Source organism: Clostridium sediminicola (assembly GCF_050402865.1).
In the GTDB taxonomy this organism is placed as follows: Bacteria; Bacillota; Clostridia; order Clostridiales; family Clostridiaceae; genus Clostridium_AF; species Clostridium_AF sediminicola.
Genome location: NZ_BAABMF010000002.1, coordinates 230685 through 346027, shown reverse-complemented (window position 1 = coordinate 346027; position 115343 = coordinate 230685). Strand labels below are relative to the sequence as shown.

Here is a 115343-nt window from a genome sequence, read left to right as displayed (position 1 = left end):
CAACCACAGTTAGTAACAGATTTAGCTAAGGCTCTGTTTATCCTTGCTTCAGATTCTTGAAGCTTAGTCATTATATCTAGTAGACTTTTATGACGTAATAAGTTTTCGCTTACGGCATTTTGATAATCATCAAATATTACATCTTTCATTGGATCAACTCCTTGTCGAAGAGAATTTATGTAGCTAATTTAATTATAAGTATCATTAGATAATTTTGTCAATTAATTCCTTAAAAGAATCTGAAGATAAATAATACGGAAACTTAATTAATTCATATACAAAACCCTAAGTATCAATAAATTTTGGACTTGAATTAATCAATAGTGAAGTTGGATATATATATTGTTTGTACATGTATATAATAAAATAATTTACAATGTTTTTATAGGGGGATAATTATGTTAATTTATGGTTATAATATAATTAGCCTATAAAAAGGTGAAAATAATTAATGATTAGTAAATAAATTATTAAATTATAATATAATTGTTGATTTAATCAATGGATTAATATATATTGATATTAATGGTAGGAAAGAAAGAATATTTTTAATAAAATCAAAGATTATATTAAATAAAATTGAAAGGAGGGTAAATATGTTTGATAAAGTTTTGAGAGGACTATTTACTTTGGCAGGAATTGTTATTGGTTTTTTTTGTGCGAATATTCTTTTGAGATTTGATGGAGTAAAAAGCATAGTTAATAGTCAAATATTGGTAGTGATTATATATGTTTTTGTAAGCTTGTTATTCGGACTTATTTTATTTTTAATATCACCTTTTATCAATAAAATTATTTCAAAAGCAATGAATTATTTTGAGAAGAATATTCAAAAAAGATCTGGCGAAGACATATTGATTGCAACATTTGGCGCTTTGTTAGGATTGATTATATCGGCACCTTTTGTGAATTTATTATCTGGAGTTAATATTTTAGGGAATAATATTCTAGGTACTATTATAGGTGTAATATTAGCTATAATTATGGCATCATTAGGTGCAGAAATCGCAATTAAGAAGAAAGATGATATAATAGGATTATTTGCAAATTTGAAAAAAACAGGTGATACAAAAGAAAAAAAGGTAAAACAAAAGTGTAAAGGAATACCAAAAGTATTGGATACATCTGTTGTTATTGATGGCAGAATACTTGATATTTCAAAAACAGGATTTATTGAAGGTACTATGGTAATACCTAATTTTGTTTTAGATGAATTGAGACATATTGCGGATTCTTCTGATAATTTAAAACGAAAAAGAGGAAGAAGAGGACTGGATATTTTAAATAAAATCCAAAAAGAATCAGGCGTTGATATTTTAATTACTGATAAAGATTTCCCGGAAATTTCTGAAGTAGATAGTAAATTAATTAAATTGGCACAAACTTTAAAAGGAATTGTTTTAACTAATGATTTTAATCTGAATAAAGTTGCGGGAGTTCAAGGGGTTCCGGTTTTAAATATTAATGAACTTGCAAATGCTGTTAAGCCTGTAGTTTTGCCTGGTGAAGAAATGACAATTCAAATTATAAAAGATGGTAAAGAGCAAGAACAAGGAATTGCATATTTAGATGATGGTACAATGATTGTTGTTGAAGGTGCTAAAAGACAAATTGGTGAGATAATGGACGTTATAGTAACATCGGTACTTCAAACAGCAGCAGGAAGAATGATATTTGCGAAACAAAAGAGATAAATAGGAGTTTTATTATGAAAAATTGTGCTGTAATAGTGGCTGCGGGAAAAGGAACTCGCATGAAAGCAGATGTTAGTAAACAATTTCTATGTATAAAAAACAAACCTATATTGTATTATACGTTGAAAGTGTTTGAAGAAAATGATTTAGTAGATGATATAATACTTGTTTTAGCGGAATGTGAAATTAAGTTTTGTAGAGAAAATATAATAGAAAAATATAATTTTAAGAAGATTAAACAAATTGTTGCAGGTGGTAAAACTCGTCAAGAATCGGTTTTAAACGGATTATATGCTGCACATGGTAGTGATATAGTGTTGATACATGATGGTGCAAGGCCTTTTATTGATAATGAAATTATATCTGATGGGATTAAATTTGCATTATTATATGGAGGGGCTGCTTGCGGAGTTACTCCAAAAGATACTATAAAATCAAGAAGTGAAAATGGTTTTTCAGAGAGTACTTTGGAAAGAAATAAATTATTCTGTGTACAAACACCTCAATGTTTCAAATATGATATTATTCTTAAATGTCATGTAAATGCGCTTAAGCAAAAGGTAATTGGGACAGATGATACGATGATAGCGGAGTATTACTCTGAAAATGTATATTTATACCAAGGCAGCTATGACAATATTAAAATAACAACACCTGAAGATTTGTTTATAGCAGAAAAACTAATTGAACACACTTAAGGATATAATGTTGACATCATAAAATAGCACGAGTATAATTAAGTCTGAAAAATAGAAAAAATATAAGCGATGATAAAGAGTAGTAGGGGTAAATACAGAGAAAAAATCCATGGCTGGAAGGTTTTTAAAAGCTTTGAACCTGCTTTTGAGCTGTAGGCATAACCTACCGGTAAATCCGTTATTGTATAATGAGTTCAAAATTAGGTGGTACCGCGATAACTCGCCCTAATATTTATTAGGGTGGGTTTATTTTATTTTAATGTAAATTAATGTAATGCAACATATACTATTAAAGGAGGAAGGTTTTATGAAATTATCTAGTACGTTAATGACAACACTAAGGGAAGTTCCGGCAGAGGCGGAATTACCTAGCCATAAATTGATGTTAAGGGCAGGATTAATGAGAAAAATGGCGTCAGGAATTTATAATTATATGCCATTTGGACTTAGAACTTTGAAAAAAATTGAAGATATTGTAAGAGAAGAAATGGATAACGCGGGAGCACAAGAATTTTTGGCTTCAGCTGTAATACCAGCTGAGTTATGGCAGGAATCTGGGAGATGGGATGTGTTTGGTCCTGAAATGTTTAGACTATCTGATAGAAATAATAGAGAGTTTTGTTTAGGACCTACTCATGAAGAGGTGTTTACTGATATAGCTAGATCCGTTATAAAATCGTATAAGCAACTACCTCTAAATTTATATCAAATTCAAACTAAATATAGAGATGAAAGAAGACCAAGATTTGGTGTTATGAGATCTAGAGAATTTGTTATGAAAGATGCATATAGTTTTGATAAAGATAATGAAGGTCTAGATTTATCATACGAAAAAATGTATGGTGCATATGTTAATATTTTTGAAAGATGTGGAGTAATATGTAGTGCTGTAGAAGCAGATTCTGGTGCTATGGGAGGTTCTGGATCGGCAGAATTTATGGTAAAATCAGAATTTGGAGAAGATGAGGTAGTGTTTTGTTCATCATGTAATTATGCGGCAAATATGGAAAAAGCACCTTCAACTCCTGAAAAAGCAGAAAAAGAAGATATGGAAGAAATTAAAGAAGTTCAAACATTAAATGTTAAAACTATTAACCAACTAACAGAATTTTTTAATGTTTCAGCAACAAAAACTGCAAAAACTCTTATTTATAAAGCAGATGAAAAAGTTATAGCTGTAGTTCTTCGAGGTGATAGAGAGGCGAATGAAGTAAAAATATCTAATGCTATCGGGGCTGTAGTAGAATTTGAAATGGCCGATGAGGAAACAGTTAAGAAAGCTACTAATGCTGAAACAGGTTTTGCAGGTCCAGTAAATTTGAAAGTTGATATGCTGCTGGTTGATGAAGAAGTTGCTAATATGTATAATTTTATAATTGGAGCTAATCATACAGATTATCATTTTATAAATGCTAATTATGGAAGAGATTTTGAAGGAACATTAGGAGATTTCAGAAATGTTACTTCGGAAGATAAATGCCCAAAATGTGCTAAAGCATTAACTATTGCAAGAGGTATAGAGGTAGGACATATTTTCAAGTTAGGAACAAAATACTCTGAATCTATGGGAGCCCTTTTTACAGATGAAGATGGTAAACAAAAACCATTAATAATGGGGTGCTATGGTATAGGTGTGAATAGAACAATGGCTGCAATTATTGAACAAAATCATGACGAAAATGGTATTATATGGCCATTATCAGTAGCGCCATATCATGTTATAATAGTACCAATTTCAGATAAAAAACCAGAGCAAGTGGAGGCAGCTGAAAAATTATATAATGAATTAAAGAAAGAAGGAATAGAAGTTTTACTTGATGATAGAAAAGAAAGACCAGGCGTTAAATTTAAGGATGCTGATTTAGTTGGAGTGCCAATAAGAGTTACTGTAGGTAGAGGTATTTCTGATGGTATGGTTGAATATAAGCTGAGAAGAAATAAGGAAAAAGAGGAAATTGAACTATCAGAAGTAATGAATAGAATCAAAGCAGAATTTAAAAACTTAAAGTAATTTAATTAGGTATAAGGGAAGTTTATAATGAAATAGTTTTTAATTAAAAATTTTGAAAAATAGAAATATAAAATTAAACTAATCAGTTAATGGAGGGTTTTAAATGAAAATATTTAATTCAATGACTAGAAGAAAAGAAGAGTTTATTCCCTTGAAACCTGGTGAAGTTAGCATGTATGTTTGCGGACCAACCGTTTATGATTATTTCCACATAGGGAATGCGAGAACTTTTTTGGTATTTGATACTATTAGAAGATATTTTGAATATAAAGGGTTAAAAGTTAACTACATTCAAAACTTTACAGATATAGACGATAAAATGATCAACAGAGCAAATGGTGAAGGGATTACTGTAAAAGAATTAGGACAAAGATTTATTAATGAATATTTTAAAGATGCTGACGCACTAGGGATAAAAAGAGCAACAGAAAATCCTATTGCAACAGAATATATTGATGATATCATTGATTTTGTAAGTGCTCTTATTGAAAAAGGTTTTGCTTATGAAGTTAATGGAGATGTTTATTTTGAAACAAAGAAATTTAATGAATATGGTAAGTTGTCTGGACAGAATTTGGAAGACTTACAAGCAGGAGCGAGAATAAAAGTAGACGAAAGAAAGAAAGATCCAATGGATTTTGCTATTTGGAAAAGTCAAAAACCAAATGAACCAGCATGGGATTGTCCTTGGGGAAAAGGTAGACCAGGATGGCATATAGAATGTTCATGTATGGCCAATAAGTTATTAGGTGAAACAATTGATATACATGCAGGTGGAGCAGATTTGAAATTTCCTCACCATGAAAATGAAATAGCACAAAGTGAAGCAAGGACGGGAAAAGAGTTCTCAAAATACTGGATGCATTCAGCTTATTTAAATATCGAAAACAAAAAAATGTCTAAATCATTAAATAATTTTTTTACTGCAAGAGAAATTTTAAAGAAATATGATGCAGAGGTTGTTAGACTCTTTATGTTATCAGCGCACTATAGAACTCCTTTGAATTTCAGTAGGGAATTACTGGAAAGTGCAAAAGCATCCAAAGAAAGATTATATAATGCTATAGGAAATTTAGAGAGATTACTAGATGAAGTTAGTAACAAATGTCTAAATGAAGATGAAAAAAAATACTTAGATAGATTGAATGAATATAAAGATAAATTTATTGAAAAGATGGATGATGATTTTAATACTGCCGACGCAATAGCTGTAATTTTTGATTTAATAAAAGATATTAATACAAATGTTACGGTGGATTCTTCAAAAGAACTTGTTAACAAGTGTTTATCTTTAATTAGAGATTTAGGTAATCCACTTGCACTTCTTCAACAAACTACAGTTTGTGACGTAAGTTGTGATATAGAAGAACTTATTGAAGAAAGACAAAAAGCTAGAAAAGAAAAGAACTGGGGTAGAGCTGATGAAATTAGAGATTTATTAAAAGATAGAGGCATAGTTTTAGAAGATACTCCTCAAGGTGTTCGATGGAAAAAAATAGACTAGGATTTAATAGAGCGTTTTATACGCTCTATTCTTATATGAAGCAAGGAGATTGCTGATTGTGTTGTCGATTGAAATAAAGTATAATGAAAGGTAGAATTAAAAAAGAAAAGTTTATTTCTAAGAGACTTATTTAGGAGATTAATTATGGAATATATAAAATTTAAAGGGAAGTTTACCTCAGCAAATGTAAGAGAGATGAATCCTTTGGTATTAGCTTATATGGGAGATTGTATATATGAATCGTATATAAGAACGTATTTAATTGATGAAAATAGAAGTATGTTGCCACACAAGTTACATAAATTAGCAATTAACTATGTGAGTGCTCATGGTCAATTCATAGCTATGGCAAAAATACAAAGTGAATTAACGGAAGAGGAATATTATTTCTTCAAAAGAGGAAGGAATTGTAAATCTGCTACTGTTCCCAAAAATGCGAAAGTTAATGAGTATAGGATAGCTACTGGATTTGAAACTTTAATCGGATATTTATATCTAACTGAACAAGTAGAAAGAATAGATGAATTATTAGGAAAAGTAGTTAAATGATATAACCATAAAAAAATCTAATATTTATAAGACAAAATCATAGATTATTTTATAATGTAACATGTTATTAAAATGTATGAATTGAAAGGGGAAAAATATGACATTGAAAGTAACTTTAATAGAACATACACCAAATCCAGAAAGAGTAATAGCAGCAGCAGCAAAATTATGTTATAGCCCTGTTGGGGTAGATGAAATTACTGAAAATCTTAACGATGAAAATACAGAGAAATTTTTGAATAGATTAATGTCATATGGGCATGCTTCTCCAATTGAACATGTATCTTTTACTTTTGCAGTAGAAGGAGTTTCACGTACTTTAACGCATCAACTGGTTAGGCATAGGATCGCTTCTTATTCTCAACAGAGTCAAAGATATGTAAAATTAGAACAATTTGAATATGTAATTCCGCCAGCTATAGAAGAAGATAATGAGGCTAAAAAAATATTTTCTGAAGCTATGAAAAAAAGTCAAAAGGCATATGATGATATTGCTGATAGACTATATAAAAAGTATATTGATTTGGATATGAATAAAACAAGTGCCGAAAAGAAAGCTATTGAGGATGCTAGATATGTATTTCCTAATGCATGTGAGACGAAAATTGTATTTACTATGAATGCTAGAACTTTGATGAACTTTTTTTATCACAGATGTTGTAATAGGGCACAATGGGAAATTCATGCCATGGCCGATGAAATGTTAAGACAGGTAAAAATGGTAGCACCAGTATTATTTAAGTTAGCAGGTCCGGAATGTATTTCTGGAAATTGTCCAGAAGGAAAAATGACCTGTGGCATGATTAAGGAAGTTAAACAGAGGTACTCCAAATTATAATAACAAAAAGAAAGAAGGCGATATAATGAAAGTCAATAATAGTAGGAAAGAAGAAAATAAAACAAATACCAATAGAGAAGATCTTATCGAAGGACGAAATGCTGTTATCGAAGCTATTAAGGGTAATAGAACTATAGAACAGATTTGGGTTGCTAAAGGAAATTTGACAGGATCCATTACTAAAATTTTTGCGTTAGCAAAAGAAAAAAATATTATAATTAAAGAAGTTGACAGGAAAAAATTAGATGGAATTTCGCAAACTGGGGTCCATCAGGGAGTTATAGCACAAACAACACCTTATAAATATTATTCTATAGATGATATGTTTGAATTGGCAAAGAAGAAAGAAGAAGATCCATTTATCTTAGTGCTTGATGAACTTGAAGATCCTCATAATTTTGGATCTATAATTCGAACGGCAGAAATTTGTGGTGTGCATGGCATAATAATTCCAAATCGAAGAAATGTAGGTGTAACAGGAACGGTGTATAAATCCTCTGTTGGTGCTGTTGAACATATGATGATAGCAAAAGTGTCTAATGTTAATAAAGCAATAGATAAACTGAAAGAAAGAGGAATGTGGGTTTATGGAGCAGATATGGAAGGCAAAGACTATTGTTATAAAACTGATTTATCAAGAGCTGTTGCGTTAGTTATTGGTAGCGAAGGTAGAGGAATATCGAAATTAACAAAAGCTAAATGTGATGTGTTAGTTAAAATCCCCATGGTAGGTAAGATAACATCATTAAATGCTTCTGTTGCCGCAGGGATAATTATGTATGAAGTGTTAAAGCAGAAACTGGGATAATGGTAATATGAAGTATATTTTTATAGATGGGTATAATGTTATAAACAGTTGGCCGGAATTGAAAAACATTAAGGAGTTTAGTTTTGAATCAGGTAGAGAAAGTCTAGTGGAGATGCTTCAGGATTATGCTTCTTATAAAGGGTATAAATTAGTTTTGGTATTCGATGCTCATTTGGTGAATGGAAGTTTGGAAAAGATTGAAAAACTAGGTAATGTAGATATTGTGTTTACAAAAGAAGGCGAAACAGCAGATAGTTTTATTGAAAGATATGTAGACAGTATTGGAAGAAAATCGGATGTTAGTGTGGTGACCTCTGACTCGCTTGAACAACAATTAATATTTCAAAGAGGTGCTGCAAGAATGTCTTCAATGGAGTTTTATCATGAAGTTCATGAAACAAAGAAGAAAATAAGAAAAAAAACTGCAAAAAAGCAAAGTGGTATGAAGAATTTTTTGCATGATTATGTAGATGATAAAACAATGAAAGAGCTTGAAAAAATAAGGCGAGGGGAATAAAAATTTATTGCGTATGATTTCCTAATAATGTATAATCGATATATGAGTATTCAAATTTAGTGGGGGCGATAATTTGGCAAAACACACAAAAAAAATCGCAGAAAACGTTCCATATATAGATAAACCAGATGAAGAAGTTGCCATACGAGCAAAAGAGGGAAATATTGAAGCACAAGAATTTTTGATAAATAAGTATAAAAATTTTGTAAAAGCTAAATCTAAATCATATTTTTTAATAGGTGCTGATAAAGAAGATATTTATCAAGAAGGAATGATAGGTTTTTATAAAGCTATTAGAGATTTTAAAATGGATAAATTAACTTCTTTTCGAGCGTTTGCCGAACTTTGTGTAACTAGGCAAATTATAACTGCAATAAAAACAGCAACAAGACAAAAGCATATACCTTTGAATACTTATGTATCGTTAAATAAACCTATTTATGATGAAGAATCTGATAGAACACTTTTAGATGTTCTTACAACGGTTAGGGTCAGTGATCCAGAAGAAGTTATAATAAGTAGAGAAGAATTAACTAAAATTGAAAAAGAAATATCTAAATCACTATCCGAACTTGAAATGGAAGTTTTATATTACTATCTACAAGGGAAATCGTACCAAGAAATCGCTTGTGATATGGATAGGCAAGCAAAATCTATTGATAATGCACTACAAAGAGTTAAAAGAAAATTAGAAAAATGTTTAAATAAAGAATAAAAGTATATTGACAAAAAAAAATGGTGATAGTAAAATTTATAATTGGTATAAGTCTTAAGGTGTGATTAATTAATATTAGTTTATTATATAATCCCTTTGAATTAATACTCTAAAAATTTATTTCCTGCACAAAATAAATATGCCCATGTAGCTCAGCAGGAAGAGCGTCACCTTGGTAAGGTGGAGGTCGCCGGTTCAAGCCCGGTCGTGGGCTCCAGCATTGTACTTGATTGAAAGTACACGTGGATAAGTTTATGAAAGCGGGTCAAATAAAAAATTTCAATTAAAGGTTAGGAGGAATATAAAAATGGCAAGAGCTAAGTTTGAAAGAACAAAACCACATGTAAATATCGGAACAATAGGTCACGTAGACCACGGTAAGACAACATTAACAGCGGCAATCACAATGACGCTAGCAAAAGAAGGTAAAGCAGAAGCGCAAGACTACTCGCAAATAGATAAAGCACCAGAAGAAAGAGAAAGAGGAATCACAATCAACACTGCACACGTTGAGTATGAAACAGAAACAAGACACTATGCACACGTTGACTGTCCAGGACATGCTGACTACGTTAAGAACATGATTACAGGAGCAGCACAAATGGATGGAGCTATCTTAGTAGTAAGTGCAGCAGATGGTCCAATGCCACAAACAAGAGAGCATATCTTACTTGCATCAAGAGTAGGAGTTGAGAATATAGTAGTATTCTTAAACAAAGCAGATCAAGTAGATGATGAAGAATTATTAGAATTAGTAGAAATGGAAGTAAGAGATTTATTAAGTGAATATGGATTTGACGGAGACGAATGTCCAGTAATTACAGGATCAGCATTAATGGTAATAGAAAAAGGAGAAGATGCATGTATTGCTGAATTAATGGCAGCAGTAGATGAATATATCCCAACTCCAGAGAGAGAAACAGATAAACCATTCTTAATGCCTGTAGAGGATGTATTCACAATTACAGGAAGAGGAACAGTTGCAACAGGAAGATTAGAAAGAGGAATCTTGAAAGTTGGAGAAGAAGTTGCAATAGTAGGAATGGGAGCAGAAGTTAAGAAGACTACTTGTACAGGGGTAGAAATGTTCAGAAAGATGTTAGACGAAGCAATGGCTGGAGATAACATTGGAGCATTATTAAGAGGTGTTCAAAGAACAGAAATCGAAAGAGGTCAAGTATTAGCAAAACCTGGTACAGTTACACCTCATAGTAAATTCGTAGGTCAAGTATATGTATTAAAGAAAGAAGAAGGTGGAAGACATACTCCATTCTTTAATGGATATAGACCACAATTCTACTTCAGAACAACAGACGTTACAGGATCAATTGCTTTACCAGAAGGAGTAGAGATGGTAATGCCAGGAGACCACATTGATATGAATGTAGAATTAATTACACAAGTAGCAATGGAACAAAACCTAAGATTCGCTATCAGAGAAGGTGGAAGAACAGTAGGTTCTGGAGTTGTTAGTACTATAATTGAATAATTAGTATTTAAAGGACTAAGTGTCAGTGCTTAGTCCTCTTTAAAGGTTATTGCACTCAAAAATAATACAATAATAAATATTGACATATGTCGATACTTGTGTTAAATTTGTTTAGTAATACTATTATATGATAAATTTCAGATATGCAGATGATTCTGTATGTGAAATGCAGAATTAGGAGGTGGACATTGTGAGAGTAAAAGTTACACTAGCTTGCACAGAATGCAAACAAAGAAATTACAATTCTATGAAGAATAAAAAGAATAATCCGGAAAGAATAGAATTAAACAAATATTGTAAATTCTGCCACAAACACACACTTCATAAAGAAACTAAATAACAGATTTTATAAAATATTTTAAGGATGTGAACGGAATGGCTGCTAATGAAAAAATTCACAATAGTCAGGGTTCGTCATCGAAAGGGTTATTTCAATTTCTAAGAGAGTTAAAAGCCGAAGCTAAAAGAATAACTTGGCCATCACAAACAGAAGTGAAAAAATCAGCTATTATTGTTTTGGCTTTTTGTGGTGTTAGTGCTTTACTTATTGGATTGATGGACTTTGCATTTGGCACAGTATTTAAGCTCATTTTCAAATAAACGAAAAGGAGGTAGGGATGTGAATTTTCGTCCCTAAAAATATGGCAGAACGAGCACGTTGGTATGTAGTTCATACTTACTCAGGGTATGAAAATAAAGTTAAAGTTAATTTAGACAAATTAATTGATAACAGAGGTCTTCATGATTTAATCCAGGACATTCAAGTTCCAATGGAAGAAGTTGTTGAAGTAAAAGATGGAAAGCAAAAGATTTCTTTGAAAAAATTATTTCCAGGTTATGTGTTTATTAAAATGATTATGACTGATGAAACTTGGTATGTAGTTAGAAACACTAGAGGATGTACTGGATTTGTTGGTCCAGGATCCAAACCAGTGCCACTTACTGATGAAGAAATCGATTCTATGGGTATTGTTGAAAAGCAAATAGATATCGATATACAAGTTGGAGAAAGTGTGAAGGTTGTTTCGGGGCCTCTTGAAAACTTCGAAGCAATAATTAAAGAAATAAATATAGAGAAGAAAAAGATCAAAGCCTTTGTTAATATGTTTGGCAGGGAAACTCCTGTTGAGCTAGAATATAATCAAATTCAAAAATTAGACTAAAGTAGTTTAATTTTAGATAAAAGTTTTGAAGTGATCGGGTATTGGCCGGATTACAGCATAAGGAGGTGCAAACTATGGCAAAAGAAGTGATGGGAATAATAAAACTTCAACTTCCTGCAGGAAAGGCTACACCAGCGCCACCAGTTGGTCCAGCTTTAGGTCAACATGGTGTTAATATCATGGCGTTCTGTAAAGAATATAATGCTAAAACAGCTAATCAAGCAGGTATGACAATCCCAGTTATTATTTCAGTTTATAAGGATAGATCTTTTAGTTTTGTTCTTAAAACTCCACCAGCTGCTGTTTTAATAAAAAAAGCTGTTGGAATTTCTAGTGGTTCAGGTGAGCCAAATAGAAATAAAGTAGCAAAGATTACTAAAGAACAATTAAAACAAATAGCTGAAACAAAAATGGCTGATTTAAATGCTGCTTCAGTGGAAACTGCTATGAGTATGATTGCGGGTACAGCTAGAAGTATGGGTGTTACTGTAGAAGAGTAGTTATTGTTAGTGGGAGGTAAAAACCGTAAAAACCACAAGGAGGAAAATAAATGGCTAAATCAGGAAAGAATTATAGAGAAAGCGCAAAGCTTATTGAAAAAGGTGTAGTTTACACACCATCAGAAGCTGTTGGCTTAGTGCTTAAGACAGCAAAAGCTAAATTTGATGAGACTATTGAATTAGCTGCTAGATTGGGTGTTGACCCAAGACATGCAGATCAGCAAGTTAGAGGTGCTGTAGTATTACCTCATGGAACAGGAAAGAAAGTTAGAGTTCTTGTTTTTGCAAAAGGTGATAAAGTTAAAGAAGCTCAAGAAGCAGGAGCAGATTTTGTTGGTGCTGATGAGTTTGTACAAAAAATTCAAAATGAAAACTGGTTTGATTTTGATGTAGTAGTTGCTACGCCAGATATGATGGGTGTTGTAGGTAGATTGGGTAGAGTTCTTGGACCAAAAGGATTAATGCCAAACCCTAAATCTGGAACAGTTACTTTTGATGTTGCAAAAGCAATTGCAGATATCAAAGCTGGTAAAGTAGAGTATAGAGTTGATAAGACTTCAATAGTGCACGTTCCTATTGGTAAGAAATCTTTTGATGCTGATAAGTTACTTGAAAACTATAATACTCTAATGGAAGCTTTAGTTAAAGCTAAACCATCAGCTGCAAAAGGACAATACATTAAATCAGTTACATTATCTAGTACTATGGGTCCTGGTATTAAAATTAATCCGGCAAAAGTAATAGAATAATGTTGACAGTTGTTTTTTTTACTGATATACTTTTAAAGTAAAATTGAATTAAGACAATACTCCGCAGACAGTGGGTGCGTAAGCGTAACGTATAAACAACCTACCGAGGATTTAGATATTCTTTATATGATGTGCAATTAAATTGCCTATATAAGATTATATATACCTCTTCGTTGTTTGCGGGGAGGTTTTATTTTTCAGTTAGGAGGTGGCACAATTGGCAAGTAATAATAGATTACTTAAAGAAACTAAAGTTCAAGAAATAAAAGAGAAGTTAGAAAAAGCTCAATCAATCGTTCTTTCAGATTATCAAGGCTTAAATGTTGAAGAGGATACAGAACTTAGAAAGCAACTTAGAGAATCTGGTGTTGAATATAAAGTTTATAAGAATAGATTAGTTGCTCTAGCTGCAAAAGAATTGAATATTGAAGGATTAGATTCTTATTTAGAAGGTCCTGTTTCTATTGCTTTTGGATATGAAGATGCTACAGCGCCAGCAAGAATTCTTAATGATTTTGCTAAAAAACATAAGAATTTAGAATTGAAAGCTGGATTAGTTGAAGGTGTTGTTTATGGTCAAGAACAAATTAAAGAAATTGCTTCAATTCCTTCAAAAGAAATACTTATTGCAAAACTTCTTGGAAGCTTCAAAGCTCCATTATCAAATTTAGTTTACTTATTAAATGCAATTGCAGAAAAAGAAGAAGGTTCAGCAGATAGTGCTGAATAGTATTTTAAAAATATTCGGAGGTGCATAATAATGACAAGAGAAGAAATTATTCAAGCTATAAAAGAAATGTCTGTTTTAGATTTAAATGAATTAGTAAAAGCATGTGAAGAAGAGTTCGGAGTTAGTGCTGCTGCACCAGTTGCTGTAGCTGGAGCTGCTGGAGCTGCTGGAGCTGCTGAAGAAAAAACTGAATTTGATGTAATCTTAGCAAGTGCTGGATCACAAAAAATTAAAGTTATCAAAGTTGTTAGAGAAATAACTGGATTAGGATTAAAAGAAGCTAAAGCTTTAGTTGATGGAGCGCCTAAAGCTCTTAAAGAAGCTATAGCTAAAGAAGCAGCTGAAGAAATGAAAGCTAAGTTAGAAGAAGTTGGAGCAGTTGTTGAAGTAAAATAATTAAAATCAAAAGGCACATTAAAGTGCCTTTTTTTAAATTATAAGTAAATGTGATTTATTAATAAAATAATATTGACACAAAAATACAAATATGATATAGTAATATATTGCATGAATACTTATAAAATGTTGATAAAAATTAATAAATTTGTATTTTATTGGTTTTGTTGGTTATACTAACAAGATGAGATTATTATGCTAAGGGATAGTCTTAGTTTATAAAATCTTCTTATTTTTAAATGAGGGGTGAAAATTTAATGGTACATCCTATCCAAAATGGTAAGAGAACAAGAATGAGCTTTTCAAGAGTAGATGAAGTTTGCCCTATGCCAAACTTGATTGAGGTACAATTAAATTCTTACAAATGGTTCTGGGAAGAAGGGCTAAAAGAGGTTTTTGATGATATTAACCCTATCCAAGACTATACAGGTAATTTAGTTTTAGAATTTGTTGACCACAGATTGGAAAAGGAAAACACGAAGTACTCAGTAGAAGAGTGCAAAGAACGTGACACTACTTTTGCGGCACCACTTAAAGTTAAAGTAAGATTACTTAATAAAGAAACAGGTGAAGTAAAAGAACAAGAAGTGTTTATGGGGGATTTTCCTCTTATGACACAACAGGGTACGTTTGTTATTAATGGTGCCGAAAGAGTTATAGTAAGTCAATTGGTAAGATCGCCTGGAGCCTACTATAATTACAATGTTGATAAGAATGGAAAAAAACTATTCTCAGCTACAGTAATCCCAAACAGGGGTGCATGGTTAGAATATGAAACAGACTCTAATGGGATTGTTTATGTTAGAATAGATAAAACTAGGAAATTGCCTATAACAGTATTGGCTAGAGCTGTTATGGATAGTGGTAGTGATATCGAACTAATCGAATTTTTCGGCGAAGAAGAAAGATTGAAAGCTAGTATTGAAAAAGATAATACAAAGACAAAAGAAGAAGCATTGTTAGAAATTTATAAAAGATTAAGACCGGGTGAACCGCCTACTGTTGAAAGTGCGGTGTCGTTAATAAATTCGTTGTTTTTTGATCCCAAAAGATATGATTTATCAAGAGTTGGGAGATACAAATTTAACAAGAAATTAGCTATTAACAACAGAATATTAAATCAAGTTGTAGCGGAAGATGTAATTCATCCAATAACTGGAGAAATACTTGCTCAAAAAGATGATTATATTGATAGAGAAAAATCAAATTTAATTTATAATTCAGGTATCAATCAAGTTGATATTCTTGTTGACGACAAAATAATCAGAGTTATTGGAAATAACTTTGTTGACATACATAAGTTTGTTGATTTTGACTTAGAAGGTTTAGGAATAAAAGAAAAAGTTCATTATCCGACATTGATGGAGATATTAGACAACTACAGTGATGAACAAAGTATTAAAGAACAAATTAAGAAAAGACAGTATGAACTTGTTCCTAAGCATATTGTTAAAGAAGATATTTTATCTACTATTAGCTATGAATTAAATTTAGCATATAATCTTGGATTTAATGATGATATAGATCATCTAGGTAACAGAAGATTAAGATCTGTTGGAGAATTATTACAGAACCAATTTAGAATTGGATTATCGAGAATGGAAAGAGTAGTTAGAGAAAGAATGACTATTCAAGACGAAGAAACGGTGACACCACAAGGATTAATCAATATAAGACCTGTTGCCGCTGCTATTAAAGAATTTTTCGGTAGTTCTCAACTATCTCAATTTATGGATCAAACTAACCCTCTTTCAGAATTGACACATAAAAGAAGATTGTCTGCTTTGGGACCTGGTGGTTTATCAAGAGAAAGAGCGGGATTTGAAGTTAGAGACGTTCACCATTCCCATTACGGTAGAATGTGTCCTATAGAAACTCCTGAGGGACCTAATATAGGGTTGATCAACTCTCTTGCATGTTATGCTAGAGTAAATGAATATGGTTTTATAGAAACTCCGTATAGAACAATTGATAAAAAATTAGGAAAAGTAAATGATGAAATTGTATATTTAACAGCTGATGAAGAGGATAATTATTGGGTGGCTAAAGCAGAAGAGCCGTTAGATGAACAAGGACACTTTGTGGATGATAAAGTTACAGTTAGAACGCAAGAAGATGTAATCATTGTAAGTAAAAATCAAGTTGATTTGATGGATATTTCTCCAAGACAGATAGTATCGGTTGCTACAGCTATGATACCTTTCTTAGAAAATGATGATGCCAGTCGTGCGTTAATGGGTTCTAACATGCAACGTCAAGCAGTTCCATTGTTAAAAGCAAATTCTCCTGTAGTAGGTACAGGTATTGAGTTCAAAGCAGCTGTAGATTCAGGTGTATTGCCTAAAGCAAAGCATGATGGGATTATAACATATGTAAGTGCAGACGAGATTAAAATGAAAATAGATTCTGATGGAAGCTTTGATACCTTTAAATTGTTGAAGTTTAAAAGATCAAACCAAGGAACTTGCATAAATCAAAAACCTATAGTAAGCAAAGGTGAAAGAGTAAAGGCTGGTGATGTTTTAGCTGATGGTCCTTCAACCGACTTAGGAGAAATAGCACTTGGTCAAAACATAAGAATTGGTTTTGTCACTTGGGAAGGCTATAACTATGAAGATGCTATGCTTGTTTCAGAACAATTAGTTAGAGAAGATGTGTTTACTTCCATACACATTGAAGAATATGAAGCAGAAGCTAGAGATACTAAATTAGGACCAGAAGAGATCACAAGAGATATTCCTAATGTGGGTGAAGATGCATTAAAGAATATTGATGAAAGAGGTATCATTAGAATAGGGGCCGAGGTTAGATCTGGAGATATTTTAGTTGGAAAAGTTACACCAAAAGGTGAAACTGAACTAACAGCAGAAGAAAGATTGTTAAGAGCAATATTTGGAGAAAAAGCAAGAGAAGTTAGAGATACTTCTTTAAGAGTTCCTCATGGTGAAGCGGGAATAATTGTAGACGTTAAAATCTTTACAAGAGAGAATGGGGATGAATTACCTCCAGGAGTAAATGAACTTGTAAGATGTTATATTGCTCAAAAGAGAAAAATATCAGTAGGAGATAAGATGGCAGGAAGACATGGTAATAAAGGTGTTATTTCTAGAATATTACCAGAAGAAGATATGCCATTTTTGCCAGATGGTAGAGCGTTACAAATATGTTTAAATCCTCTTGGGGTTCCTTCTCGAATGAATATTGGTCAGGTGTTAGAAGTTCATCTTGGATGGGCTGCTAGTGAACTAGGGTGGCATATTGCAACGCCAGTATTTGATGGAGCAAAAGAAAGTGAAATAGTTGAATTATTAGAAAAAGCAGGATATTCACCAGATGGTAAAACAGTACTATATGATGGAAGAACTGGAGACGCTTTTGATAATAGGGTTACAGTAGGTTACATGTATATTCTAAAACTTCATCATTTGGTTGATGATAAGATACATGCAAGATCTACGGGGCCGTATTCATTAGTTACACAACAACCATTAGGTGGTAAAGCACAATTTGGTGGTCAAAGATTCGGGGAGATGGAGGTTTGGGCTTTACAAGCATATGGAGCTGCACATACTCTTCAAGAAATCTTAACCGTTAAATCAGATGACGTTGTTGGTAGAGTTAAAACTTATGAATCTATTGTTAAAGGTGAAAATATTCCAGAACCAGGAATACCAGAATCCTTTAAAGTATTAATAAAAGAATTACAATCTTTATGTTTAGATGTGAAAGTTTTATCAGAAGAGAGAGATGAAATTCACATAAAAGAATCTGTTGATGATCTAGGGGACTTGGATATAAACATAGAGGGAGAAGAAGATACTAAATTATCTGCTCCTCAAGAAGAAAAAAATGACAATATTTCAGAAGAAAACAATGATGCTGATGTTGACTTGGATTTCAATGAACTTCCTTTAGATGATTTTGAAAAACAATTTGAATTAGAAGATTTCAATGATGAACACTAAATTGAAGGGAGGATGTACCCTTGATAGAATTAAATAAATTTGAAGCTTTGCAAATAGGTTTAGCTTCGCCAGAGTTAATTAGAGAATGGTCTAGAGGTGAAGTTAAAAAACCTGAAACAATTAATTACAGAACATTAAAGCCAGAAAAAGATGGATTGTTTTGTGAAAAAATATTTGGACCAACAAAAGATTGGGAATGTCATTGTGGTAAATACAAACGTGTGAGATATAAAGGTATTGTATGTGATAGATGTGGTGTTGAAGTAACTAAATCTAAAGTAAGACGTGAGAGAACTGGTCATATTGAGTTAGCGGCTTCGGTATCACATATATGGTATTTCAAAGGAATACCATCAAGAATGGGATTACTATTAGATATGTCTCCGAGATCTCTTGAAAAAGTATTGTATTTTGCTTCGTATATAGTACTAGATCCAAAAGAAACTCCGTTACTTAAGAAACAACTTTTGAGTGAAAAAGAATATCGAGAAAATATCGATAAATTTGGGTATGGAAGTTTTGAAGCAGGAATGGGAGCAGAAGCTGTAAAAAGACTGCTAGAAGAAATTGATTTAGAAAAACTAAGTAAAGAAATAAGAGAAGGTTATAGGACTAGTACCGGCCAAAAGAAAGTAAGGCTAATTAGAAGATTGGAAGTTATTGAGTCTTTCAGAACGTCAAATAATAAGCCAGAGTGGATGATTATAGATGTTATACCAGTAATACCTCCAGATTTAAGACCAATGGTTCAGTTGGATGGAGGTAGATTTGCAACATCTGACTTAAATGACTTATACAGAAGAGTAATTAATAGAAATAATAGATTGAAGAAGCTTCTTGATTTGGGTGCACCAGATATTATAGTTAGAAATGAAAAAAGAATGCTCCAAGAGGCTGTTGACGCATTAATAGATAATGGAAGAAGAGGTAGACCGGTAACAGGACCTGGTAACAGACCTTTGAAATCTTTATCAGATATGCTTAAAGGGAAACAAGGTAGATTTAGACAAAACCTTCTTGGAAAACGTGTTGATTACTCTGGGCGTTCGGTTATTGTAGTAGGGCCGGAATTAAAGATGTATCAATGTGGACTTCCGAAAAAAATGGCTTTGGAATTATTCAAACCGTTTGTTATGAAGAAGTTAGTTGAGAGTGGAACCACTCATAATATTAAAAGTGCAAAGAGAATGGTTGAAAGGGTTATGCCTCAAGTATGGGATGTTCTAGAGGAAGTTATAGAGGATCATCCAGTATTATTGAACCGTGCTCCTACACTGCATAGACTTGGTATTCAAGCTTTCCAACCAGTTTTGGTTGAAGGAAAGGCAATAAAACTACATCCGTTAGTATGTACAGCATACAATGCTGACTTTGATGGTGACCAAATGGCTGTTCATGTTCCGTTATCTGTAGAAGCTCAGGCTGAAGCGAGATTTTTGATGTTAGCGGCTAATAATATATTAAAACCTTCTGATGGTAAGCCGGTGTGTGTTCCTACTCAGGATATGGTTTTAGGTGTATATTACTTAACTATCGATAAAGATGGAGTTAAAGGAGAAGGTAAAGTATTCTCCTCAGTTGATGAAACACTAATGGCTTATTATGTTAAAGCAATTGACATACATGCCAAAATAAAAGTTAGAATAACTAAAGAAATAGACGGAGAGTTACGTTCAGGATTGATTGAAACAACTCCAGGTAAATTATTATTCAATGAAGCTATTCCGCAAGATTTAGGTTTCATTGATAGAACTAAACCAGAAAATTTATTCAAATTAGAAGTGGATTTCTTGGTTAGTAAAAAGAACTTGGGTACAATTATAAATAAATGCTACAACAAATATGGACCTACAGAAACTTCAATTATGTTAGATAAAATAAAAGCTAGAGGATATCATTTCTCATCTATTGGAGCAATAACTATTTCAGTTTCAGATATGACTGTTCCTGAAGCTAAACATCTTCTTCTGGAAAAGACAGATATGGAAATAGCGAAAATTGAAAAACTCTACAAAAGAGGATTCATTTCTGATGATGAAAGATATGAAAAAGTAATTGATAGATGGACTCAAACTACTGATGAAGTTGCTAATGCATTGATGGACAATTTGGATAGATTTAATCCAATATTCATGATGGCTGATTCTGGAGCCAGAGGTTCTAAGAGTCAGATAAAGCAATTAGCTGGAATGAGAGGACTTATGGCAAATCCATCTGGTAAAATTATTGAGTTGCCAATTAGATCTTCATTTAGAGAGGGTTTAGATGTTTTGGAATACTTTATATCTACCCATGGAGCTAGAAAAGGTAATGCTGATACAGCCTTAAAAACTGCCGATTCTGGTTACTTGACTAGACGTTTGGTAGATGTTAGCCAAGATGTTATAGTAAGAGAAGAAGATTGTGGTGGAACTGAAGGTTTTGAAGTTTCAGAAATTAGTGTAGGTAATGAAGTAATTGAGCCTTTAAGTGAAAGACTTACAGGAAGATATATCGCAGAAGATATTTATGATCCTAAAACAAACGAATTGGTTGTTGAAAGAGATACTTATATTGAACATGATATGGCAGTTAAGATAGAAGAATTAGGAATAAAAACTATCAAAATAAGATCAGTATTTACTTGCAAAACTAAAGTTGGGGTATGTGCTAAGTGTTATGGAATGAATATGGCTACAGCTAGAAGGATTAATAAAGGAGAAGCGGTAGGTATAATAGCAGCCCAATCAATTGGTGAACCGGGAACTCAGTTAACGATGAGAACGTTCCATACAGGTGGTGTAGCGGGAGCTGATATAACTCAAGGTTTGCCTAGGGTAGAAGAATTGTTTGAAGCTAGAAAACCTAAAGGATTAGCTATAATCAGTGAAACATCTGGTCTTGTAAGAATTGAAGAATCAAAAAGGAAAAACATTGTTTATATCACTAGTGAAGATGGTGAAGAGAAGACATATGATATTCCATTTGGATCAAAGGTTATAGTTAAGGATGGAGAAAAAATTGAAGCTGGTGATGAAATTACACAAGGATCAATTAATCCACATGACTTACTGAGAATTAAGGGAAGTAATGAAGTGAAGAATTATTTGCTTTCTGAAGTACAAAAGGTTTATAGACTACAAGGTGTTGATATTAATGACAAACATTTAGAGGTTGTTGTGCGTCAAATGACAAGAAAAATTAAAATTGAAGATACAGGTGATACGGATTTATTACCGGGAACATTAGTTGATATGTTCGATTTTATTGAAATGAATGAAAAAAGTATTGAAGCAGGTGGAGAACCAGCAACAGGTAATGAAGTTCTGCTGGGTATAACAAAAGCCTCTCTAGCAACAGATTCATTTTTATCTGCAGCTTCTTTCCAAGAAACTACTAGAGTCTTGACAGATGCAGCTATAAAAGGCAAGGTAGATACATTAATTGGATTAAAAGAAAATGTAATTATTGGTAAATTGATTCCAGCTGGAACTGGTATGCATAAGTATAGAGCAGTTAAATTAAACACTGAAGAAAGAATTAATGAGGAGTTGCAAAATGTTCCTGAATTAAATTTATAATTTAATTGACATTGATTACTGATGGTGTTAAAATAAATTTTGTGTGTATTGTTAGAGATAAAGATGCCTTTATCTCTAACCAGTATTTGAGAAGGGGGAAACATTATGGTTTACAGGCTGGAAGGTAAAAAGGTAGTCGGCCTGAAGCAAACTATGAAGGCGATAGATAATAATAGCGTAAAATTGGTTTATTTAGCTAATGATGCAGAAGAAAAAATTATTAAGCCTGTTGTTAACCTTCTAAAAGACACAAATATTGAAGTTTTAAAAGTTAATTCAAAAGAAGAACTAGGTGCAATGTGCGGCATAGATGTTGGAGCAGCTATTGCATGTGTTTTAAAAGAGTGATTTTATGATTTTATAGTTTATATAAATTAAGGAGGTGCTATGATGCCAACTATCAATCAATTGGTTAGAAAAGGAAGGAAGACTACTATTTCTAAATCTTCTTCACCTGCTTTAAAGCAATGCCCTCAGAAAAGAGGAGTATGTACTGTAGTTAAAACTTCTACTCCAAAAAAACCTAACTCAGCATTAAGAAAAATTGCAAGAGTAAGATTAACAAATGGGTTTGAAGTTACTGCTTACATACCTGGAGTAGGACATAATCTACAAGAACACAGTGTTGTTTTAATTAGAGGTGGAAGGGTAAAAGACCTTCCGGGTGTTAGATACCATGTTGTTAGAGGTGCGCTAGATGCAGCTGGAGTTGCAAATAGAATGCAGTCTAGATCAAAGTATGGTGCAAAGAAACCAAAGAAAAAATAATTAGAAAAACAAGTGCTATATCTTCAGCATTCATATAAATTTTATAAGTATTGAATTTACTTGTAACTTGCAGAAGAAAGCACTTTGCGGTGAAAACCGAGTACCTGTGAATTAAATTTAATTGTTAAGGAGGGAAGAAAAGTGCCTAGAAAAGGAAGTATTCCAAAAAGAGATGTATTACCTGATCCTAAGTACAATAGTAAAGTTGTTACAAAATTAATAAATTCTATCATGCTTGATGGTAAAAAAGGTGTAGCTCAAAAGATTGTCTATGATGCTTTTGATGTTATGGCTGAAAAAACTGGTAAAGAAGCTATTGAAGTTTTTGAAGAAGCTATGAACAATATAATGCCAGTTTTAGAAGTAAAAGCAAGAAGAATTGGTGGAGCTACTTATCAAGTTCCAATAGAAGTTAGACCTGACAGAAGACAAACATTAGGTATCAGATGGTTGACTATCGCTGCTAGAAAAAGAGGCGATAAATACATGATGCTTAGACTTGCTAATGAATTATTAGATGCTGCAAATAATACTGGTGCTGCTGTTAAAAAGAGAGAAGATACTCACAAAATGGCAGAAGCAAACAAAGCATTTGCTCATTACAGATACTAAGAATGAATTTTATACAAAACTGTTTTGGATTTTCCAAAACAGTTTTGTCCGATTAAATTAATAAACAAAACTAGTTAGAGCATGAAAAAACGAGAGGAGGATATAACGTGGGAAGACAATATCCGTTAAAAAAGTTTCGTAATATTGGTATAATGGCTCATATTGATGCTGGAAAAACAACTGCTACTGAGCGTATTTTATACTATACAGGAAGAAATCATAAGATTGGAGAAACTCACGAAGGTGGAGCTACAATGGACTGGATGGTTCAAGAACAAGAGAGAGGTATAACAATTACTTCTGCAGCTACAACATGTTTTTGGAAAGAACATCAAATCAACATTATAGACACACCAGGACACGTAGATTTTACAGTTGAGGTAGAAAGATCTTTAAGAGTACTTGATGGTTCTGTTGCAGTATTCTGTGCTAAAGGTGGAGTTGAGCCTCAATCTGAAACAGTTTGGAGACAGGCAAACAAGTACGGTGTTCCAAGAATGGCATTTGTAAATAAGATGGATATTATGGGAGCTGACTTCTTTAGAGCAGTTACGATGATGAGAGAAAGATTACATGCAAATGCAGTGCCTATAACAGTACCTATAGGAAAAGAAGAGTGGTATGAGGGTCATGTTGACTTAGTTAAAAATAAAGCTATTATATTCAGAGATAAATTAGGTACTGAATTCAGTGAAGAAGAAATTCCAGAAGAAGTTAAAGAAATTGCAGAAGAATATAGAGCTGCTATGATTGAAGCTGTTGTGGAATTAGATGAAGATTTAATGATGAAGTATCTTGAAGGTGAAGAAATCACTGAAGAAGAATTAAAAGTAACTTTAAGAAAAGGTACTATTGCTAATGAGATTGTTCCTGTTTTATGTGGTTCTGCATATAAAAACAAAGGAGTACAACAATTATTAGATGCTGTACTAGATTACATGCCATCACCTTTAGATATTGATGCTATAAAAGGTGTTGATGATGAGGGTCAAGAAACAGAAAGACCTGCTGATGATAAAGAACCTTTAGCTGCATTAGCCTTCAAAATCGCTACAGACCCATTTGTTGGTAAATTAGCATTTACAAGAGTTTACTCTGGTATTATGAAAAGTGGAAGCTATGTGTTAAACAGTAATAAAGGTAAAAGAGAAAGAATCGGTAGATTGGTTAAAATGCATGCGAATCACAGAGAAGAAGTTTCAGAATTATATGCTGGTGAATTAGGAGCTATAATTGGTTTAAAAAATACTACAACAGGTGACACATTATGTGCTGATGATAATGTTGTAATATTAGAAAGCATGGATTTCCCAGAACCAGTTATATCGGTTGCAATTGAGCCAAAAACAAAAGCTGGTCAAGAAAAAATGGGTATAGCTTTAGCTAAACTTGCTGAAGAAGATCCTACATTTAAAACTTTTACTGATCAAGAGACAGGTCAAGTAATCATTGCTGGTATGGGAGAACTTCATCTAGAGATTATCGTTGATAGATTACAAAGAGAATTTAAAGTTGAATGCAATGTTGGAGCTCCACAAGTTGCGTACAAAGAAAGTATCAGAACAGCTGTTAAAGCTGAAGGTAAATTTGTTCGTCAATCAGGTGGTCGTGGACAATATGGTCATTGTTGGATAGAAATGATACCTCATCAAGGAGAATATGAATTTGAAAATGCAATAGTTGGTGGAGTTATTCCTAGAGAATATGTACCAGCAGTTGATAATGGTATTCAAGAAGCATCTCAAAGTGGTATTCTTGGTGGATATCCAGTTATTAACTTTAAAGTAAGATGTTTTGACGGATCATATCATGATGTTGACTCTAATGAGATGGCATTTAAAGTTGCAGGGTCTATGGCATTCAAAAATGCTATGAAAAAAGCAGATCCTGTAATATTAGAACCAATAATGAAAGTTGAAGTTGTAATTCCTGAAGATTACCTTGGAGATGTAATGGGTGATTTAAATTCTAGAAGAGGTAGAATTGAAGGAATGGATCCAATGGCTGGTGCACAGACAATTAGAGCTTTAGTTCCGCTTTCAGAAATGTTTGGATATGCTACAACTTTAAGATCAAGAACACAAGGTAGAGGTAACTATTCTATGGAATTTGCTCAATATGATGAAGTTCCAAAGAGTATTCAAGAGACTGTTATAGGTAAAAAATAATTTTAAATAATTTATATAATTATAGGAGGAATGGAAAATGGCAAGAGCTAAGTTTGAAAGAACAAAACCACATGTAAACATCGGAACAATAGGTCACGTAGACCACGGAAAGACAACATTAACAGCGGCAATCACAATGACGCTAGCAAAAGAAGGTAAAGCAGAAGCACAAGACTACTCACAAATAGATAAAGCACCAGAAGAAAGAGAAAGAGGAATCACAATCAACACTGCACACGTTGAGTATGAAACAGAAACAAGACACTATGCACACGTTGACTGTCCAGGACATGCTGACTACGTTAAGAACATGATTACAGGAGCAGCACAAATGGATGGAGCTATCTTAGTTGTAAGTGCAGCAGATGGTCCAATGCCACAAACAAGAGAGCATATCTTACTTGCATCAAGAGTAGGAGTTGAGAATATAGTAGTATTCTTAAACAAAGCAGACCAAGTAGATGATGAAGAATTATTAGAATTAGTAGAAATGGAAGTAAGAGATTTATTAAGTGAATATGGATTTGACGGAGACGAATGTCCAGTAATCACAGGATCAGCATTAATGGTAATAGAAAAAGGAGAAGATGCATGTATTGCTGAATTAATGGCAGCAGTAGATGAGTATATCCCAACTCCAGAGAGAGAAACAGATAAACCATTCTTAATGCCTGTAGAGGATGTATTTACAATCACAGGAAGAGGAACAGTTGCAACAGGAAGATTGGAAAGAGGAATCTTGAAAGTTGGAGAAGAAGTTGCAATAGTAGGAATGGGAGCAGAAGTTAAGAAGACTACTTGTACAGGAGTAGAAATGTTCAGAAAGATGTTGGACGAAGCGATGGCTGGAGATAACATTGGAGCATTATTAAGAGGTGTTCAAAGAACAGAAATCGAAAGAGGTCAAGTATTAGCAAAACCTGGTACAGTTACACCACATAGTAAATTCGTAGGTCAAGTATATGTATTAAAGAAAGAAGAAGGTGGAAGACATACTCCATTCTTTAATGGATATAGACCACAATTCTACTTCAGAACAACAGACGTTACAGGATCAATTGCTTTACCAGAAGGAGTAGAAATGGTAATGCCAGGAGACCACATTGATATGAATGTAGAATTAATTACACAAGTAGCAATGGAACAAAACCTAAGATTCGCTATCAGAGAAGGTGGAAGAACAGTAGGTTCTGGAGTTGTTAGTACTATAATTGAATAATTAGTATTTAAATAAAAATGAGAAAGAATTTTCTTTCTCATTTTTACATTTTATTTCCATAAAAAAATACTTTATATATTTTTATAAAAATACTTGTCAAAAATATAAAAATAGTATACAATATAAGAGTTGTGATGTGAAAGGGGCAATGAAGCAAGAGGTTGCTGGATTTTCCAGGGTAATTTTTGCTTGAGCCAGTTTGATCTTGAATCAAGCGAACGAACTTATAGGTTGGATGTTTTTCTGTATATTATGAAACACCCGGAGCAGTTTACTAAGTTCGGTGTATTTTGAATTTTAGATTACGAAAAGGAGGGAATTGTTAATGGCAAGTCAAAAAATAAGAATTAGATTAAAAGCTTTTGACCACCACATATTAGATCAATCAGCTGAAAAAATAGTTGAAACAGCAAAAAATACTGGTGCTAATGTGGCGGGTCCAGTACCACTACCAACTCAAAAAGATGTGGTTACTATATTAAGAGCTACTCATAAATATAAGGATTCAAGAGAACAGTTTGAAATAAGAACTCACAAGAGATTAATAGACATATTGAGTCCATCACCAAAAACTGTAGATGCTCTAATGAGACTTGATTTACCGGCTGGTGTGGATATAGAAATTAAGTTATAAATTTTTGAATTATTATGATCGTAATTACGATCCGCTAATATAACAGGGAGGTGCAAAACATGGAAAAAGCAATTATAGGAAGAAAATTAGGGATGACTCAAATATTCACTGTAGATGGTAAAGTTGTTCCAGTAACTGTAATTGAAGCAGGCCCATGTACTGTTTTACAAAAGAAGACAGTTGAAAAAGATGGTTACAGCGCAATTCAAGTAGGATTTGAAGAAATTAGAGAAAAGTTAGCTAACAAGCCAAGAAAAGGTATATTCGAAAAAGCTGGAACTACACCAAAAAGAATTATTAAAGAGTTTAAATTAGAAAATGTTGACTCTTATGAAGTAGGTTCAGAAATTAAAGCTAGCACTTTTGTAGCTGGAGATAAAGTTGATGTTACTGGAACATCTAAAGGTAAGGGGTTCCAAGGAACAATTAAAAGATGGGGAATGCATAGAGGTCCTATGGCACATGGTTCTAAATATCATAGAGCAGTAGGTTCGGCTGGTGCAGCATCTGATCCATCAAGAACTTTTAAGAACAAGAAAATGCCTGGACATATGGGTGCAAGAAAAACTACAGTTCTTAATCTTGAAGTAGTTGAAGTGTTAGAAGAAAAGAATATCATCTTAATAAAAGGTGGAGTTCCGGGTCCGAACAAAGGTTACGTAATTATAAGAGATGGTGTTAAGGCCTAGAGTTTCTTATAGAAAGGAGGAAATTGAATGCCAGTATTAGACGTATTTAATACAGAAGGAAGTAAAGTTGGAACTATGGATTTAAATGACGCTGTATTTGCGGCTGAAATAAAAGAAAGTGCAGTACACCAAGTTGTTGTTGCTCAATTAGCAAACAAAAGACAAGGAAATCAATCTGCCAAAACAAGATCTGAAGTTTCTGGGGGAGGAAGAAAACCTTGGAGACAAAAGGGTACTGGTAGAGCAAGACAAGGATCTATCAGAGCAGCTCAATGGATCAAAGGTGGAGTTGTTTTTGCTCCAAAACCAAGAGATTATAGAGTTTCAATACCAAAGTCAATGAAGAGAGTTGCTATGAAATCTGTTTTAAGTAGCAAAGTAGTTGACAAAGAGATGATGATTTTAGAAGAATTATCATTTGAAGCTCCTAAAACTAAAAAAGTAGTTGAAATGCTTAATAAATTAGAAGCTAAAAAAGCATTAATAGTTGTTTCATCTTCAGATGAAGCAATATATAAATCTGTTAGAAACATTCAAAATGCTGCAGTTGTTCCTGTAAACAACTTAAATGTTTATGATATTTTAAAGTATGATAATTTAATCGTTACTAAAGATGCAGTAGCTAAAATTGAGGAGGTGTATGTATAATGAAATTTAATAATTATGATATTATCAGAAGACCAGTTGTAACTGAAAAAAGTATGACTGATATGACTGATAAGAAATACACCTTTATAGTAGATAAACATGCAAACAAAGCTCAAATCAAAAGAGCTGTTGAAGAAGTTTTTGATGTAAAAGTAGAAAGTGTGAATACATCTAATATTACTGGTAAAGTAAAAAGAGTTGGAGTTCACATTGGTAAAAGAGCTGATCAAAAAAAAGCTATTGTTAAGTTGACAGAAGAAAGCAAAACAATAGAATTTTTTGAAGGAATGTAATAAAAGCAGTTATTGGCTATATGCCAGAAAAGCTTAACGAAGGAGGGAAATTCAATGGCAGTTAAAAAGTTTAGACCTACTACGCCTTCAAGAAGGGCAATGACAGTAGCAACTTTTGAAGAAATAACTACTGATCAACCAGAAAAATCACTTCTTGTATCTTTAAAGAAAAAGGCTGGTCGAAATTCTCAAGGTAAAATAACTGTACGTCACCGTGGTGGTGGAGCTAAGAGAAAATATAGAATCATTGATTTTAAAAGAAACAAAGATAATATCCCAGCTACAGTTGCTACAGTTGAATATGATCCAAATAGAACAGCTTACATAGCTTTACTTAATTACGCTGATGGAGAAAAAAGATATATCATTGCTCCTGTTGGTTTAAAAGTTGGAGATGTTCTTATGTCAGGTACTGACATAGATATTAAAGTTGGAAATGCGTTGCCGCTTAAAAACATACCACTAGGTTCTGTTATTCATAATATTGAATTACAAGCAGGTAAAGGTGGTCAAATAGTTAGAGCAGCAGGTACTTCAGCTCAATTAATGGCTAAAGAAGGAAATCATGCAACTCTTAGATTACCAAGCGGAGAAATGAGATATGTTAGAATAGAATGTAGAGCTACAATAGGAGTAGTATCTAACACTACTAATGACATTGTCAATATCGGTAAAGCTGGTAGAAAAAGACACATGGGATTCAGACCAACAGTTAGAGGTTCTGTAATGAACCCTAATGACCATCCTCACGGTGGTGGTGAAGGTAAGTCACCAGTAGGACGTCCAGGTCCTTGTACTCCATGGGGTAAACCTGCTCTTGGATATAAAACTAGAAAGAATAATAAATATTCTGATAGAATGATTGTTAAGAGTAGAGGTAAAAAATAAATAAAAGAAGAGAAGTAACATTCTCTTCCTAATCTTTTAAAGAGATTGAAAGGAGGACTTTACATTGAGTAGATCTGTTAAAAAAGGGCCTTTTGTCGCAAAATCATTAATTAAAAAAATCGAAACAATGAATGCTAATGGCGAAAAGAAAGTTATAAAAACTTGGTCAAGAAGTTCAACAATTTTTCCACAGTTTGTGGGTCATACAATTGCTGTTCATGATGGAAGAAAACATATTCCAGTTTATATGACTGAAGATATGGTAGGACATAAGTTGGGAGAATTTGTTTTAACAAGAACATTCAAAGGACATATTAAATCTGAGAAATCATCTCGTGTTAAATAGTCTTAGGAAGGAGGAAGAATAATGGAAGCTAAATCAACGGCTAAATATGTTAGAATTTCTTCAACTAAGGTAGGAGTTGTTCTAGACTTAATTAGAGGCAAAGATGCTAGCGAAGCAAGTGCGATTTTACAATACACTCCAAGAACAGCTGCTGTAGAAGTTGGTAAAGTTCTTAAGTCTGCTGTAGCAAATGCTGAAAATAATAATAATTTAGATGTTAATAGATTATATGTATCAGAAGCTTATGCAAATCAAGGACCTACATTGAAGAGATGGAGACCTCGTGCACAAGGTAGGGCATATCAAATATTAAAAAGAACAAGTCATATCACAGTAGTTGTTAAAGAAAGACCATAAAAGGAGGTAAAGATAGTGGGACAAAAGGTAAATCCTCATGGCTTGAGAGTCGGTGTTATCAAAGAATGGGATGCTAAATGGTACGCTAATAGAGATAAGTTTGCAGATAACCTGATTGAAGATAACAAGCTTAGAAAGTTCATTAAAAAGAGATCCTACGCTGCAGGTGTAGCTAAGATAGAAATTGAAAGAACACCAAAGAGAATTAAATTGAATATCCACACAGCTAAACCAGGTATGATTATTGGTAAAGGTGGTAAAGGGATTGAAGCATTGAAGAATGCTTTAACTAAAGAAGTTATTAAAGATAAAAATGTTATAATTAACATTGTAGAAGTTAAAAGAGCTGAAAAAAATGCTCAATTAATGGCTGAAAATATTGCTCAACAATTAGAAAAGAGAATATCATTCAGAAGAGCTATGAAACAAACAATCCAAAGAGGTATGAGAAGTGGAGCCAAAGGTGTAAAAACTGCATGTGCTGGTAGAATTGGCGGAGCTGAAATTGCTAGAACAGAACAGTATCACGAAGGTACAATTCCACTACAAACATTAAGAGCTGATATCGATTATGGATTTGCTGAAGCAGATACAACTTATGGAAAAATAGGAGTTAAAGTTTGGGTCTACAATGGAGAAATTCTTCCAAAGAAAAAAGTCGGATCTGATAAAGCAAACCAATAGGAAGGAGGAACTGCTAGCTATGTTAATGCCAAAAAGAGTGAAACGTCGTAAAGTTCAACGTGGTAGAATGAAAGGTAAAGCTACTAGAGGTAACTTTATAGCATATGGTGATTATGCTCTACAAGCTACAGAATGCGGATGGTTAACTAGCAATCAAATAGAAGCTGCCAGAATAGCTATCAATAGATATATTAAAAGAGGGGGGAAACTTTGGATAAAAGTATTCCCAGATAAACCTGTAACTCAAAAACCTGCTGAAACTCGTATGGGTTCTGGTAAAGGTTCACCTGAGTACTGGGTAGCTGTTGTTAAACCAGGTAGAGTTTTGTTTGAATTAACTGGTGTACCAGAAGATGTTGCAAGAGAAGCAATGAGACTTGCTTCACACAAACTTCCAATGAAGTCTAAATTTGTTACAAGAAAAGATTTTGAGCAAATGGGTGGTGAAGTAAATGAGAGCTAATGAATTACAAGAATTAAGAGGAAGCTCTTCAAATGAGCTATTAGGAAAAATAAACGATTTAAAATCAGAATTATTCAATTTGAGATTTCAGTTAGCAACAGGACAGTTAGAAAACCCTATGAGAATTAAACAAGTAAAGAAGTCAATAGCTCAAGTTAAGACTATTCTAAGAGAAAAAGAATTAAATGGGCTTGAACAGTAGTATACTGGAAGGAGGTTTAACTGTGGAAAGAGGACTTAGAAAAACAAGAATTGGTAAAGTAGTATCTGATAAAATGGATAAGACTATTGTTGTAGCAGTTGAAGATAAAGTTCGTCATCCTTTATATGGTAAAACAATAAAGAGAACTAAAAAGTTAAAAGCGCATGATGAAAACAATGAAGCTGGGTTTAACGATACAGTGCAAATAATGGAAACAAGACCTTTGTCAAAAGACAAGAGATGGAGACTTGTTAAAATCGTAGAAAAAGCTAAATAGTTATTTAGTTGAAAGGAGGGCGTTTATATGATTCAGCCACAAACTCGATTAAAAGTAGCTGATAATACAGGTGCAAAAGAAATAATGTGCATTAGAGTATTAGGCGGTTCAAAAAGAAAGTATGGAAACATCGGTGATGTGATAGTTGCTAGCGTTAAAAGTGCAACACCAGGCGGTGTTGTTAAAAAGGGTGAGGTTATAAAAGCTGTTATAGTTAGATCAAAAAGAGGCGTAAGAAGAAAAGATGGTTCTTACATAAAATTTGATGATAACGCTGCTGTAATAATTAAAGATGATAAATTGCCTAAAGGAACACGTATTTTTGGACCAATTGCTAGAGAATTAAGAGAAAAAGATAAAGAGTATAATAAAATATTATCTTTAGCACCAGAAGTTCTTTAGAAGGAGGTGGCTATAATGGCTAAAGTTCATGTTAGAAGAGATGACACAGTAGTAGTTGTTTCTGGTAAAGATAAAGGTAAAACAGGAAAAGTATTAAAAGTATATCCTAAGACTAGTAAAGTATTAGTTGAAGGAGCTCATATAGTAACAAAACACGTGAAGCCTAGTAGAGAGAACATGCAAGGTGGAATTGTAAAACAAGAAGCACCTATGAATAGTTCAAAAGTTATGTTGTATTGCACAAAGTGTAAATCAGCTACTAGAATTAGCAAGAAATTATTAGAAGACGGAACAAAAGTTAGAATTTGCAAAAAGTGCGGCGAAATTCTATAGTCTTTTATTCGAAAGGAGGATGCCTGATGATTCCAAGACTACAAGACAAGTACGAAAAAGAAATAGTACCTGCTTTAATGGAAAAGTTCGGTTATAAAAATATAATGGAAGTACCTAAACTTGAGAAAATAGTTCTTAATATGGGTCTAGGGGAAGCAAAAGATAATGCTAAAGTTATTGAAACAGCAATGAAGGATATGGAAATATTCGCTGGTCAAAAACCAATAATCACAAGAGCAAAAAAGTCTGTTGCAAACTTCAAAATTAGAGAAAATATGCCAATAGGTTTAAAAGTAACTCTTAGAAAAACGAAAATGTATGAATTTGGCGACAAATTAATGAATATAGCTCTTCCAAGAGTTAGAGACTTTAGAGGTGTATCTGCTAAAGCTTTCGATGGAAGAGGAAACTATGCTCTAGGAGTTAAGGAACAACTTATATTCCCAGAAATTGAATATGATAAAATTGACAAAGTAAGAGGTATGGATATTGTTTTTGTAACTACTGCTAAAACAGATGAAGAGGCAAGAGAGTTATTAAGATATCTTGGTATGCCATTTGCTCAATAATAAGGAGGGAAAACCGTGGCTCGTAAAGCAATGTTAGAAAAATGGAGTAAAACTCCTAAGTACAAGACTAGGGCCTACACTAGATGTAGAATTTGTGGAAGACCACATGCTGTACTTAGAAAATACGGAATATGTCGTATATGTTTTAGAGAATTAGCTTATAAAGGGGAAATCCCTGGTTGTAGAAAAGCAAGCTGGTAATTTATAGATACTGAAAGGAGGCACAAAAATGGTTATGACAGACCCTATCGCAGATATGCTGACTCGTATCAGAAATGCAAATGTAGCTAGACATAATATAGTTGAAATACCTTCTTCAAATACGAAGAGAGCTATTGCAGATATATTAGTAAAAGAAGGTTATGTAAAAGGTGTAGAAGAATACGAAGATGGCCCAGTAAAAATGTTAAGACTAGGCTTGAAATATATAGAAGGAACTGAAAGAACTATTACAGGTCTTAAGAGAATTTCAAAACCTGGATTAAGAGTTTATTGCCAAAAAGACACTGTACCACAAGTACTAAATGGTTTAGGAATAGCTATAGTTTCTACTAATAAAGGTGTAATTACAGATAAAGAAGCAAGAAACGCTGGTTTAGGTGGAGAAGTTATTTGTTATGTATGGTAATTAAGACGAATAGGAGGTGCGAGGATGTCAAGAATTGGTAGACTTCCGATAGATATACCTTCTGGTGTAACTGTTGATGTAACACCAGATAACGTTGTTACAGTTAAAGGACCAAAAGGTGAATTAGTTAAAGATATGCATAAAGATATTCAAATATCTGTTGAAAATAATCAAGTTGTTGTAAAAAGATCTTCAGATGTTGCTCAACATAGAGCATTACATGGTCTAACTAGAGCATTATTGAACAACATGGTAATTGGAGTTTCACAAGGATTCCAAAAAACTTTAGAGCTAGTTGGTGTTGGTTATAGAGCGCAACTTAAAGGTTCTAAATTAACATTAAGCCTTGGATTTTCACATCCTGTTGAGATTGAAGCAGAAGAAGGAATACAATATGAAGTTCCTGAAACAACAAAAATTATCGTAAAGGGAATCGATAAAGAAAAAGTTGGTTCTGCTGCGGCTAATATAAGAGTATGGAGAAAACCTGAGCCATATAAAGGTAAAGGTATTAAATATGCTGGTGAACATATTAGACGTAAAGAAGGTAAAACAGGTAAGTAATATATTTAAACACTGAAAGGAGTGAGTATATTGTTTAGTAAGCCTGATCGTAATAAAGCAAGGGTTAGACGTCATAAAAGAGTACGTAGAAAATTATCTGGTACTGCTGAAAGACCAAGATTGGCAGTGTTTAGAAGCGAGAAGAACATCTATGCTCAGGTAATTGATGATATAAACGGAGTTACTTTAGTTTCAGCTTCTTCATTAGATAAGAATTTTGAAGGTAGTCTTGGAAGTAACAAAGAAGCAGCAAAAGCTGTTGGTAAAATGGTTGGAGAAAGAGCTTTAGAAAAAGGTATAAAAGAAGTTGTTTTTGATAGAGGCGGATTTATATATCACGGTAGAATACAAGAACTTGCTGATGGTGCAAGAGAAGCCGGTTTAAAATTCTAGGAAAAGGAGGATGTGCCATGAGAATAGACCCTAATGCGCTAAATCTCAAAGAAAAAGTTGTTTATATAAACAGAGTAACTAAGGTTGTAAAAGGTGGTAGAAACTTTAGATTTAGTGCTCTTGTTGTTGTTGGAGACGAAAACGGACACGTTGGCGTAGGAATAGGTAAAGCTGCTGAGATACCAGATGCTATTAGAAAAGGTATTGAAGATGCAAAAAAACATTTAGTTGATGTTGCAATGGTAGGAACAACTATTCCACACAGAATTTATGGAAAGTTCGGAAAAGGAAATATTCTAATAATGCCTGCACCAGAAGGTACTGGAGTTATTGCTGGTGGACCAGTAAGAGCTGTCCTTGAGTTGGCAGGATTAAAAGATGTTAGAGCTAAATCATTAGGATCAAATAATCCTAAAAATATGGTTAGCGCAACAATAGATGGTTTAAGTAAATTAAGAACTGCAGACCAAATCGCTCAATTAAGAGGTAAGACTGTAGAAGAAATATTAGGTTAGGAGGGGATCACCTTGGCTAAGCTTAAAATTACTCAAGTTAAGAGTGGTATTGGTAGAAAAAAAGACCATAAAGCTACAATTGAAGCTCTTGGTTTGAATAAAATTGGTAAAACAGTTGTTCACGAAGATACTCCTCAAATAAGAGGTATGATAAACAAAGTCAATTATCTTCTAAATGTAGAAGAAGTCTAAGAAAGAGGAGGTGCTAGACATGAAACTTCATGATTTAAAGCCTGCTACAGGTTCTAAAAAAGGTAAGAAAAGAGTAGGTAGAGGTACTGGTTCTGGTTGGGGTAAAACAGCTGGTAGAGGACAAGATGGTCAAAATTCTAGATCAGGTGGTGGAGTTAGACCTGGTTTCGAAGGTGGTCAAATGCCTTTATACAGAAGATTACCTAAAAGAGGATTTACAAATATTTTTGCAAAAGAATATGTTGAAGTAAATGTAAATAGATTAAATATATTTGAAGATGGTACAGAAGTTACTCCAGCATTACTTAAAGAACATGGTGTAATAAGTAAAATAAAAGACGGTGTTAAAATTTTAGGTAATGGTGATTTAGAAAAGAAACTTACTATAAAAGCAACAAAGTTTACAAAAGGTGCTGTTGAAAAGATAGAATCTACTGGAGGAAAAGTAGAGGTGATTTAAAATGATGTCAACCTTACGTAATGCGTGGAAAGTGCCAGAATTGAGAAATCGAATAATATTCACTGTGCTAATGGTAACTGTCATCAGGTTAGGGAATCATATCCCTGTACCTGGTGTGGATACTTCTGCATTAGCTGGATTAGCACAAGAAGGAACTTTATTTAGTTTTTATGATTTAATGTCCGGAGGAGCTTTAAGCAGTTTTAGTATTTTTGCTATGGGAGTTATACCATTTATTAACGCTTCCATTATTTTTTCTTTATTAACTATAGCTATTCCACCTTTAGAACAATTATCTAAAGAAGGGGAAGAAGGTAGAAAGAAAATTCAAAAATACACTAGATATGCTGCTGTTGCAATCGGCGTGTTACAATCATTTAGTACTTATGGTTTGATAACTCAAGCTGGTGCACTACCAAATGCATCAAAAATGCAAGTATTTTTAATAGTTCTTACGCTAACTACATCATCTGTATTTTTAATTTGGTTAGGTGATCAAATTACTGTAAGAGGAATAGGGAACGGAATTTCTTTAATAATATTTGTTAACATTATTTCAAGATTGCCTCAGACATTGCTTCGAGTTAAATCATTAAAGGATACAGGGGCAGTTAATTTGGTACAGATAGTTTTACTAGCGGCATTTTCTGTAATTGTTTTTGCTATAGTAATTATAGCTACATTATCAGAACGAAGAATACCGATTCAATATGCTGCAAAAGGATCTAGTGGAAAGTTGTATCGTGGGCAATCAACTCACATTCCAATAAACATGAATTCTTCAGGAATCATTGCTATTATATTCGGTATGTCAGTAATGCAATTTCCTAAAACTATAGCTTTATTTATACCAGATTCTGCATTTGCAGCATGGGTTCAAACAAGTAAGTTTAGTCCATTTAGAGCTGATTCATGGCTTTATGCTGTTATTTATGCTGTTTTGGTTATATTCTTTACTTGGTTCTATACAGAAGTAACGTTTAAACCGGATGAAATGGCTGAGAATATACATAAATCTGCTGGGTTTATTCCAGGCATAAGACCAGGTGAACAAACTGCATTATATATAGGAAGGGTACTTTTAAAAGTATCAATATTAGGTGGTTTATTTGCAGCATTTATTGCTCTTACACCTACAGGAATTCAGAATTTCACACCTTTTAGTACAATTACATTTGGTGGAACTGCTTTATTAATTGAAGTGGGAGTTGCTTTAGATTTTATGAGAACTCTGGAATCTCAACTTGTAATGAGGCATTATAAAGGGTTTCTTAAATAAAGTAATTACTAAATGGAGATGATATTAATGAAAATAATTTTACTAGGGCCGCCTGGGGCTGGTAAAGGAACACAGGCAAAATTAATATCGAAAAAGTTTTCGATACCTCATATTTCCACTGGAGATATATTCAGAAAAAATATTTCAGAAGAAACTCCTTTAGGGGTAGAAGCTAAAAAATATATAGATAAGGGACTATTAGTACCAGATAGCCTTACTATTGATATTACAAAAGATAGACTATTAGAGGATGACTGTAAGAATGGTTTTCTTTTGGATGGATTCCCAAGAACGGTGTTTCAAGCTGAATCACTTGATAAGTTTTTAAAAGATCAAGACAAGGAAATCGATAGTGCGTTATTAATTGATGTTCCACCAGAATTTATTCTTGAAAGAATGACTGGGAGAAGGGTATGTTTGAATTGCGGTGCAAGTTATCATACTAGTTTCAATCCACCAAAGGTTGAAGGAATATGTAATGTATGTGGTAATGAGGTTATTCAGCGTGATGATGATAAAGAGGACACAGTAAAAGAACGAATTGATGTTTATGTGAAATCTACTCAACCACTAATTAATTATTATAATAAAATTAGTAAGTTATTTGTTATAGATGGTACTAATTCAATTGATGATGTTTTTACTAACATCTCAGAACATTTAGTAAAATTGGAAAAATAAAATGATTAAATTTATTTATAATAAATAGGAATATGAAGGGAAACTCCCTTCATAATTCTTGAGTATTCCAACAGGCTCTAGTTTATAGAGGTGAAAATTATGAATAAAGATGATTATCTTGGTAGGGTTATTTACTCAAAAGCTGGTAGAGATGCAAAACGATTCTTTATAATTGTTAATGTTATAGATGATGAGTACGTGCAGATTGCAGATGGTGATTTGAGAAAAGTTGATAACCCCAAAAAGAAAAAAATAAAACATATTTCCATTTTAGAAGAATTTTCTGTTGATATAATGGAAAGACTTCAAAATAAAGAGTATGTAAATAATTCAATGATCAGAAAGTTTTTAGAAAATAGAGACGCAAATAAGGAGGTTTAATTCCCTTATGTCAAAAGATGATGTTATTGAAATGCAAGGTACTGTTCTTGAAGCTTTACCAAATGCTATGTTTCAAGTGCAATTGGAAAGTGGTCAAAAAATATTAGCACATGTTTCTGGAAAGTTAAGAATGAATTTTATTAGAATTCTACCTGGCGATAGAGTAACTATAGAACTTTCTCCATACGATCTAAGTAGAGGTAGAATTACTTGGAGAGCTAAATAGTTAGGAGGGTTTATAATGAAAGTAAGACCATCAGTAAAACCTATTTGCGAAAAATGCAAAGTTATCAGACGAAAAGGTAAAGTAATGGTTATATGCGAAAATCCTAAGCATAAACAAAAACAAGGATAAAAATGTTGATAATTTAAATGATTTACAATATCATATATAAAATGATATGGATTTAAATAATGCGGCTGCTGAAAATAAACTAATAAAAATAGGAGGTGCGCTGTTTTATGGCGAGAATAGCTGGAGTAGATCTACCAAAAAACAAAAGAGTAGAAGTAGGTTTAACTTATATTTACGGCATAGGCTTACCAAGATCTCACAAGATTTTAGAAGCAACAGGAGTTAATCCGGACACAAGAGTTAAAGATTTAACTGAAGAAGAAGTCAATGCTCTAAGAGATCAAATTGGAAAAGATTTCACTGTTGAAGGTGACTTGAGAAGAAAAATTGCTTTGGATATAAAGAGATTAGTTGAGATTGGAAGTTATAGAGGAATTAGACATAGAAAAGGTCTTCCACTTAGAGGGCAAAAAACTAAGACTAATGCTAGAACTAGAAAAGGTCCTAAAAAATTAGTATCTAGGAAAAAGAAATAAAGGAGGGAAGATTGAATGGCTAAGCCTAAAAAAGTTAAAAGAGGTAGAAGAAGAAAAGAGAGAAAAAATGTTGAGCACGGTTGTGCACACATCAGATCAACTTTTAATAACTCAATGGTAACTTTAACTGATAGTGTAGGAAATGCTTTATCTTGGTCTAGTGCTGGAGCATTAGGATTTAGAGGATCAAGAAAAAGTACTCCTTTTGCTGCTCAAATGGCAGCAGAAACTGCAGCAAAGTCTGCAATGGAGCACGGACTAAAAAGTGTTGATGTCTACGTAAAAGGTCCAGGTGCTGGAAGAGAAGCTGCTATAAGATCTTTGCAAGCAGCAGGATTAGAGATAACAATGATTAAAGATGTTACTCCTATTCCACATAATGGATGTAGACCACCAAAAAGAAGAAGAGTTTAATATTTATAATAGGAGGTGTTACTTTAAATGGCGAGATATACTGGACCAGTGTGTAGATTATGCAGAAGAGAAGGTATGAAACTATTTCTTAAGGGAGATAGATGTTATACAGATAAATGTGCTTATAGCAAAAGAAGCTATGCACCAGGAGAACACGGACAAAGTAGAAAAAAAATGTCTAACTATGGAATCCAATTAAGAGAGAAACAAAAGGCTAGAAGAGTTTATGGAATTCTTGAAAAGCAATTTAGAAAATATTATGATAAAGCTGATCACATGAAAGGTATTACAGGTGAAAACCTACTTATGTTACTAGAAATGAGATTAGACAACGTTGTATATAGATTAGGTTTTGGAGCATCTAGAACTGAAGCTAGACAATTAGTAACACATGGTCACTTTACTGTAAATGGAAAGAAAGTTGATATTCCTTCTTACAAAGTAAGTGTTAATGATGTTATATCAGTAAGAGAAAAAAGTAGATCTTTTGAAAAATTCAAAGTATTTGCTGAAAATCCAAAAACATTACCAGCTTGGTTACAAGGAGAAGTTGCTAATTTTGAAGGAACTGTTGTTGCACAACCTCAAAGAAGCGATATAGATGTACCTGTAAATGAAACATTAATTGTTGAGTTATACAGCAAATAATAAGGTAAAAAGGATAGAATTAGTTGCCCTTAGTACATTATTCTATAAGGGAGGGTTCATATGTTAGAAATAGAAAAACCCAAAATTGAATGTGTAGAAGCTACTGATGATGGGATATATGGTAAATTTGTCATTGAACCATTAGAAAGAGGTTATGGAACTACTTTAGGTAATGCCTTAAGAAGAATTCTATTATCATCTTTGCCAGGGGCTGCAGCAAATTCAATTAAGATTGATGGAGTTTTACATGAATTTTCAACCGTGAAAGGTTGTAAAGAAGACGTATCACAAATAATATTAAATATCAAAACTTTATCTATGAAGTTAAATGATGAAGGCTCAAGTACTGTATATATTGATGCTCAAGGACCTTGTGAAGTAACTGCAGGGGATATTACTACTGATGGCAGTGTTGAAGTTGTAAATAAGGATTTACATATTGCAACACTTGATGATGATGGTAGACTATATATGGAAATCAACGTTAGCAGAGGTAGAGGTTATGTTACCCAAAGCAAAAATAAACAGGACGATATGCCAATTGGAACAATTCCTGTTGATTCAATATATACTCCAGTTAAGAAAGTAAACTTTACTGTAGAAAATACTAGAGTAGGACAGATAACAGATTATGATAAGTTAACTTTAGAAGTATGGACAAATGGTACAATGATGCCAGAAGAAACAATTAGTTTATCAGCTAAGATACTAATTGAGCACTTCAAATTGTTCATGACCTTAACAGACAATGCAGACAATATGGAAATCATGATTGAAAAAGAAGAAGACCAAAAAGAAAAAGTTTTAGAAATGACTATCGAAGAGCTAGATTTGTCAGTTAGAAGTTATAACTGCTTAAAAAGAGCTGGAATCAATACTGTCCAAGAATTAACTGAGAGATCTATGGATGATATGATGAAGGTAAGGAATCTAGGTAGAAAGTCACTTGAAGAAGTTCAAGAAAAACTAGCTGCATTATCACTAGGTTTAAAAAAATCCGATGAGTAAAGGAGGATTATGATGGCAAAGCAACGTAAGTTAGGACTTCCTACTGACCAAAGAAGAGCTATGCTAAGAAATTTAGTTACTAGTTTCTTAAAACACGGTAAGATTGAAACTACTGTAACAAGAGCTAAAGAAACTAAGCGTTTAGCAGAAAAAATGATTACTCTTGGAAAAAGAGGGGATCTTCATGCTAGAAGACAAGTCCTTTCATTTGTAACTGAAAAAGAAGTAGTTGAAGAATTATTCCAAACTATTGCTCCAAAGTATACTGATAGAAATGGTGGATACACTAGAATTATCAGAAAAGGCCCTAGAAGAGGCGACGGTGCAGAAGTTGTAATTTTGGAATTAGTATAATTAATAAGCTCTATAGGGATTAAGTACTTCTGGCTTAGTCCCTTTAATTTTATAATTTTATATATTAAGGGGAATAAAATATGGCTCATTATATGGTAGAATGCAATGATGTTTTTTTTGAATATAAAAAAGATAATAATGAGACTAAGCTAGCTGTCAATGGGGTAAACTTAGAAGTTAACAAGGGTGAATTTTTAGTGGTTTTAGGACATAACGGATCTGGTAAGTCTACAATTGCTAAGCATATGAATGCACTATTGCTTCCATCTAAAGGAGAAGTAATCATTGATGGATTAGACACAAAAAATTATGATAATCTATGGGTAATAAGAAATAAGGCAGGAATGGTATTTCAAAATCCGGATAATCAAATAGTAGCAACAATAGTTGAAGAAGATGTCGCATTTGGACCTGAGAATTTGGGAGTAGAATCGAATGAAATTAGAAAAAGAGTCGATGAATCTTTAAGTAAGGTAAATATGGCTGATTATAAGAGACATGCACCTCATTTATTATCAGGTGGTCAAAAACAAAGAGTTGCAATAGCAGGAATTTTAGCAATGAAACCAGAATGTATTATTCTAGATGAACCAACAGCTATGCTGGATCCATCAGGAAGAAAAGAAGTATTAAATACAATTTTGGATTTAAACAAAAATTACGGGATAACTATTATTCTTATAACTCATTATATGGAAGAGGCAGTTGAAGCTGATAGAATAGTGGTTATGGATAATGGAAAAGTTGTAAAAGAAGGAACTCCTAGAAAAATATTTAGTAATGTTGCTATGATGAAAGAAATTGGTTTGGATGTTCCTCAAGTAACAGAATTAGCTTATGAATTAGGAAAGAATGGATTGAATGTAACTTCAGATATATTAACAATAGATGAGATGGTGGATGCTTTATGTCAATTAAAATAGAAAATTTAACGCACATTTATATGCCAGGAACTCCATTTGAGAAAAGAGCATTAGATGATGTTAGTTTAACTATAGAAGATGGAGAGTTTATTGCGCTAATCGGTCATACAGGCTCAGGTAAATCAACATTAATACAACATATAAATGGATTATTAAAACCAACATCAGGAAAAATAATAGTGGATGGTAAGGATATTACTTTGCCTAAAGTTAAATTAAGTGAGATCAGAAAAAAAGTAGGTTTGGTTTTTCAATATCCAGAATATCAATTATTTGAAGAATCTATCGAAAAAGACATCGCTTTTGGACCTAAAAATTTGGGACTGAGTGATGAGGAAGTTGATAGAAGAGTAAAAAAAGCTATGAAATTCGTTGGACTTAATTATGAAGAGTATAGAAATGTATCTCCATTTGAATTAAGTGGAGGACAAAAGCGAAGAGTTGCCATAGCTGGAGTAGTGGCTATGGAGCCTAAGGTTTTAATACTTGATGAACCTACTGCAGGTTTGGATCCAATGGGTAGAGAAGAAATTTTAAGTCAAATATCTAAATTAAAAAAAGAATATGAAATGACTATTATATTAGTATCTCATAGTATGGAGGATGTTGCTAAAGTTGCAGGAAAAATTCTTGTAATGGAGAATGGAAAATGTATTTTAAATGATATTCCATCCAAAATATTCGTTCAAATAGAAACTTTAGAACGGGTTGGGTTAGCAGTACCTCAAGTAACTTATTTAGTAAAGAAGTTAAATAATTTAGGTTTTGATATATCTGAAGATATATTTACTGTAGAAGAAGCTAAAAAGCAAATTTTAAAAGTTTTAAGGGGAGCTAAAAATGATTAAAGATATAACAATTGGTCAATATGTTCCTGGTAACTCATTTATCCATAGACTTGATCCAAGGTTTAAAATACTAATTTCAATGATTTTTATTATTGACTTGTTTTTAATAGATAATTTTATAGGATATATTTTTGTAGTATTATTTATTGGGATTTCTATATTAGTTTCAAAGGTTCCTTTTAAATTTATTTATAAAGGATTAAAACCTATTTTAATTCTTTTAGTTATTACAGGGCTTTTAAATATCTTTATGACTACAGGTGATTCTGATCCATTGTGGCGTTGGAAATTCTTGAAAATTTATAAAGAGGGATTGGTATTAGCCGGTTTTATGGTATTTAGATTAGTTTTCTTGATTATTGGAACTTCATTGTTGACATTAACCACATCACCTATAGAGTTAACTGATGGACTTGAAAAATTACTTAATCCATTTAAAAAGATTGGTTTACCGGCCCATGAATTAGCTATGATGATGACAATAGCACTTAGATTTATACCGACTTTGATGGATGAAACTGATAAAATCATGAAAGCGCAGATGGCAAGAGGAGCTGACTTTGAATCTGGAAATCTAGTTAAGAGAGCGAAGAATTTAATTCCTCTTTTAGTACCACTTTTTATTAGTTCATTTAGAAGGGCCGATGAACTTGCGACAGCAATGGAAGCAAGATGCTATAATGGTGGAGATGGAAGAACTAGAATGAAGATATTAAAGCTAAGTTCACAAGACTTTATGGCTATGATATGTACATTTATTTTAGTTGGGCTCTCTATATGGAGTAGAACGTTTAATTAAGTTATTAAGGAGCAAATAATGTGCTAAAAAATGTAATGCTTGTAATTGAATATGATGGTACAAATTATGCAGGCTGGCAAAGGCAAATCAATGCGAATACGGTTCAAGAAACTCTTGAAAAAGCTATATATAAGGTTACCGGAGAAGTTATAAATTTAATTGGGTGTAGTCGCACAGATACAGGGGTTCATGCTAAAGAATATGTTGCAAATTTTAGAACAAATTCTAGTATTCCTGGGGATAGAATAAAATATGCAATAAATAATAAACTACCTAGTGATATTGTTGTTTTGAGGTCAAAAGAAGTTAGTTTGGATTTTCATGCTAGGTATAGTAGTAAGGGCAAAAAATATATTTACACTATTAATAATCGAAAAGATAATGTAGCTATTAATAGAAACTATATATATCATTATAGATATGAATTAGATGTAGACTTAATGAAAGATGCTATAAAGCATTTTTGTGGAACACATGATTTTTCGGCTTTCAGAAATAAAGGAAGTCAAGTAACTAAGACAGTTAAAACTATATATGAAATTAATGTTGATAGGCAAGGTGAACAAGTAATAATATCAGTTAATGGAGATGGATTTTTGTATAATATGGTAAGAATTATGGTTGGAACGTTAATTGATGTTGGAAGAAAGAGGGTAAAACCTGATAGAATTAAATATATTTTAAATTCTAAAGATAGAAAATTTGCTAGCAAAACTGCGCCAGCATCAGGGTTATGTTTAGAAAAAGTATTTTATTAAAAGAAAAAAATTATTTTGACAAAATACGTTGACACACCCGGCTCGTTGTATTATAATGGTTTAGGTTAGGTAAGATTTATCTTTGATCAAAGAAATGATCTTGATATAGAAGTACTTAGTACATAAAACGTATAAGGAGGTAAATAGATGAAATCCTATATTGCAAAACCAAGCGAAGTAGAAAGAAAATGGTATGTAATAGATGTTGCAGGAAAGCCTTTAGGTAGAGCTGCAAGCCAAGTTGCTACAATTTTAAGAGGAAAACATAAACCAACATTTACACCTCATGTTGATTGTGGGGATCATGTAATTATTGTTAATGCTGATAAAGTTGCTTTAACTGGTAAAAAACTTGATCAAAAAATGTTAAGACACCACTCAATGTATCCAGGTGGACTTAAAGAAATGTCTTATAGAAAAGCATTAGATAAAAAACCAGAATTCGTTTTCCAAGAAGCAGTAAGAAGAATGTTACCACAAGGTAAATTAGGAAGACAAATGCTTAAGAAATTAAAAGTTAATAGTGGTCCAGAACACAATAATGATGCTCAAAAACCGGAAGTTTTAGAGTTAAGATATTAATAGGTGAAAGGAGGACATATAATGGCAAAAGTTCAATACTTAGGAACAGGTAGAAGAAAAAAATCAGTTGCTAGAGTTAGACTTGTACCTGGCGATGGTAAAGTTATCATAAATAAAAGAGATGAAAAAGAATTTTTTGGATTAGAAACTTTAAGAGTTATCGTAAATCAACCACTTGTTCTTACTGGGACAAAAGATAGATTTGACGTATTAGTTAATGTTTTTGGTGGAGGATTCACAGGTCAAGCGGGTGCAATCAGACATGGTATAGCTAGAGCTTTATTAAAAGCTGATGAATCTTTAAGACCAGAACTTAAAAAAGCTGGATATTTAACAAGAGACCCAAGAATGAAAGAAAGAAAGAAATACGGTCTTAAGAAAGCTAGAAGAGCTCCTCAGTTCTCTAAGAGATAGTTTATACAAATTTTATATAAAAATAAGAGAGATTTTCTCTCTTATTTTTTTTGGTATAAAAATAGAAAAACTCCTTAAAATATAAACAATACATCATATAGAAAACAAATAAATTATGAGTTATTGAAAATGATATTACAAAAAAACAATATATATTTTGTCAAAGGAACGTTGTGTTAAATTCATGTTAAAAGTACATGAAGTGACAAAATATTTATTAAAAATACTTAACAAACATATAAATTTGTTGTATTATTTGAATGGGACAAACATATGGAGGGATATGATTATGTATGAAATTTTTATCGGTCTTATAGGTGGATTAGGATTATTTCTTTATGGAATGAAGATGATGGGAGAAGGACTTGAAAATATAGCTGGAGATAAAATGAAAAAGATTTTTGAGAAAATAACTTCTCACCCATTAAAAGGAGTAGCAACGGGAACTGTAGTTACAGCAATTATACAAAGTAGTAGTGCAACTACGGTCATGGTAGTAGGTTTTGTAAATGCTGGTTTAATGAATTTATATCAAGCAGCTTCAGTTATAATGGGAGCGAATATAGGAACAACAATAACTACTCAACTTATTTCTTTCAAGTTGGATAAAGTAGTGCCTATATTTATAGCAGTAGGTGCATTAATGGTGTTATTCTCTAAAAGAAGAAAATATAAAATTATTGGAACTATTATTCTTGGATTTGGTATTTTATTTTTAGGTTTAGATATAATGAAAGATTCAATGAAACCTTTACGAGATGCACCGATATTTATTAATATGATTAGTTCTCTAAAGGGGAATACTATTTTAGGTGTATTTGTAGGTGCTTTAATGACTGCAGTTGTACAGAGTTCATCTGCATCGACAGGTATCTTAGTTGCTTTAGCTGGCACAGGTTCGCTTCCGATAGAAGTTGCAATTCCAATCTTGTTTGGTAATAATATCGGGACATGTGTAACTGCTTTATTATCAAGTATTGGAACTAGTAAAACTGCAAGAAAAGCCGCTGTGTTCCATTTGGTTTTTAATGTAGTTGGAACTTTAGTATTTATCTGGGCAATACCATTATTAACAGATGTAGTAGTAAATATGAATAAATCTGATGTTAGTAGACAAATAGCTAATGCACATACAATATTTAATATTACTAATACAATTATTATGATTCCATTTATTAAATATTTAGTTGCACTTGTAAATAAGATATTACCTGGTGAAGATGAAATTAAAGAATATGGAACAAAATATATCGATTATAGATTATTAGAAACGCCTGTAATTGCGATAGGACAATCAATTCAAGAATTAATGAGAATGGCTGAGATTGCAAAGGAAAATTTATCTTTATCAATGAAGGCATTTGTAACAGAAGACCCTAAATTAATAAATGAAGTAAATGAAAATGAGAAATTAATAAATTTATTAGAACATGATATAACTGATTTCTTGGTTAAAATTTCTAATACTGAAATTTCAGATCAAGAACAAGCCAATATAATAACAATGTTTAATATTGTGAATGATATTGAAAGAGTAGGAGATCATTGTAGTAATTTAGTAGAACTTACGAGTGAAAAAGTTAATAGAAACCTTGAAATATCAGGAGACGCTTTAAGTGAACTAGAAAACATGTTTAAATATACTTTAGATGCATATGATACAAGTATTGAAAGTTTTAGAGACGGAAATGTGGAAAGAGCTACAAAAGTTCTGTCGATTGAAGAAAGAATAGATGATTTAGAAGAAGAATTGAGAGAAAAACATATTAAAAGACTTAATAGAGGTATTTGTTCTGCGAATTCAGGAGCAGTTTTCTTAGATATGATTAGTAATTTTGAAAGAATTGGTGATCATTCAGTGAATATTGCAGAAGCAGTTTTGAAAAAAGATTAATATAAATAGAAAGCACTTAAATTGATAACAATTTAAGTGCTTTTTTGCAATAAACACTGTATTTAGCAAATTAATGATAGATTGTAAGTAAAAAATCTATTAATTTTAAGGAATTAACATAAACTATTTTTGAAAATAAAATAGGAGGTTTATAGATGAAAATTGGCAAAGTAAAACTAAGAATAATAATAAGTTTTTGCCTAATATTAATTTTAAATTTTAGCTTTATAGAAATAACTTATGCAGATATTGATGAAAACATTAATAACGATTCAAAAATAAAAAAGATTATTCTAATTGATCCAGGGCATGGAGGAGTAGATGGTGGCGCTGTTTCCAAAAGAGGAACTGTTGAGAAAGATGTTAATTTAGCAATTTCTTATAAATTAAAAACACATTTAGAACAAAAGGGATATAAAGTAGTAATGACTAGAGAAAGTGATTATGGACTTTATTCTGATAAAGGAAAAATAAGAGATAAGAAAATAGAAGATTTGAATAATAGATGCAAAATGAAAAAAAATTCTAATTGTGATGTGTTTGTGAGTATTCATTTAAATATGTTTGAGCAAAGCAAATATTATGGAGCGCAAGTTTGGTATGCTGTAGAACCCAAAGAATCAATGGACTTAGCTCATATAATTCAAGAAAATTTAAAAAGTGATTTAGATAACGGAAATAAACGAAAAGAAAAGTCAGCAAAAGGAGCTTATAAAATTCTTAGATGTGATAATACTATTCCTTCTGTTATAGTGGAATGTGGATTTTTATCTAATCAACAGGAAGAGGAAAATTTGCTTAATGAAGAATTTCAAGTAAAGATTGCAGAATCTATCTCAAAATCTTTAGACGAATTTGTGAACTTAGTAGAATTCAGGTATAAAGAAGATAAAAGTAAAGAAATTGAAGAAACTAATGAAAATGAAGTAGACTTTACAATAAAACAATATATTGACGAGCATTGGGAAGTTCAGTAATTTAATATAGAGATACGACATATTGCCTGGGAAATATGTCGTATTTTATTTTTAGCATAAAAATGTTCTAAAAAATTGGTACTTTATATATTATTTAGTATATAGAATCTTTGAGGTGATTATCGTGAATGAGAATAATGCAATTATTCCCTTATATTTAAATACAGGAATGATTAATAATTTATTTACAGTAGTAATTGAAAAGTTTTCTAAAACACAAAGTTTTAATACAAAGAAGCAGGTAGTTATCAAAGCCAACACCCCGCTGGCAAATGTAATGCCTAATAGTTTTTGTCAAGGAGATTTTTCTTTTCAATTTTTGGATGAATTTTCTAAGCAAAAAACAGAAGAACGAGTTTCAATAATAATTATTACTTTGTTAAAACTTAAATCAATACTTACTGAAAATAAACTATTGAAAAGTTTGAACACTGAAGATGACATTAACAATATAAAAGAGTATGATTTTATTGAACTGAATACAGAATTACGGCATAATCCTTATATTGAAAGAATTAATGAATTAGAGAAATTGCTACAGTTGCAAATTACATTTAATTTTGATGGTAATGATAATAAATTATTTCAAAGCAAGAGAGAAATGTTGAATTTACTTAAAGAAAATATGAAAGAATACAAACAGTCAAAGTGTATGAAATATATTACTCCAGAATTATTTGGTGGAAAATATAAAGCGATTATTCCATTAGATGTTAAATATATGGAGGATAGCTTAGATTATCTTGAGGACTCTAAAATCACAGTATTAGGAAAAGTTATAAGAGTTATTGATGATAAAAATTCTAATACAGTAAACCTTTTAAGTCGTACTTGTTTTGATTATCTTGATGATGATTACTTTTTAAAATTAAAGAAAACATATTTAAATGATACTTCTATGCTAGATTTTAAAGGTCTGGAGAAAGAAACTGACTGTTCTTTGTTAGAAATAGTTCCTATTGCAATTTATATATAAATAGTTTAAATTAGTTATTAAGAAAAAGATTAAGTGAGGGGACATATGAGAAAAATTAATACAGATATAATCACTAAAAATATAAAAGAGATGTGTATAGAAGCAAATTATTATTTATGCAAAGATATAAAAAAAAGCTTAGAAAAGGCTTGTAATGAAGAAGAATGGGATATAAGTAAGAGTATTTTAAAAGATATTCTTAAAAATGCTGATATTGCAGCAGATGAAAAGATGCCAATTTGTCAAGATACAGGAATGGCGTGCATTTTTTTGGAAATTGGTCAAAATGTTTTTTTTGAAGGCGAAAATTTAGAAAGTGCAGTAAATGAAGGTGTAAGACAGGGGTATTCTGAAGGCTATTTAAGAAAATCTGTTGTTAAAGATCCACTTAAAAGAGTAAACACAAAGGATAATACACCTGCAATCATTTATTATGATATTGTTGAGGGTGACAGTGTTAAAATTACTGTAGCGCCTAAAGGTTTTGGGTCAGAGAATATGAGTAGAATAAAAATGTTAAAACCTGCTGATGGAGAAAAAGGTGTAAAAGATTTTATAATTGAAACTGTAAAAATGGCAGGGCCTAATCCATGTCCCCCTATAGTTGTCGGAGTAGGTATAGGAGGTACTTTTGATAAGGCAGCATTTTTGGCTAAAAAAGCTTTGTTAAGAGAAATTGACAAATCAAATATAGATCCTTATTATGAAACTATGGAAAATGAGTTATTATCAGAAATCAATAACTTAGGTATCGGACCACAAGGATTTGGAGGTAAAACTACTTCTTTAGGAGTGAATATAGAAGTGTATCCAACTCATATTGCAGGATTACCGGTTGCAGTAAATATTAATTGTCATGTTACAAGACATGTTAGTCGAATTATTTAAATAAAAATAGTAGGTGATTAAATTGAATATAAAAATAACTGCTCCTGTAAAAGATGCAGATTTTGAAAACTTAAAAGCTGGAGATAAAGTTTTAATTTCTGGTACAATTTATACAGCAAGAGATGCAGCCCATAAAAGGCTAATTGATTTATTGAATAAAGGGAAGGAGCTTCCTTTTGATATAAAAAATCAAATTATTTATTATGTAGGACCTAGTCCAGCAAAGCCTGGTGCATCAATAGGTTCAGCAGGACCAACAACTAGCTATAGAATGGATCCGTTCGCGCCCGAGTTACTTGACATTGGACTAAAAGGAATGATTGGTAAAGGTAAAAGAAATGATGAAGTAATTGATGCAATAAAAAGAAATAAAGCAGTTTATTTTGGCGCAATTGGTGGAGCGGCAGCATTGATTGCAAAATCTATTGTGAAGGCTGAGATTATAGCATATGAAGATTTAGGTTCTGAAGCTATTAGAAGATTAGAAATAAAAGATTTTCCAGCTATTGTAGTTATAGATTCACAGGGCAACAATTTGTATGAAATAGGACAAAACGAGTATTTAAAATCATTATAAATAAAAAGAAGCCGAGTTGAACTTGGCTTCTTATTTTGTATATAATTTATTGTAGTATTCAGTAAGCATTCTTTCTGTGCCAAAATAATCTTTAGTAGTTTTTATACTTTCTTTCATCATCGCTGCCCATTTCTCTTTATTATAATAATAAGTTGGAATAACATCTTTAGTTAATACATCATAAAGAGCATCACTGTCATGTTCATCAATATCATCCACATCATCTTTTGTCATTCCATTACCAAATTGCCAACCATTCACACCATGAATACAAGCTTCTGGCCACCATCCGTCTAATGTAGAGCAATTTAGAACTCCATTCATAGCAGCCTTCATTCCAGACGTACCACTAGCCTCCATGGGGATAATTGGGTTATTAAGCCATACATCTGACCCACGCGTAAGTATACTACCTATAGTCATATCATAATTCTCTAAGAATATAACACTATTTGGATATTTTCTGCTCATTGTAACTAAGTTTGACACAAGATCTTTACCAATATCATCAAGAGGATGAGCCTTACCGGAGAAAATAATTTGTATTTTACCACTTGATAATAGCGGATCAATTATTTTAGTTTTTCTAAAAATCAAGTCACTTCTTTTGTAAGGGGCTGCTCTTCTTGAAAATCCAATTAAAAGTTTGTTTTGGTCTAAAGTAATACTAGTTCTATTTTTAACAAACTCAATAAGCTCTTTTTTTATTTCTAAATGAGTATCCCATAAATTATCATTATTATCATAAGCATGCACAATTCTTGAATCAACCCAAGTTTTTTTGTGTATCGCATTTGTTATAGATATTATTTCGGATTTATTTTTAACTTTTTTCCACATCTTATTAGCCGTTTTTCCGTGGAGTGCTGCTACTGCGTTGGATTTTCTGGATAGTTTTAATGCTGCAATAGTCATATTAAATGGAGAACCGCCTATAGTTTTCATCTGCTTCTTTGTAAGACCGTTAAAAGCCCCCATATACTGTAGTCGGGTTAATGGATGAGTTTCATTTCCTTGAACTATTGGAGTGTGAGTTGTGAATACAACTTCTTCTTTTGTCATTTCCATAGCTTTTTTAAATATAATTCCTTTATCCATTTTTTCTTTTATTAACTCGATAGCAGCTAATACAGCATGGCCTTCGTTAAAGTGATATACATCAATTGAAATATTTAATGCTCTTAATGCTTTAATTCCTCCGATTCCCAGTACAATTTCTTGGGCAATTCTTTCTTCTCCAAACCATCCATATAGTTGTCCTGTAATCCAAGCATCATCATTCTCTGGAATATCTGTATCTAAAAGATAAAGTTTATTATTATTAAAACAATCAACTAACCATACCTTACAAACAACCTGAACATTTCGTATTTCGACAGTTACTCTAATTCCTGTATCTTTTAAGAAATCATATTGATAATTGTAGTATGAGTCGTATGGATTCCCTTTTTGGTCAATCTTTTGATCAGTATATCCTTGTTTCCATTTTATACCAACGCCAACTAAGGGAAGTCCTAAATCATTTGCACCTTTTAAGTAATCTCCTGCTAAGATTCCTAATCCGCCAGCGTAAATTTTAAAATCTGAATCTAAACCATATTCCATGCAGAAATATGCAACTGTTGGAAATGACTGATTAAGCATAATTAATCCTCCTTCTTCAAAAGATATTATTGGTAGAATAATTTAATTCAATAATAATTATACAGTATTAACCATATTTGGTCTAATATTAAAAACAAATTTATAATAACTAACTATTTTGATGGTAATGATTATAAAAATAGTTAAAACAATCATTGGGAATAATTAATCAGTCATAAACAATGAAAATCACTCAATATTTAATTGACATTAATGGAGATAAGCATTACAATATAATCATAAACAATCATAACAAGTCAGATACACTCATGGAACAATGATTGAAATATATTTTTAATTTAATGAAAGAAAGAGTGATGTGATGTTTTTAGAAGAAAGACAACAAGAAATCATAAAATTACTAAAGAAAAAAGGAAAAGTAAAAGTAAACGAATTAGTGAAAGCATTTGATGTTTCAGAATCAACCATAAGAAGAGATTTGCAAGAGATGGAAAGTGAAGGGGTAATAAATAGAACTCATGGTGGTGCTATGCTAAAGGGTAAAACTCAATTTGAACCATCATTTCAGGAAAAGAAAGATTCTAAACACAATGAGAAGATATCAATTGGAAAAAAAGCTGCGATGTTAATTGAAGATGGAGATACTATTATTTTAGATACTGGTACTACTACACTGGAGTTAGCTAAAAATATTAGTGCTAACAATATTACAGTTATCACTAATTCTATTGATATTAGTGATGAGTTAAGTAATAAAAGAGGAATTGAGTTATTTGTAACTGGAGGAAATTTGAGATTAAAAACAAGGGCAATGGTTGGAAGTATTACAGAAAGCATGTTAAGAAATTTTAGAGTTGATAAAGCTTTTGTTGGAACTAATGGAGTATCTCTTGAAAACGGCATCTCAACTCCTAATTTTATTGAAGCTAGCACAAAAAGAGCTATGATTGAGGTGAGCAATAAAGCGATTATAGTTACAGATGCTTCTAAGTTTAATAAAGAGTGCTTTGCGATTATTTCTACTTTAGAAAGTATTGACCTAATTGTGACAAGTGACGATTTAGATAGTGAACTAAAAAATCAGTATGAAGAGAGAGGTATTAAAGTAATTTAACAATGGAAAGGGGGAACCACTAATCCATTGATTAGTGTGGGCTAATATGGTTATTACAGTGACTTTTAACCCTGCGCTTGATAAAACGTTAAGAATTGATAATTTTGAACTAGGGCATGTTAATAGAAGTTCAGAATCAATTAGTGACATAGGCGGAAAGGGAGTTAATGTTTCTAAAGTATTGAAAAATTTGGGTATTGATTCAATTTGTACAGGTTTTCTAGGTGAGAACCTCCAAAATCAGTTTATTAATGATCTTGCTAAAGTTGGTATTAATACTGATTTTACAAAAGTTAATGGAAAAACAAGAACTAATGTTAAAGTGGTTGATTATATAAATAAAACTTATACAGATATTAATGAACCTGGACCAGAGATATATGATAAGGAGTTGAATCAATTCCTCTTTACATTTGAAGAAAACATAAATGAAAATGATATAGTCATTTTATCGGGAGGATTATGTCCAGGGATACCGACAGACATTTATAAAAGATTAAGTCAAATTGCAAAAGATAAAAAAGCAACAGTAATATTAGATGCTGATGGAGATGCTTTAAAATATGGTCTTGAGGGTAAGCCGGATATTATAAAACCCAATAATCACGAGTTAAAAAAATTATTTAACTTAAAATCATGTGATAAATCGGAATTGATAGGTGCTGCGAGAGAAATAATAAAAACTGGTATAAAAAGAGTTGTTATCTCATTAGGAGAAGAAGGATCAATGTTAGTTACTGATAAAAATGTTTATTTTTCAAAAGCTTTGAAAGTGGATGTAAAAAGCACAGTTGGGGCAGGAGATGCAATGGTTGCAGGTATTATATATGCTATGGAAAATAAAATGGATGATTTAAGTTTGCTTAAGTTTGGAGCTTCATGTGGAACAGCAGCTGTAAAGTTGGAAGGAACGAAAGCACCTACTTTTGATGATGTAAAAGAAATATTTAAAAGAATAGAAGTAATAGAATTGGAGGAAGAAGTTTATGTCAATTAAGAATATGTTTTCCGAAAAAAGAATTAGTTTTGATGTTAAAGCAGAATCAAAAGAAGCCGTATTAGATGAGCTTATTGAATTATTAGATGATGATGATAAATTACTTGATAAAGAAGAATTTAAGAAAGCTGTATTGAAGAGAGAAGAAGAGTTTTCAACAGGTATAGGAATGGGAATTGCTATTCCTCACGGAAAGTCAAATGCTGTTAAAGAAGCAGCGATGGTTTTTGGTAAAAGTGTAAAAGGTGTGGATTATGATTCTATGGATGGCAAACCTGCTCATATGATATTTTTAATCGCTGTACCTGAAAATTCTAATGATACTCATTTAAAAGCTTTAAGTGAAATTTCAAGAAAACTTATGCATAAAGATGTTAGAGATTCAATTATGGCATCAGAAAAATTTGCTGATTTTATAAAGGTTTTTGATAATTAAATTTTATTAATTAAGTAATAAACGTATCAGATCCTGCAACGATACTGATACGTTTATATAAAAGGTTTTAAAAAGTATACACTCTTATTTTACCAAATAAAATACAAATGGTTAAGGGGGAATTTAAATGAAAATTGTTGCAATTACATCTTGCCCTACTGGAATTGCCCATACTTATATGGCGGCAGAAGCATTACAAATGGCAGCTAAAGAAAAAGGGATTGACATCAAGGTTGAGACTCAGGGATCTGTAGGTGCTGAAAACGTTATTACAGAAGAAGATTTAAAAGGTGCAAAAGCAGTAATAATTGCTGCGGATACAAATGTTGACTTATCAAGATTTGCTGGTATGCCAATGATTCAAGTAGCTGTTGCAGATGCGATCAAAGATGCTGCTGGACTTATTGAAAAAGCTTTAGTGGCAAAACCAAGTGAAAGTTTAGTTGATACAGTAAGTAGAGCTAAAGAAGAAAAAAGAAATCAAAGAACAGGTGCATATAAACATCTTATGACAGGTGTATCATTCATGATTCCTTTTGTTGTTGCTGGGGGTATATTAATCGCTATTTCTTTTATATTCGGTATTGAAGCATTTAAAGAAGAAGGTACTTTTGCAGCTGCTATGATGTCAATTGGCGGTGGCGGTGCTTTTGGATTCATGGTTCCAATATTAGCAGGTTATATCGCATTCTCAATTGCTGATAGACCTGGTCTTGTTCCAGGTATGGTTGGTGGATATTTATCTTCTCAATTAGGTGCAGGTTTCTTAGGTGGTATATTAGCAGGTTTCCTAGCAGGTTACACAGTTTACTATTTGAAAAAATACATTAAACTTCCTAGAGCTATGGAAGGTTTGATGCCAGTTTTAATCTTACCGGTATTATCTACTTTTATTGTTGGTGTTATAATGATTTATGTTTTAGCAAATCCTATAAAAGCTATTAATGATGGTTTGAATGGATGGTTAGCAAGCTTATCTGGAACAAATGCAGTATTACTAGGGACTATATTAGGCCTTATGATGGCGTTTGATATGGGTGGTCCTGTAAACAAAGCAGCTTACGCATTTGCAACAGGAACACTTGTGGCTGGAGAGCCTTCTATGATAATGGCAGCAGTTATGGCTGCAGGGATGACTCCTCCATTAGGTCTTGCTTTAGCAACTATTTTAGCAAAAGATAAGTTTACAACACAAGAAAAAGAAGCAGGAAAAGCAGCATGGGCTTTAGGAATATCATTTATAACAGAAGGAGCTATCCCATTTGCAGCAGCGGACCCAATTAGAGTTATACCTTCAATAATGGTAGGATCTGCAGTAACAGGTGCGCTATCTATGTTATTTAAGTGTGGATTAGCAGTTCCTCATGGTGGAATCTTTGTTCTTCCAATACCAAATGCGGTAACTGGATTACCAATGTATGCAGTTTCAATTGCTATTGGTACAGTTGTTACAGCATTGATGTTATCAACGTTAAAGAAAAAAATAAGCTAGTGTTTTAGTTTTAACTTAGAAAGCTCTACGAAATTTGTAGAGCTTTTTATTTTTTTTTAACTTTTTTCAATCTATTTTCGTATATAATATAGACAAGTGAAAGGAGGGTGTCGCTTGTTAGAAAATGATATCCAATTAGTAGAAAGTACCCTTAAGGGAGATATAAGAGGCTTTGAAAAATTAGTAGAAAGATACCAAATGCTTGCAATGAAATACATTTATAATATTGTAAAAGATTCAACGACTACAGAGGATATTTGTCAAGAAGTATTTATTACTGTGTATAATAAATTAGATACATATAATAAAAAATATAAGTTTTCAAATTGGTTGATTCAAATTGCTAAAAATAAAGCCATTGACTATGTAAGGAAAAGAAATAAAGTGAAAACTTTAAATATAGAAGATGCATATAATGTATCTTCTAATGAAATATCACCAGAAGAAAATGCTGAATTAAAAGAAACAAAGTCAACAATAAATAATTACTTAAAGACATTAAATGAACAAGATAAACAAATATTACTGTTGAAGTATTCTACTGAAAGAACTTTTAAAGATATATCGTTAATATTAAAAATACCTGAATCTACTGTTAAAAGACGATTTTATAAAGTTCGACAGGAATTCAAAAAGTATATTTTAGGTTTAGAAAAGAGGTGTGAATATGAATTGTAAATTATTTAAAGAAAAAATAAATGACTATATTAATAATCAATTATCAGAAAAAGAAAAATTAGAGATGGAGATTCACACAGAAAAATGTGAAGAGTGTAGACGAATTCTAAAAGAAGAAATTAGTATTGATAATATGTTTAAAAATGCATTAAAAAATAATGAAGTACAGTTTAAGAGTCAAAAATCAACTATAATGAATACAATAGATGTAAATAAGTATAAAGCTTCTGATATTAAATTAAAAAATAAAAAATACTATTTTAAAAAAGTAGCTTTAGTTGCAGCAGCTTTTGCATTTATATTTATTTTAAATAGAGAAAGATTGATATTTAGAATGGGAAATAATTATGAAATGTCATTAGATGATGCTTCTATTGAAGAATCGGAAAATAAAAGTGATAAAAGTGATTTAGTAGAAGAATCAAAAATGATGGAATATGCTCAAAGTGATGAGAAGTTTTACAATGAAGAGGAAATGTTATATGTAACATATATGAGAGAAGAAGAATTTAATTCTATGATTGGAAAACAAAAAAAGATAAAAGATAATTATTTATCAAATTCAGAGTATAAAGCTGAAATTATTGAAGATAAGGGTATTTTCATACAATCTTTGAATGATAAAGATTTTGGGGTATGGAATATTAGCTTTAATGAAAATAATATCAAGGCTTATGATATAACTTTTTGTAATAATAAGTTGATGATAATAACAGGAAACAAAGAATCTGATGGTGGTAATAGAATATACTCCTATGACATATTAAATAAACAAATAACCTTAGAATATCAAGAAAAAAATGCTAATACATTAATAGTAAATTTTGAAAAAGGCGATAATGATAGTATAATGGTTGTAAAGAAAATAATTGGTAGAAATACTAGTACTTATGATTATGTAAGAGAAGAATTAAAACAAAATGAGCTTAATTAATTTAATGGAGGTAGAGTAATGAGAAAAAGAATAATAAGTTTTATAATGATAGGTATTATAATTACTTCAACATCATTTAGTTTTATTGGATGTTCAAAAGATAATAAAAACTCAAAATCAGAGAATGTAGAGCAAAAAAACACTGAAAATACAATTTCTAATGGTGAAAGCAAAAATGAATCGAAAGATGAAACTAAAGATGATACAACTAAAGAAGAACAACAAAATGAAGAAGGGACTAAGATTATTGAAAAAGAAGCTGATATCTCATTTACTAAAATTGGATTAGATAAAAATATGGAGCCAGAATTTGCTACACCATGGATTTCTTCTTTAGATAGTAAATATAATATTTGTATTGAAGGAAGAGGAGAATCTGGTGTGGAAGAAGGTACTGGATTGATATACTTAAAGGAAAATGAATCAGGTGATAAATGGTATTTCCAAATAAATGATGGGGGAAAACAATTGTCTCCGAAGAAAATTCAATGGATTGATGATAAGCATGTTGCATTAATCATTGGATTTGCTCATGGAACTATTGCATTAGGGGGAAATGTATATAAATTAAATGTTGAGACTGGTGAAGTTAATATGATTTATAATACAGGTGATAATAAAATTCAAGTTACAGAAATCAATAAAGATGGAAAACAATTAAAATTAGATATATTAGTATATGAGGATGATAATTATATCGAATCTCATACAGATAAAAAGATTATTAATTTAGAATAATTACTATAACCAATGCTTAAAATAAGAATAATGAGGTTGGGCAAATAGCTCCAAACTTTTCTTGACTTATAATATTAAAAAGTCTATAATTAAATCACAAGGTACCCTTAAGGGGTATGTCGATAAATGTGGAAGTTTCTTAGGAGGTATAATGATGGTTAGAGAATTAGCGAGTAGAAATTTTGTTCAAGAAGTGATAAATTCAAGTTCAACTGTTGTAGTAGACTTTTGGGCTCCTTGGTGTGGACCATGCAAAATGTTAGGTCCAGTTATAAAAGAAGTTTCAAAAGAATTATCTGGTAAAGCCGAATTTTTCAAGTTAAATGTTGATGATAATAATGATATTGCTCAACAATATAGAGTTACATCTATACCTACAGTTATAGTATTTAAAAATGGAAGAGTTGCTGATACTATGATTGGTTTTAGACCAAAAGGAGATATCATAAAATTTATTTCAAAGCACATTTAAGTATAAAATCCGACAATTTATAATTGTCGGATTTATTATAAAAATAAATTACTTACAAAGTTAATAGTTTGATTTATATTATAAATAACAGTACATTGCAATAGGTGTATAGGATGGTGATTTTATGAGTGAAAGATATGATATTGCTATTGTTGGTTCTGGACCAGCAGGGCTCGAAGCCGCAATTAATGGTAAAATTAGAAATAAAAAAATCATAATTTTAGGAAATTATGATTTTAGTAATAAATTAATGAAAGCTCCAAAAGTAAATAATTACTTAGGTTTTTATGATGTTACAGGTAGTGAATTAAAAGAACGATTTCAAAAGCATATAGAAGATATGGATATTGAAATTACTAATGAAAGAATTAATGCTATCTATGCTATGGGTGAATATTTTGCCTTGATGGTAAATGAGAAAATGTATGAAGCTAGTGCTGTTATTTTAGCTACAGGCATGGAAACATCAAAACCATTTAAAGGTGAAGAAGAATTTTTAGGGAAAGGTGTCGGATATTGTGCAACATGTGATGCTCCGCTATATAAAGATAAAGTTGTAACAATAATCGGATATAATAAAGAGGCTGAAGAAGAAGCTAATTTTGTTAGTGAAATAGCATCAAAATTGTATTATATTCCTATGAATAATGGTGAACATGAATTGAATGATAATATTGAAGTAATTCATGATAAGCCCGTTGAAATTATAGGAGATGATCATGTTAGTAAAGTAGTTCTAAAAAATAATGAAGTAGAAACTGATGGAGTATTTATCTTAAAAGATAGTATTGCACCAAATCAATTAGTGCCTGGTTTAGAAGTAGAAAATGAACATATAAAAGTTACTAGATATATGGAAACCAATATAAAAGGATTGTATGCTGCAGGAGATTGTACAGGAAAGCCTTACCAATATATGAAAGCAGCAGGGGAAGGTCAAGTTGCTGCTCTTAAAGCAGTTGAATATCTCAGTTCTATAAATAAGTAGATAAATAAAGTCAACTAGCTGTAATTGTTTGCTAGTTGACTTTATTTATTTTATGTAAGCTCACTTTGCAGTAAAGAATACATGTTGACCAATGGTCTTGATATTATTTTTTTTCACATTAAACATCCATTGGGATGTAGATATTTTAGGATTATAAAAAAACACTGCATTATTTGTTGGGTCATTTCCACGGAGAGCATCATAAACAGCTCTATAACAAGCATTATTTGGAGAAACAGAAATTTTTCCATCCTTCACACAAGAAAATGCCCATTTTTGCATTATTACTCCATCTATTGTATTTGGAAAGCTATTATCTCTCAATCTATTAAGTATTACAGCGGCTACGCCAACTTTCCCTTCATAAGGTTCTAAGTTACTTTCAGCAAAAACTACTTTTGCCATAAGGTCAATATCCGTATTTGATAGAACAACATTGCTGCCAGTATTGCTAAAAACAGTAATTGACTTGCTTTGATCGTTGTATAGATTTTTTGTTTCAGCATCATTCATTATCACAGCTTTTGAAGTATTTGAGAATAATATCAAAAGAAAAGATAATGTGACTATACAAACAATAAATCTTTTCGGTTTCATTTTTAATCTCCTTTTGAATTTATTAGAATCACAAAAGATATTATTCCCGAACAATAAGAAAATATGTATTATAAGGATTTTAATAACAGTTAAATGATAAGATTTTTAAAACTTTCATGTAATTTTATGAAATTATTATACTCTTTTGTTACAAGATTATATTCTTTATTGGGAGTATTATAAAGAGAATCCAATCTTTCTGTTGTAATATCACTTTCTGTTGATATTAATTTTTCGTTTTGAATTGCGAATTTCAAATCATATAGATAACTTTTATATTGATTCATAGTTTTTAGTAGTGAATTATGAGCATCTATACCATCTTTAGGGACAGATATATGTGAAACTTCATTTTGTAAAGAAGTTATATTCACAATATTTTTTTGTATTAAAGAAATAATACTATCGTAACTTTGGATTCCGTTTCTTGATGATTTTATATTTGTTGCATAAGTTTTATTATATTCACTAAATTTACTAGATGATCTATCTAGTAAATTTAAAAAATCTTTGTTTTGATCATTTTCTAGATTTTCCGTATCGTTTCTATCTTCAAGAGTATTAATAAAAAATGAAGTATTTGATACAAGTTGTATAATTTCATCATTTAATGTTAACTTAGTATTAGCAATATTTATAAGACAATAGTTATTTATGGTATCATCTCTGAAATTTTGTAATCTGGATATAGATGAATCGAGATCCATTTTGTCAAGATTTTCGACTATGTATAAAATTTCACTTAATAAAGAAATATTACTGTATACCCCTGATTCTAAATTGTTATGATCAGAAATATATTTTTTGACAGCATTCATTTTATTAATATTAGTGCTAATTGTTTTTAAATTCTTAATGTCATTAGGTAATTCAGATAATAATTTTTCTTTGTTAATTTTCTCGGGACCAATATATTGTTTGATATTATTATTTATTGAATTTATGCTATTAATTTCAGTTACGATTGATTTTTCATAACTTGAATATGAGTTATTTACAAAATAATTATAGCTAGCAAAGAAAACACCAGAGCAAACTATTATAATAGTAAAGATTACAGCTAAAGTTTTTAGAATATTTTTAGTTTTATTAGTCATTAATATACACTCCTTTTGATTCGTGGGTGAAATTTTATATATAACCTTAATTATAACTTAAAAATACTAGATTTGAATAGCAAAGTCAAATATAATAAAGAATCTATGGCAAAACTTAATTTTGCAATGTTTTTTTAAAATATTTAAAAATAGTCAACAATTTAAAATATAATAGTGTATAATTGTAAATATACTAGCATTACGAGGTGGATTCATGGAATTTTTAAATATAATTTTAAACACAATCAAGTCCTTGAATATTTATTCTATTTTAGATATAATTGTCGTTTCATTTATATTTTATCAAGTTTATATGCTAATGAGAAAGACAAGAGCAGAACAACTCTTAAAAGGAATTCTTTTTGTTATCTTATTAATACCAGTTAGTAGTTTATTGCATCTCCAGACTTTAAATTGGATTCTAAATAAAACTATAACTATCGGGGTATTATCATTAGTAATTATATTCCAACCTGAGATTAGAAAAGCCCTTGAACATATTGGTAGAAGTGCTTTTGCTGAAAAGCATATATTTCAAGATGATGAAACAATTAATGAGATTATTACGGAAATTACAACTGCAATAGAAAATTTATCTTCTACAAAGACAGGGGCGTTAATAGTTATAGAACAGAAAACAGGCTTAAACGATATTATAGAAACTGGTACAAATATCGATGCTGTGATTTCTGCTGCTTTATTAGAAAATATTTTTGTAGAGAATACTCCATTACATGATGGGGCTGTAGTTATCAGAAGTGATAGGATTGCAGCTTGTGGATGTTTTTTGCCATTATCAAGCGATTCTAACATAAGTAAAAAATTAGGTACTAGACATAGATCAGCGGTAGGAATATCGGAAGTATCTGATGCACTTACAATTATAGTATCAGAGGAAACAGGAGTGATTTCTCTCGCAGTTAATGGTAAATTAACAAGATATTATTCTAATGACAAATTGAAAGATATATTAATTAAAATAATCCAATACAGAAGAGATAAGAAAATTTCTATTAGCGAGAAGGTGAAGTCATGGGTGAAGATAAAAACAAAAATATCTTAATTAAAATCGGATGTGTGGTTGCAGCATTTGTTATGTGGATTTATACGTCAAATGAGAGTAATGCCAAACATACAAGAACCATTAAAGATATACCAGTACAAATCATTAATTCTGAATCATTAAATGATTCTGGTTTAGTATTATCTACAAACTATGATTACACTATCTCTTTAAAAGTTTCTGGAACAACATCTGCAGTTTATGCAGTAAGTCCAGAACAATTTCAAGTGGTAGCAGATTTAGATGGGTATATTCTAAACGAAGGTTTGAAAAAGATACCTGTTGATATTCTTAAAGCACCCAAAAATATAAATGTAATAAATGATACGACACTATGGGTTGAAATAAAATTAGACAAATTAGTTACCAAAACTATTCCAGTTAAGATTCGTACAAAAGGGAGTGTACCTACAGAATATTATCAATATGAACCAATTATTGAGCCTAGTAGTGTAATAGTAACAGGTTCAGAAGAATATGTAGATAAAATTGCTAATATTTATGCAGAATTAGATGTAAAAGGAGTTACTGGAGATTTATCTCAAAATTTACCGGTTGTTGCTTATGATTCTGTAGATAAAATTATCAAAGGGCTTACAATAAATCCCAGTACAGTGAATGTAAGTGTCCCAATAAAAGAAATAAAGAGTGTAGGAGTTGGTATTTCCACAAAAGGTACCTTGACAAGTGGATTGATACTAAATAGCATTACTCCTGAAGTTAATAAAATAAAAATTACTGGAAATGATGAAAAGATAAAATCTATTAATAGTATACAAGTAGAGGCAATTGATTTGTCAAAGCTTACAGAAAAAAATAATAAACTAAAAGTAAAATTGATTATCCCAGAAGGTATTAAAGTAGTAGGATATGACGAGTATATAGAAATTTCCATAAAACTTGATAAGGTTATAGAGAAAAATTTAAATATAAATATTGAAAACAGGAATTTAGGAAATGATTTAAAGGCAAATTATACTGCAGAAAGTGTCTCGTTAATAATATCTGGTGCTGAAACAATTTTAGCCAATATTAATAATGAGAGTATAAAGTGCTATTTAGACTTTTCAGAGTTAAATGAAGGCGTTTATGATATACCACTAAAATTTGAAATTCCTAATAATATAAATATAATTTCTCAAAATATTCGAATAGTAAAAGCGACTTTGGAAAATGTGGGGTCTGAAGAAGAGATAGTTAATAGCGAAGATTTGGGGAATACTACAGAAACGGAGAGCACTAATACACAGAATTAATAAGTTTGTTTTGGAGGAAAAAATGACAATAAGAATTAATAATATATCATTAAGTTTGAACCAAGATTTAAAAGATCTTAAACAGAAAGTGGCTAAAAAACTTAAAATAGATCAAAAATATATTAAATCGCTAAAAATATTAAGGGAATCTATAGATGCAAGAAAAAAAAGAGACATAAAATTTAATTATATACTTAGAGTTTCTTGTGAGAATGAAAAGAAAATTGTAACTAGATTAAAAGATAGTAATGTCAAATATGAAGAAATAATTGAAAATGAAAAATTAACTTTTGGGACAAAAGAATTGAAGTGTAGACCTATTGTGGTTGGAATGGGTCCAGCTGGAATGTTTTGTGCATTACATTTAGCTAGAAATGGTTATAAGCCTCTTGTGATAGAGAGAGGGAGTAAAGTGGAAGAACGTACAATTCATGTAAGGGAATTTTGGAAGAATGGTAAGTTAAATCTTAATTCAAATGTTCAATTTGGAGAAGGCGGAGCGGGTACTTTTTCAGATGGAAAGCTTACGACAAGGATAAAAGATATCAGATGTGACTTTGTATTGAATGAGTTTGTGAAATATGGAGCACCTGAAGAAATTTTATATATGGGTAAGCCACATATAGGTACTGATATTTTAAAAGAGGTTGTAAAAAGTATTAGAGAAGAAATAATAAATCTTGGTGGAGAAGTAAGGTTCGATACTATTTTAAAAGATATATATATTAAAAATGGTGAAATCAACAGCATTATTGTAGATGGAGAAATAATAGAATGTGAAAACTTAATATTAGCATTAGGGCATAGTGCAAGAGATACTTATGAAATGCTATTTTCAAAAGGGATACATATGTCACCAAAACCTTTTGCTATGGGTGTTAGGATTGAGCATTTACAGCAAATGATAAATGAAAATCAATATGGTGAATTTGCAAATCATCCAAGATTAAAAGCAGCTGACTATAAATTATCTTATAAAAGCAATTTGACTAATAGATCAGTATATAGTTTTTGCATGTGTCCAGGGGGAGAAGTAGTTGCAGCCGCTTCTGAAGAAGGTAGATTGGTTACAAACGGAATGAGCAACTATAGCAGAGAAAAAAAGAATGCTAATTCTGCAATAGTTGTAAATGTTACTGAAAAGGACTTTAATAATAACAATCCTTTAGCAGGAATAGAATTTCAAAGATATTATGAGGAACTGGCCTTTAAGTGTGGTGGAGGGGATTATAAGGCTCCTTTACAATTAGTAGGTGATTTCTTACAAGATAAAATTAGTAATAAAGTTGGTAGTGTAAAGCCAAGTTATACTCCAGGGTATAAATTTGCGGATTTAAGACAGTGCTTGCCAAGCTTTGTTCACAATACATTAAAAGATGGATTGTTAAACTTTGATAAAAAAATAAAGGGTTTTGCTGATGATAATGCAATTCTTACTGGAATAGAAACAAGGACTTCTGCACCAGTTAGAATAAATAGAGATGAGAGATTCCAAAGTATTTCTCTTCAAGGTTTATATCCTGCTGGAGAAGGCGCTGGATATGCGGGTGGGATTATGTCAGCCTCTGTTGATGGGATTAAAGTAGCTGAAGAAATAATGAAAAATTATAAACCATTTAATTAGGGTTCTCAATATTGGGAATCCTAATTTTTAATGTTTTTTGAAAAGTATAATGAAAAAGCAAAAAAATAAGAAAATAATCTCAATTTTATGGAATAGTACAAAATCTTGCTAACTTATTTTGTTTATAGTACAATGTGATTGGATTTAAAAATTAACACTATTATATAAAGAAATTACATTCATTTGATTTATTTTAAAGAACACGCAAATCATGTTTGTTAAAATTTTATCATAATTTTAAATTAAGTAGAACTTTGATCACAAATTTTAAATAAACAAATATTTATTATATATATAAAATAATATAATCTAATAGAATATACGAGGTGTTTAAAATGATTAAAACTTTTGATGAAATTATTTTGAAAGCGAGAGCACAGCAAATAAAAAAAGTTGCTGTTGCAGCTGCTGAAGATACTCATGTATTAGAAGCCGTTAGGGATGCAAAGAAAGAGGGTTTTGCTGAAGCAATTTTAGTCGGTGATAAAGAGAAGGTGATTGAACTTTCTAATCAATTAAATATGGATTTGTCACAATTCGAGATTGTTGATGAAAAGAAACCTGCTAAAGCAGCATTAAAAGCTGTTGAATTAGTATCAAGTGGTAAAGCTGATATGGTTATGAAAGGTTTAGTTGGAACTAGTGATTTTTTAAGAGCTGTATTGAATAAACAAGTTGGATTAAGAACAGGTAGTCTTATGTCACACATAGCGGTGTTTGATACACCGAAAATTGATAGATTACTATTTTTGACTGATTGTGCATTTAATATGTACCCAGATTTAAATGAAAAAGTTAAAATAGTAAATAATGCAGTTTTGGTGGCAAAAGCTATAGGAATTGAAACACCAAAAGTAGCTCCAATTTGTGCAGTTGAAGTTGTAAATCCTAAGATGGAGGCAACAATAGATGCTGCCATGCTATCTAAAATGAATGATAGAGGTCAAATAAAAGGATGTATTATTGATGGACCACTTGCTATAGACAATGCTCTTTCAGTAGAAGCAGCAAAAACTAAGAAAATAGAAGGAGAAGTTGCAGGAAAAGCAGATATTCTATTGATGCCATCAATTGATGCAGGAAATATAATGTATAAAACATTAGGATTTACAACAGATTCAATAAGTGGAGCGATATTAGTTGGAACATCAGCTCCTGTAATATTAACTTCAAGAGCAGATAGTCATCAAACTAAAATGAATTCAATTGCCTTAGCGGCATTAGTAGCGAATAATAAATAAATAACTAGATAATTTAAAAGGGGTGCAAATTATGGGTTTTAAAATGCTAATTATTAATCCGGGTTCTACTTCAACGAAAATTGGAGTATATGAAGATGATAAACAGATTTTTGAAGAAACATTAAGACATTCATCAGAGGAAATAGAAAAATATAAGAAAATATATGATCAGTTTGAATTTAGAAAAACAGTTATTTTAGATGTTTTAGAATCAAATGGATTTGAAGTTAAGTCTTTAGATGCAGTGGTTGCGAGAGGTGGACTTTTGAAGCCAATAAGCGGTGGTACTTATGCAGTTAATGAAGCTATGCTAGAGGATTTAAAAGTTGGTGTGCAAGGGCAACATGCTTCAAATTTAGGTGGAATAATTGCTAATGAAATTGCAAAATCATTAGAAATACCAGCTTTTATAGTAGATCCAGTTGTTGTAGATGAAATGACTGAAGTTGCTAAAGTATCAGGTATGGAAGGAGTTGCTAGAAAAAGTATATTCCATGCATTAAATCAAAAAGCGGTAGCTAAAAGATATGCAAAAGAAAACAATAAAAAATATGAAGATTTAAATTTAATAGTAGTACATATGGGTGGAGGAGTTTCAGTAGGTGCTCATACGAATGGAAAAATAGTAGATGTTAATAACGCGTTAGATGGAGATGGTCCTTTATCACCAGAAAGAAGTGGTTGTGTACCAATCGGTGATCTTGTAAAAATGTGTTATAGTGGAGAATATACTATAGATGAGATAAAGAAAATGATAGTAGGTAAGGGTGGAATGGTATCTTACCTTGGAACAAATGATGCAAGACTAGTTGAAGAAAAAGCAGATTCTGGAGATGAAAAAGCTCAACTTATAAGAAAGGCTTTCATTTATCAAGTAACTAAAGAAATTGGTAGCTGCGCAGCTGTACTAAAAGGAAAAGTAGATTCAATAATTCTTACAGGTGGTATAGCATATAGTAAGAATATAACTAGAGAAATTGTGGAAAGTGTAGGGTTTATATCTAATGTTAAAATTTACCCTGGAGAAGATGAGTTATTAGCTCTTGCAGAAGGTGGACTTAGAGTTTTAAAAGGCGAAGAAAAAGCTAAAGAATATTAATATACAAAAGAGAATTGAATAAACATTCAATTCTCTTTTATAATTATAATATTATAATTATTGAGGAAAAGAATAAAATAAAGATATTCTCATAAGATTAATTTAAGAGCGATTTAAGTTTTGTTTGGTGGACAAATATTTATCATGAGTGTTATAATAAATAAAATTATTAGAGTTTATTTTATAAAAAGAAGGTGATTTGGTGGAGAATAAAAAGGGTAATATTAACAGTGAAACTAAGGCAGTCAAACAATATTTTGAGTGGGGCGACATAAAATGGATAGAAGACAGTGATGATATGAATAAGAGTAAGTTTTTATTAGGCCATGTCACGTTATTACCTCACCAAGCCCAAGAAGAACATATACATAGTGGAGATGAGCAATTGTTGTATGTGATATCTGGGGAAGGAGAACAATGGGTAGATGGTAGATACAATAATCTTTTACCTGGAAAAATGTATAAAATAGGACCTTTTGCAAAACATCAAGTTCAAAATACAGGAAATAAACCTTTAGAAATGATTATTGTATATAATGTGGATAATTTTGATGTTAACCAGTTAATACCTGTGGAGAATATAATAGATAATTTTTATTTAGAGGATCCAGCTAAGATAATTGATGTTAGTAGATTGCAGAAGATACAAGATAAATTTTCTGATGCATCGTATTTAGGTATTATCATAAAAGATATCCAGGGTAATTTATTAACAACTCCAAGTAATATTCCAGACTTTTGTAAACTTAAAGAAGATAATACTTATAATTGTTTTATAAATAAAAATTTCGATAAAAAAGAATTAGTGGAAACTACAGTTTTTCCATGCTGTTATGATGTTAAGAGAATAATGGCACCCTTGTTTCTTGGGGAGAAACTAGTAGGTACCATTACATGTGGACCAGTTGTGATTAATAACACTAAGGAAGAGACAGTAAATCAAATAAAGAATAATTATAGTGGAGAAAAATGTGAAAAATTATTAGAGGCATATAATTCACTTAGGAGAGTTAGTAGAGAACAACTATATGCTATAATTGAAACTCTTAGAACTATAAGTAATTCAATAGTGGAAACTAGTGTGATTAATTTTATAAATAAAGAAAGACAGGAGAGAACTTATCAGATATTAAAAGAGGCAGAAACTAGAAGTAAACTAGAAAAAACTTTAGTTGAAACTAAAATGAAAGTTATTCAATCTCAGATGAGCCCCCATTTCTTGTTTAATACATTAAGTGTTATTGGACAATTAGCTTACATGAAGGGCGCAAAAGAAGCAGCTGAAACTACATTTGCTTTATCTAGTTTATTGAGAACTACATTAACAAAGTCATTGGAATTTGTCGCTATTAGTGAAGAGTTGAAGTATATTAAGGATTACTTATTTATTCAAAACAAAAGATTCAAAGATTATATAAAAACAGATATAAACATTGATGAGAAAACCAAAGAAGTTACAATTCCATTTTTGACTTTACAGTTGTTTGTTGAGAATTCAATAGTTCATGGTTTTAAAAATATGCAAAGACTTTGCGAATTAAAAATTGTAGCTGAACATTTAGGTGATAAAATTAGACTTAGTGTTAAAGATAACGGTATTGGTATTGCAAAAGAACAGCTGGAAAATATATCACAAGATATTATTAAAAGTTCTGGTGAAGGAATAGGAATAGGTTTAGCTAGTTTAAAAAATAGGTTAGAGTATTACTATGGAAAGGACTTCGAATTTAAAATAAATAGTGAGTATGGTAAAGGTACAGAAGTAAGTTTGATTCTACCAATTAAAAGAAAAGATGAGGTGAAGACTGATGAAAAAGCTTCTAATAGTAGATGATGAGGCTATCACAAGAGAATACATTAGATATGTAGTATCTGAAAATCACCAAGATGTTAATATTAAAGAAGCTAAAAACGGTAATGAAGCTATAGAAATGGTTAAAAGCTTTTCTCCAGATTTAGTTATAATGGATATTAGAATGCCAGAATTGGACGGATTAAAGGCAGTTGAAAAGATTAGAAAATTTGATATGAATGTCAAAATAGCCATTTTAACAGCTCATGATGAATTTACTTATGCCCAGAAAGCGGTTAGACTAAATGCGGTAGATTACCTGTTAAAACCTCTATCTCCAGAGGATTTAAATGATTTTATTAACACGTATCTTTATGAACCAGATAACAATACTAAATCAGTAATAAACGGTGATACAAAGATTCAAGAAGATAAACATATATCACATGCAAAAGAATATATAAATAATAATTATGATAAGAAGATTTACTTAAATGATGTTGCGGAGTATGTTGGGTTCAGTCCATACTATTTTTCAAGATTATTTAAAAAATCTACAGGCATGAATTTATCAGAGTATATAAATAGATTTAGAATAGAAAAATCAAAAGAGATTATGAGTGATTTTGATTTAAGTTTAAAAGAAGTATCAGAAAAAGTAGGGTATGAAGATTTTAGCTATTTTAGTACTGTTTTTCAAAAGTATGAGGATTGTTTGCCTAGTAAATATAGAAAAACTTTGAAATAGTTTAAGTTGCGCAAAGTATTTTGCGCAATTTGTTTTGTCAAAAAGCAAAATAATTATAATAAATCGAGTTTAGATGCTATTGTAATTATTTTGTCAATTAGTAGTAAGAATTATTGATTGAGTATATTACTTAATTAAACTATAATGAATTAAATGAAATGAGAAATAGAATAATATATAATAACTAAAAATTTGATAATTATAAGCCATTAAACTTCTAAAAATATAAAAAGGGGGGCTACAATATGAGAAGTGATGAAATAACAAAAGGATTAGCTAGGGCACCTCATAGATCGCTAATGTATGCAATGGGGTATTTGCCAGAAGATTTAGAAAAACCATTAATTGGGATAGTAAATGCACAAAATGAATTAATTCCAGGTCATTATCACTTGGATGAAATAGTTAAAGCTGTTAAATCAGGAGTAACTGCAGCAGGAGGAACACCTATGGAGTTTCCATCTATAGGAATATGTGATGGTATTGCTATGAATCATAGCGGTATGAAATACCCTCTATCATCAAGAGAATTAATATGTGACTCCATAGAAGCAGTGAGTATGGGACATAAATTTGATGCCCTTGTATTAGTTGGAAATTGCGATAAGATTGTACCAGGTATGCTTATGGCTGCAGCTAGATTGAATATTCCAGCAATCTATGTTAGTGGAGGCCCTATGTTAACGGGTAAATATAATGGAAAAGAGATTGATCTTATTAGTGGAGCCTTTGAAGGGGTTGGAGCATTAGCAACTGGTAATATTTCAGAATCAGAATTACATAATTTGGAGATTAATTCATGTCCGACATGTGGTAGTTGTGCAGGGTTATTTACTGCTAATTCAATGAATTCATTAGCAGAAGCTTTGGGTATGGCACTTCCTGGAAATGGAACTATCCCGTCTCCTTTTGGAAGAAGAAAACAACTAGCTAAAAGAGCTGGAATGAAAGTAATGGAACTTGTGAAGAAAGACATAAAAGCTAGAGATATTTTAACATTAGGAGCTTTTAAAAATGCTATAACAGTGGATATGGCAATTGGAGGATCATCTAATACGGTTCTACATTTAATGGCTATTGCTAATGAAGCAAATGTACCATTAGAACTTGAAGAGTTTGATGTTATAAGCAAAAAAGTACCTAACTTAACCAAGTTAAGTCCTTCAGGAAAACATAGTATGGAAGATTTAGATAATGCAGGTGGAATATCTGCAGTAATCAATGAGTTGGTTAAAGCTGGTATGATTTATACTGATGAAACTACAGTAACAGGAGGAACTATACTTGATAATGTTCAGAACAGTAAAATTTTAAATCCGAACGTTATAAGGTCTGTTGAGAATCCATATTCAAAAGAAGGTGGAATTGCGGTCTTAAGAGGAAATTTAGCTGAAGATGGCGGAGTTGTTAAGCAGTCTGGGGTAAAACCTGAAATGTTGAAGCATAAGGGACCAGCAAGAGTATACAATTCTGAAGAAGATGCATATAATGCTATTTTAGGTAAAGAAATTAACCCTGGAGATGTTGTAGTTATAAGATATGAAGGCCCTAAAGGTGGACCAGGTATGAGAGAAATGTTAAGCCCAACAGCAGCAATTTGTGGTATGGGACTAGATACATCAGTTGCGCTTATAACTGATGGAAGATTCTCAGGTGGAACTAGAGGACCTTGTATTGGTCACGTTTCTCCAGAAGCAATGGCAGGAGGAACAATAGGTATAATTGAAGATGGAGATATCATTGAAATAGATATGCCTAATAGAATTCTTCGAGTAGAACTATCAGATGAAGAAATTACAAAACGAAAAGCTGGCTGGGTAAAACCACCTATCAATGCTGAAGTTGGAACTTATTTAAGAAGATATAGTAAACTTGTTACATCTGCAAGTACTGGAGCAGTACTTGAACGATAATAAAAAGCCCTGAGGGGCTTTTTTTATTTTAAAATTTAATTAAAAGAAAAGGGAACTTTTTATACTCATAAATCATCTATCATATAGATAAACAACTTCAACTATTAATTTAAATAATGTTTATCTTTATATAAGGAGGTGAATGATATTTGGAATTTGAAAATAGCGCTATTACGAATTCTAATATTTCTAAAACTATTAACAAAGATACTTTTATAGAATTAATACAGGAAAATAAAATTTCACTGTATAGGCTTTCTAAAAGTATATTAAAAAATGAAGCAGATGTGGAGGATGCTATAAGTGAAACTATATTAAAAGCTTACACAAATATTCATAAGTTAAAAGCTCCAGAGAGTTTTAAAGCTTGGTTAATGAAAATACTTGTAAATGAGTGTTATTCAATAATAAAGAAAAATAAAAGAATTCATTTAGAAGAAGACTTTACCACTTATGAAGGAGTTAATGAAGTTAATGATGGTGACAATCTTATGCCTTATATAAATAAATTAGAGGACACATTTAAGGCAGTAGTAATTTTATTTTACTATGAAGATTTAAGTATAAAGAGTATTGGTAAAATATTAAAAGTCCCTGAAGGTACAGTAAAATCAAGACTCAAAAGGGCTAAATTAAAGCTTAAAAATATGATGGAACCTAATTATAAGGAGGGGGTACTTTGAATAAATTAGATGATTTTGATAAATTCTTAAAAGAAAAAGCTCATAATGATACTTTTGAAATACCTGAGATTTTAGATAAAAAAATTGATATAATTACAAGAAACCTACCAGAAAGAAAAAAATACAAGAAAGTTACTGCTAAAGTGTTGATGGTGGCTAGTTTGGCAATATTAATGACTGTAACCACAGTTATTGCAAGCAGCACATCATTGGTTAAAGAAAGAGTTAATCAAGCAATATCATATTTTAATGATTCCAGTGAAACTAAGTATTTAACAGATAAAGCAAGTTTTGAAAAGTTCAATAAAGAAGTTGGAGTATCATATGAAAATGAAGGTATAGAATTTACTGTGGATAATATAGCGGTAGATGATAATTTCTTAATTATTTTTTCTACCATTAAAAGTGAAGAAGTTATAAATATGGATTTTGCAGATGAAAATAAATTCTTTGAGGATATTTTATCTATGCCGTCTTTAAACTTTAGAATAAATGGTAAGAAAATAGATATTGCAAATAATAATGGTTCTGATGCTTATTTTCAAGGTGATAAAATTCTAAAAGCTATGTATAGGGTTAACCTTTCCCAGATGAAGTTGCCAGATAATTTTGATTTAGAGATATCAACTGATAGAATTTTTAAAATAGATGGAAAATGGGAAATTGTTACTAGTATAGATAAATCAGATATTGCTGTGGAAACTAGAACAGTGGAACCAAAAATTAAAGCTAAAGTCGATTTAGGGGATTTTCAACATAAAATTACAATTGATAAAGTGTCTATATCCCCCTTTGGAAGTCAAATAGTTATAAGTGAAAATGTAAAGAAAGATAGATTTTTTGAAAATTTCATTCTCTTTGATCAGAAAGGTGATGTTCTAGATCTTTTAAATGGAGATAGAAGTACAAAATCATTTGGTAAATCAACAAATTCCTTTGAATTTATAAAAGCTGATATGGATACAGAACACTTAACTTTAGTTCCATTAAAATATGTTGAAGAAGGAACTGGAATAAAGGAAGAAAAACAGAGTATATCAAAACTTCCTATAAAGTTTGAAACATTTAATGAAGGAAACTTAGTTGTTGAGAAAATAGAATTTGATAAAAATATGATTAAAATCAGTTATTATAAAGAGGGAGTTGTACTTTGGGATCCATTATTTTTCTTTTGTGATAATGATGGAAGGAAACTTGACCTAGGTGATTGTGGTAGTAGCACTTCCATTGATAAGAAAAAAGGAAAATACACTCAAATACTAAATTTTGGAGATAAGTATGTAGATTCATTGAATATAAAACAAATAGGTACTTTTGTAGGATATAATATTGAACTTCTTGAAAAGCAACAGATAAAAATTGATATGCAAAAATAAGTACGACATTTAACTAAAAATAATATAGAGGCTACCATCAAATATGATTTATTAATCATTTGGAGGTAGCTTCTTTGATATATTAAACATCATTATTATTTATGAAAAAAATGAAAGTTTATTGTCTAGAATAATCTTCTTATTTTGCTGTTCTATTTTTATTTAAAAAATAGGGAATGCTAAAAAAAGAATACTTTTATGAAATTTCTTTCACCATGCCATGCAAACAGCAATAAAATAAGAATTTTTGTATAATAATTAATTAAATTTAAAAAAAACTCTTTATTTTATAGCAAAAAAGTTGTAAAATAGTATTGTAAACGTTAAGAAAACGCAAAATTATCCGAATATGCAATAGCAAAATTTTTGTAGAAATAAGGTGAAATTATGAGTAGAATAAAAATTTTTGCAGGTCATTTTGGTAGTGGGAAAACTGAAATAGCAGTTAACTATGCTTTGAATTTAGCTGCAAGTGGCAAAAAAGTTGCAATTGTAGATATTGATATCGTTAATCCTTATTTTTGTGTAAGAGATTTAAGGGATATGTTTAAAGAAAAAGGAATAAGAGTTATTAGTTCAAATCCTGAATTTGTAAATGCTGAGCTTATGGTAGTAACTGCTGAAGTCAATGCAATATTCAATGATAAATCATATGAAGTAGTTATTGACGTAGGTGGAGATGATTTAGGTGCAGTTGTGTTAGGACAGTACAATAGATTTTTTAAAAATGAAGATTATGAAATGTATCTTGTGGTTAATAACAATAGGCCTCAAACAGATAACGAGGATTCAACCGAAGAATATTTGAGAAATATTGAAAAGGCATCTAGATTAAAAATTACTCATTTAATTTCTAATACTAATTTGTCTTATGAAACTACATCTGAGCATATTATTAAAGGAGAAAAAGTAATTAAACAATTATCTGAAAAACTAAACTTACCCCATAAATATACAGTGGTAAGAAGAGATTTAGCAGATGAAGTTAAAAACATTGTAAAAGGAGAATTATATCCTATAGATATTTTTATGAAAAAACCTTGGGAATAGGGATGAGTTGAATTTAAATCATGAATTTAAAATTAAGGAGGGTTTTTATGGCAAAAGTAACTTTTAGAGAAGACAGATGTAAAGGCTGTGGGCATTGTTTAGTAGTTTGTCCAAAAAAAATTATTACATTCTCTGAAGGCCTTAACTTAAAAGGTTATCATCCAGCAACTGTAACAGAAGACAAGATGAAAGAATGTATCGGATGTGCTTCATGTGCTAAAATTTGTCCAGATTGTGTTATTGTAGTTGAAAAATAATGAAGGAGGAGCAAACATATATGAGTGAAAAAGTTCTTATGAAGGGGAATGAGGCTATTGGTGAAGCTGCTATAAGAGCCAATTGTCAATGTTTCTTTGGTTATCCAATTACTCCTCAAACTGAGGTAGCAGCATATTTGTCAAAACAAATGCCTAAGATAGGAAGAGTTTTCTTGCAAGCGGAAAGTGAAGTTGCAGCAATTAATATGGTGTATGGAGCAGCAGGAGCGGGAGTTAGAGTAATGACTTCTTCATCAAGTCCAGGTATCAGTTTAAAAGCAGAAGGAATATCATATATAGCAGGTGCGGAGTTACCTTGTGTTATTGTAAACATAGTTAGAGGTGGTCCAGGGCTAGGAAGTATTCAGCCAGCACAGTCAGATTACTTCCAAGCTACTAAAGGTGGAGCTCATGGTGACTTTAGTATGCCAGTATTTGCACCATCATCAATTCAAGAAATGGTTGATTTAATTCAAGATGCTTTTGATGTAGCAGACATATATAGAACACCTTGTATGATTATGGGTGATGGAATGCTTGGTCAAATGATGGAACCTGTTGAATTTAAGGAAAGAGAAGACAGAGAACTTCCATCAAAAGATTGGGCAGCTAATGGATTAAACGGAAGAAAGAAACATAATGTAATAAATTCTTTATTTTTAAAGCCAGAGCATTTAGAAGAGCATAATAATAAACTACAGGAAAAATATAAATGTATTAAAGAAAATGAGACAAGATTCGAATTGTTCGAATGTGATAGAGAAAATGATTTAATAATAGTTTCTTATGGAACAACATCAAGAATATGTAAAAATGTTGTTAAATTAGCCGAAAAAGAAGGAATAAAGTTAGGAGTTGTTAGACCGATAACTTTATGGCCATTCCCTTTAGAAGCATTTGAAAAAACAATAGATAAAACTAAATTTGGATATTTATCAGTTGAAATGAGCTGTGGTCAAATGGTTGAAGATGTTAGATTAGCTGTTGAAGGAAGAAAGCCTGTAAGCTTCTATGGAAGATCAGGTGGTATGGTTCCTCATCCTGAAGATATATTAGAAAAAGTTAAAGAAATTATAGGGGGTGCTAAATAATGGCTGTAGTATTTGAACCTACAAAAGCATTAGTAGATATACCTACTCACTACTGTCCAGGTTGTACTCACGGAATTATTCATAGATTAGTAGCGGAAGTTATTGAAGAATTAGATATTTTAGATAAGACAATTGGAATTGCTCCAGTTGGTTGTTCAGTTTTATGCTATGATTATTTTGCTTGTGATATGTATGAAGCAGCACATGGTAGAGCTCCAGCAGTGGCTACAGGTGTTAAGAGATCTCTTCCAGACAAAGTTGTATTCACATATCAAGGTGATGGTGACCTTGCTGCTATAGGTACTGCAGAAGCTGTTCATGTAGCTGCTAGAGGTGAATTAATAACAACAATTTTCGTGAATAACTGTATTTATGGTATGACAGGAGGACAAATGGCTCCAACTACGCTACCAGGGCAAGTAACTGAAACTTCTCCTTATGGTAGAGATGTAAAAACAGCAGGACACCCAATAAGAGTTTCTGAAATGATAGCAACGCTAGATGGTTCTTGTTATGTTGAAAGAGTGTCTGTTGATACAGTACCTAATATAAACAAAGCTAAAAAAGCTATAAAGAAAGCTTTCCAAGCGCAATTAGACGGAAAAGGTTATTCAATGATAGAGGTATTATCTATTTGTCCAACTAACTGGGGATTATCTCCTGCAGAGTCAATGGATTGGTTGAGAGATAATATGATTCCTTATTATCCTTTAGGTGTAGTAAAAGATACTACTAAGGAGGTTGAATAGAATGGCTGAACAACAAATAGTATGTGCAGGATTTGGTGGTCAAGGTATATTATCAATGGGTAAATTCTTAGCTTATGCAGGGATGGATTCAAATAAAAATGTTTCATGGCTTCCTTCTTATGGTCCAGAAATGAGAGGGGGAACTGCTAACTGTTCTGTAGTTGTATCAGATGATTTAGTTGGTTCGCCAGTAGTAACTCACCTTGATTCTGCAATAGTAATGAATAGACCTTCTCTTGATAAATTTGAGCCAATGTTAAAACCAGGTGGACTACTGATAATGGATAGCGATTTAGTAAATAGAATGCCAGAAAGAGATGATATAACTGTAATTGCTGTTCCAGCACAGACTGAAGCAGAAAAAATAGGTAATAAAAGAATTGCTAATATGGTGTTACTAGGAGCATATGTTGCAAAAACAGGTATTGTAACTTTAGAAAGTCTAGTTTTAGCATTAAAAGACCATGGTAAGGCAAACTTCTTTGAAGCAAATGAAAAAGCAATTGCTAAAGGTGCTGAATACGCAAAATAGAATAATAGACATAAATTAAAGACACTAGGAAACTGGTGTCTTTTGTTATGCAAAAGGAATTTTTTTATCTTTTATTTAGTTAAAAGCTTTCGTTCACGAAAGGTATCTGCAACTTGTAACTTATCACTTGTAACTTGTCACTATAAATTGCGAAGCGCTTTTCTTCGCAACTTATAATTATCACGTATTAAAAAGCGATACTTATTTGTATAATAGTGATTGTACGGGTTTGTTATATTGTTAAAGGTTTTCAGTTTGAATTGAATGGTAATAAGCAAACCATTAAAGCTGGGGATAGTGTGTATATTCCGGGAGATGTATTTCATGGAGTTGTTGCGTTAGAAGATGAATCTATGCTTATTGATGTTTTTACACCACAAAGAGAAAATTTTTAAAAATAGAAATGATGACAAAGTAAAATTTGTCATTATTTTTTTGTAATTAAAAAGTTGAAGTAACTAGATATTAGTAGTATTTAGAATAATTGAACATATAATCATAACGAAAACAAAAATTAATAATATAAAAATTAAATATATTAATATAATCATCGCTATACTTTAGAGAAATTAATATATTTATTAAAAATATTAATAAATATAGTTGCAAAATTAATTTTATATTGTATAATAATACCATAGAAAACTTTTTAATAGATGAACTTGAAAAATGAGGTGATGAATATGTCTTACAAAGTTCCAAATAATTGTCCTGTGTGTAGTTCTAATTTAAAAATAACAAGATTAAAATGCGGAAAATGTGGAACGGTTATTGAAAATGAGTTTGAACAATCAAAGTTAGCTTCTTTAAAATCAGAGCAATTACATTTCATAGAAATATTTATTAAGTGTAGAGGAAATATAAAAGATGTTGAAAAAGAAATGGGTATTTCATATCCCACAGTTAGGGCAAAACTTGATGATGTTGTTACAGCACTTGGATATAAAACACCCAAAAAAGATAAAAAAAATACTAAAGAGATAATTGATATGTTAGATAAAGGAGAAATATCAGTTGATGATGCTATGAAGGCGTTAAAAGAATAAAAAGGAGGATTCAGTATGAAAGAGGAAATTTCTAAAATTTTAAAAATGGTTGAAGAAGGAAAGATAGATGCTGACAAAGCATCTGAAATGATCTCATTGTTAAATAATTCCAAAAAAGAAAATTTGACAATTGAAAATGTGGAAACTACAAATATTAACAAGATGTTAAAAGTAAAAGTTTTATCATTAAAAGGTGATAATGTAGATGTAAATATTCCAATAAAATTTGTGAAGAAAATATTAGATGCTTGCGGTAGAATACCGTATTTAGATGGTGACAAGTTTGCGGGAGAAATTGATTTGGTTATGATTGCTGAGGCGATTAATAATGATATTACAGGAAAAATAGTAGAGGTGAAAACAGCAGAGGGAGATATTGTTGAAGTTAGTATAGAGTAGTGTAATAGTTGTAAATTATAAGTTTTAAGTTAACGTCAATTTTCTTGCAGAAAATCTTTGAATTAAAAAAAGATTATCTTAGTATTAATGAGTTAGGTGATATATTATGAAAATAAGAATTAAAAAGAATAGAAGAAAAATATTTACTTTTTATGTACCGTTAGGTTTGGTTAAATTCTTATTACGGGATAGTTTTGTTAGATTTGCAATGAGACATTCAGATGAAAAAGAAAGAGCATATATAAAAAATATTGATTTTAAGGCATTAAGAGAAGCTTTTAACACTTTAATTGAGTATAAAGGTTTGAAGTTGGTTAATGTAGAGAGCGAAGATGGTGATGGTGTGGAAATTGTTGTATAATAACAAATTTTTCGCAAATCGAGTTGTTAATAATATCAGAATATAATATAATTTTCTTGTGTAAAATTTATACAGAGAGAGGTAAAAAAATGGGAAGATTATTCGGAACAGATGGAGTACGAGGAATAGCAAATGTAGAACTGACACCTGAATTAGCATATAGTTTAGGAAGAGCTGGTGCATATGTTTTAACAGAAGGAACACATAAACCTAAAATTCTTGTTGGGATGGACACTAGAATTTCAGGGGATATGCTAGAATCTGCATTAGTATCTGGAATACTTTCAGTAGGTGCAGAAGCGGTTTGTGTAGGAGTTATTCCAACTCCAGCTATTGCTTATCTAACTAGAAAATATGAAGCGGATGCAGGTGTTATGATATCAGCTTCTCATAATCCTGTGGAATATAACGGAATAAAGTTTTTTAATGGAAAAGGATATAAATTAAAGGATGAATTAGAAGATAAGATTCAATCTATTATAGAAAATAATTTTAATGGAGTACCAAACCCTATAGGTGGTGCTATTGGCAGAAAAATTGAAGAAGAAACAGCCCATGAAGATTATATCGAATTTGCAAAATCAACTATTGATATAAAATTAGATGGTTTAAAAATTGCTCTTGATTGTGCTAACGGTGCTTCCTATGAAACGGCTGTAGAAACATTTAGAGAACTAGGTGCTGAAGTTGTTGTGATTAATAATGACCCTGATGGTGTTAATATTAATAAAAACTGTGGATCTACTCATCCGGAAGAATTAATGGATTATGTTGTTCGTAAGGGATGTCACTTAGGTCTTGCTTTTGATGGAGATGCGGATAGATGCCTTGCTGTTGATGAAATGGGTAATTTAATTGATGGAGATTTTATAATGGCTATATGCGGTAAACATTTAAAAGATAGAGGAAAGTTAAAAGATGATACCATTGTATTGACTGTTATGAGCAATTTAGGGCTATTTTTGGCATTAGAAAAGGAAAATATAAAAACAATACAAACAAAAGTTGGAGACAGATATGTACTTGAAGAAATGGTTCAAGAAGGGTACAAATTAGGTGGGGAACAATCAGGACATGTAATATTTTTAGATTATAATACTACTGGAGACGGATTAGTTACAGGATTACAAATTGCAGCAGTAGTTAAGGAAAGTGGAAAAAAATTATCAGAACTTGCATCTATAATGAAGAAATTACCTCAAGTTTTGGTTAATGCAAAAGTTCCAAATGAAAAGAAAAATATTTATAAAGAAGACAAAGATATAATAAATGAAATAAAATTGATTGAAAAAGAATTAGAAGGAAGAGGAAGAGTATTAATCAGGCCTTCTGGAACAGAGCCGCTAGTTAGAGTAATGCTAGAAGGTGAAAATCAGTATGAATTAGAAAAATCAGCAACTAATTTGGCTAAGTTGATTGAATTAAAAGCTATAAATTAAGTTAAAAAGTGCAAGGCCCTATATTTAGAATATAGGGCCTTTAAATAATAACATTGGAGTATGTTATGCAATTACCGAAATAAATTATAACATTTTTTATTAAATAAGTGTTGGATTTTAATTGAAAATATTGTTAATAATTTATGAATAATAATATTATGGCACTATTTTGTATTTAAATAAAAAAACATAAATCATTTGACAGATATTTACGTATAATATAGTATATTATATGTGTGAGGAGCTTGTACTAGATTAGGAAGGCAAAATATTATAAGAAATGGAGGGTGAAATAGGAAATACTAACAAAAAACTGAATATTATAAAGCGCCAGAAGTTAATTATAATGTGCAATTGCCAATTTTGTATTGATGGTTAACTTGACGAGGATGGGGAGAATCGAAAATTCGGCGGATGCCCCACGGTATAATGCTACCGTTAACAACTGACAAAACTTAAAAGCGATTTTGAGCACAAATTCAGTTAGGCATTTATTCTATGTGCAGGCTTCCTTTTAATAAAAATAAAAAGGTTAAAAGGAGAGTTTAATATGTGTGGAATAGTTGGATATTTAGGAAATAAGGATGCATCTAAAGTATTAATTGAAGGTCTTTCAAAGCTTGAATATAGAGGATATGACTCAGCTGGAGTTGCAATTCTCGAAAATAAAAAGATATCAATAGAGAAGAAAAAAGGAAGATTAGTAAATTTGCAAGAGAGGTTACAAGAAAGTCCGATAGAAGGGCAAGTTGGAATTGGTCATACTAGATGGGCCACTCATGGAGAACCTTCGGATGTAAATTCGCATCCTCATATGAATTCTAATGAAACAATTGCTGTTGTGCATAATGGAATTATTGAAAATTATATGGTTCTCAGAGAATGGTTAAAATCAGAAGGATATCAGTTTAGGTCTGAAACTGATACTGAGGTTATACCACAGTTAGTTGATTATTATTATGATGGGAACTTATTAGAAGCGGTGATTAAAGCTGTTAGTAAAATGCAAGGTAGCTATGCGCTAGGTGTTGTTAGTAATAACGAACCAGATAAAATAATAGCTGTTAGAAAAGATAGTCCGTTGATAGTTGGTGTTGGAGAAGGAGAATCTTTTATAGCGTCAGATATACCAGCCGTTTTAAATCACACAAGAGATGTTTACCTTCTTGATGATAATGAGTTTGTTGTTATTGATAGAGAAGGAGTTAAATTATTTGATAAAAATAGAAATAAAATAGATAAGGATACTTTCCATGTAACATGGAATGCTGATGCTGCTGAAAAAGGTGGATATGATCATTTCATGCTTAAAGAAATTTATGAGCAACCTAAAGCTATAAAGGATACTTTAACTTCAAGAGTTATTAAAGGTGAATCTATTAAATTAGATAGTATCACAATATCTAAAGATCAATTAGAAGACATTGATAAGATATATATAGTTGCTTGTGGTACGGCATACCATGCTGGACTTGTTGGTAAATATATAATTGAAAAATTAGCTAAAATTCCTGTAGAAGTTGATATTGCTTCTGAATTTAGATATAGAGATCCATTTATAACTGAAAAAACTTTGTTAATTGTAGTAAGTCAATCAGGTGAAACTGCGGATACATTAGCAGCTTTAAGGCTTGCAAAATCAAAGAATGCTAGAGTTCTTGCAATTACAAATGTAGTAGGAAGTTCTGCAGCAAGAGAAGCGGAAGATGTATTGTATACGTGGGCAGGACCAGAAATTGCTGTTGCTTCAACAAAGGCCTATGTAACTCAATTAATAGCTTTGTATATAGTTGCATTATATTTTGCTGAAAAAACAGGTAGCATAAGAGAAAAAGAAATTGAAAAAATAAAAAGTGGTCTTTTAGATTTATCTGAAAGAGCTGCTGAAGTGTTAGAAAATACAGATGATATAAAAGAATTTGCCAAAGAAGTTGCAAAACACAAAGACATATTCTTCTTAGGAAGAGGTCTTGATTATGCAGTTGCAATGGAAGGGTCGCTAAAGCTTAAAGAAATTTCATATATTCATTCAGAAGCTTATGCAGGTGGAGAATTAAAACATGGAACTATAGCTTTAATTGAGGAAGATACTGTTGTGATAGCTTTAGCAACTCAAAGTAACTTATTTGAGAAGATGGTGAGTAATATAAAAGAAGTTACAACTAGAGGGGCAAAAGTACTTGCAATAAGCAAGGAAGGATATGAAGATATTGAAAAGGTGGTAGATACAACAATTTATACCCCAAGAGTTAGAAGTGTGTTAGCTCCAATTCTTTCAGTTATTCCACTTCAATTGCTAGCATATTATGTATCAGTTCAAAAAGGTTGTGACGTAGATAAGCCTAGGAATTTAGCTAAGTCAGTTACGGTTGAATAAAAAGAGGCTTGTCCTAAATTGATTATGTAGATGGATTGATAAAATAAATTCGAATTAAAAATAATAAAGTTATACTAAAAGTCATGAGATTTTAGGCTGAAAATGCTTAGAATTGCATGACTTTTTTTGTGTATAGGGAAGGGTTTGAAAAAAGATTATTAAATAAATATGGTACAATATTAATATTATATGGATAAGAGGGTGAGTAGTATGTTACCTAAGTTATATTTAGAAATTGATAGCAAAGAAAATATTAAAAATATGCTTGAAAACTATTGTGATTTTATATTGTGTAAGCCTTCAAATGATACAGAAGAATATATGTTTTATGCTAAAGAAAAATTAACGATTCTTGCTACTGATGGTTCTGGTGGAGTTTATGCTATTGTGGGAGATGGAGATGTAGAAAAATTATCTGTTGTATATGTTAGTTCTGAAGGGCAGGCAGGAAAGATTGCTAATTCTTTTAATGAATTACTCTCTTTGATTATTTATTATCCTTTTTGGCTAGATATTCTGAAGTTTTCAGATAATGCTGATATTGATAGAATGATAGATACGGTTCCTTTACTGGAAAAGGAGAGGTTAGAAGATATACCTGACTACATTGAAATACAAGAAGAGATTGGATGCAATTTAGGCCTAGCTAAATCTAAAAAATCAATAAATAATTTAAGAAATATAGTAATTGAAAAACCTGGATTTGTGGTTTGTTCCACTGAGGATAATAATCCCTCTGAGACATTGGTTAATTTTTATGTTATAGAATAAAAACTTTGAAATAGGTTGATATTAAATGAAATTATTAAAGGAGAGTTTATCATGGAAGTATTTGCAAAACCTGGAGTAGGTGGTATTGTAACGAAAAGAATAGGCGAAATAGATTATATATTAATTCAGGAAAGATATAAGGAGAATGGTGGGTCAGAAAATGGTTTGATAGAGATTCCAGCAGGTAAAATAAGAGAATTTGAGAATATATTTGATTGTTTAAGAAGAGAAATATGGGAAGAAACAGGTTTGACTGTTACAGAAATTAAAGGAGAAAATGATTCGGTTATTTTTGAATTAAATGGATATAAAGTTTTAAACTATACACCATATGCATGTTCTCAAAATATCGAGGGGAACTATCCTATTATGGTTCAAACTTTTATATGTAAAGTTAAAGGTAAAGTATTAGAAAAAACAAATGAAACACAAAATATTAGATGGGTATCATTAAAGGAATTAAAAAATATGTTAGAAGTAAATGAAGAAAGTTTTTACCCTATGCATATTTTAACATTAAAAAAATACATAAATGAAAAATATTAATATTCGAATAGAGTAATATAAAACGGGTAAAAGAATTAGTATAGTGTGGAAATGAGGTATAAATGCAAATTTATAAAGAAAATCTTGTCCATAATGGTTTATCATTTCCAGTGGACATATTCATAAAAGATAATTTGATAAATAATGATGTTCAGCATCCCCATTGGCATGAATGGCATCAGATTATGTACATGCTTGAAGGAGATGCGTTACAACAAGTAAATGATAAAACTACAAAGGTGAAAAAAGATGATATTATAATTTTAAAAAAAGGAGATATACATACTACTTATATAGAGCCTTCTATAACAACTAGTATACTCTTCATTGAATTTCATGCAGATGTTATAGAGAATAATTTTACATCTTTATTTGAATCGAAATATATAACTTACTTTTTAAATAATAATAGTAGTGGCATCTCTCACATAAAAAATACAGATGAAAATTATTCAAAAATACATTATATACTTAATGGGCTTTATGATGAGTTTGTTAATAAAGAAAAATGTTATGAAATATTTATTAAAGGATATTTGTATCAATTAGTAGCAGTACTCACCAGAAGTAATGTAATTAATAGTAATAGTGATTTTAAAGATATTGAATTACAAAAATTAGATAAGTTATTTAAGTATATTGAAATTAATTATAAGGAGAATGTCGATTTAAAGATGGCTGCGAGTATTCTTAATTTAAGTTATAATTATAGTTCAAGATATTTCAAAAAAATAACAGGTAGGACTTTTAAAGAGTATTTAGATTTTGTTAGAATTTCTGAAGCGGAAAAATTGATACTGTCAAAAGATATTAATATTTCACAAGCGGCTTATGAAGTGGGTTTTTCTAACGTATCAAGTTTTAATAGAGTTTTTAAAAGAGTAAAAAACTATCCTCCAAGTGATATAAAAAAGATAAAAACTGCAAAGAAATAGATAAGAATCAACATATATTTATTTTTATACTTCTTCTATACTAAAGATATGCCAGTTTATAGTTGATTGTAACCTGTCAATAGATAGATAAACTGCACATAATTTTAAGGGGGAGCAAAGATGTTGGATTTTTTGAGTGGAGTTTTAGAACTGATATTAAGTTTTGAATCTTATGTAATGTTGCCAATATTGATGATGATTATAGCTTTGATAATTAGATTGCCGTGGGAAAAAACATTTAAATCATGTTTAACACTGGGAATAGGGTTTATAGGAATTTTTGTTATTTTTGATAATTTTGTAAAGTATCTAGGGCCAGTTTTAGAAGTGATAGTCCAAAATACTGGTATGGAATTAAATGTTTTAGATGTAGGTTGGCCACCACTTGCGGCAATAACTTGGTCTTTTAAGTTTGTACCTTTGTTACTAGCGATTATTATGGCAATTAACGTAATAATGTTAGTTGGTAAATGGACTAAAACAGTAAATATAGATATTTGGAATTATTGGCATTTTATTTTTCTAGCACAAATTCTATACTATGTGACTGGAAATATATATATATCTACTTGTGCAGCTGTTTTTTCGGAAATAATTATTTTGAAAATTGCAGATTGGAGCGCTCCGGATGTAGAAGAATTCTTGGGTATAGAGGGGGTTACTATTACTACCTTACATTGTGTCTGTTATTATCCAGTAGGCATTTTTGGAAATAGTTTATTACAGAAAGTTCCATTAATAAATAGAATTCAAGCTAATCCAGATAAAATTAAAGATAAACTTGGTTTCTTTGGAGATCCTATGTTTATAGGATTTGCTATGGGAGCGGTATTGGGAATAGTAGCAGGTTACAGTACAAAAGATACTTTAGAGCTTGCATTTAATATTGCAGCAGTGGTTTATATACTTCCTAAAATGACAAGGATATTAGGGGATGGATTGTTGCCTATTTCTTCTGGAATGCAGGAGTATATGATGAGAAAATTTCCTAAAATGAAAAAAACATATATAGGATTGCATTTGGCTGTTTTGCTTGGTGATTCAGCTGTTATAGTTACGGGAATATTATTAATGCCTGCTTCATTGATATTAGCATTGACTCTACCAGGAGTAAGATTTTTGCCTTTAGGATCTTTGCCAAATATGATGGGACTTATTCCTATGATTGTAATTGCATGTAGAAGAAATGTTGTAAATTCTTTTATTATAGGAGTGTTTGTGGTTATTGGGCATTTATATGTAGCATCAGGTATGGCTGAAATTTTTACTGGACTGGCTGAAAGTGTTAACTATACTATAACAGGATATAATGGTATAATAACAAGTTTTCTAGATGGTGGAATGTTAATGAGGTATTGGATTGTGGAATTATTTACAGGAGGTGTGATAGGATTAATTTTAACCCCTGTAGTTATATTTTTGTTATTTTATACAAAGAAAAAATGTGATTCAAAATAATAAAAAGCATGTAATTAAGAATAAAAAGTTCTTGATTACATGCTTTTTATTTATATTTTGTGTTGACCTTAGCCTTAAGCTAAGGTTTATACTTATAGCAGATAATAGCGAGGGAGTGATTTGTAAATGTCAAAAAAATACTCAATTAATGAAGTGGCAAATGTTTTTAATGTTACTTCTAATAAGATAAGATTTTATGAAAAGAAAGGGCTGATAAATCCTTTAAGAGATAGCGATAATAACTACAGGTATTACACAAAAGATGATTTAATAAGAATACAAACAATACTTATGTATAGAGCGCTAGATTTTTCAGTAGAAGATATAAAACATATCATTGATAAAAATTACAAGGATAATATATTAGAACATTTTTACAAGCAATGGGAAGTATTAAATGACGAAATGCATAGATTGAGGCTACTAAAAGATTCCGTTGAGGAGTTAATGGATGTAATATATGAAACTATTGATGATAAGTATGTAGATAAAATAATTCAATCAGTAAAAACTATTAACGAAGTAAGAAGTGTTAAGAATAACTGGAAAGACAAGTGGAATTTTGATGACTGGGCTAAAACTTATGATATATCTATTAGAAAAAATATAGGTAGTTTAAATATTTATAAAAATTACGATAAAATATTACAAACTGTATATGAAAAGTCGCTTAAGAATATATGTGAAGATACAAATAAAGTTAATGTTCTTGATATTGGAGTAGGGACAGGAAATCTTTCTCGAAAATATTTAGATGAGGGATACAATATTATAGGTATTGACCAATCAAGGAAAATGTTGAATGTAGCAAAACAAAAATTTCCTAAGCTAAAAGTGAGACTAGGGGAGTTCTTAAAAATACCATTTAACAATAGTAAGTTTGATATTATTGTTTCTACCTATGCTTTTCATCATTTGAATGATGTGGAGAAAAATATGGCTATTAAAGAAATGATAAGAGTGTTAAAAGATGATGGAATGATTGTTATTGGAGATATGATGTTTGAAAATGAGGAGGAAAAAGAAAACTTAATGAGTGGATTTTCAAATGAACAAATTGAAGAAATAGAGGATGAGTACTATTCAAATATTGAAGAACTTGAGATAGAATTTAAAAAATATGGTAAAAAGCTAACTATAAATAAGATTGATAAGGTGAATTTTGTTATAAGTGTTAGATAATTATTGTATAGTAAATTTTTATTGTTTACATTTGGTTACTTAAAGGTTGACAATCATGGAGAGGATGCTATAATATAAATATGTAAACCGTGAATGATAAACAAGTTAACAATTAGTAACCGAGGAGGAATTTGAATGAAAATTAATACAAAAGATATGATTTTAGTTGCAATGTTTGCAGCGCTTACTGCTGTTGGAGCATTTTTGAAGATACCAGTTGAACCTGCAGCAATAACTCTTCAGTTTTTATTTACTGCTTTTGCAGGAATTATTTTAGGGTCAAAATTAGGGGCTTTATCACAGATTGTATATGTAGCAACTGGGTTAATTGGTATTCCTATATTTACTAAAGGTGGAGGTATAGGATATGTAATGCAACCATCATTTGGATATTTAATTGGATTTATAGTTGGAGCTTATGTTATTGGAAAAATTGTTGAAAACTCAGATAACCCTAACTATTTTACATTCTTAATAGCATCTATAGCTGGATTATTTGTAATTTATTTGATAGGGGTTCCATATTTATATGTGATTCTTACAAAAGTGGTTGGAATGGAACTTTCAATAGGAGGAGCATTAAAAATTGGATTAGTAGTATTTTTACCAGGAGATATATTGAAATGTTTAATAACTGCAATTGTGGGTGTTAATGTAATACCAAGATTAAAGAAAGCAAAAGTGTTAGAAGCTAGATAGAATTATTCAATTATTAATTTTCGTAAGGAGTAATAAAAATGGATATAATTATAATGGATTTGAAAAATAAAGTATTAAATGGAGAATTTATAAATTTCCAAGAAGCTTTAGAATTATCAAAAACTGAAGATTTAGAAGGACTTATAAAAGCTGCAAAAGAAATTAAATTGAAATTTAATGATAATAAAGTTAATTTATGTACAATCGTAAATGCTAAATCTGGAAAATGTTCTGAGAATTGTAGATTTTGTGCACAGTCTGCTTACCATAAAACCGATGTAAAAGAATATGAACTAATTGATAGTGAAAAGATTATAGAAGATGCTAAGGAAAAGGAAAGACAAGGTGCAGATAGTTTTTCTATTGTGACAAGCGGTAAAGGGTTAGAAGATCATGATTTTGATAAAGTAATTGAAGTGATAAAAACTTTAAAAAAAGAGACTGATTTAAAAGTATGTGGATCTTTTGGCGTTATAACACATGACAAATTCTTGAGATTAAAAGAAGTAGGGTTAGAACATTATCATCACAATCTTCAAACTAGTGAATCTTATTTCAAAAATATTATTACTACTCATAGCTATGAAGATAGAATAAATACTATAAAAAATGCAAAGAAAGCTGGCGTGGGAGTATGTGCAGGTGGAATATTTGGAATGGGAGAATCTCCGGAAGATAGAATTAAGATGGCGCTTGAACTTAGAAATTTAAATGTAGATAATGTACCAATTAATATTTTAGTACCTGTAAAAGGGACAGCTTTGGAGTCAGTGGGAGTATTGAAATATGATGAGATATTAAGGTATATTGCAGTTTATAGATTTATTTTACCCAAAACTAATTTAGTTTTTGGCGCTGGAAGAGAATATATTAGAGGAAAAGAGGAAGAGGTTCTAAATGCAGGGATAACATCTATGATAACAGGAACACTTCTCACTATTGATGGTTGCGAAATTGAGAAAGATAAAAGAATGGTGGATTCATTACTATAAAAACTACTAGAAAACTCTCTAGTAGTTTTCTTATTATATTAACGAAATTAATAATTAAGTTTTTGCAGAAAAATTCGTGGAAAATAATTGGTAATTTGATATAATTGAATTATTGTAAAATAAAATTATAATATTGAATTGTTTTAGGGATTGGAGCAGTCAAATAGAATTTGGGGGAAGAATAGATGCAAAAAAGATTTTTTTCGATAATAGCTCTTGGGGTTATTATAATTTTAACTATTTCTGGATTAACAGCATGTGGTAATGATAAAAAATCAGAGGTTATATTAGATTTTGTTTGGTTTTCAGATAGCGTTGAAGGTGAGGTAGTGAAGTCAATAATTAACGATTATGAAGAAATAAATAAAAATATTACTATTAATTTAATAGAAGTACCGTATAAAGAATTAAGAACTACAATAGAGTGTATGATTTCAGAAGGGAAAACGCCAGCATTTGCACGTGTGTCTAATCCTAGGGCTTATTCTGAATTATCGCAACCCCTTAATGATTATTATGATGAAAATATTACAGATCAATTTGTAATATCTTTGAAACCTTATTACACTATAGGTGAAGAGGTTTTAGCAATTCCTACGGATGCTACGGTAAATGGTATGATTTATAATAAGACATTATTTGATAAGGCTGGTGTAGATGTGCCTTTATCTAGAGATGATATTTGGAATTGGGATGAATGTGTTGAAGCTGTTAAAATAGTTAAGGATAAGGGTGGGGCTCAGTACGGTATTCTGTGGGATGCATCTCCGCAAAGGTGGTCAACAATATTATATGATTTTGGTGGAAGAATAGTAAATAAAGATGGGACCAAAATGACAATAAATAATGAAAAGGGTATTGCTGTTTTAGAATATTTCAAAAGAATGAATGATGAAGATGTTGTAACAAACTCAGTGTGGTTAAATGGAGAAGATACTAGCTCTTTATTTAGAGCTGGAGAGGCTGCAATTCATTTCTCTGGAAATTGGATGATGGCAAACTATAGAGATTTATCTAATTTTGAATGGGGAGTGACTTATGTGCCTACTGGGGAAAATAGGTCTTCCGTACCATCAGGCAAATTTGTTCTGGCTTTTAAGGATACTGGAGTAGAAGAGGAAACAGTTAATTTTATTAAATACTTAACTTCTAAGGAAGTTAACGCTAGATATTGTACGGAATCTTTGTTATTAAGTCCTAGAGTGGATAATAATGAGCTAGAATACCAATTTGGAAAGGAATTTTTTGAGATATTTGCAGAGGAATTGAATAATACTCCTGAAATTGCAGCTGAGGACTGGTCAAAACAAAATTTAATGCCAGTGATATATGGAGATGTGAAAACATATATTACTGAAGTTATAAGAGGGAAATATACTGTGAAAGAAGCTTTAGATAATGTTGCAGCTATTGGGGATGATGTTATAAAAAAGAATGAGAAATAAATATGTGAAAATTAGTTACTTAGGTAACTGATTTTATATAAGTTAAAAATTATAATAAAGATAAAGTGGAATTAAGAGGAGGTAAATTTATGATAGAAACTAATTATAATTTTCAAAAATTAGATGGAAATATTACTGAAAAAGTTATTCAAAAGGTTGTGGATGAGGATAATGCCGCTTTAATTCATATGAAATTCACAAAAGGTGAGGGTTTGCCTGAACATTATTCAAATTCAAATGTGTATATGATTGTTGCTAGAGGAATGTTGACTTTGAAATTGGGTGAACAAGAGCCTCATAAATACGAAGAAGGTAGTATTATAAGTATACCGTATAATGTTAAAATGAATGTTAATAATTTTGATGAGAATTTATTAGAAATGTTTGTTGTTAAAGCACCTAATCCAAGAAATTATAAAGAATGATTTAAGACATTATAATTTGTAATAAATTTTAGTTAGTAAAAAAAGCAGTTTATGTAGAACTGCTTTTTTATTATTTATTTAGTAAAAGTTTAGTAAAATTAATTGTATTTATGAATAAAATCAATTGATGCTGATGCGGTTGTGTAGAATTAAATGTAAAAAGTTAGGTATTAATTAGTTTAAAATCAAGCGGATTCAAAGGTTGCAGAAAATTAAAGTTAAAAATAGTAAAATTAGTTACAAAAAGTTATTGATTCACTGTTGAAATTTTAGTAAAGTTTTGCTAAAATATAATCATAAAGTTGTTATCGATTACAACGATTATAGGGGGGAAGTTATGAAAAGAAAATTTTTAAAATCAACAATTGCAATGATGCTAGCTACTGGAATGTTAATTCTTGCTGGTTGTGGAGGAAATACTAGTACATCAGTAGATGAAGCTAAATCTGGTGATGAAGAAAGTAAAGAAAAAGTAAAACTTAGTGTAGCGGTAAACTTTAATCAAACTGAAGTTACTTATACGAATCTCCAAGAAATTATTGCGAACTTTGAGACAGAAAACTCTGACATCGATGTTGAATTAGCTTACTTACCTGATTATGAATCAACAATGAAAACTAAAATGGCTGCAAACGATTTACCTGACCTTTGGTCTACTCACGGATGGTCTGTTGCAAGATATAGCGAATATTTAACACCACTTCAAGATCAACCATGGGCAAGTAAAATTGATCCATTAATAAAACCAGTAATTACTAACACTAATGATGAAATATTTGTATTACCTATGGACTATGATGTTGCGGGTATAGCATTTAATAAAACAGTATTAGATGAAGCTAGAGTTGATCCTTTTGAAATAAAAACTTGGGATAATTTCAAAGCTGCATGTGAAAAAGTGAAAGCAGTTGGGAAGACACCGCTTTACATAGGTGGAGCTAAAGATGATTGGACAGTTGGTAACTTTTTTGATTGGGTTGCGCCTTCATTCTTAATCACAAACGAATCTAAAAATTATAGAAATGAATTGAAGGATGGTTCATTTGATTGGAATAATTGGAAACCAGTTGCTCAATTATTCGATGATTTATATAAATCAGATTATATGAACAAGAATGTTGCTGAAGGGACATGGCCTGAAGTAGGTGAGCAATTAGCTAAAGGAAATGCTGCATTTGCATTCTTTGGTAACTATGTTATTGGTGAAGCTAAGAAGTTTGCACCTGATGGAGAATATGGATTTATACCTGTTCCAGCAAATACTCCGGATGATGAGCCTAGCTTGATTACTGGTGAAAGAAGTACTTTGGGTATTTGGAAAGATACAAAACACCCAGAAGAGGCTAAGAGATTCTTAGAATTTTTGGCTAAACCAGAAAATATAAATAAAGTTGCTTCAGGTAACTTAGCACCAACTGGATTGTCTGGAGATGGTTATAAAAGTGATACAGGAAATTTAGCTCCATACTTTGAAAATGCCACAAATTTCAGAGGGTTTGGATATTTTGACCGTGAGTATCTTCCAAACGGTATGTGGGATTCATTATGTAAAACAGGAACAGGAATTATATCTGGGACAATGGATATGGATAATGTAGTTAAAAAATTAAAAGAAGATTACGATAGATTACGTTCTCAACAATAATAATGGCACAATAAAAAAGTAGGATAAATTTATCCTACTTTTCTTTAGAAGGGGTGATATTTTGAAAAAGGCATTAAAGTGGACAAATTTAATGTACATTCCAGCAATATTATTATTTTTGGTATTTGTGCTTTATCCATTCTTAAGTGGAATTAAAATTGCGTTTACAAACTGGAATGGTTATTCTCAGAGTTATAAATTTATCGGGTTATATAATTTTAAAACAATGTTAGCTGATGCCAATGTTGGAATGGCATTTAAAAATACATTGATTTACGGTATAGGAAGTACTATTTTTCAGCAAGTTTTAGGACTAGCATATGCGGTTTTGCTAAATGATTATTTTAAAGGCCGCGGGTTAGCTAGAACTATAGTTTACTTACCAGTACTGATATCAGCAGTTATTATGGGTTATATGTGGTATTTCTTACTTAGATATGATAATGGAGCATTGAATGATATTTTGATTTTATTTGGAGCAGAGCCTAAACTATGGCTATCAAGTCCAAATCTTGCGGTAACGATGATGGTTGTAATTAATACACTACAATTTATGGGAATATCAATGGTAATTTATCTCGCTGGTCTTCAAGGAATACCAACTATGTACTATGAAGCAGCGGATATTGATTGTGCAGGTGCATGGGCTAAATTTAGACATATTACTTTACCTCTTTTATATCCTTCTATTGTTACTAGTGTTACGTTGAATCTAATCGGTGGTTTGAAACTTTTTGATGTAATCAAAGCTTTAACCAATGGCGGACCGGGATATACTACTCACTCATTGTCAACATTGATTCATTCGACTTATTTTGATACTCAATCAGCTGGTTATGCATCAGCAATCGGACTTCTATTATTTATTTCTATATTATTAACTACATTAGTAATACAAATATTTTTTAGAAGAAGGGAAGTGGAGTATTAATGAAAAAGAAAACCATGTGGAAAACAGTTCTAGCAATTTTTGTTGCAATTATTCATGTAGTTCCAATTTATATAACTATTGTTGCATCTCTAAAAGAAATTACTGATTTTTCTTCTTATTGGATATTGCCTAAAAAACTATTTTTTGAAAATTATTCAATAGCTTTGAATAATGGAGGGATGATGATAGCTTTTAGAAATACTATAATTATTACTTTAGTTTCAGTAATATTGATTGTTTTTGTTGGTGCTATGGCTTCTTATCCTTTAGCAAGAAACCAATCTAAATTAAATATATTTATTACAACTTTTATATTAGCTATAATGATGATTCCGCCTTTGAGTTTGTTGGTTCCGTTGTATAGTTTTATGGCAAAACTAAAGGGAATCAGCACATTTTGGGGAATAATTGTTGTACATGTAACTTTCCAACTACCGTTAAGTATATTTTTATACACAAACTTTATAAAAACAATTCCTCTAGCTTTAGATGAAGCTGCTACCATTGATGGATGTAGTAATTTCAGTATTTTTTATAGAATAATATTACCTTTATTGAAGCCAGTTACAGCAACAGTAATCATTTTAACTGGAGTGGCGATATGGAATGATTATCAGTTTTCGTTATATTTCTTACAAAATCCTAATATGAAAGTAGTTACATTAGCAATATCATCTTTCTTTGCGATGACGGGGACAAATTTAAATGCCGCAGCAGCGTCTGCTGTTATGGGAATTTTACCAATAACTATATTATATATTGCTCTTCAAAAATACTTTGTTAAAGGTATGGTTGATAGTGCAGTGAAATAAGGTGATAGTATGAAAATTATTGGAAAAGATGTATTAGAGAATAAGTTTTTAAATTATGGAGAATTATGTTTTTATATAATTTTTATAAGTTGTTTTGTGATTTTAACTTCAATACCTGTTATCACAATAGGTGTATCTTTGACAGCGGCATATTCATGTTTTGAAGGAATTGAAAAAAATGATGGTTCGATAACTGTTAAGAATTTGAGTTATTTATATTTTAGATCTTTTGTAAAAAAAGTAATACCAGCTACAAGTATTACTATTTGGTTCTTGGCAATGGGATATTCAATATTTAGATTTATAAAACTAATTGACGGAAATATTTATGCTTTAGCATTACTTATTTTTATAACTATCGAGTGTGTAATGTTTTTTCAAGTAATATTTTTTTATTTATCTAAAGGAGACTTAACTTATATAGATACGATTATAAAATCTTTTTCTACAGCAAATCTTAAAATAGACAAAATGATCATTCTTGTTCTAACAATGGTTTTGATAATTTTGTTTGTATCGTTTAAAGCTTGGGTGGTGATTTTGGGTGTAGGGTTTCACGTTTATATTAATCATAATATCTTATCAAAAGTGACTTAATTTAAAACTGTAAGGAAAGCGGGGAGGAATAACATGCCTATTAAATTTAATAAAAATACTAAGGAATTTCATTTATATAATAATGAAATAAGTTATATTATAAATATACTAAAGAATAATCAAATAGGTAATTTATACTTTGGGAAAAAAATTACGCATAGAGATTCATTTAAACATCTACTTAATATAAACAATAGAGCGTTAACAGCTTGTATTTATAAGGATGATTATTCTTTTTCACTTGATCATATAAAACAAGAATATCCATCTTATGGAACTACAGATTTTAGACAACCTTCTCATAAAATAAAACAAAGAAACGGAAGTACCATTACCAATTTTGAATACAAAAAACATTATATATATAAAGGTAAGAAAAAACTTGATGGTTTACCAGCAACTTATACTGAAAATGAAAATGAAGCAATTACTCTTGAAATACATTTAGAAGATTCAATTATACGTACAGAGTTAGTATTGTATTATTCGATATTTGAAAACTATTCTGCTATTGCAAGAAGTGCTAAATTTATTAATAAAGGAGAAAGTGATATAAAACTATGTAGTGCAATGAGTATGTCTTTAGACTTACCTGATGATGAGTATGAAATGATGCATTTATCAGGTGGGTGGAGTAGAGAAAGACATGTTAAGAAAAGAAAGCTTCAAAGTGGTATTCAATCAGTTTATAGTGCAAGAGGAGCTAGTTCAGTACATCATAATCCTTTTATAGCACTTAAAAAATTTGATGCAAATGAGTTTAATGGAGAAGTTTATGGGTTTAGTTTAGTTTATAGTGGAAATTTTATTGCGCAAGTAGAAGTAGATTATCTATCTGTATCAAGAATAACAATGGGAATAAATCCTTTTGGATTTGAATGGAGCTTGGAAAAGGGAAAGGAATTTCAAACACCAGAGGCCGTGATGGTTTATTCATTAAGAGGTATTAATGGTATGAGTCAAACATACCACAAATTATACAGGACTCGTTTAGCAAGAGGGTATTGGAGAGATAAAACAAGACCTATATTGATTAATAATTGGGAAGCTACTTATTTTGATTTTAATGAAGAAAAAATATTAAATATTGCTAAAACGGCTAAAGAATACGGTGTTGAGATGTTTGTTCTAGATGACGGGTGGTTTGGAAAAAGAAATGATGATACGACTTCATTAGGTGATTGGTTCGTAGATGAATCAAAGTTGCCTAATGGAATTAGCAGTTTGGCTAATAAAATAAAAGATATGGGAATGATGTTTGGGTTGTGGTTTGAACCTGAGATGGTGAATAAAGCCAGCAAGCTTTATGAAGAACATCCAGATTGGGTTATAAGTACTCCGAATCGAAAAGATTCTCATGGGAGAAACCAATTTGTATTAGATTTTTCAAGAAAAGAAGTTGTTGATTATATTTTTGCAATGATGGATAATATATTGAGTGAAGCACCTGTTTCTTATATAAAATGGGATATGAATAGGAATATAACTGAAGCTTATTCTATAGCATTAGATACACATAAACAAGAGGAATTAATGCATAGGCATATTTTGGGTGTATACAATTTATATGAAAGGTTGATTGAAAAATTCCCGAAAATTTTATTTGAATCATGTGCAAGCGGAGGAGGAAGATTTGACCCGGGTATGCTTTATTATGCTCCTCAGACTTGGACATCTGATGACACTGATGCAATAGAAAGATTAAAAATTCAATATGGTACTTCTATGGTTTATCCGATAAGTTCAATGGGGTCTCATGTATCAGCGGTACCAAATCATCAAGTTCTTAGAGTGACTGATATAGACACTAGAGCGAATGTAGCATACTTTGGAACATTTGGATATGAACTTGATTTAAATCATCTTTCAATTGAAGATAAGAATAAGCTAAGAAATCAAATAGATTTTTATAAAGAAAATAGAGAATTAATCCAAAAAGGTGATTTTTATAGACTAATAAGTCCATTTGAAAAAGATGGAAATATTACTTCTTGGATGGTAGTGTCGGAAGACAAAGAGCAATCTTTAGTTGGATATTATAAAATTTTGAATGAAGCAAATCCGGTGTTACAGAGAATAAAGCTCCAAGGGCTAGATAATGAAAAAAAATATTCTATAAACAATAGTGATAAACTGTTTTATGGTGATGAATTAATGAATATTGGAATTCTGCCAGGAGAGATTTTTACAGGATATAATGATGGGTGCAAACATAAGTGGATAAAGGATTTTTATTCAACTATATTTATATTGAAAGCTGTATAAAAATAAGGGTTATTTAAAATATGTCTATGATATAATGTTCATATAAAGTTTTTAGTGCTATTATGAATTTATGTGGCGGATATAATATAATAATGAATTAAGTAAGTTAGGAGAGAGTTATGGCAACAATTAAAGATATTGCAAAAAAAGCTGGAGTATCAATTTCAACTGTGTCTAGGGTTTTAAACTATGATAAAAGCTTGAATGTACAAGATAGTACTAGAAAAAAAATCTTGGAAATTGCAGAAAAACTTGAATATATTACAGTAAGGGAAAGAAAAAACAGGAAAGATTCTTTTGTAATAGGAATCGCACATTTTTTTTCAGAGAAAGAGGAAATAGGAGATCCTTTTTATCTTTCTATAAGAGTTGCCATTGAAAGAAAATGTTCTGAAGAAAATATAAGATTTTTTAGATTAGATAAATTTAATCAATTTCAAATAAATGAAACATTAGATGCAATAGTAGCAATTGGAGGTTTTGATGAAAGTCAAATTATTCAATTAAGTAGTATGTCCAATAATATAGTTTTTGTTGATTCATCTCCTGATGAAAATAAATTTGATTCTGTTGTTCTTGATTTTAGAAAATCTGTGTTTGATACATTAGATTATATAATAGAACAAGGACATGAACAAATTGGTTATATAGGTGGTGAGAGATATATTGTTGGGAAAAATAATAAAGAACGTGATTATAGAGAGATGGCCTATAGAGAATATATGACACATAAAGGTAATCTTAATGAGAAGTTCATAGGAGTAGGTAGTTTTACTCATGAGGATGGCTATAATTTGATGAAATCATGTTTAGAGAATGAAAAGTTACCTACAGCATTTTTTATTGCTAGTGACCCTATGGCAATAGGTGCATATAAAGCAATAATTGAAAAAGGATTAAAGATCCCTGATGATATAAGTATTATTGGTTTTGATGATATTATAACTGCTCAATATTTAGTTCCAGCATTAACAACAGTAAAGGTTTTTACTGAATTTATGGGAGAAACAGCTGTAGAATTAATGGTTGAGAAATTAAAAACAGGAAGAGAAATTTGTAAAAAAGTAACTATTCCTACTAAGTTAATTATTAGAGATAGTTGTAAAGAAAGATAAAAGCTTGCAGAAATAATTCTGCAAGCTTTTTGTTGGAATTTATCAATTTTTTTTAATATATTAATCAGCAAAGGTTATAGAATAATATAAGTGATAATGGGGATTCTATATTTTGAAAGGAGTGCTTTTTTATGAGCAAAAGAAAGAAATCTGATATTAATAGACAAGAAGTAAATATGGGAACTAAAAGAACTGATAATAGTGAAAAACAATGTAAACAAAGTGATATAAAATCAAAGAGAAATGATAAATAAGGAGTGATTTCATGAGTAAAAAATCAGAACAAAGAAAAAAGAATGACAATAAAACAAGAAATAAAAAAAGTGCAAATCCAATTACTTTAGAAGTAGATTCTGATATGAAAGGGCCAGTTAAAGGAGTTCCTGAAGTATAAAATTGTGGAGGAGTTATTATGCAGAAAAAAAGTCATATAGACATTGACAAACTTAATAGAGTTCCAAAAGGACATCCATTTGAATATAAAGATGTTGTCGATGACGATTTTCCAGTAGATGATAGACCAAGAGATGGGTTGTTTTTTAAAACAGAGGTAGATAGAGGGATGTATGATTCCATAGTAATGAAGAAAGATACAGGGAATAGAGTACTTTATGAAAAGAAATAAAGGGTGCTTTATTTCTTTTTTATTTTTTGAGGTTATTTTAAATATTAAAAAATAATTTGGTGAATATAAACAAATATTAATATATATTAAGAAAATAAATATAAAAAAAATTAAGAAAGTCATTGAAAAAATGTTAAAATATGCTAGAATATAAATAACAGTAATAGAAATTATTGTAAAAAGAGAGGATGGTAGAGTAAAATGAAAATTAAATCTATTTTAGAAGAAAATTTATTTAAATTTGTAGGAATTATTGCTTTATTAATAGGAAGTGCTACAGTTTGTAGTGCATGTATGTTATTTATTCATCAACCAGAATGCCCAGAGGAATTATTAGGCTAAACGCATACATATACATAGAAAAATAATGGTTATTATGATATAATAAGGTTAAAATACAAATAATAACCATTATTTTTCGAATATGAGGTGAATTATGGAAAATAAAATACCCATATATCATTTAATCACATGTTCAATAGAAGCTATGAACATTTTACTGATTTTTAGTTTATTAATTGAAAAAAAATTTAATAATTCAAAAGATAAAATTAAATTTTTATTATATATAATAATATATACTTTATACTCAGTTTGGATAACTCTTAATTTGCCATTGGGATATAGAACTATATTAATAGTCATCTTTTCTTTTATTTCAATTTCTATTTTATTTTCTATAAAACTTTACGCATCTATAATTATAATTTTATGTTCATCAATATACTTTATGTTTAATGAATTTTTAGTATTAAGTGTTTTATCTTTAATTTTACACATGGGTATAATGGAAATTGTTAATTCATTATCTTATGGATTTTACATATCCTTATTTATTCAAAGTGTTGAAATTTTTGAATTAGTTGTTATGTTTAAATTTAGGAATAGATTTAGAAGTTTTAATACTATTTTTACAGATAATAATACTACTGCTTATAAGGTTTTAGGGATTTTTTTTATAATAGTTTCAATAATGAGTTTGCAAAGTTCATTTGAAGCTAATAGTACTTTTTTTTTATCCAATGTATTACTTTACTTGATGTTTGGCGGATTTATTACGGTAAATATTCTTGACTATAAGAAAAGAGTGAATTTATTAAATATTAAATATAAATATGAACTTAGAGAAGAATATATAGATAATTTAGAAACCGTTGTAGATATAGTTAGAAAGGAAAAACATGATTTTGCTAATATAATAAATACAGTTTACGCATTGTGTGTTCTTGATAGAAAAGATTCTCTGCAAAAAATAAGATGTTATCTAAAAAAAACAATTGATAATTTAGATGATTCTTATAGATTTTATGATACAGGAAATCAATATATAGATGGATTATTAGCTGTTAAGAGTAAATACGCAATAGATAATAATATTTATTTAGATATCGATTTTGAAGAATCGTTAGAATTCTTGGATATAGATAATAATGATTTGATTGCTATAATTAGCAATATTTTAGATAATGCAATTCACGCAGTTAATAGTAGTACTAAAGAGGAAAATAAGATAATATCATTTTATAGTTATATTGAGAATGATAGTTTTTATATATCTTTATCGAATAATGGACCAATGATTCCTAAACAATATTTAAATAAAATATTTCAAAAAGGATTTTCTACAAAAAGAAAAAATAGAGGAGATCATGGTTATGGTTTATTTATTGTAAGAGATTTAGTTAACAGAAACAAAGGAAGCATTGATATCATTAGTAATGAAAACAATACGGAATTTTTATTAAAATTTAAAGTTAAGAAGGAGTATTATGAAAGAGTTTGTTGATAGGTTAGTATATAGAATAACTATAAATAACACATATGATGAGATTCAGATTAAAAAGATGAAATTTGGATTAGCATGTTTTTTAGAGGAGTTTATAAAGTTTATTATTTATTTAGTATTTTTTACTTTATTATCATTGACGCAATATTTTTTGGTAGCTGCAATTGTTTTTACTTCATTAAGAAGTTTTGCAGGCGGATACCATGAAAAAACTACAATAAGGTGTTTTTTTATTACTCTTTTATCGATGAGCTTTATTGTTTTTCCAGCTGCATACCTAGATTTTAATATTATATTTAAAATTGTAATAGCTATTCTAAGTTTTTGTATTATTTTATATTTTTCGCCAGTAGATCATCCTAATAAGCCAATAATTAGCGTAGATAGGAGAAAAAGGTTAAAGTATTTATCTTTGAGTTTTACAATGATTTATCTTATGATAGCTTTAATTATAAATAACGATTTAGGAGAATTAGTATCAATGGGCGTCTTTGTAGAAGCAATGACTTTACCTATTGGTGTTTTAGATAAAAAAAGTATATTAAAGAAAAGAGCTGATAATCTATAAACTTCAGTTCTTTTTATTTTTTTTCAATAATTTGTATAGAAGCTCTTGACATACAACAACCAATTAGTGTATTATGTAATTAACACACTAATGAGGGGGTGCAATCTTGAACATTATATTTAATGACAAAGAGCCTATTTACTCACAAGTAATTAATAACATAAAAAAATTATTGGTATCTGGTGAATTGAAAGGAGGAGATAAATTGGCTTCAGTAAGAGAATTATCACAAGATTTAAAAGTAAATCCTAATACAATTCAAAGAGCTTATTCAGAACTAGAAAGGGAATCTTTAGCTTTTACTATGAGAGGGAAAGGCAAGTTTATAACTGAAGATGAAGAATTGATAAATAAATTAAAGAAAACGATGGCTGAAGATGTTTTGACGAATTTTATATCTGAAATGAAGGAACTTGGTTTCAATTCAAAAGATATTATTAGTATGGTATCAGAAATAACTAGTAAGGAGGAGTGATTATGTCACTTATATTAGAAACAAAAAATTTAACTAGAAAATATGGTGCAAAAGTTGCGGTAGATAATTTGAATATAACTTTAGAAAAAGGCAAAATAATGGGATTATTAGGACCTAACGGAAGTGGTAAGACTACATTTATCAAGACTATTGTTGGATTATTGCATAAGAATGATGGGGAGATATACATTGATGGCAAGGAACCAGGGGTAGAAACAAAAAAAATTGTATCATATTTACCGGATAGAAGCTTTCTTTATAAATGGATGAAGATAAAAGATGCAGTAGAAGTATTTTCTGATTTTTATGAGGATTTCAATGTTAATAAATGCAAAAAACTATTGGAATTTATGAACCTAGAAGAAAATATGAAAGTAAAATCTTTGTCAAAAGGAATGACAGAGAAGCTAATATTAACTCTAGTACTATCTAGAGATGCACAACTTTATGTGCTAGATGAGCCTATTGCAGGGGTAGACCCTGTGGCAAGAGAAAAAATATTAGATGCTATTCTAAATAATTTTAATGAAGGTAGTTCAATGATTATTACAACACACTTAGTTAGAGATATTGAAAAATTATTTGATGAAGTTGCCTTTATTTCTGAGGGTAAAATAATCGAACAAGGGGATGCAGAACAATTAAGAATTGATAGAGGAATGTCGATAGATGAAGTTTACCGAGATATTTTTAGAGAGTAGGGGTGATAACAATGGGTAAATTATTTAAATTAGAGTTAAAAAACACATATAGAATTTATGGACCATTTTTACTTGCAGTTTTAATTGCAAACATTGCCGCATTTGTAGGATTTGGGTACGATAAAATTGTGTTTAGAGTTTTGGTAACAGTTTTAACTTCAATGGCAATGGTTATAGCATTTTTGATAATGATAATAGATTTTTATAAAAAAGATATTAATGAGGATAGGGCTTATTTGACATTTACTTTACCGGTAACAGGAAAGCAAATTCTATTTGTTAAAACAATAATTGCTTTAATGTGGACTTTATTATCAGCAATAGTTTGTACAGTATTCATTTTACTTATGATTAGAGATATAGGGATTTTTGAAGGTGGAATTAATATATTTGAAGAAATAATAGATATTAATTATACGTTCTTAATTATAGAATTTATTATTCAATATGTGTCTCAAATATTATTAATATATTTTGTTATTACGTTATTAAGTAGCAATAAAATTAAAGGCAAAATTGGTGGTTTTATAGGAGTAATAATATTCTTTGTTTTATCAGGAATAATTTCATTTATAGAAACTTTCATTTTGAAAATTTTTAACAAGGGTATTAGTTCAAATTATGGATTTGGTATGCATGTTGAGAATTCTACAATGGATATATCTACACTAGATTTGCCATTTAATGATATATCTTATTTCACCACAGAAGTAATATTTACATCGATAATTATTATAATTTTATTTTTAGTAACTTCTTATATCTTGGATAAAAAACTTGAAGTTTAACGAAAGAGCCGAAATGGCTCTTTTGTTATTATAATGATTGAATTACGTACGTGGTTTTTTAGCAACGGAACTTGCAATAAAAGCAGTTAAAGGCACTGATAGTATCAAACCAATACTACCAGCTAAAGACCTAATTATTTCAACGGAGATAACTTCTTGATTTAGGATCTCAGCTAAATTTGAATCATAAGCCATAAAAGTAATGATTACACTCATAGAGGCGCCGGCATATGCAAGTATTAAAGTATTAGACATAGTACCTATTATATCTTTACCAACACTCATTCCTGATTTGAACAAAAACCAACTATTAGCATTTTTATTTGATAATTTGATTTCATGAATAACGGAAGATATAGAAGTGCAAACATCCATTACAGCACCAAGAGCTCCTAATAAAATACCAGCATAGAGTAATTGAGAAAAATTTATATGAGAAGTTTTTGGTATATACATTAAAGCACGTTGTTGTTCACCAGCCAACCCTGAAAATTTCAGTATATTTCCCATAAAAACGGATATTAATCCAGAAATTATTACTCCTCCAATGGTACCGAGTATGGCAGCGTAACTTTTAGAGTTAAAGCCATTTACAATGGTTAAAGTAAGTATAGTTATTAATGAAGCTAATGCTATAGTTAATAATATTGGATTATAACCTTTTATTATAAGTTTTGGTAAAACAAATAATACACTATAAGCGGTAAATCCAAGAGTTATTATAGATTTTAAGCCTTTTAATCCTCCAACTAAAAGCATTATAATAGCAAAAAATATTATTATGTAAAGTGTAAACTTGGTACGTACAAATTGATAAACATTAGCAGATGTTATTGTGCCATTTTCTTCTCCAATACATAAATTAACTATATCTCCTAAATCTAAAATGAATTCACCACTTTGAAGTTGAAGTATTTCATTTTTATGATTTCCTTCAAGAATTTTTACTTGGATTATTTGAGATTCGCTGATTATGTTTTTTTCATCTGAAAGATCTGTACAAGTCTCAGGAGTAGAAATAATTTTAATAACTTTTGATTTTACAGTTTTAGTATTTGATGGGGCTGCATGCGCAGTAATAAGGTTTAAATTGAGAATAAAAATTAAAAGCAGTAAATAGAATATCTTTTTCATCATAAATATATGGTTTCTGGTTAAATTAACATTTTTAAGTTAATTAACTTTAAGTAGAAACCTTGTACCTCCCTTTTTTATTTTAAGTTTAGTGCAACTATTTAATTGTATGATGTTTATAAAAGATATAGAATAAAAAAACAGGTCCCTTAGGCCTGATTTTAGATACATTAATATATAATATTGTTAAAAATATATCTAAAGTGCAAGTCATCTCAAGGTCTCAAGACTTACTTTTATAGATAAAATTAAATATTATTTAGTGATATTTGCCCAGCCCAGTATTCTGCATCAAAAAATCTTATGGCTGTTGAATTAGTTTTTAAAGATTCTAGAAGATTAGACGATTCAACCTTTTTATCAGCTTTTTCAGCAGTATATTTGAATTTCTCCATCAAAGAATCTTTTACATATCTTTTTAACATTTCTGCTTTTCTTTCGTTTATACTCATAATAAAATTCCTCCTCAATATTTTTATGTCTTAATTATATACTTATTATATGGTAGAAACAAACCTTTTTTAAGGTCATGTAAATGTTTAATTGTTAAAAAAATATCAATTGATAACCTTTTCTACGTTAGTTTTCGTTGATTTACTAAGAGATTCTTTAGAAATAGAGAAGTAGATGGTGAAGCCCCGGTAAGTGCTTTAAAAGTAATATTATTAGTTTTATCCATTATAACAATAATTGCAATAATATTCTTTGTGGTACAAAGTAATGGAAATATATAGGTTTAATCTTTATTTTACTATATAGGTATGGTATATTTATTTATGTAATGCATAATTATGTATTACGAATTATAAATTACATATAAAGGCGGTGCAATTTACTTCATGAGCAAATTTAATTGTTTAGAGTTTTTGAATGAAGTTCAAAATCAAACATTCATTTTTAGGCACACGGGGATAGGTGCGTCTAAAAATAGAATGATAATGAATTTGTCATAAGGAAAAATTGCATGTGATAATAGTTTAAAGATTATTTACCTATACAGTTTTTCTGTGCAGGTTTTTTATTTTGTGCTTTATCCCCAAAAAAGGTCGATAAATAAATTTAAGAGGTAAGTTAAAGTGGGTATCTTTTACACTGTTAACTGACCACTGAAAACTGTCAACTATATATGGGGGTAAAACAATGAATTATAAGGATAAACTAAAAAATAATATTAAATTAAATTATATATTTATATTTTTATCAAGATTAAACTTAACTCAAGGGTTATGGATGATATATCTAGCTTTTAAGGGAATGTCATTATTACAACTTGGCGTGCTAGAAGGAATATATCATATAACATCATTTTTAATGGAAGTGCCTACAGGTGCGGTTGCAGATATATTTGGAAGAAAAGTCAGCAGAGTACTTGGTAGGGTAGGTACTTTTATTAGTACTATTTTATTAATTTACTCTAATAGTTTTTATATGTTTGCATTATCGTTTATTATACAAGCTCTTGGGAATAATCTAGAATCTGGTGCAGGTGAGGCATTGATTTATGATTCACTAAAAGAGCTAGGGGAAGAAGATAGCTTTATTAAAGTTAATGGTAAAAATGAAATGGTGATGCAAATTAGTTCTGTATGTGCATTTTTGCTTGGCGGATATTTGGCTACTAAAAGTTACTTTTTCACATTTTGGTTAAGTGCAGTATTTGTAGTAGTAACATTTTCTGAAGCTACGTTATTTGAAGAACCAATAATTATAAAAGAAAATAAAAAAGATTATAATGTTATCAAAGTGCTGAAGAATCAACTGACAAATAGTATTAGTGTGATAAGAGGAAATATGAAAATTGGGTTCTTAATAATTTTTAGTGAAGTTATTGGTGCCTTTTGCACTAGTCTTTTCTTCTATTTACAAAACTATTGGAAAACTGGTGGGTATACTGAATTTAAAATAGGAATAATTTTATCAGTAACATCTATTATCTCGGCTTTAGTTGCCTCAAAGGTTCATGTTATTGAGAAAATACTAAAAGAAAAAGGAATATTAATTATAATGCCATTGGTTTTTGTAATATGTGCATGGGGAGCAGCTATTACAAAGTATCAAAGTGTATTTTTTATAATTATGAGTGCCGTGGAAGTAATAATATTTGTAACCACTTCGGATTATATAAACAAGCTAATTCCAAGTGAAAATAGAGCAACGATAATATCCTTTCAAAGTATGGTTTTCAGTTTCTTTATGATAGTTATTTTTCCTCTAGTGGGTAAATTAGGAGATTCATATTCATTAATATTTTCATTTAAAATACTTGCAATATTAGCTACATTGTTTATGTTTGCAAATTTTTATGTTGTAGGAAATACAAAGAGATAAATCTTGATTCTGAATTTTATTAAAAAGGGGTGTTCTTATTGGAAAAAATAGCGAAGGCTAATAAAAAAAATTACATCAAATTATTAATTGAAAAAAATAGCATGGTAATTGCAGCATTGTTTTGGGCGGGAGCTTTTATAGCGGGTAAGTTTTCAGTTGAAGAATTCCCCATTTTTACTCTTATTTTTCTAAGGTTCTTTATAGGTACAATAGTAATTGCTTCTTTATTACTTAAAAACGAAGGCAATTGGAAAATTGAAAAGAAAGATTTAAAATTATTAGTAGCTATGAGTTTAACTGGTATGGTAGGATATCATTTGTTTTTCTTTATGTCACTTAAATTTACTTCACCTGTAAATTCTGCCTTAATAGGAGCAACGAATCCCTGTATAACTACTTTGTTGTCTGCATTCTTTTTAAAGGATAAAATTAATTCAAAAAATATTTTAGCTATACTTTTAGCTTTTACTGGAGTTGTTTTAATTACTATAAATGGAGATTTTGCCAAGTTGATTAGTATGAAATTCAATAAAGGTGATTTACTCATGATGTTGGCAGTGTTGTTTTGGGTAGTTTACGCAATATTATCTAAAAAGGCAGGAGAAAAATATAGTCCATTAAAAATAACGAGTTATGTTTTTTCAATTTGTGCTATTGTAACAATGCCGCTTATGATTAGCGAAAAACCATGGGAAATTATTGGCAACACAACTATTAAAGGATGGGGTTCGATAATATATATGGCGATTTTTGCTTCTGTTATTGGATATTTAATTCAACAAATTTCTATCAAAAAAATTGGTCCGAGCAAAACTAGTTTATATATAAATTTAGTTCCACTTTTTTCTATGATTCTTGCATTTTTTATACTTGGTCAAAAAATCACATTAATAAGTGTTCTAGCTGCTACATTTATAATTTCAGGCGTATTTATTAATTCGAGATAATAAGGGTTCACTTAAGAATCAAAACAGCTAATTCCATACGGAAATTAGCTGTTTCGATATTGTCTGGGTGTTCTACCAGCAACTTTTTTAAAGACTTTAGTGAAATAACTTTGACTCTCGTAACCTACCATCATAGAAATTTCAAGAATGGGTAAATCTGTTTCTTTCAGATATTTTTTTGCTTCACCTATTCTGACTTTGTTTAAATAGTCAGAAAAACCTTCTCCAACTTGGGATTTAAAGAGTGAAGAAAAATACGATGAATTCAAATGTACAAAATTGGCTACTGTATCTAAAGATATATCTTCCATATAATGTTCATTGATATAATTTAATGATGTTTTTATAATTTCAGAATTTTTCATACTTGGAAGATTAAAAACATTCTCAGTAAATCTGTCCAAAATATTTAATGTCCAATATGATAATTCTTCAATACTTTCTAATTTACTTAGTTTACTAATAAATTTAAAGTTAATACCAAAGATTGTATCTAGTGATGCGCCACCTTCAACAGCAGCTCTTGATAATACTGAGAATAATTCTAAAATTCTAGTTTTTATTATTTCTTGTTTTCCTCCTGAGGAAAAGAAAACATGACCTAATAAATCATTTAATATTTTTTTTGCGCCAACTTCATCACCAAGTTTAACTTTTGTAAAAAGATCTCTTTCTTTTTGATAAGGATATGAATCAGAAATTTTCTCTATTTTTATTGAATGAATACTTTCGCTAATCTTAGATTGTTGCTGTAATACCACATTTCTTTCTCTCAATTTGAATTTTTCTTCGTCTAACATATTTAAAGTAACAGTAAAAAGCATTTTACTTAAATATCTTGCTCTAACTGGGGATATAACCTGAATGTCTTTTATGAGTTTTTCTAAAACATTTTTTTTGTCTAAAGAGATATTATATTTTTGTATTATATCACTAACAATAAGGTCATCTACATCATTTAAAAGAATAGGACCTGCAATTAGAGCACCCTTAAATATTCCATCATAAACAATTGGAGCAGAAATATGCACTAAAAAAGCAGGACATGTAAAAATATAACTTTCACCCCATTGCACAGATTGCTTGCTGCTATATAAATGAATTTGCTTACAAATATTTTGATTGTTAATTAAAAGTCTAAATTCTTTACAAAAATCGTAGTTACCCTCGGAACTGGCAATTCTATCTCCTTTTTCATTAATAGCAAATACAGGTACATTAGTAGAAAAATAGAATGTTGACAAAGCTTCTTTTATTATTAATTGGTTTAATTTACCATCTGTACCGAATAGCCCCTCCATGAAATTACCTCCGTAAAATATTGTTTATCTTAAAATATCATGTTTTCTACAAATTTATTATTAAAATCAGGATTCAAAGATAGTTCTATATAATTTGTTTTTTGTATAATATTATTTAAATGTGTAAAAGCATTTTTGTTAAGTAAAAACTTTATAGCTCCATCAAGTGATGAGTTACCTATTGGAATTATTTTTTCTTTTAATTCCTTTGGTATAAGACCGATGTTTATTGCTTGGTTCATGTGGAGTTTTGTCCCAAAGCCACCGGCTAAGTATATTTTGTCTACTTGTGAATAATCTATACCATAACTTTCTACTAAAACTTCAATTCCTGATAATATAGCGGATTTTGCTAATTGAATTTCACGAACATCGTTTTGTGTAAAACTTATATTATTACCCTTTGAATCCTTAGCAATGAAAAATTCTTCATTTTCGTCTAAATATTCAGGTTCTAAGTAACCAGTTTCATCGATAATTTCATTATCAATGAATTCACTTACTATGTCAACTACTCCAGTTCCACATATACCTATTGGAGCCTTATCTCCTATTGTTTCGATAGTTTTATTTGACAAGCTCACAGCAGATATAGCACCTTTTACACCACCGATTCCATGTTTGATTTTAGCGCCTTCAAAAGCAGGACCAGCAGCAGTCGCAGCACACATCAAAGAATCTTTATTACCGATAACCATCTCGCCATTAGTACCAATATCTAAAAGTATAGAAATTTTATCATCCTTATACATTTCAGTGGTATATATTCCAGAAGTTATATCACCACCAACATAAGCAGCAACAGCTGGAAGTAAAAATACTTCTGCATCAATATATTTATTATTGAAAACTTCTCTATAAGTAAGAGCCATTGTACAATCAGTTACCATAGTGAATGGAGATACACTAATAGAAAAAGAATCCAAAGACAAAAGCAATTGAATCATTGTAGTATTTCCGGCAATAGCAACACAATCTAGATAATCTCTATCAACCTTACTTAAAGTAAGTAGCTTTCTTATTGAATCATCTAGGGTTGTAATAATGGTATCACTTATAAAATTCAAATTTTGTTCATGCTCAGAGGCATATTGAATTCTTGAAATAACATCATATCCAAATTTTTGTTGAGGGTTTATAATAGAATAATTGTTAATTATTTTACCATTAGTCATATTTATTAGAGAAAGAGCTAATGTTGTAGTACCTATATCTATGGAAACACCATAAGAGTAGATAGTTTTATCTGAGATATCAATAACTTTTTTTCTAGAAGTTTTTACAAATAATGAGCTAATAGTATTAATATCTTTTTTTAATAAGTTAGAAATTTTGTTTAATGAACTAAGAGAATATTGAAATTTTGATCCTAAATAATTATCTATATATGATGTAATGTTATTTGTTTTTTCAAGCAAATCATCCTTTATTGGTACTTCATGAATCATGATTCTAAAATCGTTGTCATTTATTTCTTGGATTTTTTCGGTTGTTAATATTTCATAACTTTCTGAATAATTTTTATCTAGCTGAATAGTTATATCCTCAGAAGGAAAACAAGTACAAGCAAGTCTATATCCTAATTTTAGTTCTTCCTCTGTAAAAAATTTATTGTCTTGTTGTGAAGGGAGTGATGAACCTGATAAAATTTTAATTTTACATTTTCCACAAATCCCCTTTCCTCCACAAGGACTTTCCATTTTTATATCGTTCTTTAATAAATTGCTAAGTAAATTCATATTGCTATCTACTTCAATAGATTTTTCAGTATTTCCATAGATGACTTTTGCTTTGATTTGCATAATTATACCTCCCTAAATTTACAAGTTATATTTGTACAGCTTTTACAATCGTGGTCTTTTTCTGATTTTAAGTTAAGCCCTAATCCATACATGAATGCTAATGATTTTACAGGTTTAATCATATATGAATCTGTATAAGATATATGTTCGGATGGATTTTCTAACCTTACTAATTCATCCACTATAAACTTTGTATATTCCATAGGATAATTATTATCACCAGGAGAGATTCTTTTACTTAGTCCGTAGTTATTTTTTGATGAAAGTTTTTCTATGTGATCTCTCATTTTATTGCTATATTGGAATAATATATCATCAGAAATAGAATCTAATAACATTCCTTCAAGATATTCCGCTTCATTAAAATAGTTATTTATAACATCTATTATTTTGTGACCTATTGAAACATAGCATAAACATACTTTTGTATAACACTTGGGTAAAATAAAATAATTATTTTGTGGAATATCTGTAATTGAATATATTCCTGTTGGGGATATGTAATCGGGAAGTTTTGACTTTATCTCTTCAAATAATTCAGAGGTATGGTCATAAATTGGGCTATCCTCATAACAGTCAATTGAGTTAAAAACAATCTTTTTTCTTGGTTCATAGCATAGATTATTTAATCTTGGCATAATTAAGACCCCTTTAAATTTGTTCTTTTTTTAAAATTTTATCACAATTTTTTGAATTATAGTCTATTTATTTAAAACACTAAAAATATTACAAAAATAATAAAATAATTATAATAACGTTTACTTTAAAAGTGATATATTATATTTGTGCACGGTAACAATAATAATATTTATAAACAAGTAAAAAATATAATATAAATAAATTTGTTGGAGGTATATCATGAACGGTAAAGAGAGAGTATTAAAAGCACTTAGTTTTGAAACAGTTGATAGAACACCTTGGGTACCTTATGCAGGAGTTCAAACAGCAAACTTACTTGATATGGATGCAGAGGCTTATTTAAAAAGCGTTGATAATATTGTCGCAGGAGTTTTAAAGGCTAATGAAGTATATAAACCAGATGGATTACCAGTAGCTTTTGATCTTCAAATAGAGCCAGAAGCTTTAGGTTGTGATATTAAATGGGCGGCAAATAACCCACCGTCAGTAACTTCTCACATATTAGAAGAAAAATCAGTTAAAGATTTAAAATTACCTACTGAAAACGATGGAAGATATCCAATAGTATTAGAAGCAGCTAGAAGAATTGCAGCAGAAATCGGTGATGAGACTGCTCTTTATGCATTAATATGTGGACCTTTCACATTAGCATCTCATTTAATGGGTACAAACCTATTTATGGATATGATAATGGATCCTGATAAAGTTAAAGAAGTAATGGAATTTAGTAATCAAGTAGCTAAAGATTTTGCTAAAATGTATTCTACTACAGGAGTTCATGTTATTGCTACTGTAGATCCAATGGTAACACAAATTTCTCCAGATCATTTTGAAGAATTTGTTTCTCCTTACTTAAAAGATTTAAATAGCTATGTTAAAGAATTAGGTCTTAAAGTAACTACATTCTGTTGTGGAGATGCTACAAAATGTCTTGAATTAATGTGTCAAGCTGAACCAGATGGGCTTGCATTTGATGAAAATGTTGATTTGGCATTTGCTAGAGAATTAGCAGATAAATATAAAGTATCAATAGGTGGAAATCTTCCATTAACAACTAAAATGTTATTTGGTTCTCCAATGGAAAACGTTGAAGAAGTTAAAAAAGAAATTGAGATTGCAGGTGGATCACCAGGATATATTTTATCTCCAGGATGTGATATGCCGTTTGATACTCCAATTGATAATATAAAAGCTATTTCACAATATGTTAGAGGAGAATTTACATCATTAGATAACTTCACAACGGATAGACAATTAGAAGAAGACGGTGAAGAAGAAGTATTTGAAGATATCGTTGTAGAACAAGGTAAAGCATTTATCGAAATTATTACTTTAGATTCTGAAGGTTGTGCACCTTGTCAATATATGTTAGAGTCTGTTAGAAGAGTATTACCTAAATATGAAGGTAAAGTTGATTATAGAGAAAGTTTAGTTAAATCTAAAGCTGGTATTGCAAGAGCAATGAAATTGGGAGTTGTAAATTTACCAGCAATGCTAATCAATAATGATTTAGTATTTGACAATATTATTCCTAGCGAAGCAGATTTGATTAAAGAGATAGATAAAAGATTATAATTTTAAATTAAGCTATTTATTTTTGGAAGAATAAATATAAATTAAAATCAGAGGAGTGTATGGTATGAGTTTATATGAAGAAATGTCAGCAATGTTACAAAAAGGTAATGCAAAGAAAGTTAAAGCTTTAGTTCAACAAGCAATTGACGAAAAATGTAATCCTAAAGAAATATTAGATCAAGGATTATTA

133 protein-coding genes, 1 tRNA gene and 1 other annotated feature (2 of these 135 cut by a window edge) are annotated in these 115343 nt (G+C 30.6%); of the genes, 125 read left to right on the top strand and 9 right to left on the bottom strand.

From position 1 onward, the window contains the following. Positions 1–149, bottom strand: partial view of a nucleoside triphosphate pyrophosphohydrolase family protein gene (locus tag ACQ3F0_RS05520; RefSeq protein ID WP_428864144.1) — the 5' portion only. 253 nt of this gene lie to the left of the window's left edge; the window shows 149 of its 402 coding nt (coding positions 1–149); its start codon is at positions 147–149; the stop codon falls past the left edge of the window. A gap of 447 nt (positions 150–596) precedes the next feature. Between ACQ3F0_RS05520 and ACQ3F0_RS05515 the strand changes: the two genes are divergently transcribed. From ACQ3F0_RS05515 to ACQ3F0_RS05185, 67 genes are all read left to right on the top strand, one after another. Then, entirely contained in the window at positions 597–1694 is a 1098-nt protein-coding gene (locus ACQ3F0_RS05515; RefSeq protein ID WP_428864142.1) for a PIN/TRAM domain-containing protein, read from the top strand. A gap of 14 nt (positions 1695–1708) precedes the next feature. Continuing rightward, positions 1709–2392: a 2-C-methyl-D-erythritol 4-phosphate cytidylyltransferase gene (ispD, locus tag ACQ3F0_RS05510; protein ID WP_428864141.1), complete on the top strand. Its 684-nt coding sequence runs from the start codon at positions 1709–1711 to the stop codon at positions 2390–2392. Positions 2393–2699: 307 nt separating this feature from the next. Next, the gene (locus tag ACQ3F0_RS05505) at positions 2700–4403 is read left to right on the top strand and encodes a proline--tRNA ligase (protein WP_428864139.1); all 1704 of its coding nucleotides are present in this window, start codon (positions 2700–2702) and stop codon (positions 4401–4403) included. A 103-nt stretch (positions 4404–4506) separates the two neighbouring features. Further along, positions 4507–5907 carry a cysteine--tRNA ligase gene (cysS, locus tag ACQ3F0_RS05500; protein ID WP_428864138.1) on the top strand — a complete coding sequence of 467 codons (1401 nt, stop codon included), beginning with the start codon at positions 4507–4509 and terminating at the stop codon, positions 5905–5907. 144 nt (positions 5908–6051) lie between these two features. Continuing rightward, positions 6052–6456, top strand: a complete 405-nt coding sequence (locus ACQ3F0_RS05495; RefSeq protein WP_428864137.1) for a Mini-ribonuclease 3 — start codon at positions 6052–6054, stop codon at positions 6454–6456. A gap of 97 nt (positions 6457–6553) precedes the next feature. Then, positions 6554–7294 (top strand): FAD-dependent thymidylate synthase, encoded by a 741-nt coding sequence (gene thyX / locus ACQ3F0_RS05490; protein ID WP_428864135.1) that lies wholly within the window; start codon positions 6554–6556, stop codon positions 7292–7294. A 25-nt stretch (positions 7295–7319) separates the two neighbouring features. Continuing rightward, the gene (gene rlmB, locus ACQ3F0_RS05485; RefSeq protein ID WP_428864134.1) at positions 7320–8102 is read left to right on the top strand and encodes a 23S rRNA (guanosine(2251)-2'-O)-methyltransferase RlmB; all 783 of its coding nucleotides are present in this window, start codon (positions 7320–7322) and stop codon (positions 8100–8102) included. 7 nt (positions 8103–8109) lie between these two features. Beyond that, entirely contained in the window at positions 8110–8619 is a 510-nt protein-coding gene (locus tag ACQ3F0_RS05480; RefSeq protein WP_428864132.1) for an NYN domain-containing protein, read from the top strand. A 73-nt stretch (positions 8620–8692) separates the two neighbouring features. After that, positions 8693–9334, top strand: coding sequence for an RNA polymerase sporulation sigma factor SigH (gene sigH / locus ACQ3F0_RS05475; RefSeq protein ID WP_428864131.1), 642 nt, complete (start codon positions 8693–8695; stop codon positions 9332–9334). 141 nt (positions 9335–9475) lie between these two features. Continuing rightward, positions 9476–9551: transfer RNA gene (locus tag ACQ3F0_RS05470), tRNA-Thr, on the top strand. A 90-nt stretch (positions 9552–9641) separates the two neighbouring features. Next, positions 9642–10823, top strand: coding sequence for an elongation factor Tu (gene tuf, locus ACQ3F0_RS05465; protein WP_428864113.1), 1182 nt, complete (start codon positions 9642–9644; stop codon positions 10821–10823). A gap of 190 nt (positions 10824–11013) precedes the next feature. Next, positions 11014–11163, top strand: coding sequence for a 50S ribosomal protein L33 (gene rpmG, locus ACQ3F0_RS05460; protein WP_073340865.1), 150 nt, complete (start codon positions 11014–11016; stop codon positions 11161–11163). A 35-nt stretch (positions 11164–11198) separates the two neighbouring features. Continuing rightward, the gene (gene secE / locus ACQ3F0_RS05455; protein ID WP_428864129.1) at positions 11199–11423 is read left to right on the top strand and encodes a preprotein translocase subunit SecE; all 225 of its coding nucleotides are present in this window, start codon (positions 11199–11201) and stop codon (positions 11421–11423) included. Between the two features lie 41 nt (positions 11424–11464). Continuing rightward, positions 11465–11986 carry a transcription termination/antitermination protein NusG gene (nusG, locus tag ACQ3F0_RS05450; RefSeq protein ID WP_428864128.1) on the top strand — a complete coding sequence of 174 codons (522 nt, stop codon included), beginning with the start codon at positions 11465–11467 and terminating at the stop codon, positions 11984–11986. Between the two features lie 74 nt (positions 11987–12060). Next, positions 12061–12486 carry a 50S ribosomal protein L11 gene (rplK, locus tag ACQ3F0_RS05445; RefSeq protein WP_428864127.1) on the top strand — a complete coding sequence of 142 codons (426 nt, stop codon included), beginning with the start codon at positions 12061–12063 and terminating at the stop codon, positions 12484–12486. A 50-nt stretch (positions 12487–12536) separates the two neighbouring features. Then, the gene (gene rplA / locus ACQ3F0_RS05440; RefSeq protein WP_428864126.1) at positions 12537–13235 is read left to right on the top strand and encodes a 50S ribosomal protein L1; all 699 of its coding nucleotides are present in this window, start codon (positions 12537–12539) and stop codon (positions 13233–13235) included. 43 nt (positions 13236–13278) lie between these two features. Continuing rightward, positions 13279–13439 (top strand) — a sequence feature (ribosomal protein L10 leader region). Between the two features lie 13 nt (positions 13440–13452). Then, on the top strand, positions 13453–13965 hold the full coding sequence (gene rplJ / locus ACQ3F0_RS05435) for a 50S ribosomal protein L10 (protein WP_428864124.1): 513 nt from the start codon (positions 13453–13455) through the stop codon (positions 13963–13965). 30 nt (positions 13966–13995) lie between these two features. Continuing rightward, a complete protein-coding gene (rplL, locus tag ACQ3F0_RS05430) occupies positions 13996–14361 on the top strand; it encodes a 50S ribosomal protein L7/L12 (protein ID WP_428864122.1) in 366 nt (121 codons plus the stop codon). A gap of 257 nt (positions 14362–14618) precedes the next feature. Further along, positions 14619–18326 carry a DNA-directed RNA polymerase subunit beta gene (gene rpoB / locus ACQ3F0_RS05425; RefSeq protein WP_428864120.1) on the top strand — a complete coding sequence of 1236 codons (3708 nt, stop codon included), beginning with the start codon at positions 14619–14621 and terminating at the stop codon, positions 18324–18326. A 23-nt stretch (positions 18327–18349) separates the two neighbouring features. Next, positions 18350–21886 carry a DNA-directed RNA polymerase subunit beta' gene (gene rpoC, locus ACQ3F0_RS05420; protein WP_428864371.1) on the top strand — a complete coding sequence of 1179 codons (3537 nt, stop codon included), beginning with the start codon at positions 18350–18352 and terminating at the stop codon, positions 21884–21886. Positions 21887–21991: 105 nt separating this feature from the next. Continuing rightward, on the top strand, positions 21992–22234 hold the full coding sequence (locus tag ACQ3F0_RS05415) for a L7Ae/L30e/S12e/Gadd45 family ribosomal protein (RefSeq protein ID WP_428864118.1): 243 nt from the start codon (positions 21992–21994) through the stop codon (positions 22232–22234). 42 nt (positions 22235–22276) lie between these two features. After that, a complete protein-coding gene (gene rpsL, locus ACQ3F0_RS05410) occupies positions 22277–22654 on the top strand; it encodes a 30S ribosomal protein S12 (RefSeq protein WP_428864117.1) in 378 nt (125 codons plus the stop codon). A gap of 141 nt (positions 22655–22795) precedes the next feature. Further along, a complete protein-coding gene (gene rpsG, locus ACQ3F0_RS05405) occupies positions 22796–23266 on the top strand; it encodes a 30S ribosomal protein S7 (protein ID WP_428864116.1) in 471 nt (156 codons plus the stop codon). Positions 23267–23373: 107 nt separating this feature from the next. Continuing rightward, positions 23374–25434: an elongation factor G gene (gene fusA, locus ACQ3F0_RS05400; RefSeq protein WP_428864114.1), complete on the top strand. Its 2061-nt coding sequence runs from the start codon at positions 23374–23376 to the stop codon at positions 25432–25434. Positions 25435–25471: 37 nt separating this feature from the next. Beyond that, positions 25472–26653, top strand: a complete 1182-nt coding sequence (gene tuf, locus ACQ3F0_RS05395; protein WP_428864113.1) for an elongation factor Tu — start codon at positions 25472–25474, stop codon at positions 26651–26653. 325 nt (positions 26654–26978) lie between these two features. Next, the gene (gene rpsJ, locus ACQ3F0_RS05390; RefSeq protein WP_428864111.1) at positions 26979–27287 is read left to right on the top strand and encodes a 30S ribosomal protein S10; all 309 of its coding nucleotides are present in this window, start codon (positions 26979–26981) and stop codon (positions 27285–27287) included. Positions 27288–27346: 59 nt separating this feature from the next. Then, positions 27347–27976: a 50S ribosomal protein L3 gene (gene rplC / locus ACQ3F0_RS05385; RefSeq protein WP_428864110.1), complete on the top strand. Its 630-nt coding sequence runs from the start codon at positions 27347–27349 to the stop codon at positions 27974–27976. 27 nt (positions 27977–28003) lie between these two features. After that, positions 28004–28624, top strand: coding sequence for a 50S ribosomal protein L4 (gene rplD / locus ACQ3F0_RS05380; protein WP_428864109.1), 621 nt, complete (start codon positions 28004–28006; stop codon positions 28622–28624). Next, complete coding sequence (gene rplW, locus ACQ3F0_RS05375; protein ID WP_428864108.1) at positions 28624–28917, top strand: 50S ribosomal protein L23; 294 nt, start codon at positions 28624–28626, stop codon at positions 28915–28917. Before rplD ends, rplW begins: the two co-directional genes overlap by 1 nt. Positions 28918–28971: 54 nt before the next feature. Next, positions 28972–29805, top strand: a complete 834-nt coding sequence (gene rplB / locus ACQ3F0_RS05370) for a 50S ribosomal protein L2 (protein ID WP_428864107.1) — start codon at positions 28972–28974, stop codon at positions 29803–29805. Between the two features lie 64 nt (positions 29806–29869). After that, entirely contained in the window at positions 29870–30151 is a 282-nt protein-coding gene (rpsS, locus tag ACQ3F0_RS05365) for a 30S ribosomal protein S19 (RefSeq protein WP_428864105.1), read from the top strand. A 21-nt stretch (positions 30152–30172) separates the two neighbouring features. After that, entirely contained in the window at positions 30173–30508 is a 336-nt protein-coding gene (rplV, locus tag ACQ3F0_RS05360; protein ID WP_428864103.1) for a 50S ribosomal protein L22, read from the top strand. Between the two features lie 15 nt (positions 30509–30523). After that, positions 30524–31192 carry a 30S ribosomal protein S3 gene (rpsC, locus tag ACQ3F0_RS05355; protein ID WP_428864102.1) on the top strand — a complete coding sequence of 223 codons (669 nt, stop codon included), beginning with the start codon at positions 30524–30526 and terminating at the stop codon, positions 31190–31192. Positions 31193–31211: 19 nt separating this feature from the next. Further along, entirely contained in the window at positions 31212–31655 is a 444-nt protein-coding gene (gene rplP, locus ACQ3F0_RS05350) for a 50S ribosomal protein L16 (protein WP_428864101.1), read from the top strand. Further along, a complete protein-coding gene (rpmC, locus tag ACQ3F0_RS05345; protein ID WP_428864100.1) occupies positions 31645–31857 on the top strand; it encodes a 50S ribosomal protein L29 in 213 nt (70 codons plus the stop codon). Before rplP ends, rpmC begins: the two co-directional genes overlap by 11 nt. Before the next feature lie 22 nt (positions 31858–31879). Further along, a complete protein-coding gene (rpsQ, locus tag ACQ3F0_RS05340; RefSeq protein WP_428864099.1) occupies positions 31880–32134 on the top strand; it encodes a 30S ribosomal protein S17 in 255 nt (84 codons plus the stop codon). A 27-nt stretch (positions 32135–32161) separates the two neighbouring features. After that, positions 32162–32536, top strand: coding sequence for a 50S ribosomal protein L14 (rplN, locus tag ACQ3F0_RS05335; RefSeq protein ID WP_428864098.1), 375 nt, complete (start codon positions 32162–32164; stop codon positions 32534–32536). A gap of 15 nt (positions 32537–32551) precedes the next feature. After that, positions 32552–32869 carry a 50S ribosomal protein L24 gene (gene rplX / locus ACQ3F0_RS05330; RefSeq protein ID WP_428864097.1) on the top strand — a complete coding sequence of 106 codons (318 nt, stop codon included), beginning with the start codon at positions 32552–32554 and terminating at the stop codon, positions 32867–32869. 26 nt (positions 32870–32895) lie between these two features. Then, positions 32896–33438 (top strand): 50S ribosomal protein L5, encoded by a 543-nt coding sequence (gene rplE / locus ACQ3F0_RS05325; RefSeq protein WP_428864096.1) that lies wholly within the window; start codon positions 32896–32898, stop codon positions 33436–33438. A gap of 15 nt (positions 33439–33453) precedes the next feature. Next, complete coding sequence (locus tag ACQ3F0_RS05320) at positions 33454–33639, top strand: type Z 30S ribosomal protein S14 (protein WP_428864095.1); 186 nt, start codon at positions 33454–33456, stop codon at positions 33637–33639. Positions 33640–33667: 28 nt separating this feature from the next. Beyond that, positions 33668–34066 (top strand): 30S ribosomal protein S8, encoded by a 399-nt coding sequence (gene rpsH / locus ACQ3F0_RS05315; protein ID WP_428864093.1) that lies wholly within the window; start codon positions 33668–33670, stop codon positions 34064–34066. A gap of 24 nt (positions 34067–34090) precedes the next feature. Continuing rightward, positions 34091–34630 carry a 50S ribosomal protein L6 gene (rplF, locus tag ACQ3F0_RS05310; protein WP_428864091.1) on the top strand — a complete coding sequence of 180 codons (540 nt, stop codon included), beginning with the start codon at positions 34091–34093 and terminating at the stop codon, positions 34628–34630. Positions 34631–34660: 30 nt separating this feature from the next. Continuing rightward, positions 34661–35023: a 50S ribosomal protein L18 gene (gene rplR / locus ACQ3F0_RS05305; RefSeq protein WP_428864090.1), complete on the top strand. Its 363-nt coding sequence runs from the start codon at positions 34661–34663 to the stop codon at positions 35021–35023. Positions 35024–35040: 17 nt separating this feature from the next. Beyond that, positions 35041–35538 carry a 30S ribosomal protein S5 gene (gene rpsE / locus ACQ3F0_RS05300; protein WP_428864088.1) on the top strand — a complete coding sequence of 166 codons (498 nt, stop codon included), beginning with the start codon at positions 35041–35043 and terminating at the stop codon, positions 35536–35538. A gap of 12 nt (positions 35539–35550) precedes the next feature. Next, positions 35551–35730, top strand: coding sequence for a 50S ribosomal protein L30 (gene rpmD, locus ACQ3F0_RS05295; protein ID WP_428864086.1), 180 nt, complete (start codon positions 35551–35553; stop codon positions 35728–35730). A gap of 19 nt (positions 35731–35749) precedes the next feature. Continuing rightward, positions 35750–36190 (top strand): 50S ribosomal protein L15, encoded by a 441-nt coding sequence (gene rplO, locus ACQ3F0_RS05290; protein ID WP_428864084.1) that lies wholly within the window; start codon positions 35750–35752, stop codon positions 36188–36190. Between the two features lies 1 nt (position 36191). Then, on the top strand, positions 36192–37469 hold the full coding sequence (gene secY, locus ACQ3F0_RS05285; protein ID WP_428864083.1) for a preprotein translocase subunit SecY: 1278 nt from the start codon (positions 36192–36194) through the stop codon (positions 37467–37469). Between the two features lie 27 nt (positions 37470–37496). After that, complete coding sequence (locus ACQ3F0_RS05280; protein ID WP_428864081.1) at positions 37497–38150, top strand: adenylate kinase; 654 nt, start codon at positions 37497–37499, stop codon at positions 38148–38150. A 99-nt stretch (positions 38151–38249) separates the two neighbouring features. Further along, a complete protein-coding gene (locus tag ACQ3F0_RS05275) occupies positions 38250–38531 on the top strand; it encodes an RNA-binding protein (RefSeq protein WP_428864080.1) in 282 nt (93 codons plus the stop codon). 7 nt (positions 38532–38538) lie between these two features. Continuing rightward, positions 38539–38757, top strand: coding sequence for a translation initiation factor IF-1 (infA, locus tag ACQ3F0_RS05270; protein ID WP_428864078.1), 219 nt, complete (start codon positions 38539–38541; stop codon positions 38755–38757). Positions 38758–38772: 15 nt separating this feature from the next. Then, a complete protein-coding gene (gene rpmJ / locus ACQ3F0_RS05265; RefSeq protein WP_003156543.1) occupies positions 38773–38886 on the top strand; it encodes a 50S ribosomal protein L36 in 114 nt (37 codons plus the stop codon). Between the two features lie 107 nt (positions 38887–38993). After that, complete coding sequence (gene rpsM / locus ACQ3F0_RS05260; RefSeq protein ID WP_428864077.1) at positions 38994–39362, top strand: 30S ribosomal protein S13; 369 nt, start codon at positions 38994–38996, stop codon at positions 39360–39362. A 15-nt stretch (positions 39363–39377) separates the two neighbouring features. Then, positions 39378–39776 carry a 30S ribosomal protein S11 gene (rpsK, locus tag ACQ3F0_RS05255; protein WP_428864076.1) on the top strand — a complete coding sequence of 133 codons (399 nt, stop codon included), beginning with the start codon at positions 39378–39380 and terminating at the stop codon, positions 39774–39776. A gap of 27 nt (positions 39777–39803) precedes the next feature. Then, positions 39804–40424, top strand: a complete 621-nt coding sequence (gene rpsD, locus ACQ3F0_RS05250) for a 30S ribosomal protein S4 (protein ID WP_428864075.1) — start codon at positions 39804–39806, stop codon at positions 40422–40424. 60 nt (positions 40425–40484) lie between these two features. Further along, positions 40485–41432, top strand: coding sequence for a DNA-directed RNA polymerase subunit alpha (locus ACQ3F0_RS05245; protein ID WP_428864073.1), 948 nt, complete (start codon positions 40485–40487; stop codon positions 41430–41432). A 12-nt stretch (positions 41433–41444) separates the two neighbouring features. Continuing rightward, positions 41445–41786 (top strand): 50S ribosomal protein L17, encoded by a 342-nt coding sequence (rplQ, locus tag ACQ3F0_RS05240; RefSeq protein ID WP_428864072.1) that lies wholly within the window; start codon positions 41445–41447, stop codon positions 41784–41786. An 80-nt stretch (positions 41787–41866) separates the two neighbouring features. Then, on the top strand, positions 41867–42709 hold the full coding sequence (locus ACQ3F0_RS05235) for an energy-coupling factor transporter ATPase (RefSeq protein ID WP_428864070.1): 843 nt from the start codon (positions 41867–41869) through the stop codon (positions 42707–42709). Beyond that, positions 42694–43557 carry an energy-coupling factor transporter ATPase gene (locus ACQ3F0_RS05230; protein WP_428864069.1) on the top strand — a complete coding sequence of 288 codons (864 nt, stop codon included), beginning with the start codon at positions 42694–42696 and terminating at the stop codon, positions 43555–43557. Before ACQ3F0_RS05235 ends, ACQ3F0_RS05230 begins: the two co-directional genes overlap by 16 nt. Then, complete coding sequence (locus ACQ3F0_RS05225) at positions 43550–44356, top strand: energy-coupling factor transporter transmembrane component T family protein (RefSeq protein WP_428864068.1); 807 nt, start codon at positions 43550–43552, stop codon at positions 44354–44356. The genes ACQ3F0_RS05230 and ACQ3F0_RS05225 overlap by 8 nt, the downstream gene beginning before the upstream one ends. Before the next feature lie 35 nt (positions 44357–44391). Further along, a complete protein-coding gene (gene truA / locus ACQ3F0_RS05220; RefSeq protein ID WP_428864370.1) occupies positions 44392–45114 on the top strand; it encodes a tRNA pseudouridine(38-40) synthase TruA in 723 nt (240 codons plus the stop codon). Positions 45115–45261: 147 nt separating this feature from the next. After that, positions 45262–45696, top strand: coding sequence for a 50S ribosomal protein L13 (gene rplM, locus ACQ3F0_RS05215; RefSeq protein ID WP_428864067.1), 435 nt, complete (start codon positions 45262–45264; stop codon positions 45694–45696). 21 nt (positions 45697–45717) lie between these two features. Further along, on the top strand, positions 45718–46110 hold the full coding sequence (gene rpsI, locus ACQ3F0_RS05210; protein WP_428864066.1) for a 30S ribosomal protein S9: 393 nt from the start codon (positions 45718–45720) through the stop codon (positions 46108–46110). 283 nt (positions 46111–46393) lie between these two features. Beyond that, positions 46394–48004, top strand: coding sequence for a Na/Pi cotransporter family protein (locus ACQ3F0_RS05205; RefSeq protein WP_428864065.1), 1611 nt, complete (start codon positions 46394–46396; stop codon positions 48002–48004). Positions 48005–48159: 155 nt separating this feature from the next. Continuing rightward, positions 48160–48981, top strand: coding sequence for an N-acetylmuramoyl-L-alanine amidase CwlD (gene cwlD / locus ACQ3F0_RS05200; RefSeq protein WP_428864064.1), 822 nt, complete (start codon positions 48160–48162; stop codon positions 48979–48981). Between the two features lie 124 nt (positions 48982–49105). Continuing rightward, positions 49106–49957 carry a DUF6414 family protein gene (locus ACQ3F0_RS05195; RefSeq protein WP_428864063.1) on the top strand — a complete coding sequence of 284 codons (852 nt, stop codon included), beginning with the start codon at positions 49106–49108 and terminating at the stop codon, positions 49955–49957. A gap of 45 nt (positions 49958–50002) precedes the next feature. Then, the gene (locus ACQ3F0_RS05190) at positions 50003–50845 is read left to right on the top strand and encodes a fumarate hydratase (RefSeq protein WP_428864062.1); all 843 of its coding nucleotides are present in this window, start codon (positions 50003–50005) and stop codon (positions 50843–50845) included. Between the two features lie 13 nt (positions 50846–50858). After that, positions 50859–51422, top strand: coding sequence for a Fe-S-containing hydro-lyase (locus tag ACQ3F0_RS05185; RefSeq protein ID WP_428864061.1), 564 nt, complete (start codon positions 50859–50861; stop codon positions 51420–51422). Positions 51423–51452: 30 nt separating this feature from the next. On the opposite strand, the gene glgP is transcribed toward ACQ3F0_RS05185, so the two are convergent. After that, positions 51453–53066, bottom strand: a complete 1614-nt coding sequence (gene glgP / locus ACQ3F0_RS05180; protein ID WP_428864059.1) for an alpha-glucan family phosphorylase — start codon at positions 53064–53066, stop codon at positions 51453–51455. 322 nt (positions 53067–53388) lie between these two features. On the opposite strand from glgP, the gene ACQ3F0_RS05175 reads away from it, so the two are divergent. From ACQ3F0_RS05175 to ACQ3F0_RS05135, 9 genes are all read left to right on the top strand, one after another. Next, positions 53389–54141, top strand: coding sequence for a DeoR/GlpR family DNA-binding transcription regulator (locus ACQ3F0_RS05175; RefSeq protein WP_428864058.1), 753 nt, complete (start codon positions 53389–53391; stop codon positions 54139–54141). 46 nt (positions 54142–54187) lie between these two features. Beyond that, entirely contained in the window at positions 54188–55138 is a 951-nt protein-coding gene (gene pfkB, locus ACQ3F0_RS05170; RefSeq protein ID WP_428864057.1) for a 1-phosphofructokinase, read from the top strand. Further along, positions 55128–55574: a PTS sugar transporter subunit IIA gene (locus ACQ3F0_RS05165; protein ID WP_428864056.1), complete on the top strand. Its 447-nt coding sequence runs from the start codon at positions 55128–55130 to the stop codon at positions 55572–55574. Before pfkB ends, ACQ3F0_RS05165 begins: the two co-directional genes overlap by 11 nt. Before the next feature lie 127 nt (positions 55575–55701). Beyond that, positions 55702–57066 carry a PTS fructose transporter subunit IIC gene (locus ACQ3F0_RS05160; RefSeq protein WP_428864055.1) on the top strand — a complete coding sequence of 455 codons (1365 nt, stop codon included), beginning with the start codon at positions 55702–55704 and terminating at the stop codon, positions 57064–57066. Positions 57067–57180: 114 nt separating this feature from the next. Continuing rightward, positions 57181–57744 (top strand): RNA polymerase sigma factor, encoded by a 564-nt coding sequence (locus ACQ3F0_RS05155; protein ID WP_428864054.1) that lies wholly within the window; start codon positions 57181–57183, stop codon positions 57742–57744. After that, the gene (locus tag ACQ3F0_RS05150) at positions 57734–58678 is read left to right on the top strand and encodes an anti-sigma factor family protein (RefSeq protein ID WP_428864053.1); all 945 of its coding nucleotides are present in this window, start codon (positions 57734–57736) and stop codon (positions 58676–58678) included. Before ACQ3F0_RS05155 ends, ACQ3F0_RS05150 begins: the two co-directional genes overlap by 11 nt. 18 nt (positions 58679–58696) lie before the next feature. Continuing rightward, a complete protein-coding gene (locus ACQ3F0_RS05145; RefSeq protein ID WP_428864052.1) occupies positions 58697–59416 on the top strand; it encodes a DUF4652 domain-containing protein in 720 nt (239 codons plus the stop codon). 154 nt (positions 59417–59570) lie between these two features. Then, positions 59571–59888 (top strand): thioredoxin, encoded by a 318-nt coding sequence (gene trxA / locus ACQ3F0_RS05140; RefSeq protein ID WP_428864051.1) that lies wholly within the window; start codon positions 59571–59573, stop codon positions 59886–59888. A 124-nt stretch (positions 59889–60012) separates the two neighbouring features. Next, positions 60013–60876: an NAD(P)/FAD-dependent oxidoreductase gene (locus ACQ3F0_RS05135; RefSeq protein ID WP_428864050.1), complete on the top strand. Its 864-nt coding sequence runs from the start codon at positions 60013–60015 to the stop codon at positions 60874–60876. 60 nt (positions 60877–60936) lie between these two features. On the opposite strand, the gene ACQ3F0_RS05130 is transcribed toward ACQ3F0_RS05135, so the two are convergent. Together ACQ3F0_RS05130 and ACQ3F0_RS05125 are read right to left on the bottom strand one after the other, a co-directional pair. After that, positions 60937–61473, bottom strand: coding sequence for a cell wall hydrolase (locus ACQ3F0_RS05130; protein ID WP_428864049.1), 537 nt, complete (start codon positions 61471–61473; stop codon positions 60937–60939). Positions 61474–61562: 89 nt separating this feature from the next. After that, the gene (locus ACQ3F0_RS05125) at positions 61563–62570 is read right to left on the bottom strand and encodes a hypothetical protein (protein ID WP_428864048.1); all 1008 of its coding nucleotides are present in this window, start codon (positions 62568–62570) and stop codon (positions 61563–61565) included. Between the two features lie 214 nt (positions 62571–62784). On the opposite strand from ACQ3F0_RS05125, the gene cdaA reads away from it, so the two are divergent. The 45 genes from cdaA (at position 62785) to ACQ3F0_RS04900 (ending at position 105427) form a co-directional block, all read left to right on the top strand. Continuing rightward, positions 62785–63633, top strand: coding sequence for a diadenylate cyclase CdaA (gene cdaA / locus ACQ3F0_RS05120; protein ID WP_428864047.1), 849 nt, complete (start codon positions 62785–62787; stop codon positions 63631–63633). Next, positions 63603–64889, top strand: a complete 1287-nt coding sequence (locus ACQ3F0_RS05115) for a CdaR family protein (protein WP_428864046.1) — start codon at positions 63603–63605, stop codon at positions 64887–64889. Before cdaA ends, ACQ3F0_RS05115 begins: the two co-directional genes overlap by 31 nt. Before the next feature lie 22 nt (positions 64890–64911). After that, complete coding sequence (locus ACQ3F0_RS05110) at positions 64912–66513, top strand: NAD(P)/FAD-dependent oxidoreductase (protein WP_428864045.1); 1602 nt, start codon at positions 64912–64914, stop codon at positions 66511–66513. 335 nt (positions 66514–66848) lie between these two features. Further along, positions 66849–67754, top strand: a complete 906-nt coding sequence (ptb, locus tag ACQ3F0_RS05105) for a phosphate butyryltransferase (protein WP_428864044.1) — start codon at positions 66849–66851, stop codon at positions 67752–67754. 31 nt (positions 67755–67785) lie between these two features. Beyond that, entirely contained in the window at positions 67786–68853 is a 1068-nt protein-coding gene (gene buk / locus ACQ3F0_RS05100; protein WP_428864043.1) for a butyrate kinase, read from the top strand. Positions 68854–69055: 202 nt separating this feature from the next. After that, positions 69056–70687, top strand: coding sequence for a PocR ligand-binding domain-containing protein (locus tag ACQ3F0_RS05095; RefSeq protein WP_428864042.1), 1632 nt, complete (start codon positions 69056–69058; stop codon positions 70685–70687). Continuing rightward, complete coding sequence (locus ACQ3F0_RS05090; RefSeq protein WP_428864041.1) at positions 70662–71393, top strand: response regulator transcription factor; 732 nt, start codon at positions 70662–70664, stop codon at positions 71391–71393. The genes ACQ3F0_RS05095 and ACQ3F0_RS05090 overlap by 26 nt, the downstream gene beginning before the upstream one ends. Positions 71394–71638: 245 nt before the next feature. Then, on the top strand, positions 71639–73306 hold the full coding sequence (gene ilvD / locus ACQ3F0_RS05085) for a dihydroxy-acid dehydratase (RefSeq protein ID WP_428864040.1): 1668 nt from the start codon (positions 71639–71641) through the stop codon (positions 73304–73306). Positions 73307–73455: 149 nt separating this feature from the next. Then, the gene (locus ACQ3F0_RS05080; RefSeq protein ID WP_428864039.1) at positions 73456–73989 is read left to right on the top strand and encodes an RNA polymerase sigma factor; all 534 of its coding nucleotides are present in this window, start codon (positions 73456–73458) and stop codon (positions 73987–73989) included. Next, entirely contained in the window at positions 73986–75365 is a 1380-nt protein-coding gene (locus ACQ3F0_RS05075) for a DUF4179 domain-containing protein (RefSeq protein WP_428864038.1), read from the top strand. The genes ACQ3F0_RS05080 and ACQ3F0_RS05075 overlap by 4 nt, the downstream gene beginning before the upstream one ends. A gap of 387 nt (positions 75366–75752) precedes the next feature. Continuing rightward, positions 75753–76415, top strand: a complete 663-nt coding sequence (locus ACQ3F0_RS05070; RefSeq protein ID WP_428864037.1) for a nucleotide-binding protein — start codon at positions 75753–75755, stop codon at positions 76413–76415. 47 nt (positions 76416–76462) lie between these two features. After that, positions 76463–76672 (top strand): 4Fe-4S dicluster domain-containing protein, encoded by a 210-nt coding sequence (locus tag ACQ3F0_RS05065; protein WP_428864036.1) that lies wholly within the window; start codon positions 76463–76465, stop codon positions 76670–76672. 20 nt (positions 76673–76692) lie between these two features. After that, positions 76693–77763, top strand: a complete 1071-nt coding sequence (locus tag ACQ3F0_RS05060) for a 3-methyl-2-oxobutanoate dehydrogenase subunit VorB (RefSeq protein ID WP_428864035.1) — start codon at positions 76693–76695, stop codon at positions 77761–77763. Next, positions 77763–78512 (top strand): thiamine pyrophosphate-dependent enzyme, encoded by a 750-nt coding sequence (locus tag ACQ3F0_RS05055; protein ID WP_428864034.1) that lies wholly within the window; start codon positions 77763–77765, stop codon positions 78510–78512. Before ACQ3F0_RS05060 ends, ACQ3F0_RS05055 begins: the two co-directional genes overlap by 1 nt. Before the next feature lies 1 nt (position 78513). After that, positions 78514–79044 (top strand): 2-oxoacid:ferredoxin oxidoreductase subunit gamma family protein, encoded by a 531-nt coding sequence (locus tag ACQ3F0_RS05050; protein WP_428864033.1) that lies wholly within the window; start codon positions 78514–78516, stop codon positions 79042–79044. A gap of 215 nt (positions 79045–79259) precedes the next feature. After that, a complete protein-coding gene (locus ACQ3F0_RS05045) occupies positions 79260–79439 on the top strand; it encodes a cupin domain-containing protein (protein WP_428864032.1) in 180 nt (59 codons plus the stop codon). 288 nt (positions 79440–79727) lie between these two features. Next, positions 79728–80090: a DUF2089 domain-containing protein gene (locus ACQ3F0_RS05040; RefSeq protein ID WP_428864031.1), complete on the top strand. Its 363-nt coding sequence runs from the start codon at positions 79728–79730 to the stop codon at positions 80088–80090. 15 nt (positions 80091–80105) lie between these two features. Next, positions 80106–80489, top strand: coding sequence for an SHOCT-like domain-containing protein (locus ACQ3F0_RS05035; protein ID WP_428864030.1), 384 nt, complete (start codon positions 80106–80108; stop codon positions 80487–80489). 106 nt (positions 80490–80595) lie between these two features. Next, the gene (locus ACQ3F0_RS05030) at positions 80596–80850 is read left to right on the top strand and encodes a hypothetical protein (RefSeq protein WP_428864029.1); all 255 of its coding nucleotides are present in this window, start codon (positions 80596–80598) and stop codon (positions 80848–80850) included. A gap of 89 nt (positions 80851–80939) precedes the next feature. Continuing rightward, on the top strand, positions 80940–82289 hold the full coding sequence (gene glmM, locus ACQ3F0_RS05025) for a phosphoglucosamine mutase (protein WP_428864028.1): 1350 nt from the start codon (positions 80940–80942) through the stop codon (positions 82287–82289). Positions 82290–82839: 550 nt separating this feature from the next. Next, positions 82840–84666, top strand: a complete 1827-nt coding sequence (gene glmS, locus ACQ3F0_RS05020; RefSeq protein WP_428864027.1) for a glutamine--fructose-6-phosphate transaminase (isomerizing) — start codon at positions 82840–82842, stop codon at positions 84664–84666. Between the two features lie 210 nt (positions 84667–84876). Further along, the gene (locus ACQ3F0_RS05015; protein ID WP_428864026.1) at positions 84877–85437 is read left to right on the top strand and encodes a hypothetical protein; all 561 of its coding nucleotides are present in this window, start codon (positions 84877–84879) and stop codon (positions 85435–85437) included. A gap of 51 nt (positions 85438–85488) precedes the next feature. Continuing rightward, a complete protein-coding gene (locus ACQ3F0_RS05010) occupies positions 85489–85983 on the top strand; it encodes an NUDIX hydrolase (RefSeq protein WP_428864024.1) in 495 nt (164 codons plus the stop codon). 62 nt (positions 85984–86045) lie between these two features. Then, positions 86046–86918: an AraC family transcriptional regulator gene (locus ACQ3F0_RS05005; RefSeq protein WP_428864023.1), complete on the top strand. Its 873-nt coding sequence runs from the start codon at positions 86046–86048 to the stop codon at positions 86916–86918. Between the two features lie 120 nt (positions 86919–87038). Beyond that, positions 87039–88376 (top strand): PTS galactitol transporter subunit IIC, encoded by a 1338-nt coding sequence (locus ACQ3F0_RS05000; protein ID WP_428864022.1) that lies wholly within the window; start codon positions 87039–87041, stop codon positions 88374–88376. Positions 88377–88502: 126 nt separating this feature from the next. Next, entirely contained in the window at positions 88503–89558 is a 1056-nt protein-coding gene (locus tag ACQ3F0_RS04995; RefSeq protein ID WP_428864021.1) for a methyltransferase domain-containing protein, read from the top strand. 135 nt (positions 89559–89693) lie between these two features. Next, the gene (locus ACQ3F0_RS04990) at positions 89694–90257 is read left to right on the top strand and encodes a biotin transporter BioY (RefSeq protein WP_428864020.1); all 564 of its coding nucleotides are present in this window, start codon (positions 89694–89696) and stop codon (positions 90255–90257) included. A 38-nt stretch (positions 90258–90295) separates the two neighbouring features. Then, positions 90296–91249 carry a biotin synthase BioB gene (bioB, locus tag ACQ3F0_RS04985; protein WP_428864019.1) on the top strand — a complete coding sequence of 318 codons (954 nt, stop codon included), beginning with the start codon at positions 90296–90298 and terminating at the stop codon, positions 91247–91249. 185 nt (positions 91250–91434) lie between these two features. Continuing rightward, positions 91435–92694 carry an ABC transporter substrate-binding protein gene (locus ACQ3F0_RS04980; RefSeq protein WP_428864017.1) on the top strand — a complete coding sequence of 420 codons (1260 nt, stop codon included), beginning with the start codon at positions 91435–91437 and terminating at the stop codon, positions 92692–92694. 89 nt (positions 92695–92783) lie between these two features. Further along, positions 92784–93119 (top strand): cupin domain-containing protein, encoded by a 336-nt coding sequence (locus ACQ3F0_RS04975; protein ID WP_428864016.1) that lies wholly within the window; start codon positions 92784–92786, stop codon positions 93117–93119. A gap of 337 nt (positions 93120–93456) precedes the next feature. Beyond that, positions 93457–94764 (top strand): ABC transporter substrate-binding protein, encoded by a 1308-nt coding sequence (locus ACQ3F0_RS04970; RefSeq protein ID WP_428864015.1) that lies wholly within the window; start codon positions 93457–93459, stop codon positions 94762–94764. Between the two features lie 61 nt (positions 94765–94825). After that, entirely contained in the window at positions 94826–95695 is an 870-nt protein-coding gene (locus ACQ3F0_RS04965) for a carbohydrate ABC transporter permease (RefSeq protein WP_428864014.1), read from the top strand. Next, complete coding sequence (locus ACQ3F0_RS04960) at positions 95695–96507, top strand: carbohydrate ABC transporter permease (RefSeq protein WP_428864013.1); 813 nt, start codon at positions 95695–95697, stop codon at positions 96505–96507. The genes ACQ3F0_RS04965 and ACQ3F0_RS04960 overlap by 1 nt, the downstream gene beginning before the upstream one ends. Before the next feature lie 9 nt (positions 96508–96516). Next, the gene (locus tag ACQ3F0_RS04955; RefSeq protein ID WP_428864012.1) at positions 96517–97104 is read left to right on the top strand and encodes a hypothetical protein; all 588 of its coding nucleotides are present in this window, start codon (positions 96517–96519) and stop codon (positions 97102–97104) included. Between the two features lie 33 nt (positions 97105–97137). Continuing rightward, entirely contained in the window at positions 97138–99369 is a 2232-nt protein-coding gene (locus ACQ3F0_RS04950) for an alpha-galactosidase (RefSeq protein WP_428864011.1), read from the top strand. Between the two features lie 119 nt (positions 99370–99488). Further along, positions 99489–100484: a LacI family DNA-binding transcriptional regulator gene (locus ACQ3F0_RS04945; RefSeq protein WP_428864010.1), complete on the top strand. Its 996-nt coding sequence runs from the start codon at positions 99489–99491 to the stop codon at positions 100482–100484. A 131-nt stretch (positions 100485–100615) separates the two neighbouring features. After that, positions 100616–100738: a hypothetical protein gene (locus ACQ3F0_RS04940; protein WP_428864009.1), complete on the top strand. Its 123-nt coding sequence runs from the start codon at positions 100616–100618 to the stop codon at positions 100736–100738. 11 nt (positions 100739–100749) lie between these two features. Then, the gene (locus ACQ3F0_RS04935; RefSeq protein WP_428864008.1) at positions 100750–100878 is read left to right on the top strand and encodes a hypothetical protein; all 129 of its coding nucleotides are present in this window, start codon (positions 100750–100752) and stop codon (positions 100876–100878) included. An 18-nt stretch (positions 100879–100896) separates the two neighbouring features. Next, positions 100897–101109, top strand: a complete 213-nt coding sequence (locus tag ACQ3F0_RS04930; RefSeq protein WP_428864007.1) for a hypothetical protein — start codon at positions 100897–100899, stop codon at positions 101107–101109. 201 nt (positions 101110–101310) lie between these two features. Continuing rightward, positions 101311–101451, top strand: a complete 141-nt coding sequence (locus ACQ3F0_RS04925; protein ID WP_428864006.1) for a cyclic lactone autoinducer peptide — start codon at positions 101311–101313, stop codon at positions 101449–101451. Between the two features lie 94 nt (positions 101452–101545). Next, positions 101546–102895, top strand: coding sequence for a sensor histidine kinase (locus ACQ3F0_RS04920; RefSeq protein ID WP_428864004.1), 1350 nt, complete (start codon positions 101546–101548; stop codon positions 102893–102895). Further along, a complete protein-coding gene (locus ACQ3F0_RS04915; protein WP_428864003.1) occupies positions 102879–103463 on the top strand; it encodes an accessory gene regulator ArgB-like protein in 585 nt (194 codons plus the stop codon). The genes ACQ3F0_RS04920 and ACQ3F0_RS04915 overlap by 17 nt, the downstream gene beginning before the upstream one ends. A gap of 106 nt (positions 103464–103569) precedes the next feature. Next, positions 103570–103938, top strand: a complete 369-nt coding sequence (locus ACQ3F0_RS04910; protein WP_428864002.1) for a GntR family transcriptional regulator — start codon at positions 103570–103572, stop codon at positions 103936–103938. A gap of 2 nt (positions 103939–103940) precedes the next feature. Further along, positions 103941–104639, top strand: a complete 699-nt coding sequence (locus tag ACQ3F0_RS04905; protein WP_428864001.1) for an ABC transporter ATP-binding protein — start codon at positions 103941–103943, stop codon at positions 104637–104639. An 11-nt stretch (positions 104640–104650) separates the two neighbouring features. Continuing rightward, a complete protein-coding gene (locus ACQ3F0_RS04900; RefSeq protein WP_428863999.1) occupies positions 104651–105427 on the top strand; it encodes a hypothetical protein in 777 nt (258 codons plus the stop codon). A 42-nt stretch (positions 105428–105469) separates the two neighbouring features. On the opposite strand, the gene ACQ3F0_RS04895 is transcribed toward ACQ3F0_RS04900, so the two are convergent. Beyond that, positions 105470–106564: a YibE/F family protein gene (locus ACQ3F0_RS04895; RefSeq protein ID WP_428863998.1), complete on the bottom strand. Its 1095-nt coding sequence runs from the start codon at positions 106562–106564 to the stop codon at positions 105470–105472. A 245-nt stretch (positions 106565–106809) separates the two neighbouring features. Beyond that, a complete protein-coding gene (locus ACQ3F0_RS04890) occupies positions 106810–107013 on the bottom strand; it encodes a hypothetical protein (RefSeq protein ID WP_428863996.1) in 204 nt (67 codons plus the stop codon). 688 nt (positions 107014–107701) lie between these two features. On the opposite strand from ACQ3F0_RS04890, the gene ACQ3F0_RS04885 reads away from it, so the two are divergent. Together ACQ3F0_RS04885 and ACQ3F0_RS04880 are read left to right on the top strand one after the other, a co-directional pair. Beyond that, a complete protein-coding gene (locus ACQ3F0_RS04885) occupies positions 107702–108889 on the top strand; it encodes an MFS transporter (RefSeq protein ID WP_428863994.1) in 1188 nt (395 codons plus the stop codon). 38 nt (positions 108890–108927) lie between these two features. Then, the gene (locus ACQ3F0_RS04880; protein ID WP_428863993.1) at positions 108928–109836 is read left to right on the top strand and encodes a DMT family transporter; all 909 of its coding nucleotides are present in this window, start codon (positions 108928–108930) and stop codon (positions 109834–109836) included. 44 nt (positions 109837–109880) lie between these two features. On the opposite strand, the gene ACQ3F0_RS04875 is transcribed toward ACQ3F0_RS04880, so the two are convergent. From ACQ3F0_RS04875 to ACQ3F0_RS04865, 3 genes are read right to left on the bottom strand one after another with little or no spacing between them, the layout of a single operon-like run. Next, on the bottom strand, positions 109881–111137 hold the full coding sequence (locus ACQ3F0_RS04875) for an AraC family transcriptional regulator (protein WP_428863992.1): 1257 nt from the start codon (positions 111135–111137) through the stop codon (positions 109881–109883). Positions 111138–111166: 29 nt separating this feature from the next. Continuing rightward, entirely contained in the window at positions 111167–112939 is a 1773-nt protein-coding gene (locus ACQ3F0_RS04870) for an ASKHA domain-containing protein (protein WP_428863990.1), read from the bottom strand. 2 nt (positions 112940–112941) lie between these two features. Next, positions 112942–113577, bottom strand: coding sequence for a hypothetical protein (locus ACQ3F0_RS04865; protein WP_428863989.1), 636 nt, complete (start codon positions 113575–113577; stop codon positions 112942–112944). A 220-nt stretch (positions 113578–113797) separates the two neighbouring features. Here ACQ3F0_RS04865 and ACQ3F0_RS04860 point away from each other — a divergent pair, with 220 nt between their 5' ends. Further along, positions 113798–115153 (top strand): uroporphyrinogen decarboxylase family protein, encoded by a 1356-nt coding sequence (locus ACQ3F0_RS04860; RefSeq protein WP_428863988.1) that lies wholly within the window; start codon positions 113798–113800, stop codon positions 115151–115153. A gap of 64 nt (positions 115154–115217) precedes the next feature. Next, positions 115218–115343, top strand: the 5' end (the start) of a protein-coding gene (locus ACQ3F0_RS04855; RefSeq protein WP_428863986.1) for a corrinoid protein. 507 nt of this gene lie beyond the right edge of the window; only the first 126 of its 633 coding nucleotides appear in the window; the start codon lies at positions 115218–115220; its stop codon lies beyond the right edge, outside the window.

Coding starts and splice junctions, on each gene's coding strand:
- ACQ3F0_RS05515 (WP_428864142.1), top strand. CDS start 597: ATGTTTGATAAAGTTTTGAGAGGACTATTTACTTTGGCAGGAATTGTT.
- ispD (WP_428864141.1), top strand. CDS start 1,709: ATGAAAAATTGTGCTGTAATAGTGGCTGCGGGAAAAGGAACTCGCATG.
- ACQ3F0_RS05505 (WP_428864139.1), top strand. CDS start 2,700: ATGAAATTATCTAGTACGTTAATGACAACACTAAGGGAAGTTCCGGCA.
- cysS (WP_428864138.1), top strand. CDS start 4,507: ATGAAAATATTTAATTCAATGACTAGAAGAAAAGAAGAGTTTATTCCC.
- ACQ3F0_RS05495 (WP_428864137.1), top strand. CDS start 6,052: ATGGAATATATAAAATTTAAAGGGAAGTTTACCTCAGCAAATGTAAGA.
- thyX (WP_428864135.1), top strand. CDS start 6,554: ATGACATTGAAAGTAACTTTAATAGAACATACACCAAATCCAGAAAGA.
- rlmB (WP_428864134.1), top strand. CDS start 7,320: ATGAAAGTCAATAATAGTAGGAAAGAAGAAAATAAAACAAATACCAAT.
- ACQ3F0_RS05480 (WP_428864132.1), top strand. CDS start 8,110: ATGAAGTATATTTTTATAGATGGGTATAATGTTATAAACAGTTGGCCG.
- tuf (WP_428864113.1), top strand. CDS start 9,642: ATGGCAAGAGCTAAGTTTGAAAGAACAAAACCACATGTAAATATCGGA.
- secE (WP_428864129.1), top strand. CDS start 11,199: ATGGCTGCTAATGAAAAAATTCACAATAGTCAGGGTTCGTCATCGAAA.
- nusG (WP_428864128.1), top strand. CDS start 11,465: ATGGCAGAACGAGCACGTTGGTATGTAGTTCATACTTACTCAGGGTAT.
- rplK (WP_428864127.1), top strand. CDS start 12,061: ATGGCAAAAGAAGTGATGGGAATAATAAAACTTCAACTTCCTGCAGGA.
- rplA (WP_428864126.1), top strand. CDS start 12,537: ATGGCTAAATCAGGAAAGAATTATAGAGAAAGCGCAAAGCTTATTGAA.
- rplL (WP_428864122.1), top strand. CDS start 13,996: ATGACAAGAGAAGAAATTATTCAAGCTATAAAAGAAATGTCTGTTTTA.
- rpoB (WP_428864120.1), top strand. CDS start 14,619: ATGGTACATCCTATCCAAAATGGTAAGAGAACAAGAATGAGCTTTTCA.
- ACQ3F0_RS05415 (WP_428864118.1), top strand. CDS start 21,992: ATGGTTTACAGGCTGGAAGGTAAAAAGGTAGTCGGCCTGAAGCAAACT.
- rpsL (WP_428864117.1), top strand. CDS start 22,277: ATGCCAACTATCAATCAATTGGTTAGAAAAGGAAGGAAGACTACTATT.
- tuf (WP_428864113.1), top strand. CDS start 25,472: ATGGCAAGAGCTAAGTTTGAAAGAACAAAACCACATGTAAACATCGGA.
- rpsJ (WP_428864111.1), top strand. CDS start 26,979: ATGGCAAGTCAAAAAATAAGAATTAGATTAAAAGCTTTTGACCACCAC.
- rplC (WP_428864110.1), top strand. CDS start 27,347: ATGGAAAAAGCAATTATAGGAAGAAAATTAGGGATGACTCAAATATTC.
- rplD (WP_428864109.1), top strand. CDS start 28,004: ATGCCAGTATTAGACGTATTTAATACAGAAGGAAGTAAAGTTGGAACT.
- rplW (WP_428864108.1), top strand. CDS start 28,624: ATGAAATTTAATAATTATGATATTATCAGAAGACCAGTTGTAACTGAA.
- rplB (WP_428864107.1), top strand. CDS start 28,972: ATGGCAGTTAAAAAGTTTAGACCTACTACGCCTTCAAGAAGGGCAATG.
- rplV (WP_428864103.1), top strand. CDS start 30,173: ATGGAAGCTAAATCAACGGCTAAATATGTTAGAATTTCTTCAACTAAG.
- rplP (WP_428864101.1), top strand. CDS start 31,212: ATGTTAATGCCAAAAAGAGTGAAACGTCGTAAAGTTCAACGTGGTAGA.
- rpmC (WP_428864100.1), top strand. CDS start 31,645: ATGAGAGCTAATGAATTACAAGAATTAAGAGGAAGCTCTTCAAATGAG.
- rplN (WP_428864098.1), top strand. CDS start 32,162: ATGATTCAGCCACAAACTCGATTAAAAGTAGCTGATAATACAGGTGCA.
- rplX (WP_428864097.1), top strand. CDS start 32,552: ATGGCTAAAGTTCATGTTAGAAGAGATGACACAGTAGTAGTTGTTTCT.
- rplE (WP_428864096.1), top strand. CDS start 32,896: ATGATTCCAAGACTACAAGACAAGTACGAAAAAGAAATAGTACCTGCT.
- rpsH (WP_428864093.1), top strand. CDS start 33,668: ATGGTTATGACAGACCCTATCGCAGATATGCTGACTCGTATCAGAAAT.
- rplF (WP_428864091.1), top strand. CDS start 34,091: ATGTCAAGAATTGGTAGACTTCCGATAGATATACCTTCTGGTGTAACT.
- rpsE (WP_428864088.1), top strand. CDS start 35,041: ATGAGAATAGACCCTAATGCGCTAAATCTCAAAGAAAAAGTTGTTTAT.
- rplO (WP_428864084.1), top strand. CDS start 35,750: ATGAAACTTCATGATTTAAAGCCTGCTACAGGTTCTAAAAAAGGTAAG.
- secY (WP_428864083.1), top strand. CDS start 36,192: ATGATGTCAACCTTACGTAATGCGTGGAAAGTGCCAGAATTGAGAAAT.
- ACQ3F0_RS05280 (WP_428864081.1), top strand. CDS start 37,497: ATGAAAATAATTTTACTAGGGCCGCCTGGGGCTGGTAAAGGAACACAG.
- ACQ3F0_RS05275 (WP_428864080.1), top strand. CDS start 38,250: ATGAATAAAGATGATTATCTTGGTAGGGTTATTTACTCAAAAGCTGGT.
- infA (WP_428864078.1), top strand. CDS start 38,539: ATGTCAAAAGATGATGTTATTGAAATGCAAGGTACTGTTCTTGAAGCT.
- rpmJ (WP_003156543.1), top strand. CDS start 38,773: ATGAAAGTAAGACCATCAGTAAAACCTATTTGCGAAAAATGCAAAGTT.
- rpsM (WP_428864077.1), top strand. CDS start 38,994: ATGGCGAGAATAGCTGGAGTAGATCTACCAAAAAACAAAAGAGTAGAA.
- rpsK (WP_428864076.1), top strand. CDS start 39,378: ATGGCTAAGCCTAAAAAAGTTAAAAGAGGTAGAAGAAGAAAAGAGAGA.
- rpsD (WP_428864075.1), top strand. CDS start 39,804: ATGGCGAGATATACTGGACCAGTGTGTAGATTATGCAGAAGAGAAGGT.
- ACQ3F0_RS05245 (WP_428864073.1), top strand. CDS start 40,485: ATGTTAGAAATAGAAAAACCCAAAATTGAATGTGTAGAAGCTACTGAT.
- rplQ (WP_428864072.1), top strand. CDS start 41,445: ATGGCAAAGCAACGTAAGTTAGGACTTCCTACTGACCAAAGAAGAGCT.
- ACQ3F0_RS05235 (WP_428864070.1), top strand. CDS start 41,867: ATGGCTCATTATATGGTAGAATGCAATGATGTTTTTTTTGAATATAAA.
- ACQ3F0_RS05230 (WP_428864069.1), top strand. CDS start 42,694: ATGTCAATTAAAATAGAAAATTTAACGCACATTTATATGCCAGGAACT.
- ACQ3F0_RS05225 (WP_428864068.1), top strand. CDS start 43,550: ATGATTAAAGATATAACAATTGGTCAATATGTTCCTGGTAACTCATTT.
- truA (WP_428864370.1), top strand. CDS start 44,392: ATGCTTGTAATTGAATATGATGGTACAAATTATGCAGGCTGGCAAAGG.
- rplM (WP_428864067.1), top strand. CDS start 45,262: ATGAAATCCTATATTGCAAAACCAAGCGAAGTAGAAAGAAAATGGTAT.
- rpsI (WP_428864066.1), top strand. CDS start 45,718: ATGGCAAAAGTTCAATACTTAGGAACAGGTAGAAGAAAAAAATCAGTT.
- ACQ3F0_RS05205 (WP_428864065.1), top strand. CDS start 46,394: ATGATTATGTATGAAATTTTTATCGGTCTTATAGGTGGATTAGGATTA.
- cwlD (WP_428864064.1), top strand. CDS start 48,160: ATGAAAATTGGCAAAGTAAAACTAAGAATAATAATAAGTTTTTGCCTA.
- ACQ3F0_RS05190 (WP_428864062.1), top strand. CDS start 50,003: ATGAGAAAAATTAATACAGATATAATCACTAAAAATATAAAAGAGATG.
- glgP (WP_428864059.1), bottom strand. CDS start 53,066: ATGCTTAATCAGTCATTTCCAACAGTTGCATATTTCTGCATGGAATAT.
- ACQ3F0_RS05175 (WP_428864058.1), top strand. CDS start 53,389: ATGTTTTTAGAAGAAAGACAACAAGAAATCATAAAATTACTAAAGAAA.
- pfkB (WP_428864057.1), top strand. CDS start 54,188: ATGGTTATTACAGTGACTTTTAACCCTGCGCTTGATAAAACGTTAAGA.
- ACQ3F0_RS05165 (WP_428864056.1), top strand. CDS start 55,128: ATGTCAATTAAGAATATGTTTTCCGAAAAAAGAATTAGTTTTGATGTT.
- ACQ3F0_RS05160 (WP_428864055.1), top strand. CDS start 55,702: ATGAAAATTGTTGCAATTACATCTTGCCCTACTGGAATTGCCCATACT.
- ACQ3F0_RS05150 (WP_428864053.1), top strand. CDS start 57,734: ATGAATTGTAAATTATTTAAAGAAAAAATAAATGACTATATTAATAAT.
- ACQ3F0_RS05145 (WP_428864052.1), top strand. CDS start 58,697: ATGAGAAAAAGAATAATAAGTTTTATAATGATAGGTATTATAATTACT.
- trxA (WP_428864051.1), top strand. CDS start 59,571: ATGGTTAGAGAATTAGCGAGTAGAAATTTTGTTCAAGAAGTGATAAAT.
- ACQ3F0_RS05135 (WP_428864050.1), top strand. CDS start 60,013: ATGAGTGAAAGATATGATATTGCTATTGTTGGTTCTGGACCAGCAGGG.
- ACQ3F0_RS05130 (WP_428864049.1), bottom strand. CDS start 61,473: ATGAAACCGAAAAGATTTATTGTTTGTATAGTCACATTATCTTTTCTT.
- ACQ3F0_RS05125 (WP_428864048.1), bottom strand. CDS start 62,570: ATGACTAATAAAACTAAAAATATTCTAAAAACTTTAGCTGTAATCTTT.
- cdaA (WP_428864047.1), top strand. CDS start 62,785: ATGGAATTTTTAAATATAATTTTAAACACAATCAAGTCCTTGAATATT.
- ACQ3F0_RS05115 (WP_428864046.1), top strand. CDS start 63,603: ATGGGTGAAGATAAAAACAAAAATATCTTAATTAAAATCGGATGTGTG.
- ACQ3F0_RS05110 (WP_428864045.1), top strand. CDS start 64,912: ATGACAATAAGAATTAATAATATATCATTAAGTTTGAACCAAGATTTA.
- ptb (WP_428864044.1), top strand. CDS start 66,849: ATGATTAAAACTTTTGATGAAATTATTTTGAAAGCGAGAGCACAGCAA.
- buk (WP_428864043.1), top strand. CDS start 67,786: ATGGGTTTTAAAATGCTAATTATTAATCCGGGTTCTACTTCAACGAAA.
- ACQ3F0_RS05090 (WP_428864041.1), top strand. CDS start 70,662: ATGAAAAAGCTTCTAATAGTAGATGATGAGGCTATCACAAGAGAATAC.
- ilvD (WP_428864040.1), top strand. CDS start 71,639: ATGAGAAGTGATGAAATAACAAAAGGATTAGCTAGGGCACCTCATAGA.
- ACQ3F0_RS05070 (WP_428864037.1), top strand. CDS start 75,753: ATGAGTAGAATAAAAATTTTTGCAGGTCATTTTGGTAGTGGGAAAACT.
- ACQ3F0_RS05065 (WP_428864036.1), top strand. CDS start 76,463: ATGGCAAAAGTAACTTTTAGAGAAGACAGATGTAAAGGCTGTGGGCAT.
- ACQ3F0_RS05060 (WP_428864035.1), top strand. CDS start 76,693: ATGAGTGAAAAAGTTCTTATGAAGGGGAATGAGGCTATTGGTGAAGCT.
- ACQ3F0_RS05055 (WP_428864034.1), top strand. CDS start 77,763: ATGGCTGTAGTATTTGAACCTACAAAAGCATTAGTAGATATACCTACT.
- ACQ3F0_RS05050 (WP_428864033.1), top strand. CDS start 78,514: ATGGCTGAACAACAAATAGTATGTGCAGGATTTGGTGGTCAAGGTATA.
- ACQ3F0_RS05040 (WP_428864031.1), top strand. CDS start 79,728: ATGTCTTACAAAGTTCCAAATAATTGTCCTGTGTGTAGTTCTAATTTA.
- ACQ3F0_RS05035 (WP_428864030.1), top strand. CDS start 80,106: ATGAAAGAGGAAATTTCTAAAATTTTAAAAATGGTTGAAGAAGGAAAG.
- ACQ3F0_RS05030 (WP_428864029.1), top strand. CDS start 80,596: ATGAAAATAAGAATTAAAAAGAATAGAAGAAAAATATTTACTTTTTAT.
- glmM (WP_428864028.1), top strand. CDS start 80,940: ATGGGAAGATTATTCGGAACAGATGGAGTACGAGGAATAGCAAATGTA.
- glmS (WP_428864027.1), top strand. CDS start 82,840: ATGTGTGGAATAGTTGGATATTTAGGAAATAAGGATGCATCTAAAGTA.
- ACQ3F0_RS05015 (WP_428864026.1), top strand. CDS start 84,877: ATGTTACCTAAGTTATATTTAGAAATTGATAGCAAAGAAAATATTAAA.
- ACQ3F0_RS05010 (WP_428864024.1), top strand. CDS start 85,489: ATGGAAGTATTTGCAAAACCTGGAGTAGGTGGTATTGTAACGAAAAGA.
- ACQ3F0_RS05005 (WP_428864023.1), top strand. CDS start 86,046: ATGCAAATTTATAAAGAAAATCTTGTCCATAATGGTTTATCATTTCCA.
- ACQ3F0_RS05000 (WP_428864022.1), top strand. CDS start 87,039: ATGTTGGATTTTTTGAGTGGAGTTTTAGAACTGATATTAAGTTTTGAA.
- ACQ3F0_RS04995 (WP_428864021.1), top strand. CDS start 88,503: ATGTCAAAAAAATACTCAATTAATGAAGTGGCAAATGTTTTTAATGTT.
- ACQ3F0_RS04990 (WP_428864020.1), top strand. CDS start 89,694: ATGAAAATTAATACAAAAGATATGATTTTAGTTGCAATGTTTGCAGCG.
- bioB (WP_428864019.1), top strand. CDS start 90,296: ATGGATATAATTATAATGGATTTGAAAAATAAAGTATTAAATGGAGAA.
- ACQ3F0_RS04980 (WP_428864017.1), top strand. CDS start 91,435: ATGCAAAAAAGATTTTTTTCGATAATAGCTCTTGGGGTTATTATAATT.
- ACQ3F0_RS04975 (WP_428864016.1), top strand. CDS start 92,784: ATGATAGAAACTAATTATAATTTTCAAAAATTAGATGGAAATATTACT.
- ACQ3F0_RS04970 (WP_428864015.1), top strand. CDS start 93,457: ATGAAAAGAAAATTTTTAAAATCAACAATTGCAATGATGCTAGCTACT.
- ACQ3F0_RS04960 (WP_428864013.1), top strand. CDS start 95,695: ATGAAAAAGAAAACCATGTGGAAAACAGTTCTAGCAATTTTTGTTGCA.
- ACQ3F0_RS04955 (WP_428864012.1), top strand. CDS start 96,517: ATGAAAATTATTGGAAAAGATGTATTAGAGAATAAGTTTTTAAATTAT.
- ACQ3F0_RS04950 (WP_428864011.1), top strand. CDS start 97,138: ATGCCTATTAAATTTAATAAAAATACTAAGGAATTTCATTTATATAAT.
- ACQ3F0_RS04945 (WP_428864010.1), top strand. CDS start 99,489: ATGGCAACAATTAAAGATATTGCAAAAAAAGCTGGAGTATCAATTTCA.
- ACQ3F0_RS04940 (WP_428864009.1), top strand. CDS start 100,616: ATGAGCAAAAGAAAGAAATCTGATATTAATAGACAAGAAGTAAATATG.
- ACQ3F0_RS04935 (WP_428864008.1), top strand. CDS start 100,750: ATGAGTAAAAAATCAGAACAAAGAAAAAAGAATGACAATAAAACAAGA.
- ACQ3F0_RS04930 (WP_428864007.1), top strand. CDS start 100,897: ATGCAGAAAAAAAGTCATATAGACATTGACAAACTTAATAGAGTTCCA.
- ACQ3F0_RS04925 (WP_428864006.1), top strand. CDS start 101,311: ATGAAAATTAAATCTATTTTAGAAGAAAATTTATTTAAATTTGTAGGA.
- ACQ3F0_RS04920 (WP_428864004.1), top strand. CDS start 101,546: ATGGAAAATAAAATACCCATATATCATTTAATCACATGTTCAATAGAA.
- ACQ3F0_RS04915 (WP_428864003.1), top strand. CDS start 102,879: ATGAAAGAGTTTGTTGATAGGTTAGTATATAGAATAACTATAAATAAC.
- ACQ3F0_RS04905 (WP_428864001.1), top strand. CDS start 103,941: ATGTCACTTATATTAGAAACAAAAAATTTAACTAGAAAATATGGTGCA.
- ACQ3F0_RS04900 (WP_428863999.1), top strand. CDS start 104,651: ATGGGTAAATTATTTAAATTAGAGTTAAAAAACACATATAGAATTTAT.
- ACQ3F0_RS04895 (WP_428863998.1), bottom strand. CDS start 106,564: ATGATGAAAAAGATATTCTATTTACTGCTTTTAATTTTTATTCTCAAT.
- ACQ3F0_RS04890 (WP_428863996.1), bottom strand. CDS start 107,013: ATGAGTATAAACGAAAGAAAAGCAGAAATGTTAAAAAGATATGTAAAA.
- ACQ3F0_RS04885 (WP_428863994.1), top strand. CDS start 107,702: ATGAATTATAAGGATAAACTAAAAAATAATATTAAATTAAATTATATA.
- ACQ3F0_RS04875 (WP_428863992.1), bottom strand. CDS start 111,137: ATGGAGGGGCTATTCGGTACAGATGGTAAATTAAACCAATTAATAATA.
- ACQ3F0_RS04870 (WP_428863990.1), bottom strand. CDS start 112,939: ATGCAAATCAAAGCAAAAGTCATCTATGGAAATACTGAAAAATCTATT.
- ACQ3F0_RS04865 (WP_428863989.1), bottom strand. CDS start 113,577: ATGCCAAGATTAAATAATCTATGCTATGAACCAAGAAAAAAGATTGTT.
- ACQ3F0_RS04860 (WP_428863988.1), top strand. CDS start 113,798: ATGAACGGTAAAGAGAGAGTATTAAAAGCACTTAGTTTTGAAACAGTT.